Here is a 102,444-nt window from a genome sequence, read left to right on the forward strand (position 1 = left end):
GCAGCACCACCCACCACCTGCCGAAGAACCTGCCGCGCAACCGGTCCAGCGCCCGGTAGAGGGGGTTGCGCCGCTTGAGCGCCTTCAGCAGGAGGTCCCTCGCCTCGCCGAAACCGGGATCGAGGCGGAGCACCTCGCGGAAGGCGCGGGCGGCGTGGCCGGGGTCGCCGAACTCCAGCGCCACCCGCCCGTACGCCAGGTGGGCCAGCGCGTCCTCCGGGTCCAGCCGTACGGCCTGCGCCGCGGCGTCCCGGGCCTGGGCGACCTCGCCGAGCGCGGTGAGGGCGAGTGCCAGCAGGCCGGCCGACTCGGCGTCCTGCGGGTCGAGGGCCAGGCCGCGACGGGAGGCGTCCGCCGCCTCGGTCCACTGTCCCGCCCGCAGGTGCGCCCGGGACAGGAACCTCCAGATCGGCGCGTACCCGGGTTCGATGGCCAGGGCGGCGCGGAGGGTGGCGATCGCGTCGCCGGGCCGTCCCGCCATCAGGTAAACCTGACCGGCCACGTAGTGCGGGAACCACTGGTCCGGCGCGAGCCGTACCGCTTCGCGCGCCTCGCCGACCGCCTCGGACGGCATCCGCTGCTCGGCCAGGGCGATGCCCAGCAGGGCGTGCACCTCGGCGTGTTCCGGGTCCCGGGCGAGCACCCCGCGCAGTTCCCGCTCGGCCTCCGCCGGGCGGCGCAGCTTCAGCAGCGTCCGTGCCCGCTCGATCAGGGTGTCGGCGGTCACCGGATGTCCTCGATCCAGGGCATCAGCTCGTCCCAGGCGCCGGAGTCGTTGGCGTGCAGCACGTAGTTGCGCGCGGTGGCCAGCCATTCCCGTACGGCGGTCGGCCTGGCGTCGCGGGCCGCGGCCAGCAGGTCCTGCGTCGTCAGCGGGACGAGGCGGCCCGCGCTGATCGACTGCTGGAGCTTGGCCTCCACCGCCCGGTCGACCACGCCCTTCAGGTCCGCGCCGGCGAACTGGTCGGTGGCCCGCGCGACCGCGTCGAAGTCCATCTCGGCCAGGGGTTTGTCACGGCAGAGGATGCGCAGGATGGCGGCCCGCGCCGCGACGTCGGGCGGGGGAACGAACACCAGCTGGTCGAACCGGCCGGGGCGGCGGAAGGCCGCGTCGACGTACCAGGGGGCGTTGGTGGCCGCCAGTACCAGCACCCCTTCGTTGGCGCGTTCGTCCACGCCGTCGAGCTCGGCCAGGAACTGGTTGACCAGCTGGCGGTTGTGCGCCTGGCGCATGTCGGCGCGGCGGGCGGCCAGCGCGTCGACCTCGTCGAAGAACAGCACGCACGGCCGGTTGCGGCGGGCCAGGTTGAACGTGGCCCGCAGGTTGCGCTCGCTCGAACCGATGTACATGTCCAGGATGTCGGCCAGGCCGACGTCGACGAACGACGCGCCGAGCTCGCCGGCGGCGGCCCGGGCCAGGTGGGTCTTGCCCGCTCCCGGCGGGCCGTACATCATCACCCCGCCACCGGCCCGCTTGCCGAACGCGGCGAACAGCTCCGGCTGCTGGACGGGGAGCAGGAGCTTGATCCGCAGCGCTTCCTTGACGGCGTCCATCCCCGCCACGTCGGCGAAGGTGACGCGGGAGCGCACCGCCTCCACGCCGGTCTCGCCGGACGGCCCGGGCGCGGGACGCGCGGGGACGGCCGGGACGGGCTGCGGCGGCGCCAGCCGCGCGGCCAGATCGGGATCGGCGACCGCCGGGTCGCGGGAGACCGCGTCACGGTAGCGCTGGGCCGCGCCGGTCGTGTCGCCCTCGCCGAGCAGCGCCCTGGCCGCGATCACTCCGAGCCGAGGGGGATGGCCGGGCACGGTCAGGAACGGTTCGAGCGCCGAGAGCGCGGCGCCGTGGGAGTTCTGCCGCACGAAGGCCTCCGCCAGCCCGGCCGCGACGTCCGGATCCCTGGGAGCCAGCCGGAGCGCGGCGCGGTACTCGGTCTCGGCCTCGGCGAGATATCCCCGGGCCAGGAGCTGTTCGGCGAGATGCCGCCGCAGGGGGAGGTTCTCCGGGGAGAGACGCGCCGCTTCGCGAAGCGCCTGGAGCCCAGCGTCGTCGAGCACGTGCCCGATCCCTTCTCACGAGAAGGATGGTCGATTCCAGCCCGGGTAAGGGTATCCGAATCGTCAGACCAGGTGATCGGCTGTGGGCGCGGGGCATCCACGGCCGGGCCGCGTGACGCCGGCGGGGCCGCGTGGCGTCAACGGGGCGGTGTCCGGGACGCGGCGGGCGGTGGCGGCCAGGGCGGGGAGGGCAGGCGGAGAGGGGAGCGGTCAGGTCTTGTCCTGGTCGGAGTCGGCGGAGAAGACGATGGCCCCCACGTAGCCCTCGCCCTCCCGGGTGACCTTCATGAGCATGCTCGGCTGGTAGATGTTGTCGCCGTCGTTGAAGGTGTCCCGGCCGGTGCGCTGGGCGTACGGCTGGCTCTCGAACACCTTCGTGTTGACGGTCTCGTCGAACATGACCTGCGTGGTCAGCACCCGGGCGCCGCCGACGTGGACCATCGCGTGGATGTGCACGGTCCGGCCCCGGTACCAGCCCGGCCAGATCGTGACGAACTGGACGATCCCATCGGCTCCCGTGACCTGGGCGCCGCGCAGGTAGCGCTTGTCGTCGACCGGGCTGAGATCGCCCATGTCGCCCCCGCCCCGGCCCGGATCGCCCGACGGGCCGCCGGGGGGAGGGGTGTCCCGGCCGGGGCCGCCGGGGGGAGGGGTGCCCTGACCGGGACCGCCCGTGGGCGGCGTGCCCGGCGGGGTGCCGACGCCCGGGCCGCCCTCCTGGCCGCTCCCCGACGACAGCGACTCCGCGCCCGAGTAGATGCCCCCGGCGTCGCAGTGCCAGATCTCGACCACGGTGTCGGGCAGCGGCGTGCAGGTCTCGCTGTCCTGCACCTTGATCGCCACCCGGAGCGGGACGCCCTCCCGGTCCTCGCGGATGTCGCTGCGGATCTTGTCCGCGTCGAAGTAGTACGGCCCCTGCGTGGTGGTCTGGGTCAGCGTGCAGGTGTTCGCCCCGGCGAACAGGTCCTCCAGACCGGAGGTGGCCGCGGTCGTCGGTGAGATGGCGGTGGTCGAGCCCGTGGAGGTGGTGACCGTCGAGGGGGTCCCGGCCTGCTCGCCGCAGGCCGCCAGGAGCGCGCCCAGCCCGATCGTGCCGATCCCGGCGAGCGCCGTACGGCGGCTGACCCGCCGGCCCTCGTGATCGTGCCCCATGTGATCCGTCCCTTCGAAGCCTGCCCGTACGGCCGCATGACCGGTATGGCGGGAAAAGTACGGAGGGAGCGTGAGAATCATCTTAGAACGCCCCGAGAACGGGCTTATGAAGGGCGCGCGGGCCGCGGGATCGCGCTCGGGCGAAGGGGGCGTGCTCCGGCGAACGAGGGTGTGCTCAGGCGGAACGGGAGCGCGCTCAGGCGAAGACGTCCTGCTGGTAGCGGCCCTCGGCCTCCAGCCCGCGCAGCCACGCCTCGCCGTCCCCGCCGGTCCTGCTCTCGTAGATCCCGGCCAGGGCGCGCCGTACGGCCGGCGCCATCCGCAGCCCGTCCCCGCACACGTACACGTGCGCCCCGCGCTCCAGCAGCTCCCACACCCGGTCGGCCTCGGCGGCCACCGCGTCCTGCACGAACCGGAACCGGTGCCCCGGGACCGCGGAGAACGCGGTGTGCACCCGGGCGACCCCGTCGCGCTCCCAGCCCTCCAGCTCCCTCCGGTACAGCCAGTCGTGGCCGGGGTGGCGGCAGCCGGTGAAGACCTCGGCCGGGCCGCTCGCCCCCGACAGCGCCCGGTCCTCCAGGAAGCCGCGGAGCGGGGCGAAGCCGGTGCCGGGGCCGATGAGGATCACCGGGACGGCCGGGTCGCCGGGCAGCCGGAACGGGGGAGCCGGGACGCGGACGTAGCCGTAGAACACCTCGCCGGGCGCCAGGCCCGCCAGGTAGGCCGAGCACGTGCCGCGGTACTCGCCGGCGCCGGACCAGGCGGGGCCCTCCACCAGCCCGACGGTGATCCGCACCGTCCCCGGATCGGCCAGCGGCGAGGAGGAGATCGAGTAGTAGCGCGGCCGGATCGGCCCCGTCATCTCCAGGAAGAGCGGGAGCGGCAGCGTGATCGCGGGGAAGCGCTCCAGCAGGGCGAGCACGGAGACCCGCTTGGTCAGGATCTCCTCGGCGTAGTCGAGTGCGGCGAGCTGCCCGCGGGTCCACGGGCACTCGGTGTGCGCGGCGAGCGTCTCCAGGTCGGAGCGGGTGGCCACGTCCTGCAGCTCGGCGAACTCGGCCAGCAGCAGCCCGGCCGTGACCGGGGTGTCCGTCGGCAGGTGGGTGGCGCCCCGGGCGCGCAGCCGTACCACCCGGTCGCGGGGGACGCGCAGGCAGCGCAGCGCCCACTCCACCAGCTCCGGGTCGTTCTTGGCGAAGACCGCCAGGTGGTCGCCGGCCGTGTAGGAGACGCCCTCGGGCAGCCTCGCCGTGATCGAGCGCACGCCCGCGCGGGGCGCCTCCAGGGAGAAGTCCCAGAGTCCGGCCGGGTCGCCGGTCAGCTCCTCACCGGCGATCACGGTCAGCGGGACGGCCCGGTCCGAGACGACGGCGGGCCGGACGTCGGCCTCGGTGAGGATCTCCATCTCGTAGCGCGGCCCGCCGCCTGCGTCGCCTCCGGAAGCCGCGCCGTACTCGGCGGCCAGCGCCGCCCACAGGGCCGAGGTCCAGGCGGTGACGTCGCCGTCGAGGTCGCCGTCGGCGTCGGCCTCCCCGCGCTCCACCAGCGGTACGGCCCCCGCCCCGGTGAGCTTGGCGAAGGCCCGCCGGGGGAACTCCTGGTAGCTGGGCCACTGGGTGTCGCCGCAGCCCAGCAGCGCCAGCCGTACCCCGTCCAGCGGCGGCAGCTCTTCCAGGGCGTCGAACGCCTGGGCGTTGTCGGGGGCCCTGCCGTTGTAGCTGGAGGCGACGATCACCAGGGGACCGCTCGCGGGCGGGGCGGCGGCCAGCTCGTCCAGGGTCGTCAGGGTGACGGCGAACCCGGCCCGCCCGGCCCGCCCGGCCAGCCGCTCGGCGATGTCGGCGCAGGTGCCGAGGTTGGAACCGTAGGCGACGGTGAGGCCGGTCCCGGTGACGGCCATCTCCACCGGCTGCTCGTCGGCGGTCCGGCCCGCCCCGGTCTCTCCGGAGGCGTTCCTCTCGTACGGCATGCGCTCCCGGACCCGGAGCGTGAACCCCTCCGGCTTGAGGGTGAGGGTCTGCTTGACCTTGATCCGGTAGGCGTCCGGGTCGGAGATCGCGAACCGCTGGAGGACGAGCGCGAGGGCCAGACGCGCCTCGGTCAGCGCGAACTGCCGTCCGATGCAGGCGCGCTCGCCGTTGCCGAACGGCTTGTAGGCCGCCGGGTGGTGCTCCTTCCTGCGCTCGGGGAGCCAGCGGTCGATGTCGAACTCCCCGGGCCGCTGCCACGCCTTCGGGTGCCGGTGCAGCGGGGGCAGGAGCACGACGGTCGTCTGCCCCTTGCGCACCGGGTAGCCGCCGATCTCGGTGTCCGCGAAGGGTTTGACGGCGAAGGCCGGGATGGGGGACCAGATCCGCAGCGTCTCCTCCAGGACGCGGGGGATCACGTCCAGCTTCATGATCGTCTCATAGGAGGGCGCGGCGTCGCCGGGCAGCAGCCGGTCGACCTCGGCGTAGGCGCGGGCGAGCACGTGCGGGTTGCGCAGCAGGTTGTACAGGGCGAAGGAGAGCAGGCCGCTGGTGGTCTCGTGTCCGGCGATCAGGAAGGTCAGGACCTGGTTGCGGATGTTCTCGTCCGGCAGCCGCCGTCCGGTCTTCGGGTCGGCGGCCCCCAGCATCAGGCCGAGCAGGTCCCTGGTCGAGGTGTCGCCCGCGGCGCGCCGCTGCCGGATGACGTCGTCCACCAGGTCCTGCATGGCCCGGATGTCGGCCCGGTAGGCGGCCTCCTGCTTCTTCATCATCCTGGTGACCAGGGGGAGCCGCCGGTTGCGGAGCATCGCCTCGGTCAGGGCGCGCCCCATCGCCTGCAGGAACGGGTGGAGCTCGGGCGAGGCGAAGGAGTCGAACCGGTAGTCGAAGCCGGTCAGCGAGATCGTGTCCAGGGTGAGCCTGGTCATGTCGTCGGAGACGGGCAGGTCCTCGCCCTGCCTGCGCTCCCAGGACGCGACGAGCTGCCGGGCCACCTCCAGCATCTGCGGGAAGTACGCCTTCATGGAGCGCTGGCTGAAGGCGGGCATCAGGATGCGGTGCGCCTGGCCCCAGACCGGCTCGTTGCCGCGGGCGGTGAACAGCCCGTCGCCGCCGAAGTCGCGGACGATGGACAGCGGCGGGTCGATGCCCTTGTAGAAGCGCGTCTCGTCGCAGACCTCGGCGACCAGGTCGGGGTCGTAGACGAACAGCACCCTGCGGCCGAGGATCTCCAGCTGGTAGACGCCCTCCTCGTGCTCCGCGGCGAGCCCGTCGAGGAACTCGTTGGGGGAGTGGGCCGGTATCTGCAGGGTGTTGCCGAGAACGGGCAGGCCCCGCGGGGCGGGCACGGAACGAGTCGCGGACATGGGAACTCCTCGCATCCCGTGGCCGGTGACCTCCGTACGGCACCGGCCATACACCGTATGGCAGTAGCTACCATACGGCGTATGGCCGTGAGTGCGCGCAGGGGGGAGCCCCTGACGCTTGAGGAGATCTGCGCGACCGCCCTGCGGATGATCGACGCGGGCGGGGTGGACAGCCTGTCCATGCGCAAGCTCGCCGCCGAGCTCGACGTCAACCCGATGTCGCTCTACCACCACGTGGACAGCAAGACCGCGCTCCTGCAGCAGGTCTGCTCCATGGTGGCGCTCCGGCTCCGGCTGCCCGCCGACGACGGCACCCCGTGGCGGGACCAGCTGCGCGCCCTGGGATACGCCTACCGCTCCATCGCGCAGCGGCACCCCTCGCTCTGGCTGTACGTGCAGTCCCACCCGGAGGCGCTCAAGCACGACTACCTGCTGTGGGACGTGCTCAACCGGATCCTGGTCGCCGCCGGGGTCCCGCCGGAGCGGCTGGCCCACACCCGCAAGGCGCTGTTCACCTTCGTCTCCGGCTTCGTCTTCGCCGAGTGCGCCGGGATCCTCGCCGAGCAGGACGGCCCCGGAGGCGCCGCCGACGTCGACGACACCTTCGAGGTCGCCGTGGACCTCATCATCGCGGGCCTGTCGGCGGCCCGCCCCTGACGGGCCGCTCCATCCGCTCGTGAAGGTCCGCTCGCGGTCCGCTCGGGGGAGTCCGCTGAGAGTCCGGTCCAGAGAGGCCGGTCAGCCCTCGTCGCCGAACCAGTTGCCGTGGAAGCCGGCGGGCACCCGGCGCGGCAGCCGCACCGCCGCCACCTGCTCCAGGGAGGCGGCGTCCAGCACCTTCAGCTCCGAGTCGTCCCCGGCGCTGACGACGGACATCAGCCAGCCGTCGTCCTCGGCCCGCGCGCCCTCCGCGGGCACGTACACGGCCTCCCCGGTCGTGCCGCCGGTCTCCTTGACCCGGCCGGAGCCCGTGACCGTGTCGTACTTGACGATCGCGTCGCCGGTCACCGCGTAGAGGTAGCGGTTGGCCAGGCCGGTGCGGTCCCCGTTGAGGCTGGGGAACTCCACGTCCCGGTCGTCGAGCTGCTCCTCCTTGGCGGTCGCGCCGAGGGTCCAGCGGTACAGGGGCGCGCCGCCGAGCTCGGCGGCCGAGGCGGCCGGATCGAGATCCCCGCTGATCTCGCCCCAGATCCGCCGGAACGAGCCGGCGGAGTAGCGCACCGCGTCCAGCACGACCTGGCCCTCGTCGTCCTCGTGGGCGTTGCCGACGTGGAAGACGTAGCACGGGTCGATCTCGTGCCAGCGCACCTTCCCGCCGTCGCCGCCGTCGCGGCGCATGACGCCGAGCCGCGCGCCGTAGCCTTCGTCCCACCGGTACGGCATGGCGCCGCTCATGGCCGTCTCCAGGTCGAAGACCACCGGCAGGTCCAGCCAGACGACGTGGTTCTCGGTGATCGCGAAGTCGTGGATCATCGTCGGCCCGGGGACCTCGATCTCCCGGCTCTCGACCAGCTCGCCGTCCGCCGACAGCCGGTGGTAGGTGAGGTACGGCGGGGCGAAGCCGTACCCGAAGAAGAGCAGCTCCCCGGTCGCGGGGTCCTCCTTCGGGTGCGCGGTCATGGCGGTGGTGAGCCTGCCGCCGAAGTCGTGCGGGCCGAGGGTCTCCAGCTCCGGGCTGATCTCGTACGGCAGGCCGTTCTCGACCAGGGCGAGGATCCGGCCGGAGTGCCGGATCACGTGGGTGTTGGCGCTGACGGCGGCCAGGTCGAAGCCCTTGTCGGAGATGAACGGGGCGTCGTCGGTGAAGGCGGTGGTCTTCGTCCACCGGTTCCGGTACCACTCGGCGCGGCCCTCGCGCAGCCGGACGCCGTGGAGCATGCCGTGCCCCAGGAACCAGTGGCCGGGGTCCTGGCCGGGCAGCGGGTTGGGGCCGTTGCGGAAGTAGCGGCCGGTCAGTTCGGCGGGCAGTTCGCCGGTCACCGACAGGTCGGCGACGCTGATCTCGTCGGGGACGGGTGCGAAGTGCCCTTGCAGATAAGCGGGGGTCATGAGCCCTCCCAACATTCCAGTTGTGACATGTCAAAAGTAGAACGTTCATTGATGACATGTCAATCGAGGAATCTAAGATGACCTCATGAGCCTCCGTCACGCGGTGCTCGGGCTCCTCACCGAGGGCCCGGCCAGCGGCTACGACCTGCTGAAAGTCTTCGAGGTCTCGCTCGCCAACGTCTGGCCCGCCACCCAGAGCCAGCTCTACGGCGAACTCGGCCGGCTGGCCGACGCCGGGCTGATCGAGGTCGTGGCCGAAGGCCCGCGCGGCCGCAAGGAGTACGGGCTGACCGACGCGGGCCTGACGGAGCTGCGCCGCTGGCTGATCGAGGTCGAGCCCGAGTCGTTCCGCCGCACCGACATGCTGCTGCGGGTGTTCTTCCTCGGCGTCGTCCGGCCCGAGGAGGCCCGGGCATACCTGCAGGAGCAGGGCACGGTGGCGGCCCGCGCCCGTGAGGACCTGGAGGAGATCCGCTCGGCCGCCGAGAAGGGCGACCTGGGGAACACGCCCCTGGCGGTCTACGGCCGCATCGCCCTCGAATGGGGACTGCGCTTCACCGTCATGCAGCGGGAGTGGGCCGAGTGGGCCGCCCGCCAGATCGACCAGATCGAGGAGCAGAACAGCGTCGGCGCCTCCCGCCAGGATCTGCCCTGACCTTTCCCGCTCCGGGCGGGGAAGGGCGGGCGGCGGGCTCAGGCGAGGACGCGGCCGACCACGCGGGCGTACATCCGGCCCGGGCTGGGCACCGAGGGCGGGGTGAGGAAGCCGGGGAGCATGGGGAGGTCCACGGCGAAGGGCTGCAGGCGCTCGTAGAGCGCCTCGACCCCGGCGGGGCGCCGGTCGGGATTCTTCTCCAGCAGGTCGGCGAGGAGACGGTTCAGCTCGGCGGGGACGCCGGGCACCGGCGGCGGGCGCTCCTTCACCTGCCGCTCGAACACGGCGTACTCGGTGGGGCCGGTGAACAGCTGCCTGCCGGTGAGCATCTCGTGGATCATGCAGCCCAGGGCGTACAGGTCGCTGCGCGGCCCGGCCAGGCCCCGCTGGATCTGCTCGGGCGCCATGTAGGACGGGGTGCCCAGGAGCTGGCCGATCCGGGTGAACCGGGTGGAGTCGGCCTCCCGGAGCATCGCCAGGCCGAAGTCCAGGACCTTGACGCTGCCGTCGGGGCAGAGCATCAGGTTGGTCGGCTTGAGGTCGCGGTGGTAGATGGACAGCGCGTGGGCGGCCGAGAGCACCGCGCAGGCCTGGGCCGCGATCGCGGCGGCCCACGGCACCGGGAGCGGGCCGTGCTCGCTGACCAGGTCGGCCACGGTGACGCCCTCGATGAACTGCATCACCTGGAACAGGCGCTGGTCGAAGGTGCCGAAGTCGTACAGGACCGGGGCGCCGGGGTGCTCCAGCCGGGCCAGGATGCGGGCCTCGCGCATGAAGCGCCGCTCCAGCTCCTCGTCGGGGCCGGTGAGCAGGCGCATGATCTTGACGGCCACCCGGCGGTCGAGGTGTTTGTCATGACCGGCGTAGACCGCGCCCATCCCGCCCTGCCCCAGAGGGAGGTCGTCGAGAACGTAGCGGTCGCCGATGACCATCGACCCTCCCTGGACCCGTGGGCACTAACCCCCCTGGCCGCACGGTCTCAGATGGCCGTCGGCCAGTCCATCAAAGCCTAGCCGGATCAAGGTCTCGCCCAGTGCCGCCGTCTCGCGCAACCGGTCCTCCATCGCGGCCAGTTCCCGGAACGCCTCGCCGTAGCGCCGCTGCTCGGCCACCGGCAGCACCGGCACCCGGGCCCGGCGCACGTCGAGCCGGCTGGAGCTGGAATGCACGCGCGAGGAGTCCGCGGAGCGGAGGAACCCGGCGAGGAAGTGCGGGTCGAGCCGCTCCGGGTCCACCCGGTAGAGGGTGAGCTGCGGCCCGAGCGCGGCGCCGGCTTCGGCCACGGAGTCGGCGACCACCCGGACCGCGCCCAGGACGGTGGTCACGATGTCACCCGGGCCGACCATGACCAGGGCCGGGTCGGGAACGGTCCCGCCGGAGGGCGGCGTTCCCGCGGCGGCGTCCTCGGCCGTCAGGACCGGGACGGGCCCGGAGTCGGCGGTCAGCTTCGACGGGGCCGCCAGGATGGTGACCAGCCCCGCCTTGACCAGCTCGCCGACCGTCGTGGTGGGCAGCTCCTGCCGTTCGGTCAGCGTCTCCAGCTCCGGAGGGGACTTCGGCAGCGCGGCCGACGCCTCCCGGAAGCGGTCGAGGGCGGCGGTGAAGTCGCGGGCGAAGTCCATCCCGCCCTGCTGCGGGCGGTGCCGCCCCGTGGCGAGGTCCACCTCGTCGTCGAGCAGGTCGATGATCCGCACGGTACGGCTGTCGCCGGTCAGCTCGGCCTCGGGATCCGCGGTGAAGGCGCGCCAGGCCGGTTCCACGACCGACAGGTCCTCACCGGCGTCCACCATCAGGACCTGCGACGGGGGCCGCTCGCCGGCCGGGCGGCGCAGCAGCCACAGGTCGGGGCCGCCCGGTCCCAGGGAGATCACCGCGCGGAGCGCCCCGGCCCGCAGCAGGTTTCCCCGGATCCGCTTGCCGGGGCGGCGGCTGGCCGCCGCGGCGGGCATCAGGATCGCCACCAGGCCGCCCGGCCGCACGTGGGCCAGGCAGTGCTGCACCCAGGCGAGCTCCGGCTCGCTGCGCGGCGGCAGGCCGTACTCCCAGCGGGAGTCGCCGGTCAGCTCGTCGTAGCCCCAGGCCCGCTCGTTGAACGGCGGGTCGCAGAGCACCGCGTCGGCGAGGGCGCCGGCCAGGCCGTCCTCACGGAGCGAGTCTCCGGCCACGATCCGGGCCGGCGCCCCGCGCAGCAGCAGCCGCACCGCGGTGAGCAGGGCGTTCGTCTCACTGAGTTCCTGGCCGAGCGGGGTGTTCGCGCCCAGCAGGAGGGTGCCGACCCCGCAGGCGGGGTCCAGCACGGCGCCGCCGCCGGCCAGGCGCGTCATGAGCGCGGCCACGTCGTCCCTGGTGACCGAGAGCTGGCGGGAGTGCACCTCGACGTAGCGGGCGCAGAGGAACTCGAACGCGTCCAGCGGCCCGTTCTCCCGGGCCAGCCGGGAGACCAGCCGGAGCAGCGCGGGGTCGTGCGGCCGGAGGTCGGGCGCGCGCGGCAGGTCGGCCGTGGTGGCCGCCACCAGTGTGGCGAGGGAGGGCGCGTCGCGGTCGCCAGAGGAGCGGGAGCCGTCCCCGACGGGGGAGGGCCAGATGCGGCGGTCGCCGGAGAGCACCCGCGGGCCGTGCTCGCGCCAGCTCTCGGGGTCGCGGTGGAGGGAGAGCAGGAAGACGCCGACCTGTCCGACCAACTCGCCCAGGCGCAGGTCGTCGACCGCGGTCCGCATCCGCTGCCAGACTAGGTCGCCGAGGGAGACTTCGAAGGACTTGCCGTTGCCGCGCAGCCACGCGGTGACCTCGGACAGGGAGAAGAGGGGGCTGGAGGCGGTTCCGCCGATCGGCTGGGGGAAGTCATCGTGACGGCGGCGCCAGTTGCTCACCGCCGCCCGGCCGACATCGGCGAACCGGGCGATGTCGCCCGCGTTCACGGTGATCTCCTGGCTCTCCTCCATACTCGGTCACAGTAGTTGACTGTGCTGAAATGGTCTACAGCCCGTTTGCTTGTGAAGTGCTTCAACCAGTGCTTTACTGCCTTCATGGCACAAAACGAAGGACTGGCACTGCGCTACGCCGCCCGCTCCGACGTCGGGGTCCGCCGTGAGGCGAACGAGGACTCGGGCTACGCGAGCGCCCGCCTGCTCGCCGTCGCCGACGGCATGGGCGGCCACGCCGGGGGCGAGATCGCCAGCTCGCTCGCCGTCGCCGCCGTGGCAGCGCTGGACGACAGTCTTCCGAATACCGGTGTCGACCTCAAGGCCGCGCTGAAAGGCCTGGCCAAGGACATCAACCAGGCGTTGCGCGACACGGCCGAGCGGGAGCCCGCGCTGCGCGGGATGGGCACCACCCTCACCGCGATGCTCTGGGACGGCGACATGTTCGCCCTGGCCCACGTCGGCGACTCCCGTGCCTACATGCTGCGCGACGGCGCCCTCTACCAGATCACTCACGACCACACCCTCGTCCAGTCGCTGGTGGACGACGGGCGGATCACCCCCGAGCAGGCGGCCGAGCACCCGCGCCGGTCGATGGTCCTCCGCGTGCTGGAGGGCACCGGCGACGGCGAGCTCGACCTGACCCTCCGCGAGGCCCAGCCGGGCGACCGCTACCTCATCTGCTCCGACGGCCTGACCGCCGTCGTCGGCCCGGAGACCCTCTTCAACACCCTCACCGAGATCGACGAGCCCGACGAGGTCGCCCGCTGGCTGATCGACCTGGCCAACCGGGGCGGCGGCCCCGACAACATCACCTGCATCGTGGCCGACTTCGGCGCGCACGACGCGGGCGCGGAGCGGTTCGTCGTCGGCGCCGCGACGGAGCGCAAGCTCACCCCCTGACGGCCGCCTTCAGGAGTCCCGGGCGGACGGCCGGCGGCGGCCGTCCTCAGGCCTCCCGGGCGGGCAGCCGGTGGTGACGGCCGTTCTCCGGGATGCCGGACAGGCGGTCGGCGGCCTGCTCGATGGCGGTGCCGACCCGGTCGGCCAGCAGGCCGACCGCGCCGACGGCCCGGGTCACCGGGTCGTCTTCGGCGCCGCCGAGCGCCCTGGCCCGCACATAGGCGGCCTTCACCTCCGCCCACCGCTCGGCCTGCCCGGCGGTGAGCCTGCCGCGCAGCTCGGCCAGCTTCAGCAGGTTGGCCTCGGTCCCGGACGTGAGGGTCTGGGCCTCGCCGAGATAGTGATCGTCGATGACGGCCTCCAGCTCGTCGTCGTTCATCACCGGCACGACCCGCGCGGCCAGCTTGGTCATGTTCCGGTAGGACCCCTGGAGCTGGAACGGCGGCTCGGTCCTGGCGGCGTCGGACTGGGCGGCCGAGGCGATGTAGGCCCGGTTGACGGTCAGCACCACCCGCTGGACGCGGAGCAGCTTGCGCAGCACTGCGAGGACCTGCTCCAGCTCCACCTGCGAGTACGGGTGGGAGAGCCGGTCGGCGCGGACGGCGGGATCGCCCTGCGCGAGCCGTACCAGCAGGCGTACGTCGTCGCGCTCCCGGGTGGACAGCGGGGCGAGGACCGGGTTGGAGGTCAGCGCCGTGTCGATGTAGCTCAGCGCGAACAGCTCCTCCCGGCCCGAGAGCACGTCGCCGAGGTTCCAGACGTCGGCGCGGTTGGCGAGCATGTCGGGGACGCGGAACCGGCTGCCCGACTCGGTGTACGGATTGCCCGCCATGCAGACCGCGAAGCGCTTGCCGCGCAGGTCGTAGGTGCGGGCCCGGCCCTCCCAGACGCCCTCCACGCGGCGCTGGGCGTCGCACAGCGAGATGAACTTCTGCAGCAGCTCGGGGGAGGTGTGCTGGATGTCGTCGAGGTACAGCAGCACGTTGGAGCCCATCTCCAGGGCGAAGTTGATCTTCTCGACCTCCTGGCGCGCGGTCGCGTCGGGGGCGTCGGCCGGGTCGAGCGAGGTGACCCTGTGGCCCAGCGCCGGGCCGTCCACCTTCACGAACATCAGGCCGAGGCGGTCGGCGACGTACTCCATCAGCGTCGTCTTGCCGTAGCCGGGCGGTGAGATGAGCAGCAGCAGGCCCATCTGGTCGGTCCGCTCGGCCGCGCCGGTCGCGCCCAGCTGCTTGGCCAGGTTGTCGCCGATGAGGGGGAGGTAGACCTCGTCGAGGAGCTGGTTGCGGACGAAGGCGCTCATCACCTTCGGCCGGTACTCCTCCAGGCGCAGCCGCTCGCGCTCGGCGGCGACCAGGGCGTCGCGCCGCTTCAGGTAGGACCGGTAGGCCGGCGCCCGGCGGGTCCCGAACTCCCGGGTCCTGGCGAGGAACTCGTCCAGGCGGATCGCGAGCCGGCCGCCGGCGATGCGCGGGTGCGTGCCGAGCAGGCCCTCGACGGTCGCGGTCAGCGCGGCCGACGAGTCGTGCCGGGGCAGCTCGCACAGCCGTACGGCCACCGCCTCGGGCAGCTCGCGGAGCTCGCGGAGCTCGGGCGAGCGCCCGAACGCGCCCAGCCACGCCTCGGCCAGCCGGTGCCGCCCCGGCAGGTCGCCCTCCAGGGCCCGCAGGTCGTTCTCGAACTCCTGACCCGGAGCCCCCGGGCCCCGCGAGCTCCGCGAGCTCCGCAGCGCCCGCTCGAAGCGGTCGAGCAGCGTCCTGGCCCCGACGCTCGTCACGAATCCGGGCGGGTCGCCGGCCAGTTCCTCGAACAGGTACTCCCCGGCGAGCTCGATATCGCCCTCGCCGTACGGCGCCGGCGCGCCGTCCGATCCGGGCGCGCCGCGCAACGCGGACACGAAGGACCCGACGGCGCGGGACAGGGCCCGGCAGGTCTCCCCGACCGCCTCCACCCGCCCGAACAGGGACCGCGCCCGCGCCAGCGAGGCCGCCTTCGTGGTCCACGACGCGCGGGCCGCCTCGTCGGTCCCGTGCGCCCAGAACAGCTGGGCGGCGGCCCGCGCGGACGGGGGATAGCGCAGCAGGCCCGCCCCCGCGTGCAGGCGGAGCAGGGCGCGGAGGATCAGCGCGGCGTCGTGGTCGTGGACGCCGCGCTCGTAGCCCTCGTCGTAGCGGGTCTCCGCCACCCCGCGGACGATCTCCGGCAGTTCCCCCCCGGCCGGCGCCGCCTCGTGGAGCGCGGTGAGCGAGATCGCCCTGTCGCCCAGGAGCAGCGTCCCGGCCTCGGCGGCGGCCAGGATCGAGGCGGCGAGGTGCTCGCCGCGGTAGACCTCCGGCGACTCCGAGACCAGCAGCTGGGTCCAGAAGGGCCTGGTCGCCGCGAAATCGGGGTCCCGGACGGGGGAGCGGTAGCCGGTCCCGGTGACGGCGAAGGCCATCCCGTCCCCGTGCGGGACCAGCGTCAGATCGGCGGGCCGGGTGGTGACCGCGAACCGGTGCCGGCCCAGCCGGATGGTCTCGCCGCCGTCGGCGTACAGGTCGAGCCGGTCGCGCAGGGCACGGCCCGCCTCCTGCCGGGCCGCGGCGATCCGGCCGTCCAGCTCCTCGGCGCGCACCTGGTCGCCCAGCGCGCGCAGCTCCCCGGCCACGGAGCGCAGCTTGGCCACCATCGGGTCGGCGGCGAAGTAGGTGTTGACCTCGTCGAGCGAGCCCAGCGAGGCCAGGCGGCGGCGCACGCTCGCCAGGATCCGGGCCGCGGAGGAGGCCAGCCGGTCGGCGCGGCGGGCCCGATCGTCCAGCAGGGCCTGGCGGCGGGAGGAGAACGCCTCGTAGACGTCCTCCCGCTTGGAGGCGAGCCGGGCGAGGAAGTCGTCGAACTCGGCGAAGCGCGACTCCAGTGTCTCCAGCCGGAGCATCAGCCGGCCGAGCTGCTCCTCGCACCGCTCGGGGGTGTCGGCCACGGCCAGCGCCCCGGTGATCGCCTGCCCCAGCAGGGCGAACTCGGCGGCGAAGGCCGCGCGGCCCTCGGAGCCCAGCAGTTCCCGCCGCCGCGCCTCCAGCGTGGCCCGGGCCCGGTTGATCCCGCCGAGCACCGCGCCGACCCGCTCCAGGATCGCGGTGCGCACGGTCGCGTCGGCGATGTCGAGCGTGCCGACCACCTCGATCACGACTTCCAGGCCCTGGGACTGCCCGGCCAGCCGCTCGCCGAGCGGGCCGGCCCCGGCCGTGGCGGTGATGGCCCCGGCCTCGGCGACCAGCCGCTCGATCTCGGCGTGGTAGCCGGCGAAGGCGTCCTCGCCCTGGAGGAAGGCCACGGCCCGCCGCGCCGTGCCCGTCAGCTCGGACTCCAGCTCGGCGTCGATCCGGTCGATCCGACCGAGGTCCGCGTAGCGCAGCTCGCGCAGGGTCACCAGGCGTCCCCGCGCCCTGCGGAGCTCGGCGAGGCGGTCCACCCACCCCTGGGCGGAGCGGGGCGCCGCGGCCCGCGCCCGCCGTACGAGGGAGGCGGTCTCCTGCGCCGCCTCCTCCAGGGCGGCCGCCGCCTGGGCGGTGAGCGACTGGACCTTCTCGAACTCCTCCAGCACCTGCTCGGCCGTGGCCCGCACGTCGGCCAGCGGCCCGCTCAGCTCGTGCTCGCCCAGCCAGTGATAGTGGTCGGACACGCGGACGCAGGCCGCGATCAACGCCTCGAAGACGGGGACCGAGGGCGCCATCTCCTCGACGGCCGCGGTCACCGACAGGCAGTCGGAGATCCCGCGCACCAGCTCGGCGTTGCCGATCCGCTCCAGCGGGCCGGTCCCCACCGGCTGGGCCGCGGCGTAGACGTCGGAGGTGTACGGCGTCTGCCACACCTGCATCGGGTGGACCCGGGCGGGCTCCTCCGAGACGGCCCGGAACACCACCAGCGTCCCGTCGTCGAACAACGAGTAGCCGTGGCAGGGGATCGGCGTGGCGACCTGCTTGCGGATCACGTTGTACGGCAGCAGCAGCGACCGGCCGTCGGAGCGGGCGTGGAACACGTACAGCACGTCCTCGCCGTTGGCCGAGCGGATGACCCGCTCGAACTCCAGGCCGGCGACGTCGGTGTCGAAGGTCTTGCTCACCCCGGTGGACAGGTGGTAGCCGCCGGGGAAGATGATCCCCTGGTCCTCGGGGAGCCGCCGGCAGGCCTGGCCGATGCCGTCCAGCCGCACGACGTCCTTGGTCCGGGTGTTGAAGACCAGGTGCCGCCAGCCGGTCTCGTTGTAGGGCCGGACGCGCAGCAGGATCAGCGGGCCGACCCGGGCGTGCAGCACCTCGGCGTCGGCGAGGCTCTGCAGCGGCTCGGCCACCGGCTCGCGGTAGACGCCCTCTCCGGTCTCGGTGTTGTTCTCGATCTTGATGGTGAGGTCGCCGCCGACGGTCTCGACGAACACCTCGCCCTGGATCGAGATGTGCGGGTGCCGCCCGAGGACGTGGTCGTCGCGGGTGGTCGCGGTCCACTCGAAGTCGTGGGACGGCGGGAACACGTGGTCGCGCTCGCCCCGGTCGTCGATGTAGGCCAGCGAGCCGTCCGCGCCGACCTGCCAGCGCAGCACCCTGATGTCCTGCGGGCCGGTCCGGAAGACGGCCAGCATCTTGCCCTCGACGCGGCGCAGCTGCAGCAGCCGGGTGTCGCGGTAGTAGCGGTAGAGCTCGGCGAAGTCCTCCTCGAACCGCGGGTCCCGGACCATCGGCGCGGGCTCGAACCGGAAGGCGTCGCCGTCCCGGCTGAAGCGGTGCGCGGAGAAGACGTCCTCGACGGTCGTCTCCGGCTTCAGCCCGATGAACACGTTGTAGCCGAACAGCATGAGGTCGCCGATCGACACGATGTCGCGGGGCACGCAGTTGTTCTCGGTGCGGATCCGCTCGGCGCCGATCAGGCGGAGCTCGGTCCCGCCGAACGCCTCCAGGCGGCGGGCGTTGAGCGTCTCGGCCCGCCGGGCCAGCTCCGCCGCCTGCTCGGCGAGCCGGGCGCGGAGCACCTCGTAGGTGCCCGCGTCCAGCCCCTGCCCCGCCCCGTCCAGCCGCTGCTCCGTCCCGTCCGGCGCAGTCGTCCCGGTCGTCGCAGTCGTTCCGGTCGTCCCGGTCTCTGCGGTGGTCACGTCCGTGCTGGTCACGTCTGGGGTCACTCCTGGACCGTGTCGACGACGGAGCCGCCGGCGGTGATCGGGGCACCGCCGTCGCCCAGGATGTCCACGGCCGCCACGGGGGTCATGGCGGGCGCCGTGGTCGTCACGGTGGACGCGGGGCTCAGCAGTTCGCGCAGCTTCTGCGACTCCGCGCCGCCGCCGTTCATCAGCTTGACCAGCAGGGCCGAGAGCGACAGGTCCCGCACGTCGCCGCTGCCCAGCGAGCCGAGCGCCCGGGTCAGGTCGGCGGGCAGGCTCTGCGTCCCGTCCAGGTACGGCCCGGCGAGCGTGCGGGCCACGTCGGAGCTGTCCACGAAGCCGTCCAGGCTCTTGCCCAGGGTGACCGAGCCGACCAGCTTGTCGAAGAACACGCTGTCGCCGCCGACGATGTCGATGTTGGCCTTCTCCAGTCCGGCGGCCAGCACCACGGCCTGCGCCTCGGCGAGCTTGACCTGGGAGGTGACGCCGGCGAGCCGGATCTCCTTCTCGGCCTCCAGCCGCAGGCGGTACTCCTCGTGGCCGCGGCTCGCGTCGTCGAGCGCCGCCAGCGCCGCCGCCTTCTCGGTCAGGCCCTCGGCCTCCGCCTTCAGCTTCTCGCCGATCGTCGCGGCCGCGGCCAGCGCCTTCTCCCGCTCGCCCTCGGCCTCGGCCTTGAGCTTCTCGCGGATCGCGGTGGCGACGGCGTGCGCCCTGGCCTGCTCGCCCTCCGCGGCGGCCAGCGCCTTCTCCCGCTCGACCGCGGCCTCGGCGCGGCCGACCTTCTCGATCGCGGCGGCGTTGCGCTCGGCGACCTGGACCTCGGCCAGGCCGACCGCGGCGGCCTCGGCCTGGACGCCCTCGGCCAGGCGGATCTTGGCGCGGGCGTCGAGCTCGGCGGCCTGCTGGCGCGACTCGGCCATCACCAGCGCCTCGCGCGCCTTGTACTTGGAGGCGGCCTCGGCGGCCTCGGCGGCCTTGATGTCCTTGACCAGGTTCTCCTGGGACTCCGCCTCGGCCTGGATGATCACGGCCTGGCGGGTCCGCTCGGCCTCCTCGACCACCCGCAGGCGCTTGATGCTCTCCTCCTGCTCGGCGACGGTCTTCTCGACCGCGATGCGCTCCCGGACCACCTCGGCGATCGAGCGCTTCTCGCCCTCGAGCTCCTTGTCCTTGGCGATGCGCGACAGCTCGGTCTCGCGCTCGCGGGAGATGACCTCCAGCATGCGGTCCTTCTCGATGCGCTCGCTCTCGATGGCGATGACCCGCTCGCGGTTCTTGGCCGCCACGGCGATCTCGCGGGCCTGGTTCTCCTGCTGGATGCCGAGCTGCTCCTGGGTGCGCAGGTCGGCGGCGTGCGCCTTGAGCCGCTCCTCGGCCTGGACCCGGGCGATCTCCGCCTCCTCGCGGGCCCGCATGGTCTCGATCTCGCGCTTCTGCTTGATCTCCGCGTCGGTCTGGCGCCGCTGCAGTTCGAGGATCGCCTCGCGGGCGTCCACGTTCTGGCGGGTGATCTCCTTCTCCTCGCGCCGCTGGAAGTCGTTGGTCCGCACGTGCTCGATCGCGGTCAGCTCGGTGATCTTCCGGATGCCCTGGGCGTCGAGGATGTTGTTCTTGTCGAGGGAGAGCAGCGAGGTCTGCTCCAGGTAGTCGATCGCCGCGTCCTCGAGGCTGTAGCCGTTCAGGTCGGTGCCGATCACCTGGATGATCTGGTCGCGGAAGTGGTCGCGCTGGGTGTAGAGGTCGACGAAGTCGAGCTGCTTTCCGACGGTCTTGAGCGCCTCGGAGAACTTGGCGCTGAACAGCTCCTGCAGCGTCTCCTGGTCGCTGGCCCGGGCGGTGCCGATCGCCTGCGCGACCTTCACCACGTCCTCGGCGGTCTTGTTGACCCGGACGAAGAACGTGATCTTGATGTCCGCCCGGATGTTGTCCCGGCAGATCAGGCCCTCGCGGCCGGACCGTTCGATCTCGATGGTCTTCACCGAGATGTCCATGACCTCCGCCCGGTGGAGCACGGGCAGGACGACCGCCCCGGTGAAGGTGACGTCGACCTTGTTGACCTTGGAGACGATCAGGGCCTTGCCCTGTTCGACCTTGCGGAACAGGCGGGTGACCGTGATCACCATGGCGATGGCGACGAGGAGGACGACGGCGAGGAGCACGCCGAAGCCGGTGGAGATGACGTCCATGGATTCCCTCGGCTAGATGGGACGGTGGGGGTCGAGTTCCGCGTCGTACGGCATCACCCAGAAGAATTCGCCGCCGGAGTCGTAGGCGAAGATCAGGGCGGTGCTTCCGGCGAGGAAGACGTCGTCGCCGGTCTGTCGGACTTGTACGAGAGCGGAGGACCCGTCGGGAGCGGTGACCTCGGCCTGGCCGAAGTCCCCTCCCACCCGGCCCGTGCGGATGACGCAGGTGCGGCCCACGAAGTCGGCGCGGGACGGCGCGCGCTCCTTGCGCGCGACGCGCCGCAGGGGCAGCGTCAGCAGGCGGGTGCCGAGCCAGGCGCAGCCGATCGCCGCGACGGGCACGGCGGCCAGGGCGGCCGTGCCGGTGATGAGGGCGGACCCGGCGAGGCTGGCGAACCAGGCGATGGCGACCAGCAGCGAGACGGTCACCGAGACCGGCACCCCGCCGAGCCCGAGGCCCGCCAGGAAACCCGCCGCGCCCGAGAGCTCCGCGTCGCCGATCGCGTCGTCACCCGCGACGCCGTCGCCCGCCGCGTCGTCGAGCACGGCGCCGCCGAGAAGGGCGAGCAGCCAGTAACCGACCACCACGATCAGCGGGAAGGTGAACAGAACGGTCGGGAACGACAGCGCGGTCTCGGTGAAGCTGCCCAACTGGCCCATCGATGCGGAAGATCTCCCTGTCCGGTGTGCTCGCCTGCTCCCCCGAGCGTGTGGCTTCACCCGGATAAAGAATGAGTAAAAGAAATAGTTCCCGAAGCCTGAAAAATCTGGATATGCGAGGGACGGGAGGGGTGGAAGGGGGGCGCGGGAGAGCACAGGAGGGCGCGGACGCGCGGGGGGAACCGCGAGAGGGGCGGACGCGCGTGGGGAGGCGTAAGGGCGCGGACGCGCGTGGGGAACGGCGTGGGAGGGCGCACGGCATCGCCGCCCGGGCGGGGACGGGGCGGGCGGGGCGTCGGGGCGCGGACGGGCGCGCGGGTGCTACGGGGCGGCCGAGCCGACGATCAGGGGAGTGTTCTGGACGGAGTCCGGCTCGTCGACCACGTCGGCCACGACACAGGTGATGTTGTCCGGGCCGCCGCCCTCGCAGGCGAGATCGATGAGCGTGCGGATCACGGTGTCGAGATCGTCGATCGTGGCCAGCACGTGGCGGAGCTGCTCGGCCTCCACCACGCCGGACAGGCCGTCGGAGCAGAGCAGGTAACGGTCTCCCACCTCGGCGTCCCGCAGCGACAGGTCGGCCTCGACGCCGTCGCTGCCGTCCAGGACCTGGAGCAGGATCGACCGGTGGGGATGCCGGGCGGCCTCCTCGGCGGTGATCCGGCCGTCGTCCATCAGGGTCTGGACGAGCGTGTGGTCGTAGGTGATCTGGTAGAGGTCGCCGTTGCGCAGCAGGTAGGCGCGGGAGTCGCCGATGTGGGCGAGCGCGACGCGCGGGCCGTCCCAGAGCATCAGCGTCAGGGTGGTGCCCATCCCGGTGAGACTGGGATCCTGCTCGGTCAGCTCCCGCAGCCGCTGGTTGGCCCGGCGGACCCCGCTCTCGGCGGCGGCGACCAGATCGGAGGGGGGCTCGTGGTCCAGGGGTGAGATGGCCGCGACAGCGGCCGAGCTGGCGACCTCCCCGCCGACGTGCCCGCCCATGCCGTCGGCGACGGCGAGCAGCCGGACACCGGCGTAGGCGGCGTCCTCGTTGCCCTGGCGGACCTTGCCGACATCGGAACCCGCCGCGTAGCGGAGCGTGATCATCTGCACTCCACCGGGACCCTGCGCTCTGAGGGAACCCTGCGAACTGGAACATCGAGTTGCACGAGCAGTCGCTTTCGGACAGTCAATACGGACACGGCGAACCGAGATCTCCAACGATCCACTGTGCGCCGTGGTGGCGCAAGCGGCCTGAGAAAGTGTTGCCACATCAATTGAAGGGCGTGGTGACGCGTAAGCTGTTGCGGCACCCCGCCCACCATCTCGGACGAGTTCCACCGTACGGCAAGGAGACGAAGGATGACCGCGATCGCCCAGCAGGCGTCCCGGCGCCGCACGTTCGCGGTGATCAGCCATCCCGACGCCGGAAAGTCCACCATGACCGAGGCGCTGGCGCTGCACGCCTCCGCCATCACCGAGGCCGGCGCCGTGCACGGCAAGGCCGGCCGGCGTGGCGTGACCTCCGACTGGATGGACATGGAGAAGGCCCGCGGCATCTCCATCACCTCGGCCGCCCTCCGGTTCGAGTACCGCGACCACGTCTTCAACCTCGTCGACACGCCGGGCCACGCCGACTTCTCCGAGGACACCTACCGGGTGCTGGCCGCCGTCGACTGCGCGGTCATGCTGCTGGACGCCGCCAAGGGCATGGAGCCGCAGACCCTGAAGCTGTTCGAGGTCTGCCGCCACCGCCGCATCCCGGTCATCACGTTCATCAACAAGTGGGACCGCCCCGGCCGCGAGGCGCTGGAGCTGCTGGACGAGATCGAGGAGCGGACCGGCCTGCGCCCGACCCCGATCACCTGGCCCATCGGCACCGGCGGCTTCTTCCACGGGGTGATCGACCGGATCGGCGGCCAGGCCGTCCGCTACACCCGGACCCCGGGCGGCGCCACCAAGGCCATCGAGACCGAGCTCACCCCCGAGCGGGCCCTCGCCGAGATCGGGGAAGACTGGGAGCGGGCCAGGGAGGAGGCCGACCTCCTCACGGAGATCGGCTCCGACCACGACCAGAAGGCCTTCGAGGCCCACGAGTCGACCCCGGTGCTGTTCGGCGCGGCCCTGTCCAACTTCGGCGTCGGCCGCCTGCTGGACGCGATGGTGGACATCGCCCCCGCGCCCGCGCCCCGTCCCGACGTGAACGACGACCCGCGCCCGCTGGAGGAGCCCTTCGCCGGCCTGGTCTTCAAGGTCCAGGCCAACATGGACCCCTCGCACCGCGACCGGATCGCTTTCGTCCGGGTCTGCTCCGGCCGCTTCGAGCGCGGCATGGTGCTGACCCACGCGGCGACCGGGCGCCCGTTCGCCACCAAGTACGCCCAGTCGGTCTTCGGCCAGGAGCGCGCCACGATCGACGAGGCGTTCCCCGGAGACGTGATCGGCCTGGTCAACGCCACGGCGCTGCGTCCCGGCGACACCCTCTACGAGGGCCCCGCGGTCGAGTTCCCGAAGATCCCGAGCTTCGCGCCCGAGCACTTCTGGACCGCCCGGGTCCGCGACTCCAGCCGCTCCAAGCAGTTCCGCAAGGGCATCGAGCAGATGGAGGGGGAGGGCGTCGTCCAGGTGCTCCGCTCCGAGATCCGGGGCGACCAGTCGCCGGTGCTCGCGGCGGTCGGCCCCATGCAGTTCGACGTGGTCAAGCACCGGCTGGCCGGGGAGTTCAACACCGAGATCGCCCTGGACCGGCTCGACTTCAGCCTCGCCCGGCTCACCGACGCCGAGTCCGCGCCGATCCTGGCCCGCCAGCGCGGCGTGGAGGTCTTCACCCGGACCCTCGACGGGGCGCTGCTGGCGCTGTTCACCGACGAGTGGCGGATGCGCGGGGTGCTGCGTGACCACCCGGACCTGGTGCTGGAACCGCTGCTCGCCGACACCCGCGGCTGATCCGCGGGCCGCGTGCGCGGTCTCCGGCTGCCCGCCGCACCGCCTGCGCCCGGCCTTCGGGCGTTCGCCGTACCGCCTGCGCCCGGCCTTCGGGCGCCCGCCGTACCGCTCGCGTGGCCTCCCGCTCGGCGAGCGGTACGGCGAGCGGTACGGCGAGCAGCCGTGGGAGCGTTCCCACGAAGCGGTGTGACGTGGTGTGATAGGGCGCTATGAGCACGATTAAGTGGGGAATCCTCGCCACCGGCGGCATCGCCGCGACCTTCACCGAGGACCTGAAGCTGCTGCCCGGCGCCGAGGTGGCGGCGGTCGGGTCCCGCTCGGCCGAGAGCGCCGCGGCGTTCGCCGACCGGTACGGCATTCCCCGCGCCCACGGCAGCTGGGCCGAGCTGGCCGCCGACCCGGACGTGGACGTCATCTACGTCGCCACCCCCCACAACGCCCACTACGAGGCGGTCAGGCTCTGCCTGGAGGCGGGCAAGGCCGTCCTGTGCGAGAAGGCGTTCACGCTCAACCGCGCCCAGGCCGCCGAACTGGTGGACCTGGCGCGCGAGCGCGGCCTCTTCCTGATGGAGGCCATGTGGATGCGGTGCAACCCGGCCATCAGGAAGATCGTCGAGCTGGTCGGCGAGGGCGCGATCGGCCCGGTGAGCACCGTGCACGCCGACTTCGGGCTCTCCGTCGCCGTCGAGCCCGGCCACCGGCTGCGCAACCCGGAGCTGGGCGGCGGGGCCCTGCTCGACCTGGGCGTCTACCCGATCTCCTTCGCCCACATGCTGCTCGGCGCTCCCGCGAAGGTGCAGTCCTGGTCCCACCTGACCCCCGAGGGCGTGGACGAGAACACCGGCATGCTGTTCGGCTACTCCGGCGGCGCCGTCGCGCTGCTGTCCTGCGGCATCGGCACGCACAGCCCGGTCACCGCGTCGGTCTCCGGCCCGCTCGGCCGCATCGAGCTGCCGCACCTGTTCTTCCGCCCCGACGTCTTCACCCTCTACCGCACCGGCGGCGAGCCGGAGACCTTCCACGTCCCCTATGACGGCAACGGCATGAACCACGAGGCCGCCGAGGCCATGCGCTGCCTGCGGGAAGGGCTCCTGGAGAGCCCGCTCGTGCCCTGGCAGGCGACGCTCGAGGTGATGGGCCTCATGGACGAGATCCGCGCCCAGGCGGGGGTGCGCTTCCCCGGGGAGTGACCCGCCCCGCCGGTCAGACGGGTTTCCAGTCGTGGCGCTCCAGGAAGGCGCGGTTGTCCACGGCGTACTCGGCGAAGGCCGTGCGGACCGTCTTCAGCTCCGGGACGTGGGTGCGGAACATCAGGTTCCGGACGCTGTCCTTGTACTCCAGCTCGTAGCCGGTGATCTCCGGGGACGCCTGGACGAAGTGCTGGCCGAAGACGACCAGCGCGACGAACGGGTTCTGCGGGCCCATGGTGTCCAGGGTGTCGTGGACCAGCTGGAGGTCGGGGTCGATCACGATCATGCCGTCGCCCGTGTGCATCTGCATGCCCGGGTAGGAGCCCAGCGGCTGCAGGTTGTGCACCAGCCGCCGCTGCGGGTCGTAGCAGACCAGCCCGCACTCGCGGGCCAGCTCGAAGGCCGCGCCCGCCACCTCGTCGGCCCGTTCCGGCGCGACGCTGACGAGAGCGTAGCCGGGCGCGGCCTGCTCGGCCTCGGCCAGCCGCCCGGCGAACGCCGCCACCCCGGGGTGCGGCGCGACGGCTTCGGGCTCGCCCCTGCGGAGCGCCCGGAAGGTGTGCTCCGCGTGCTCCCTGGTGATCGGCTCGGGCGTGTGCCAGACGGCCAGTTCGAAGTTCACGGGTCCATCGTCCTACAGCGTGCTCTCCTGTGGCAGTCCGGGCACCGCCATCGCCGTCGCCGGACGGCTGCCACCGGTGTTTATGGGGTGGTTTTAACCCTTTTGACCTGGGATTTCATCGAGCCGCAAGCACCGGGCAAGTCCGTCGGAGCAGACTCCCGATCAGAAACCGCCCCGGACGAGGAGGGGCACGTGCTGACGGGGTGGAACAGGTGAACGGAGTTTCGATGCGGCGGCTGGCCGCGGTGGCGGCGCTGGCCGTGGCGGGGGCACTGGGATCCGCCGGCGCGGCGACCGCCGGGACCGAGCCGGTCCCCGCGGCGACGCTGATCGCGGCGAAGGCGAACCCCGCCGTGCAGCTGATCAAGACGACCTACTCGGGCCGGGTCACGGTGCCCACCGCGGCCTCGAAGAAGTCGTTCGACGAACTGCTGGACGAGGCGCAGAAGCAGGCGCGCAAGGGACGGATCCCCTCCGACAACCTGAGCATCGCCAAGTGGGCGTTCGGCAAGCTCGCCGCCGACCCCGGCAAGTACCTCAAGACCGGCAAGCCGGAGCGCACCGAGGACGTCACGTTCTCCGGGACGTGCACGGGCTGGTGGATCACCCCCGACGGCCACATGGTCACCGCCGGGCACTGCGTCCAGAACACCCCCGCCCAGATCGAGGCCGGTTTCGCGGAGTACGGCCTGGCCGACCTCACCAAGAAGGACGTCGAGGCCGCGCTGAAGGACCTCATGGGCTCGGTCGAGCCCGACAAGGAGCTCACCGACCTGGTGACCAAGGTCTTCGTCACCTTCAACACCGACAACCTCCGGGTGTCGGACGCGAAGGTGAAGTACGAGCTGGTCCTGCCGCTCCCGGGCGGAGGCATGAACGCGACCTCCACCCACCTGCCGATCGAGCTCGTCGCCGTGAACGGCACGGGCGGCCCCGGCAAGGACGTCGCCCTGCTCAAGCTCGACGGCGCCCGCAACCTGCCCACCGTGCCGCTCGGCACCGACGGCGACGTGCGGGTCGGCAACGCGCTCTACGCTGTCGGCTTCCCGGGGACGGTCAACCGCGACGAGAGCCTGACCGAGAAGTCCCGGCTGTATCCCGCGATCACCGAGGGCGCCTACAGCGCCCTGCGGGAGACCACCCTGGGCGTGCCGTACATCCAGGCGCAGACGCCCATCTACGGCGGCAACTCCGGTGGACCGGTCTTCAACTCCGAGGGCAAGGTCGTCGCGCTCGTCTCCGCCACGTACCTCAACGAGACCATGACCGAACGCCAGGAGAACCAGAGCGTGTTCTTCCCCGTCGGTCAGATCCGCGAGTTCCTCGAGGCCCAGGGGGTCACCCCCCAGGAGTCGCCCGCCACCCGGACCTACGACGCCGCGCTGGCCGACTTCTTCGCCGACCGGTACAGCCCCGCCCTCGCGGGCTTCAAGCAGACGCTCGACCTCTACCCGCTGCACCCGTACGCCGCCGGCTACATCAAGGAGTCGGAGGAGGCCATCGCCGCCGGCCGGGACACCTCGTCCGGCGCGCCGCCGGCCTCCCCGCAGCCCGACGCGGCCGCCCCGGACGCGTCCGCGACCTCGACACCCGGCACCGCCGCGGTGAACGCCGACGCGTCACCGGCCCCCGTTCCCTCCATCGAGGCCGAGCCGGTCGCGGCCGAGGAAGGGCTGATGAGCAAGCCGATGGCGCTCGTCGGCATCTTCGGCAGCGCGCTGCTGGTGCTCTTCATGCTCGGCGGCCTGCTCATGGCTCTCCACCGCCGCAAGCTCGCCCCGGCCGGGGTCCCGGCGCTCCAGGTCCCTGTGGCCGCCCCCGCCCCGGCCGCCCCGCCGGCCCCCTTCCCGTTCGGCCCGGGTACCCCCGCCCCTCAGGCGGCTCCGTCGGCCGCACCGTACGCCCCGGCCCCGAGCACGCCCGACCCCACCGCGACCCGCGTCTACCCCCGGAACCCGGGCACCCCGTACGGCAACGCCCCGGTCCCGCCGTCCCAGAACGGCCACCCCGGTCAACTCTGACCCACGACCGGGACCGCACGATCCCCGAAGACTCCGCCGCCACCGGAGGCCATCTCGGCCGGTGGCGGCGGAGGCCGTTGTCGGCCCTCAGGGGCGACGGCGAGAGAACAGGCGTGCCCTGCGCCGGGCACGCCTGAACCAGGCGATATCGAACCGCCCACGCCGTACGGCCCGCACGAAGGCTGCCCACTCGTCAGCAGTGAACGTCAGGACCGATCCGGTACCGTCGTCCTTGCTGTCGCGCACCCCCACTCGGCTGCCGTCGAAAGCCAACTCCACACAGCTTCCGCCGTTGCACGGCCGGTGCCAGGCGCTGGGGTTGAACGGAGTTTTCCCCGTCATGCGCTCTCCCGAAAAGATCGACTACACGGAGATGGGGCGCAATGTCGGAAGTATCATAATATACGTTTTTATAAATTTAATGTCTCTTTTAGGTGTTAAAGGTACCGGGGTCGAGGGAGTCGGCCCCGGTACGGCGCCGGACCCGCTAAGAGGGGTCGTGTTCCCCCTGCTTGACGGCCCAGATGAACGTCGCCCACTCACTGTGGGAGTACGTCAGCGTGCCATTGTCCGGGGCCTTGGAATCCCGGACGGCGATCAAGTCTCCGGTGAAGGCGACTTGGACACAGTTTCCTCCGTTGCAGTGGGAGGAAGTGTGCCACTCCAGTGAAGGAGTGCCGGGACTTTGCGGTGAGCCCATTGAAACTCCTGGGGTCGGATGGAACAATGATGCTTCTTAGTTCAGGAGTTTTCAGAGCCGATCAACATTCGGTGATCAGCGATGTCGCAGACTTGACCTCTGCGTACGTAAAAGGTGTCGTCACCGAGATCGCGGTTCCCTGTGCCCGGTCGGTGGGTCGCTGCCGCCGAGGTCGGGTGCTTATTTTACAAGGTTGCCTGCTGAATTCCGGGTGGATGTGTTCTGTAAATTATTGGACTGTGCGGCCTGGGTTCCGTAGAATCAGCCCGCGTGACGAGCCGAGGCCCGTACGGAAGGCCTCGGCTCTACTATCGCCCCGCGTCAGAGGCGCCCGTATCTATTAGTCTTGACGTCCATGATGAACGCGCGCCACTCGTCGTGTGAATAGCGCAATACGGGGCTGCCTGAGATTTTGGAGTCACGAACGAGCACGAGGTCATCGCCTATGGCGACCTCGACGCAGCCTCCCCCGTTGCAGTGACTTGACTTGTGCCAAGCTTCTGTCAAAAAGTGGACATTCTCTGGAGCTGTCATCGATTCTCCTGTCGACTCTGGAATACTGGCCACCTCTCCAGGCAGCTCTTCGAGCGACATGTGTCCACTTGCGTGTCTGCTTATAAGGTGTATGACTGATTTGCCTCCATGATCTTCTCAAGAGACGACTGGGGGTTCAGTGCCGCTGCGCGAATGTGGTCGATCGCCTCTCGATACTGCTTGAGGTCGCGCTCCTTCTCCAGGTACTCCGCCACGGTCAGCAATTCCAGGTGGACGATGGTCGAGACCTGCTGGTCGTCCACCTCAAGGAGTACGAACGGATTTCCTGCCCCCATGTACGGACCAACGTTAAAAGGTATGACCTGTACGGTTACGTGAGGTAGGTTGGCTGTTTCCAAGACGGTCTGCAGCTGGGCCCTCATAATCTTGGGTCCTCCCACCGCCCTGAAGAGGGCGGCCTCGTCGATGAAGGTCCAGTATCGAGGCGGGTTCTCCTTTGTCAGGATGTGCTTTCTTCCCATGCGGGCCGTTACTCGTCTGTTCAGCACATCCTCGGGTATCAGTGGAAGCAGTCCGCGGATGAGGGCCCGCGCGTAGTCTTCGGTCTGCAGGAGGCCGGGGATGTAGGCCGTCTGGAATTCGGTGATCGACTGAGAGACCTCTTCAAGCTCCATATAGGTGTAGAGAGCGTCGTCGCCGAGGTCTCCGTACTCCTGCTTGAGGCCTGGCTGGCGTATTTCGCGCGCCAGTGTCATCAGATGATCAATCAATTTCTGATCGGTTATCCCGTAGATCCTGCAGAGATCCCGTACGTCTCGCTGACTGGCCGGGCGCTGCGCCGTCTCGATGCGGCTGATCTTAGGCGGGCTGCAGAGCAGTTCCTGTGCTACTTGCTCAACCGTAAGGCCAGTGTTTTTACGTAACTCGCGCAACTTCCCAGCCAATTGACGCCGACGAAGGGTCACATTGGTTTCAGCCATCGCTTCACCGCCCTCCTGATGCCGCCAGCGCACTGTACTCCCAGGTGGAAGTCGATATTACCGCGTTAGCATGATCCTTCGGCAAGAACCTACGGAAAATTCTGCTGGCAAGTTTTCCTGGTAATTTCCATCTGTAGGTTGCCACAGGTACAAACCAGGGTAAAAATACATAAAGGCCCTGGTGGGCGGACCTTCAAGGGGGTGCTGACCTTGAAGCACCACATCGAGATCCGGGGCGGCCACTGGATCGGCGTACGAGGCTTGCTGATCGTCTGGCTGCGGGCGCTGGAGGACCGGATCTTCGGAGAGATCGACGCGTTCGCGTGGGTGCAGGGATGGGAGATCGACCGGCGGAGGGTGCTGCGCCGGGTCTACCGGGATCCCAGGTTCGACGCCCTGCAGGAATGCGGTCTGTGCCGGGGCGAGGGCACGACCGCCGTGAAGGAGCGGTGCCCGCTCTGCGACGGGACCGGGCGGATCGACCGGGGCGGAAGCAGAACGTCGGGACAGGGGGAGCCGGAGCTGGACACGGACACCGACGGGTGGCCGGTGCCGGAGCCCAGCGGACCACGGGCCCAGAAGTACGGCGAACGGCAGGCTCGGGAGTACGGCGAGTGGTGGGTCTAGGTGCGTGATGAGCGGTGAGGACGGCACACGCAGGCAGGTGTACGCCGGGCGGCGGGCGGCGGTCATCCCGGCCGTGCGCCCGGGGCCGCTGACCCTGGTCTGGTGGTGGCGGTACGAGATCATGCTCGCCGCCGGGTTGCCGGTGGCGTTCCTGTGGGCGGCGGGGGCGTTCGGCTGGCTCCCGGTCGTCCTGATGGCCCTCGGGCTCGTGGCGTCGGTTTTGGTGTGGCCGACGGCGCGGCGCGAGGTGTGGGGGCGGATCCGGTGCGTGTACACCGCGCACCGGATCCGATCCGGGTGCGTCGAGGCGATCATCATGAACCGGCGTGGCCGGATCCCGGCCGTCCTGTGGACGGTGCCGACCCGGTTCGGCGAGCGGGTCTGGCTGTGGTGCCGGGCGGGCACCACGGCGGCCGACCTGGAAGGGGCGGCGGGGCTCCTGGCGTCCTGCTGCCTGGCGCCGGTGGTGCAGGTGAGCGCCCATCCCCGCTATCCCGCGCTCGTGGTCGTCGACGTGGTCCGCGACGAGAAGGCCTGGGCCGACAGCTCGATCACCTGATGGGGCCGTCCCGGTTGCCCGCCGTACGGTGGCGCCGAAGATCGCCGTGCCGCCTCTCGCCGTACCGGCGCCGTGGGATAAGGCTGTCGCTGGGGGAGGGAATCGGGGTGGCCGAGGCAATCAGAGCGGCGGTTGGGCGGGAGTGACCGGGCGGCTGGGATGGGTGGTTGAGGGGAAGGGGTGGGGCGGGAGGGGCGAGGGGGTGGTTGGGCGGGGTGGCGGGGGGAAATGGGCGGGCGGTTACTATCGGCGCATCTGCGAGCGAGGTGGCCGGGGTGGACTTTCGGGTGCTGGGGCCGGTCGAGGTGATCGGTGACGATGGGACGCCCCTGGACGTCGGGTCCTATCAGCAGCGGGTGGTGCTGGCCCTGTGCGCGCTCGCCGCGCCCCGCCCGGTCCCGCTGAGCCGCGTGGTCGACGTCCTCTGGGGGGACGAGCCGCCCCCCGGGGCGGTCAACACCGTCCAGGCCTACGTCTCCAAGCTCCGCCGGGTCTTCGAGCCGGACAGGCCGCGGAACACGCCCCCCGCGATCCTGGTCAGCAGGCCCGGCGGCTACGCCCTGGAGATCCCCGAGACGGGACTCGACCTGAGCCGGGCACGCGCGCACGCGGCCGAGGGCAGGCGCAGGGCCGCGGCCGGCGACCACCGGGGCGCGGGGGAGGAGCTCCGGCGGGCGCTGGGCGAGTGGCGCGGGGAACCGCTGACCGACTTCGCGGAGGCCTCCTGGGCGGAGGAGGAGATCGCGCACCTGGTGGAGTTCCGGCTGACCCTGGAGGAGGACGCCGCGGAGGCGGACCTCGCGCTCGGCCTGGGCGAGGCGCTCACCGGGCGGCTGGCCCGGCTGGTGGCGGCCCACCCGTTCCGGGAGCGGCTCCGCGTGCTCGGCGCGCACGCGCTTTACCAGGCCGGACGGCAGGCCGACGCGCTGGCCGTCCTCGCCGAGGGGCGCAGGCTGCTGGTGGAGGACCTCGGGCTCGACCCCGGGCCCCGGGCGCGGGAGATGGAGCGGCGCATCCTCGCCCAGGACGCCGCGCTCATGCCCCGGGTCCGCGTCACGGCCGAGGCCCCCCGGCTGGTCGGGCGGGAGGCGGAGACCGGGGAACTGCGCCGCGCGGTGGCGGAGGACGGCCACCGGGTGGTGCTGCTGGCGGGGGAGCCCGGCATCGGTAAGACCAGCCTGGCCGAGCAGGCGGCGGAGGCCGCCGCGGCTCTCGGTCACCGGGTGGTCTGGGGCCGGTGCTGGGACGGGACCGGCGCGCCGCCGTTCTGGCCGTGGACGCAGGCCGTACAGGAACTCGCGGGGGTGGACGGCGGGCTGGGGCGGCTCGCCGGGAGCGGACGGTTCGAGCTCTACGAGGCGTTCGCCGGGCTGCTGAACGAGCACGGCCGGGTCCTGGTCGTCCTCGACGACCTCCAGTGGGCCGACGCCTCCTCGCTGCGGCTGCTGGAGTTCCTCGCCACGACCCGGCTCTGCCCCGGGCTGACCGTGGTCGCCACCTACCGCGACACCGACGTGCGGCCCGGCGGCGCGCTGGAGCAGGCCCTCGGCACGCTGGTACGGCTCCCGCACGCACGGCGGCTCCTGCTGCGCGGGCTGGGCGAGGCCGAGATCCGCCAGTATCTCGACAGGGCCGGGGCCGACCCGGAACGGGCCGCCGAGATGGCCGGGCTGACCGCGGGCAATCCGTTCTTCCTCGGGGAGATCCTGCACCTGGGGGAGACTCCGGGGGCTCTGTCCGACGTCGTGCGGGGGCGGATGGCCGGCCTGCCGCCGGAGACCGAGGAGGTGCTCACCGCCGCCGCCCTGCTCGGCAGGGACGCGGCCACCGACATCCTGCTCCGGGTGGCCGAGCCGCCCGAGGAGCGGGTGCTCGACATCCTCGACGCGGCGGTACGGGCCCGGCTGCTGACCGAGGGAGACGGGCCGGTCTTCCGGTTCGTCCACGACATCGTCCGCGACGTGCTGCGCGAGGCGCTGCCCCCGTCGCGCCGCAGGCGCCTGCACGCCAGGATCGCCGAGGTGCTGGAGGAGCGGAGCGGCACCCGGCTCACCGAGATCGCCCACCACTACCGCGAGGGCGTCCTGAGCGGGCGCATGGCGGGCAAGGCCATCGGGTACACCCGCCGTGCCGCGGCCCAGGCGACGGCGCAGTTCGCCCACGAGGACGCGGTGGAGCACCTGGAGCGGGCGATCGCGCTGATCGGCCAGTTGCCCAGATCCGATGACGCGCTCCGCTGCGACCTCCTGCTGGATCTGGCCGAGGCGCAGGCGGCGGCGGGGATGAGCACCGCCGCGCACGTCTCGCTGGAGAGCGCCGCGGGGATCGCCGAGGAGCTCGGCGACGACAGCCGGCTGGCCCGGGCGGCGCTGGGCCTGTCCGACCAGATCTACCTCGCGATGTACGAGGAGGTGACCGAGGTCGAGCGGCTCGCCGAGCGCATCGACCGGGCGCTCGCCTCGGACCTGGCCGAGGAGTCGCCCTGGCGGGCCCGGCTCCTGGCCGCCTCGGCGTTCATCGGGTCCACCGGGCGGCCCGTCGAGCGGAGCCGGGAGCTGGCGGCGCGGGCCGTACGGCTGGCCCGCCGCACCGGGGACGACCGGGCCCTGTCCAGGGCGCTGATCGTCCAGGAACTGCTGCTCCGGACCGGCCACGACCACGATCTCCGGCGGGAGGTCGTCGGGGAGATCATCGAGATCGGGGCCCGCACCGGTGACCTGATGACCGAGTGGATCGGGCGGGAGGTCGAGTACGTCCTGCTGACCTCCCAGGGCACGACCGGCGGGGCGGAGCGGGCACTGGCCTGGCTGCGGGAGACCGCGGGCCGGCTCCGGCTCCCCTCGATGGTCAGCCTGGCGGCCTGGCAGACGGCGGTCCACGCCCACCTGACCGGACGGCCCGCCGAGGCGCTGGCGGCGGCCGAGGAGTCCGGCGCGGTCTACCCGGAGGGGGCGCTCGGCCGCGGTGACGCGCGGCTGCGCAGCGAGACCTTCCGCTTCCTGGGGCTGCGGCGGGAGGGGCGCCCGGCGGAGGCGCTGGCCCTGGCCGAGGAGCTCCTCACCCTCCGTCCCGGCCAGCGGCCCTGGCGGATCCTGCGCTGCCTGGCCCTGATCGACCTCGGCCGTTCCGAGGAGGGACGGATCGAGCAGGCGCGGGCCGAGTTCGCGGGGTTCGCCCGCGACGGCTTCGCGGAGATCCTTCCCGACCTGCCCTACCGGTTCGTCGCCGACGCCCTCAGCGAGATCTGCTCCGGTCTGGGAGACGCCGGGGCGGGCCGGGTCCTCTACGGCCACCTGGCCCCGGACTCCGGGCGGCTGCTGGGCTGGTCGGTGGCCGACCTGTGCCTGGCGCGGCTGGCCCTGCTGGACGGCGACCGGGAGCGGGCCGGGAAACACCTGCGGGCGGCCGAGACGTTCGTCCGCCGCGCGGGGCTGCACGTCTACGAGCCCGTCCTGGAGACGCTGGCGAAGGAGCTCCCGGCCAGGTGACCCGGCCGGAAAGCCTTCCGGGGGTGACGGGCTGAGACGGTCCTGGAGAAGTCGGTCCCGAAGAGGTGAATCCTTTCGCGGCGCGGGGGCCTCTTATGGGGGTGACGATCACGCGGGGAAGGAGATCCGGATGGGTGACGCCGTGCTGCCGGCCGTTCGGCAGGCACTGTTCACGACTTCGTTCCGCCGGCGGAGGTGCGGACGTGGCTGATCGCGGCTGGGCGAGCACGCGGCTCATCGAGGCCGCGCAGGCCGGTGATCGAGAGTCGATCACCGCGGTGGTCCACGGCGCCCATTCCCATGTGCGGCGCTTCGCCGAGCATCTTTGCGCCTCTCCGCAAGATGCCGAGGACGCCGCGCAGGAAGCACTGATCATCCTCTATCGGAAGATCGGTTCGCTGCGCGCCACCGGGGCGCTGGCATCGTGGATGTTCCGAATCGTCCGGAACGAGTGCCTGCGCCGGGCTCGGTTGCTGTTCGACCACTATGACGGAGCCGGCGCCGGCCTGGCGACGTCGGCCGAGGACGAGGTCATCCGGCGTCTGGAAGCCGACCTCGTCGCACAGGCGATCAAGGAGCTGCCGGAGGTCCAGCGCAGAGTGTTGATCATGCGGGATGTGCTGGGCCATCCGGGACGGGTGGTCGCGGAGAGGCTCGGGCTGAGCGACGCCGCGATGAAGTCCCAGCTGCACCGGGCACGCGGCAGGCTACGGCACAGCCTGGACGGAAAGGGCCACGCCGCCGGCGGCCCGGACGGGGCCGGAACCGCCGGCGCCTGACCTGAGCGGACCGTATTTCCACAACCCGAGTCGAAGGGGAGCTTCACCATGCTCGAAACCGGATCGCCCGCACCCGACATCGTGCTGGAGGACACCGACGGCCAAGTCGTCCGTCTGTCCGACTACCGGGGCGACCAGGCCGTACTCGTCTACTTCATGCGGTCCACGTCGTGCCCGGTCTGCAACCGGCATGTCCACGACCTCATCCGGCGCCGCGACGAGTTCGCCGCCGGCGGCCTCCGGGTGTTCGTCGCGGTTCCCGAGGACCGCCGGACGGCGGCCGAGTGGAAGACCAGGCGCCGGATCCCGTTCCCCGTCCTCACCGGCCGCGGCGGCGCCCCGCACGAGATGATCGGCCTGAGCAGGAAGGTCTTCGGCTCGCTGCAGCAGTCGGGCAGCGTCCTCATCGATTCCCGGGGAATCGTCCGCCACGCCCACGGCGCCACCATGCCCACCGGCGGTTACGACAGGAAGGGGATCACCGCCGCCGTCCGGGCCCTCCGCGCATAGGCGGGCGGGGACGCCCGGGGCGGGAGGAGCGGGCGGGGGCGGGTTTCGGGAGGGGGAGGCCGGTCAGGGGAGGTCCATGGTCGTGAACCGAATCCTCACCAACATCCTGTCCGACCGGCTCCCCGAGACCAGGGACTTCTTCACCGGCCTGCTGGACCTCCAGGTCAACTTCGAGGAGGACTGGTACGTCCATCTGTCGGCGCCGGGGAACCTCGGCCTGGAGGTCGCCGTCTGGCGCCGTGACCACGAGCTGATCCCGCAGGCCCACCGCGCCGCGCCGTGCGGCACGATCCTGACCGTCGTCGTGGACGACGTGGACGCCGTCCACGAGCGCGCCGTGACGATGGGCGTCGAGGTCGTCGCCCCGCCCCGCGACCAGTTCTACGGGCAGCGGAGCTGTCTGGTGCTCGATCCCAACGGCCTGCTCGTGGATGTCTCCACCCCGGTGTCCCGAACCGTCTCCTGAACGCGGCGGCAGCGGCGGGGGCCGTGATGCCGGGACCGGAAAGCAGGCATGGCCTGGAGAGCAATGGGCATATCTCCACACCGCTGAAGGGCGGTGAAATGATCGAAATCTGGCCGGGTGACCCTTATCCCCTGGGGGCTACCTACGACGGTGCGGGGACGAACTTCGCACTCTTTTCCGAAGCGGCGGAACGGGTCGAGCTGTGCCTGTTCGATGAGGAGAACGTGGAGACCCGGGTCCTCCTCACCGAATGCGAGGGTTACGTCTGGCACGGCTATCTGCCGCGCGTCGGCCCCGGGCAGCGGTACGGCTACCGCGTGCACGGCCCCTACGACCCCCCGCGCGGGCGGCGCTGCAACCCCGCCAAACTCCTGATCGACCCCTACGCCAAGGCGATCGAGGGGGGCGTGAGATGGGACGAGGCGGTGTACGGCTACCGCTTCGGGCGGCCGGACAGCCGCAACGACGCCGACTCGGCCCCGTTCGTCCCGCGCTCCATCGTGATCAACCCGTTCTTCGGCTGGGGGCACGACCGGCCGCCCGCCACGCCGTACCACGACACCGTGATCTACGAGGCGCACGTCAAGGGCCTGACGATGAAGCACCCGAAGATCCCGGAACGGATCAGGGGCACGTACGCCGCGATCGGGCACCCGGAGATCGTCGATCACCTGGTCGCGCTCGGGGTGACGGCGATCGAGCTGATGCCGGTGCACCAGTTCGTCGACGACCAGCACCTCGTGGAGCGGGGGCTCAGCAACTACTGGGGCTACAACACCATCGGCTTCTTCGCGCCGCACAACGCCTACTCCTCCAGCGGGCAGCGCGGCGGGCAGGTGCTGGAGTTCAAGGCCATGGTCAAGGCGCTGCACGAGGCGAACATCGAGGTCATCCTCGACGTGGTCTACAACCACACCGCCGAGGGCAACCACCTCGGCCCGACGCTGAGCATGCGCGGCATCGACAACGACGACTACTACCGGCTCGTCGAGAACGACAAGCGCTACTACATGGACACCACCGGCACCGGCAACAGCCTGCTGATGCGCTCGCCCCACGTGCTCCAGATGATCATGGACTCGCTCCGCTACTGGGTCACCGAGATGCACGTGGACGGCTTCCGTTTCGACCTGGCCGCCACCCTCGCCCGGGAACTGCACGAGGTGGACCGGCTGAGCGCGTTCTTCGACCTGGTCCAGCAGGACCCGGTGCTCTCGCGGGTGAAGCTGATCGCCGAGCCGTGGGACGTGGGCCCGGGCGGCTACCAGGTCGGCAACTTCCCGGCCCGGTGGACCGAGTGGAACGGCCGCTACCGCGACACGATCCGCGATCTGTGGCGGGGCGAACCCGCCGCGCTGCCGGAGTTCGCCTCCCGGCTGACCGGCTCCAGCGACCTCTACCAGGACGACAGCCGCCGCCCGGCCGCCTCGATCAACTTCGTCACCTGCCACGACGGGTTCACCCTCACCGACCTCGTCTCCTACAACGGCAAGCACAACGAGGCCAACGGGGAGGGCAACCGGGACGGCAGCGACGACAACCGGTCGTGGAACTGCGGCGCCGAGGGGCCCGCCACGCTCGCCATCGAGTCGCTGCGCGAGCAGCAGAAGCGCAACTTCCTCACCACGCTCTTCCTGTCCCAGGGCGTGCCCATGCTCTCCCACGGCGACGAGCTGGGCCGCACCCAGGGCGGCAACAACAACGTCTACTGCCAGGACAACGAGCTGAGCTGGGTCGACTGGTCCGACATCAGGGAGAACTGGCTGCTGCTGGAGTTCAGCCGCAAGCTCGCCAAGCTCCGCGCCGACCACCCGGTCTTCCGCCGGCGGCGTTTCTTCTACGGCAGGCCGGTGCGCGGTTCGGAGGACGAGCTGAGCGACATCGCCTGGCTCACCCCGCAGGGCAAGAGGATGACCGACTCCGACTGGAACGTCGGCTACGCCAAGTCGCTGGCCGTCTTCCTCAACGGCGAGGCCATCACCGAGCCGGACCGCCGGGGGCGGCGGATCACCGACGACTCGTTCCTGCTGATGATCAACGCGCACCACGACGTCATCAAGTTCACGATTCCGAAGGACTACGGCGAGATGTGGCTGACGGAGATCGACACGGCGATGCCGATCACGGTGGACACCCGGCTCTGCCGGGCGGGCGAGCGGGTGCCGGTGGTGGGCCGGTCGATGCGGGTGATGCGCCGTGTCTGATCCGAGGCCGCCAGACCCGGCGGCGGGCCGGCCCGCCTCCACCTACCGGTTCCAGCTGACCCCCGGCTTCGGGTTCGCCGAGGTGGCCGGACTCGCCCCCTACCTGCGGGAGCTGGGCGTCGGCCACGTCTACCTCTCGCCGATCCTGCAGTCCGTGCCGGACTCGACGCACGGCTACGACGTCACCGACCACTCCCGGATCCGGGAGGAGTTCGGCGGGGCCGAGGGGCTGCGGGCGATGGCGGCCGCGCTCGCCGAGCACGGCCTGGGGATCGTGGTGGACATCGTCCCCAACCACATGACGGTCCCGGTGCCGGAGTCGGGCAACGCGCAGCTGTGGTCGGTGCTCGCCGAGGGGCCCGCCTCGCCGTACGCCTCGTGGTTCGACATCCAGTGGTCGGACGGGAAAGTCAACATGCCGGTGATCGGCGACGACACCGAGCCCGTCGTGGACGGCGACGTGCTGCGCTACCACGACCACGTCTTCCCCCGCGCGGACACGCACTACCGGCTGGTCGACTGGCGGCGGGGGCCGGGGTACCGGCGTTTCTTCGACGTGTCGTCGCTGATCGGGCTCCGGGTGGAGGACCCGGAGGTCTTCACCGCCACCCACGAGGTGATCCTCTCCCTGGTCCGGGAGGGGCTCGTCCAGGGGCTGCGGGTGGACCACCCCGACGGGCTGGCCGACCCGCGCGGCTACCTGGCCCGGTTGCGCGCCGCGTCGGGCGGGGTGTGGACCGTCGCGGAGAAGATCCTGGTCGGGGAGGAACGGCTCCCGGAGGACTGGGACTGCGACGGCACCACCGGCTACGACGTGCTCAACCGGATCACCGGGCTGTTCGTGGACCCGGGCGGGGCCGGTCCGCTGCTCGACCTGTTCGTCCGGCAGACGGGCGCGCCGCCCGACTACGCCGAGGTGGTCTACACGTCCAAGAAGCAGGTCCTCGACCTGTTCTTCGGCGCGGAGCTCGACCGGCTGGCCGAGGTCGCCGGGGCCGGCCGCGACGTGCTCGCGGAGCTGCTGGCCGCGATGCCCGTCTACCGGGCGTACGCGGTGCCGGGAGAGCCCGTGCCCGCGGCCTCGGCCGCCATCGTGGAGGAGGCGGGCCGGGTCGCCGCGGGGCGGCTGCCGGAGGGCGCCCCCGCGGGAGAGGCCGAGGAGGCGGTGGAGAAGGTGCTGTACGGCCCGGCCGAGGCCGTGGTCCGCTTCCAGCAGACCTGCGGCCCGGTCATGGCCAAGGGCGTGGAGGACACCGCGCTCTACCGGTGGTACCCGCTGTCGTGCCTGAACGAGGTGGGCGGGGAGCCCGACCGGTTCGGCGGGACGCCGGAGGAGTTCCACGCCTTCTGCCGGGAGATGTCCCCGGGCACGATGACCACGCTCTCCACCCACGACACCAAGCGCTCGGAGGACGTGCGGGCCCGGCTGGCCGTGCTGTCGGAGCTGCCCGGCCGGTGGGCGGAGGCGGTCGGGGAGTGGTCGGCCAAGGTCTCCTTCGACCCGTTCCTGGACTACCTGGCCTGGCAGAACCTGATGGCCGCCTGGCCGATCGGGCCGGACCGGTTCTTCGACTACCTGTTCAAGGCGGCCCGCGAGGCCAAGACCTCGATCTCCTGGGTCGCCCCCGACCCGGCCTACGAGGAGGGGCTGCGGGCCTTCGCGAACCGGGCGATCGGCGAGTGCGGCCCCTCGATCGCGGAGTTCACCGCCTCGATCGAGCCCTACGCGCGGTCCAACTCGCTGAGCCAGAAGCTGGTCCAGCTCATGCTGCCCGGCGTCCCCGACCTCTACTGGGGCAACGAGATCACCGACTTCTCCCTGGTGGACCCGGACAACCGCCGCCCGGTCGACTTCGAGCTGCGCCGCCGGATGCTCGCCGCGCCGGGCGTGGACGGGGGAGAGGCCGCGGAGAACGGGCGGGGCTCCTCCTGGGACGCGGCCAAGCTGCTCGTCACGAGGCGGGCGCTGAACCTGCGGCGGCGGCTCGACCCGGCGGCGCCGTACGTCCCGCTGGAGGCCGACGAGCACGCGATCGCCTTCGCCCGCGGGGAGCAGGCGGTGGCGGTGGCGACCCGGCTCCCGGTGGGGCTGGAGCGGCGCGGCGGCTGGGGGGACCGCACGCTGACGCTGCCGCACGGGCGCTGGCGGGATCTGCTGTCCGGCGCCGAGCACACCGGGCGTGTCCCCCTGGCCCACCTGCTGTCACACCATCCGGTCGCGCTTCTGGAGAGGGAGAGGGGATAGCCGATGTTCGAGGTCTGGGCGCCGCAGGCGCAGTCGGTCGAGGTGGAGATCGGCGGGACCCGGCATCCCATGCGGCCCGGGCGGGGCGGCTGGTGGACGGCCGAGGTGCCCGGGGCCGGCCACGGCACGGACTACCGGTTCCGGCTGGACGGCGGCGACCCGCTGCCCGACCCGCGGACCCGCTGGCAGCCCGAGGGGATCTTCGGGCCGAGCCGGGTCTACGAGCACGACCGGTTCGTGTGGAGCGACGGCCTGTGGACCGGCCGTACCCTGCCCGGCTCGATCATCTACGAGCTGCACATCGGCACCTTCACCCCGGCCGGGACCTTCGAGGCGGCGATCGAGAAACTGGACCACCTGGCCGAGCTGGGCGTCGGCTTCGTGGAGGTCATGCCGGTGCCGCCGGTCCCCGGCGAGCGCAACTGGGGTTACGACGGGGTGGACCTGTGGGCGGTCACCGACAACTACGGCGGTCCCGACGGGCTCAAGCGTTTCGTGGACGCCTGTCACCGCCGGGGGCTCGGAGTGATCCTCGACGTCGTCTACAACCACCTCGGGCCGTCGGGCAACTTCCTGGCCCCCTTCGGCCCCTACTTCCACTCCTCCGCCTCCTCGTTCTGGGGGCAGGCGGTCAACCTGGACGGTCCCGGCTCCGACGAGGTGCGCCGCTACTTCATCGGCAACGCGCTGCAGTGGCTGCGCGACTACCACATCGACGGGCTGCGCCTGGACGCCGTGCACGCGCTGCACGACGAACGCGCCACGCACTTCCTGGAGGAGCTGGCCGTCGAGGTGGACGCGCTCTCGGCCGCCCTCGGCCGCCCGCTGACGCTCATCGCCGAGTCCGATCTCAACGACCCCGGGCTGATGACCCCGCGCGAGGCCGGCGGGTACGGCCTGGCCGCGGCCTGGAACGACGACGTCCACCACGCCCTGCACGCGGCGGTGACCGGCGAGCGGCACGGCTACTACGAGGATTTCGCCACCGCGTCGCCGCTGTCCCTGGCCAAGGTGCTGACCTCGGCCTACTACCACGACGGGACCTACTCGGCCTTCCGCGGGCGCGGTCACGGCCGCCCGGCCCGGCACGTCCCGGGCCACCGGTTCGTCGTCTGCGCGCAGAACCACGACCAGATCGGCAACCGCGCCGAGGGCGACCGGATGGACCCCGAGGCGCTCCGGCTGGCCGCCGGGCTCCTGCTGACCTCGCCGTTCACGCCCATGTTGTTCATGGGCGAGGAGTGGGGGGCGCGCACGCCGTTCCTGTTCTTCACCGACCACGTCGAGCCTGCGCTGCGGGAGGGCGAGGCCGACCGGCGGCGCCGGGAGTTCGTGGGCTTCGGCTACGACGACTGGGCGGAGAAGGCGCCCGACCCGGGCGAGGAGATGACGTTCCTGCGCTCCAAGCTCGACTGGAGCGAGCTCGACGACCCGGCCCACCGCGCCCATCTCGACTGGTACCGCGCCCTGGTCGCGCTGCGCCGTACGCACCCGGACCTGTCGGACTCCCGGCTGGACCGGGTCCGGGTGGAGCACGGCGACGGCTGGCTGGTCGTCCACCGGGGGGCCTTCCGGGTGACGGCCAACCTCGGCCGCGCCCCGGTCACGCTCCAGACCGAGCCCGCCGAGATCGTGCTCGCCTCCGACCCCGGCGTCCACCTGGGGCCCGATCTCGTCCTCCCGCCCCGCTCCCTGGCGATCCTGCGGGTCTGACCGCCCGGCGTTCCGCACGGCCCGCCCGCGGGGAGTGCAACCGCCGGCGACCCCGGCGGCGAAGGGATCCGTGTGGGCAGTCACCGACATTTCAAGGGACGGGCACGGTGCGGAGCGTGAGCGCGGCGGTGTGCGGGCGCAGGGGCAAATGGGTGGTCCTCGTGATCTGGCTGCTGCTGGCGGCCGGGGCGGGGATGCTCGGCGGCAGGCTGGAGGAGGTCCAGAGCAACGACCCGGCGTCGTTCCTGCCGGACGGGGCCGAGTCCACGGTGGTGCAGGAGGCGCAGCGCCGGTCCGCGGCCGGGAACCAGGTCCCGGCGATCGTGGTCTACCAGGGGCGGCCGGTGGCCGAGGCCGCCGCGGACGCCGAGCGGTTCGCGGAGGTGGAGGGGGTCGCCGGGCGGGTGTCGCCCCCGGTCCCCGCTCCCGGCGCGGAGGCCGTGCAGGTCGTCGTGCCGCTGGACGGGAGCGACTACGGCGCGCTGACCGCGGCGGTCGACCGGATCCGCGAGATCACCGGTGACCGCGCGTACGTGACCGGCCCGGCGGGGCAGAGCGCCGACACCATCGAGGTCTTCGGGTCGATCGACGCGACGCTCCTGGCGGCGACCTCCGCCGTGGTCGTCCTGGTGCTGCTGCTGACCTACCGCAGCCCGCTGCTGTGGCTGATCCCGTTCCTGTCGGCGGGCGTGGCGCTGGCCTGCTCGCGGGCGGGCAACTACCTGCTGGCCGAGTACGCCGGCCTGACCGTGAACGGGCAGAGCGGGGGCATCCTGCTGGTGCTGGTCTTCGGCATCGCCACCGACTACGCGCTGCTGCTGGTCGCCCGCTACCGCGAGGAACTCGCCCTGCACGAGGACCGGCACGAGGCGATGGCCTCCGCGCTGCGCCGGGCCACCCCGGCGATCGCGGCCAGCGCGGCGACCGTGGCGGCCGGGCTCTGCTGCCTGCTGGTGGCCGAGCAGAACGCCACGCGCGGGCTCGGGCCGGTCTGCGCGGTGGGGGTGGCCTGCGCGCTGGCCGCCATGCTCACCCTGCTGCCCGCGCTGCTGGTGATCGTCCCGCGCGGGGTGTTCTGGCCGAGGGTCCCGGTGTACGGCGGCGCGGCCGAGACCGGGTCGCGGCTCTGGGACCGGATCGGCCGCGTGATCGCCCGCCGTCCCCGGATCACCTGGCTCGGGACGGCGGCGGCCCTGGGCGGCCTGGCCCTGACGCTGACGGCCGCGACCGTCGGGCCGCTGGCCGATGCCGACGCCTACCGCGCCGAGCCCGAGTCCGTACGCGGCGCGCAGGTCCTGGACCGGTACTTCGGCACCGGTCAGGAGGGGTCGCTGGTGGTGCTGGCCCCGGAGGGCGAGGCCGAGCGGATCGCGGCGGCGGTGGCCGCGGACCCGGGCGTCGAGCGGATCGGGGACCGGGGCGCGGGCGGGCGGCCCGGCGGCGCGGACGGGCGGCCGGACGATGCGGGCGAGAGGCCGGACGGCGGCGCCCAGGCGGTGGACGGCCGGGTCCTGCTCCGCGGCACGTTGAAGGACGCTCCGGACAGCCGGGCCGCCTACGAGACGGTCGAGCGGCTCAGGGAGATCCCCGGCGCCACGGTCGGCGGCACCGCCGCGGTCAACCTGGACGGCACGCTCGCCTCCGAGCGCGACCTGCGGGTCGTCGTCCCCCTGATCCTGGGGGTCATCCTGGTCATCCTGGTGGTCCTGCTCCGGGCGCTGGTCGCGCCGCTGCTGCTGATGGCCACCGTCGTGCTGTCCTTCGCGGCGGCGCTCGGGGTGAGCGGCCTGATCTTCACGGAGCTGTTCGGCTTCGCCGCCGTGGACACCGGAGTGCCGCTGCTGGCCTTCGTCTTCCTGGTGGCGGTCGGCGTCGACTACAACATCTTCCTGATCACCCGGGTCCGGGAGGAGGCCGCGGTCCGCGGCACGCGCGAGGCCGCCCTCGTCGGGCTCTCCGCCACGGGAGGGGTGATCACCTCGGCGGGCGTGGTGCTCGCGGCCACCTTCGCGGTGCTGGGCGTGCTGCCCCTGGTGGTCCTGGCCGAGCTGGGCTTCGTCGTCGCGTTCGGCGTCCTGCTCGACACCTTCGTGGTCCGCTCGGTCCTGCTGACCGCGCTGACGCTGGACGTGGGCCGGTGGATGTGGTGGCCGGACCGGCGGCTCACCCGGGAGCGGGCGGACGGCTCCGGCGGCGTCGCCGTCGCGGAGACGGCGAGGAGCGCGGCCGTCCGGCGGGGATGAGGAGCGCGGCCGCCGGGTGATCGCCTCTCCGGCGGCGAAGAGACGGCCGGCCCGTGACGGGCCGGCCGTTTCCGCGGCTCAGGCCGGGACGTGGTCGCGCGGGCGTCCGGGCTCAGGCCGGGACGTGGTTGCGCAGGCGGAGCTCTTCCGGATACGGGGCGAAGTACGTCTGGTCGCGGACGTAGTCCTCGCCCTCGCCCCGCGCGTCGTGGAGCAGCAGGGCCGCCGGCACGCTGAGGGCCACCCGCCCGTCCCGGTAGGAGGTGATGACCTCCGCCAGGTCGGCCCGGCGGGCCGGGTCCAGGGAACCGGCGATCATTCCCGCGCAGTGCTGGAGCACGTTGACGTTGCGGCCGATGCTCGCCTTGTGGGAGAACGCCGTGCGGAAGGCGCGGCCGTACCTGGCCGCCAGCTCCCGGCGGCCGAGCACGCCGGCCAGGGCCACGGCCCGGCCCGCCTCGTTGTAGGAGACGGGGTCGTGGGCGAGGAGCTGCATCTTGTGACGGGAGTGGAACGCGATCAGCTCACGCGGGCCCCAGTCGCTCTCCAGGAACGCGCGCAGCCGGGCGTGGGCGAAGATCCGTTCGACGAAGGTCTCGCGCAGCATCGGGTCGTGCAGCCGCCCCTCGTCCTCCACGGGCAGCAGCGGGTGTTCCTCCATGATCCGGGCCGCGAACAGGCCCCGGTTCCTGCGGTCCGCCGGCATCTCCCCCGCGTAGATCGGGACGCCGTGGATCCCGCAGCTGGGGCTCTTGGCCTTGAAGACGTAGCCGTCCACGTCGAGGGTGCGCGCCCGCTCGGCGGCGAGGGCCGTCATCCGCGCGGTGTGGTCCGTCCGCGACTTCCTGGCGATGAGCCGGGGGCCCTCGGGAGAACGTTCGAGGTGAAGGCTCTCCCGGGGGGCGCCGAGGCCGATCTCCATCTCCGGGCAGACCGGCACCCAGTCGACGTACGGATCGAGCTCGCCGCTGAGGAACCGGTCGCGGCTGTGCCCGCCGTTGAAGCGCACCAGCTCGCCGATCAGGCAGCTCGACACCGCGACGCGGGGCCTGACCTCGTCCGTCCGGGCGGTGGGAAGACCGTTCATGTCGTTCACATCCCCTTCATGCCGCCGTGGAGGTGAGGACGCTCGACAGCCGGCGCAGGCCGCGCGCGGTGCGGGCCTTGACGGTGCCGAGCGGGACGCCGAGGAACTCGGCGATCTCCCGCTGCGTCAGCTCGCCGTAGTAGGCCAGTTCGATGGCCTGGCGCTGGGGCGCGGGCAGTTCGGCCAGCGCCCGGCGGACCTGGTCGCGGTCGGCCATGCCGTCGCCGGCGGCCCGGCCGTCCGCGCCGGGCGGATCGGCGACCGCCTCCAGCGGCACCGTCTGCGGGGCGCGCGCCCGCAGGTGGTCGACCGCGCGTTTGTGCGCGATGCCGAGCAGCCACGCGGGCAGACTCCGGGACGGGTCGAACCGGTGCCGTGAGCGCCAGACCTCGGCGAAGACCACCTGCCGTACGTCTTCCACGTCGTACGGCGGCACGAAACGGCGCAGGTAGGCGCCGATGAGGGCGGAGTACGTGCGCAGGCATTCCGCGAGCGCGGTGTCGTCGCCGGCGGCGAGCCGTGTGTTGAGGGTTTCCGCGGTCATGACGACCTCCTCATAAGAAACCTATTCAAAACTTATTCATACCGGTTGGTCCGCCATGATCGCAAGGTGTCGGCCCAGGTCGGTGCCGGGATGACGGAGGAAGGGACGCCGGAATGGGAGGGGAGGGGCTCCGGCGGAGAGGCCGCGAGGGCTTCGGCGAAGAGGCGGCGAGGGCCCCGGTGAAGGGAAGACAGGGGCTCCGGCGAAGGGAGGACGGGGGCTCCGGCGCGGGGCTCAGCCCAGGGCCGAGGAGATCCGGGCGAGGGCGTCGCGGAAGGAGGTGACGTGCGGGATCGACGCCGGCAGCCCGGCCCGCCATCCCGGGCCGCCCGCCATGACGCGGCTCGCCGGGCGCGACGCCGGCAGCCCGGTGAGCGCTCCGGGATCACCGGTCGACGCCTGCTGGGACCAGACGAACACGACCGCCGGGGCGAGCCGGCGCGTCGCCCCGGCCAGCGCGGAGAAGGGCGTCCGGGCTCCCAGGACGCGCGACTCGATCCGGTGCTCGGTGGCCAGCGCCGCGGCCAGCGCGTAGATCGGGAGGCTGTGCTGTTCGTCCTCGGCGCAGGCCAGCAGCACCGGCCGGTCGTTGACCGGCGCCCGGGGCGCCTTGACCAGCGGGAGCAGGGCGGCGAGCACCCGGTCGGAGAAGACGTGCTCGACCTCGATGGCGGCCCCGGTCGCGGCCTGCCGCGCGCAGATCGCCTCGAAGACCGGGATGACCAGGCGCTCCCAGGTCCACACGACCCCGTGCCGGGTCAGCGCGGCCCCGAGCCAGCCGGACAGGGACGAGCTGTCCAGCGCCACCGCGGACCGGGCCATCATCGCGGGCGTCGGGATCTCGTGCCGGGGCGGCGGGACCGGAAGCCCGCCGGGCGTGTCGTCACCGGGGGACGCCCCCCGGGACCGTCCGGCGGAGACCGTCTCCCCGGCGGCCGGGACACCGGGCCTCCCGGTGGCCGCGACGGCCGCCTCCGCCGGGGCGTCCGCAGCTCCGGCGGGACGGGCCCGCAACACCTGCCGCGCGGCGTCGGCGGCGGGGACACCGGTCTTGATCAACCGGTTCATCTCCTCCAGCCGCCACAGGTCGCCGGAGTCGTAGCGGCGGTGCCCGCCGGGGCTGCGGCGGCTCGGGCCGACGCCGTAGCGCAGGTTCCAGGTGCGGAGCGTCGGGGCGGGCACGCCGAGCCGCCGGGCGACGGCGCCGATGCCGTAGCCCGGTTCGTCTTCGCTGGTCGGTCGCTCGTCCATGACTCTCGTCTTCCGTGCGCCGGACTGCCGGGGGTCGCCCGCGCGCTCAGGACATTCTTTCGCAACAGGTTCGCCCGCGGATGCAACCGCGGCCGAACCCGTGCGCGGAGAGGGTGGCGATGGACACCGTCGTCGTTCTCTTCACCAATGACCTCCGGGTGCACGATCACCCGGCGCTGACCGCCGCGTGCGCGGAGGCCCGGCACGGGGTTCCGCGCGTTCCCCGGCGTGACGATCGTGCCGCCGGAGGCCCTGCGCCCTTCCGGAGGCGGCGACCACTACCGGATCTTCACGCCGTACCTGCGGGCCTGGACGCGCGCCGGGCGCAGGCAGGTGCTGGACGCCCCGGAGAAGGTGCCGTTCCCCGGCGGGCCGGCCCTCGGCCGGCCGGAGATCTCGCGGGAGCCGTACGGCTCCACGCGGCGGGCGAGGCGGCCGTACGAGTTCCCGCGGGGCGGGGAGAGCGCGGCGCGCCGGCGGATGGCGCGGTGGCTGGAGTGGTGCGCGGAGGACTACGCGGACGGCAAGGACGACCTCGCCGGGGACCGGACTTCCCGGCTCGGCCCCTACCTGCGGCTGGGCTGCGTGTCCCCGCTGGAGCTGGAGTCGCTGGCGGAGAACGGCGAATTCGTCCGGCAGCTGTGCTGGCGCGACTTCTACCACCAGGTGACGTCCGCGTTCCCGCGCATCGACCGGGACGACTACCGGCCCCGCGGGACACGGTGGCGTGACGACGACGGCGCGATCCGGGCGTGGAAGGAGGGCCTGACCGGGGTGCCGATCGTCGACGCCGGCATGCGCCACCTGCTCGCCGAGGGCTGGATGCCCAACCGGGTCCGCATGATCACGGCGTCGTTCCTGGTCAAGAGGGTGTTCGTGGACTGGCGTGTGGGCGCCGGCCACTTCGCCGAGCTGCTGCTCGACGGCGTCGTGGCGAGCAACTACGGCAACTGGCAGTGGGTCGCGGGGACGGGGAACGACACCCGTCCCAACCGGACCCTCAGCCCCGTCCGGCAGGCCAGGCGGTTCGATCCGCAGGGAGAGTACGTCCGGCGCTACCTTCCCGAACTGGCCGCCGTCCCGGCGAAGGCGGTCCACGAGCCGTGGCGGTCCGCCCCGGTCAAGGGATATCCGCCGCCGCTGGTCCCGTTCGGCTGACCGCCCCGCCCGGGCGGTCCGGGGGAGCCGCCCCGGCGGAAGGCCGCGGAACTGTTCTAGAACCTCGTTCAGGAAAGTGTTCCGTGAGTTACGATCTGCGCCAGAGTGATCAATGGGCCCGGCGGTTCGAGGCAGGTGCGTGTGAACGACAGGAACCCCTACGGCATCGACGTGAACACGGCCAATGTCGCGCGGATCTACGACTACATGCTCGGCGGGAAGGACAACTTCGCCGCCGACCGCGCCGCCGCCGAGGAGATCCTCAAGGCGTTCCCCGAGTCGCGCGAGGGCGTGCGGCTCAACCGGGAGTTCCTCGGCAACGTGGTCCGCCACCTCGCGGCGGAGGCGGGCGTCCGGCAGTTCCTCGACATCGGCGCCGGGCTTCCCACGCAGAAGAACGTGCACGAGGTCGCGCACGAGGTGAACCCCGAGGCCCGCACGGTCTACGTCGACAACGACCCGGTCGTGTGCGTGCACGGCAGGGCGCTGCTCGCCAGCACTCCGACGGTCGCCATGGTCGAGGGCGATCTGCGCGCCCCCGAGGAGATCTGGGACGGAGCGGCGAGGACCGGCCTGCTCGTCCCGGGAGAGCCGGTCGCCGTGCTCATGGTGGCGCTCCTGCACTTCCTCGACGACCCCTACGCCGAGGTCGCCAAGGTCAGGGAGCTGATGGCCCCCGGCAGCTTCCTGGTGATCACTCACCTGTCGATGGCCGAGCGCCGGGCCAAGGACACCGACGCGGTGAAGGACGTCTACTCCCGGGCCAACTCGGGCGTGGTGCCCCGGACGCCGGAGGAGATCCGGCGCTTCTTCGGCGACTTCGAGCTCCTGGACAACAAGCGGTTCATCGCGCCCAACGCGCTGGAGCGCATGTCGGTCCTCGGCGCGGCCGGAGTGGGCCGCAAGCCCTAGGATCCGGGACGGCCGGAAAGACGGGCCCCGGGGCCGGGGCGGGCGGAACGATTTGATCGTCTCACGCGTCGCACAGGTGTGACCCCCTTCGACATCAACGATGACGATCTGCGCGCCGCCCGCGAGAGAGTGCGGCGGCTGGAACGGCTGACCGGGCAGCGCCGGGCCGCGGCCGCGCAGATCGAGGAGACCGTACGGCTCATCGCCGAGCTGGAGACGCGGCTGGCGGAGGAGGAGCACGACGTCTCCCGCCTGGAGGAGGGGGGTTTCGCGGCGTTCCTGGCGGGCCTGACGGGCTCCAGGGAGGAACGGCTGGCCAGGGAGCGGGCCGAGGCGCAGGCCGTACGGGAACGGCTGCGCGGGCAGCGGACCCGGCTGGAGTGGCTGAGAGCCGACCTGGCGGCCGTGGAGAGCGGCCTGACCGAGGTGGGAGGGGCCCGCGAGGAGTTCGACGCCCTGCTCGACCGCAAGGAGCGCCTGCTGGTGCGGTCGGGTGACGCGCGCGGCCGCGAGCTCGTCGAGCTCGGCCGGAACCTCGCCGACACCGTCGCGGACCTGCGGGAGCACGAGGAGGCCCACCGCGCCGGAGCCGTCGCGGCCGAGGCGATCGGCCGGGTCCTGCACTGCCTCGGCGGCGCGCGCGGCGCGTCCACCTGGGACGTGGTCGGCGGCGGTCTCATCGCGGACATGATGGAGCACGGCCACCTGCGCGACGCGGACGAGGCGGCCCTGCACGCCCAGCGGGCGCTGGACGCCTTCGCCCGGGAGCTGGCCGACGTCGGCGTGCACGTCGCCCCCGCCCTCCCCGAGGTGGACACCCGCGTGTTCGCCGACATGTTCTTCGACAACATCATCACCGACGCGCTCAAGCACCAGCGGATCTCCCGCACCGGCGAGGCCGTGGCCGAGATGGCCCGGTGGGTGAACGGCACGATGGGCGACCTGGCCGCGCGCGGCGCCGAGCTGGCCGGCCGGCGCGACTCCCTCGTCGCCCGCAGGCAGGACGTCCTGACGGGCTGAACCGCCCCCTGACCCCCTGTGACGGACGGGGACCGGCGCCCTAGGGAAATCCCCGGGGCGCCCCCTGAGGCTGGCCGACGCCGGAATGCCTATGGTCAAGGGGCTACGCAGTGATGCGGGAGAGATGGTCATGGACGTCCAGCAGGTACGGCGCCGCCACGAGGACGCGCTTCTCGCCAAGCCCAACGTCGTCGGTGTGGCCACCGACAGCAGCGGCCCCGACGGAGGCGTGATCATCGTCTACGTCACGCGCAAGGTGCCGCCGAGCCGGCTCGCCGAGCAGGACGCCGTTCCCGGGCGGCTGGACGGGTTCCCCGTGAGAGTCGTCGAGATCGGTTCCCCGGCTGCGCAGCAGCCGTGAGCAGCGCTCACGGTCCTTTCGGCCTCAAGAGAGGTGGCTGGTATGAACCGGCAGGAACTGATGCGTGGTCCACAGAGTTTCCGCCTGTCGGGCGAGGTCCGGGCGCAGGCGATCGAGGAACTCGTCAATCCCGAGCGGGGACCGTCCAACGTCGTGGGCTTCGGCCAGGGCGTGAAGTGGAGCGGGGGCGAGCCCACCGGTGAGCCGGCCCTGCTGGTCTTCGTGACCCAGAAGCTGCCGGCGGCCCTGCTCTCCAGCGAAGAACTCATCCCGCCCCGCATGAGTGACGGGACCACCACCGACGTCGTCCGGGTGGGCCACGTGGTGGCGCAGCAGCTCCAGCCGGTGATGCAGACGCAGCCGGCGCAGCTGGCGGAGTCGCTGCGGAGCCTCGACAACGAGACGCAGGCCGAGGTGGCCGTCCAGCAGCTGACCCGCCGGATGCGGCCCTGCCCCGCCGGGTTCTCCATCGGCAACGTCCAGATCACCGCCGGCACGCTGGCCGCGGTCGTCTACGACCTGCTGCCCGGCGCGACCATCGACCCGCCGGCCCCCGGCATCGGCACGCCGCCCAGGTTCTACGTGCTGAGCAACAACCACGTGCTGGCCGACTCGAACCGGGCGCCGATCGGCAGCGCGATCGTGCAGCCGGGCAGGTTCGACGGGGGCGTCGATCCCCAGGACCGCATCGCGACCCTCACCCGGTTCGTGCCGATCGACCTGACCCCGGCCGTCCCCATCCAGCGGCACAACAACCTCGTGGACTGCGCGATCGGCGAGTGCCGCTTCGAGGACGCGACCAGGGAGGTCTACTTCAACGGCGCTCCCCGGGGCTGGCGTCGCAAGGCCAACGTCTCGGTCGGCGACTACGTCAGGAAGACGGGGCGGACGACGAACCTGACCCAGGGCAGGATCATCGCCGTCGACGCGACCATCGACGTGAACTTCGGCTTCGGCGTCGGGCGCTTCCGCGACCAGATCGTCACCACCGGCATGTCGGCCGGCGGCGACTCGGGCTCGCTGGTCACCACCCTGGACAACGTGGCCGTCGGCCTGCTCTTCGCGGGCTCGACCCAGGTCACGATCATGAACCACATCGAGCACGTGCGCAGCCTGCTGCGCGTCGAGGTCGCCGACACGCTGCTGTGACCGGACGGCGAGAGAGGACCGGATGACATGGCCAAGAAGACAGAGAGCAGCGAGTACGTCCTGTACGACGCGAGCGGGAGCCAGGTCGAGTCGTTCGCCGACTCCGTGGCGGCGCCCAAGGCGGCCACCATGAACGCCTACGTGGAGCTGCGCAACGGGATGGTGTCGTTCATCATCGACCTGGAAGTCGACCCCAACACCTATCCGTTCCAGATCGTCGGCGGCACCATCAAGTCCGGGATCTGCGGCGCGCCGTGGAACGTCACAGGCGGCCGGTTCGGCAACGACCTGTACCTGGAGGCGGTCCGCAAGGGGCAGGGGAGCTGCGCCGGCTCGATCATCATCGTCGGGGAGCGGCAGGACCCGGACAGCTGGCGCGGCACCTACGGGTTCGACGGCACGAGCGCGTCGTTCCGGCACACGACGATCTTCCACCGGTGGTCGCTGAGCCCGTGAGCCGGATCTCCGGCCCGCGTGCCTGATCCCCGCGAGGTGTCCGTGGAGGGGGCCTCGCGGGCGGACGCCGCGAAGGTGACAGGAGGGGTCGTCCCCGCGGCGCGAGGGGCCGGATCCCACGGGGCTCCCGGAACTCCGGGATCTCCGCGGGACCCGGCCCCTCGTCACACGCTCGGATCAGTGCCCGTGACCGTGCCCGTGACCGTGCCCGTGACCGTCGTGGTCATGGTCGTGCTCGTCGTCCTCGTCCGACGGGCCGTCGGAGGGCTCGACGCTCAGCACGGCCTCGCGGGGCTCGACGTGCTCGACGTGCTCGATCAGCGCCAGGACGTGGTCCGGCTCGATCAGCCACTGCAGCGCGGTCGCGCCGCTCTCGTCGGAGGAGACCATCTCGGCCTGCTCCTTGCGCTCGTCGTCGTCCAGATCGGCGTCGGGGTGCTCGATCTCTCTGAGGGCGGCGGCCTGCAGGGCGCCGAGGTCCTGCACCTCCACCGTCAGTTCGACCGTCAGCCGGAGGTAGCGCTCAGTGCCCGATTCATCACTCATGATGAGCTATCCTAGTGCCCTCCCGCGAAGGGGCGGGACAATCCTAGGGCAGCTTCCAGTCGACGGGCGCCACGCCCAGCTGCTCCAGCAGCTGGTTGGCCCGGCTGAACGGCCGTGAGCCGAAGAAGCCGCTGCGGGCCGAGAGCGGGCTCGGGTGCGCCGACTCGATGGCGGGGGTGTCGCCGAGCATCGGCACGAGCGAGCGGGCGTCGCGGCCCCACAGGATCGCCACCATCGGCTTGTCCCGGGCGACCAGCGCCTTGATCGCCTGCTCGGTGACCTCCTCCCAGCCCTTGCCCCGGTGCGAGGCCGGCTTGCCGGGCATGACGGTGAGCACCCGGTTGAGCAGGAGCACGCCGTGCTCGGCCCACGGGGTCAGGTCGCCGTTGCTCGGCATCGGCAGGCCGAGGTCCTCGGTGAGCTCCTTGTAGATGTTGCGGAGGCTGCCCGGGATGGGGCGCACGTCCGCGGCCACGGAGAAGCTCAGGCCGATCGGGTGCCCCGGCGTGGGATAGGGGTCCTGGCCGACGATCAGCACCTTGACCTGGTCGAAGGGCTGTTTGAAGGCGCGCAGGACATTCTCTCCCGCGGGGAGGTAACCCCTGCCGTCGGCGACCTCCTTCCGGAGGAAGTCGCCCATCTCGGCGATCTTTTCTGCGACGGGTTCGAGGGCCTCGGCCCACCCGGATTCCACGAGTTCGTTCAGCGGTCGTGCGGCCATGTCCGGCACCCTATCGGGATCTACCGACATTACGGGGAGGTACGCGTCACTCCGCCGGAGCCCGTGTTTTCCGGGCTCGCGCGACCGGACGGAGGAGTCCCACGAGCTCCGGTACGGCCGCGCTGGAGGCCTGCCCTCGGGCGGGCCGCACCGGAGCTGCCCCCGCGGGTGCCCGGCGGCGGATCACGCGCTCTCCGCCGCCGGGCACGTCCTATTTCACCGAGCCCGACAACATTCCCTGCACGAAGTAGCGCTGGAAGGCGAAGAACAGGATCAGCGGAATGATCAGCGACAGGAACGCGCCCGGCGCGAGGATGTCGACGTTGGTCCCGAACTGCCGCATCTGGGACTGCAGGGCCTTGGTCATCGGCTGGTTCTCGGTGTTGGCGAAGACCAGGGCGACGAGCAGATCGTTCCAGACCCAGAGGAACTGGAAGATCCCCAGCGAGGCGACCGCCGGCTTGGCCAGCGGGAACACCACGGTCGAGAAGATCTTCCACTCTCCCGCGCCGTCCATCCGGGCCGCCTCCAGCAGCGAGGCGGGGATGCCCGCGAAGAAGTTGCGGAGCAGGAAGATGGCGAAGGGGAGTCCGAAGGCGACGTGGAAGAGCACCACGCCGGGAATGGATCCGAAGATGCCGAGGGCGCCGTACATCTTCGCGATCGGGATGAGCGCGATCTGGATCGGCACCACCAGCAGGGCCACCACCACCAGGAACAGCCCGTCCCTGCCGGGGAACTCCATCCAGGCGAACGCGTAGGCCGCCATGGCCGCGATGCCGATCACCAGGATCGTCGAGGGCAGCGCGATGAGCACGGTGTTCCAGAACGACGAGGTGAAGCCGCTGGACAGCAGGCTGCTGTAGCTGGACAGGGTCAGCTCGGCCGGCTTGGTGAACACGGTCCACCAGCCGCTGGAGTTGTTGGCGGCCTCCTCGCGGATGGAGACCACGAACAGGCCGAGGGTGGGAACCAGCCAGAAGATGCCGATCAGCACGAGCAGCGCCTGGACCACGCCGCCGCCCACCCGGTCGACGATCCGGCCGAGGGCGCCGCGCGGGGGCGCGCCGAGAGTGGGGGCCGTCACTGGTTGTCCCTCCTGAACCGCCGGATGTTGAGGATCATGAAGGGCAGCACGAGGATCAGCAGGAAGATGGCCAGCGCGCTGCCCAGCCCCTGGTTCCCGCCGCCGCCGAAGGAGACCCGCCACATCTCCAGCGCGATCACGTTGGCGTTCGGCTGCACCGATCCCGGCGCGATGACGAAGACCAGGTCGAAGACCTTCAACGTGTTGATGATCATCGTGACGAGCACGACGAGCAGCACCGGCGACAGCAGCGGGACGGTGATCCGGCGGAACACCTGCCACTCGGTGGCGCCGTCGATGCGGGCGGCCTCCAGCGCGTCGCGCGGGATGGCCGAGAGCCCCGCCGCGATCAGCACCATGGCGAACCCGGCCCACACCCAGATGAACGCGCCGATGATCGCCGGGGTGATCAGCGTCGGGCCGAGCCAGCTCAGGCCGTTGAAGGACGCCTCGAAGTTCGACTGCGGGAGCCGTACGACGTAGTCGCCCGGGGCCAGCCCGGTCAGCCGGAAGGTCCCGTCGGCCTCGGTGGTGGCCTCGGCTTTGACCGCGCCGTTCTGGACCGCCTCGACGGTCATCCCCGCCAGGCCCTTCTCGGTGCCGTCCACCTGGTTGGCCTGGCCGCCGCCGCCCTGGGTGAAGTCCACCCACACGGTCCCGGTCAGCTCGCCCGGGGCCGGCTGGGCGGCCTTCGCCGGGGCGGCCGAGGCGAGGTCGGCGGGCTTGACGCCGACCAGGGGGAGGAGCACGGGCTGTCCCGGCCGGGCGGGCTGCTTGCTCACCACCGCGCGGCCCTCCGCGGCGACCGGGGACTGGTCACCGCCCCTGGGGCGGGCGTCCGGATACCCCTGACCGCCGCCGAACACGCCCGAGACGGAGGAGATCACGGCGTTGGCCACGCCGCGGTCCGGATCCTGCTCGTAGACCAGGCGGAAGATGACGCCGGAGGCCAGCAGCGAGACCGCCATGGGCATGAACACGATCAGCTTGAACGCGGTCGCCCAGCGGATCCGCTCGGTCAGCACCGCGAAGATCAGGCCTATCACGGTGACCAGCAGGGGGGCGACCACGACCCAGATCAGGTTGTTCCTGATGGTGGTCAGGGTCGAGGAGTCGGTGAAGATCGCCGCGTAGTTGTCCAGGCCGACGAAGGTCTTCTCGTTCGCGCCGTAGAGGCTCCGGTAGGCGGAGTAGACGATCGGATAGATCACCATCGCGCCGAGCAGGATCAGGCTCGGGAGCAGGAACGCGGCCGCCAGCGTCGGCCGCGGTCCCGTCCCGGAGCGCCTGGCCGGCGCCGGGACGGCCTCCGGGGCGGCGGGCCCCGCGGTCGCGACCTCCGGCTCGGCGGCGGGGACCAGCGGATCCTCGGAGCGGACGTCGGACAGTGCGGGGTGCGCCTTCCCGTCGTCGCCCGCCGGCCGGGCGGTCCCGGAGGCGTCGCCGGGAGCGGGGGAAGAGTCGTCGGGAGTGCTCTCGGAGGCGGGGGAAGAGTCGTCGGGAGTGCTCTCGGAGGCGGGGGGAACGTCGTCGGGAGTGCTCTCGGAGGCGTCGCCGGGAGCGGCGCCGCCGGATGCGTCGTGCGGTCCGGGGGAGGACCCGCGGGCGAGGTCGCCGCGCGGGTCCTGCGGGCCGTCCAACCTGTCGGTCACGGCCGTTCCCTTCTACTTCCAGGCCTTCTTGGCCTCGGCCTCGAGCTGGCTCTGGATGCCCTTGATGTCGGACGGGTCGCGCAGGAAGTCCTGCAGGAGCTTCCATTCGCCCTTGCCGTCGGTGCCGCCGAAGGCGCTGGGCGCGAGGTCGGACATGTCGTAGCGGACCGTCTCACCCGCGGAGATGATCGTCTGGGCGAGCTGCTTGGTCAGGTCGCTCGGGTAGTTGTCCGGGGAGACGTTGCGGTTGGGCGACAGGTAGCCGGGGAGCTTGGCCCAGATCTCGCCGCCCTCCTTGGAGGCGAGGAACTCCAGCAGCGCCATCGCGCCGGGGCTGTCCTTCATCGCGACCGCGACGTCGCCGCCCAGCACGACCGGCGCGGTGTCGCCGGCCTTGGGGAACGGGAAGTACTTGGCCTCCTCGCCCAGCTTGGCGTCCGACTCCTCGGCCGTGGTGCCCACGAAGTCGGCCTCGATGATCATGGCCGCCTTGTCCTGGCCGTAGACCTGGGTCACGCAGGTCGGGAAGTCGGTCTGCAGGGCGCCGGAGCTGCCGCCGAGCATGAGCTCCTGCTTGCCGAAGATCTGCGCCATCTTCTCCAGCGCGGTGGTCACGCTGGGGTCGGTCCACGGGATCTCGTGCTTGGAGAGCTTGGTGTAGTTCTCCGGCCCGGCGGTGGACAGGTAGACGTTCTCGAACAGGTCGGTCAGGGTCCAGCCGGAGGCCCCGCACAGGGCGAACGGCGCGGTCCCGGAGTCGGCGACGGTCTGGGCGCCGGCGATGAGCTCGTCCCAGGTGGTGGGCGGCTGCACCCCGGCGTCGGCGAAGGCCTGGTCGCGGTACCAGACGAGCGACTTGTGGGCGGCCTTCACCAGCACGCCGTAGACCTTGCCGTCGGCCGAGCCCAGATCCTTCCAGTAGGGGGTGTAGTTGTCGTCGAGCTGCTTGATCACCTCGGGGGTGAGCGCCTTGAGCGCGTCATCGTCGGCGTACTGCTGGACCAGGCCGGGCTGGGGCAGGATCGCGACGTCCGGCGGGCTGCCGCCCTGGATGCGCGGTCCGAGGTAGGCCCCGGTGTCCTCGCCGGTGGAGGAGTAGGTGACCTTGGCGCCGGTCTTGGCGGTGAAGGCGTCCAGCACCTTCTGGAAGTTCTCCTGCTCGGCCCCGGTCCACTTCGCGGCGACCTCCACGGTCTGCCCCTCCAGGGTCTTGGCCGCCGCGGGGGCGGAGGTGGTGCCACCCGTCGCCGGAGACGTGGGCTCGGCGGTCTCGCCGCCGCCGCCGCACGCGGCGAGCGCCACGGCGAGACCCGCTGCGGTCGCCAGGGTGATGGTTTTGCGCATGTCGAACAGACCTCCTGTGCTTTTGGTAACTCCCGCGGTTCGGACCGGCGGATTCGGCGGCTCGCCGGGCGGGTCCGGTCAGCGAGCCCGGATGATCTCGTTGAGCTGGTCTCTGATGGATGCGACGACGTCGCCGCTGGACTCCTCGAAGGGCGGGATGAGCGCGTTGGAGACCGCGCTGGCGATCGCCAGGCTCACCTGGTCGTAGTTGGCGGTCGCCGGCCTCGGCGTGGCGGACAGGATGCTCTGCTTGAGGACCGGCAGGTAGGGGAAGCGTTCGATCAGGGCGGGGTCGTCGTACAGCTCGGTCCACACGGGTGGGAACGAGCCCTCGGTGAGCACCCGCCGCTGGTTCTCCAGGCCGGTGAAGTAGCGGATGAACTCCACCGCCGACTTCTGCCGCTTGGAGTAGGCGCTGAGCGCGAGGTTCGCCCCGCCCAGCGAGCTGGAGCCCGGCCCGTCGAGGCCGGGAAGCCTGGTGACGGCGAACTTCTCGCCGATGTCCGACTGGGTGGCCGGGCCGTAGGCGTGCGGCCAGTTCCGGGCGAAGGCCAGGCGGCCCTCCTGGAAGGCCAGCCGCGACTCCTCCTCCTTGAAGGAGAGCGACTCGGCCGGGATCCACCCCTCCCGGAACCCGTCCATGAGGAAGTCCAGACCGGCCTCCGCCCTGGCCGGGTCCATGGTCACCTGCGTGCCGTCCCGGCTGAGGATCGGCCCGGCGCCCGCCGACTGCACCGCCTCGGCGACGTTGACGGTCAGTCCCTCGTAGGCCAGGAACTGCCCGGCGTAGCCGCCGATGCCGTACCCCTCGTGCAGGGTGCGGGCCTGCTCGCGCAGTTGCGCCCAGGTCGTGGGCGGCGCGAAGCCCTCCTTGGCGAGCAGGTCCTTGCGGTAGTAGAGCAGCCCGGCGTTGCTGGTGTACGGCACCGCCCAGAGCTTGCCCCGGTAGACGGCCGTGCTCACGGCCGGCTGCAGGAACCGGTCGAGCGGGAACAGGCTCCGGTCCAGCGGCACGATCCAGCCGGCGTCGGCGAACTCCGCCGTCCAGACCACGTCCAGGCCCAGCACGTCGTAACGGTCGCTCTTCGCCTGGAGGTTGGCGACCATCTGCGCGCGCTGCTCGTCGGCGGCCTCGGGAAGCTCGAGCAGGGTGACCTGCTCGGCGGGATGATCCCGGTTCCACCGGTCGAGGAGCGGCTGCAGATAGGCGGTCGTGTCCCGTCCGATCACCAGGGTGAACGGGCCGCTCCCGCCGGACCGCGCCGTGAGCTCCGCGAGCTCCGTGCGTTCCGCCTCGCCGGCCGCCCCCGCCGCGCACCCCGCCAGCGTGATCGCGGCGAGTGCGGCGAGGAGCAGACGATGCACCGATGACCTCCGGGTTTCGAGGCGGTTACATACGTGTTAGGTATCTGCATTCATGTTATGCACAGCGCTAATGTGGACGTCAACGGATGTATCCGTAACGCTCACATAACGTGAGCACGATGAGGAGGTGGGCGTGCGGCTGTTCCTGCTGGCGCTCCTCGCGAAGGAACCTGCCCACGGATACGAGCTCAAACAGGCGCTTGAACAGATCTTTGGCAGCGCCTACCCGTCGCCGAACATCGGCCAGATCTACGTGACGCTGGGTCGCCTGGAGAAGGACGGCCTGGTACGCGCGGTGGACGTCGAGCAGACCAACCGGCCGAACAAGAAGGTCTACTACCTGACGGCCGCCGGCCGGGAGTCCCTCGACTCCTGGGCCGACGAGCCGACCGAGGGGCCGCGGGTCCGCGACGAGTTCTTCATGAAGCTCGTGCTGGCCCCGATGACCGGCATCGCCGACCGGATGACGTTGATCAACCGCCAGCGCCGCCACTACCTCGCGCTCATGCGCGACCTCAACGAACTCGCCGAGCGGACCGCCCCGGAGGACCGGATCGCGCTCCTGCTGATCGAGGGGGCCATGCTGCATCTGCAGGCGGACCTCGACTGGCTCGAACGATGCCAGGAAGATCTCAGTTGAGCCGGGAGGCCGGCGGCGGACGGAGGCGGGCGGCGGATGAGAGCGGAACGGACCCGGTGGAGCGAGGGGAGCGGCCCGCGCGGGACGAGCGGCCCGCGGAGCGGGTGAGGAGCGGTGAGCGGCCGATGAGAGCGGATCCGGTGGTCGCCACCGTCAACCTCGTCAAGATCTACCAGAACGGCGGCGTGCCGGTGCCCGCCGTACGCGGCGTGGATCTGCGGGTGGAACGCGGAGAGTTCGTCGCGATCATGGGCCCCTCGGGCTCGGGGAAGTCGACCCTGGTCCACATGCTCGGCGGCCTGGACCCCCGGACCAGCGGCGAGATCTGGCTGGACGGCAAGCGGGCCGACACGCTCGGCGAGAGCGCCTGGGCCCTGCTCCGCAGGAAGAAGATCGGCTTCGTCTTCCAGTTCTTCAACCTGGTCGCCAACATGACCGTCGCGGACAACGTCGAGCTGCCCGCGCTGCTGGCCGGGGCCTCCCCGCGCGAGGCGCGCGAGCGCCGGGAGCGGCTCCTCGACGCGCTCGGCCTCACCGGCCGCGCCGACGCCGCCCCCGCCCAGCTCGCCGGCGGCGAGCAGCAGCGGGTCGCCCTGGCCCGCGCCCTGGCCAACCGGCCCAGCCTCCTGCTGGCCGACGAACCCACCGGCAACCTCGACAGCCGCAACACCCGCGACGTGCTGAAGCTGCTCGGCGAGGTCCACCGCGACGGCCAGACGATCATCATGGTCACCCACGACGCCAGGGTGGCCAGCCTCGCCGATCGCGTCGTCTCCCTCCTCGACGGCCAGATCGTCGACGACGGCGCCGTCGCCGCCCCCCGCCGTCGCCCCAAGGGCACCGCCGGCGACGTGGTCGAGCTGAGGGGCTGAGACGGTGAGCACGGTCCGGGCCTCGGCGCGGTGGATCAGGGCGGACCTGCGGGCGCGGCGGGGGCAGGCGATCCTCACCGTCCTCGCCGTGGCCGGGATCGTCACCGCCCTGATCACCTCGGCGACCCTCCTGGAGGACGGGACCAACCCGTGGCGGAGGCTGTTCGCCCAGACCAAGGGCGCCCACGTGTGGATCCACACCGAGGACGCGCCCGCCGTCGCGGCGCTGTCGCGGCTGCCGGGCGTGGAGCAGGTCGCCGGGCCGTACCGCACGGCCCCCGTGACCCTCGTGCTGGACGGCAAGAAATCGCCGGTGGCCCTGCGCGAGGCCGCCGTCCAGCCGCCCCGGGTGGCCGCGCCGCTCGTCCGCGAGGGCCGCTGGCTCCGCCCCGGCGACGCCGGCGGCGTGGTCGTCGAGCGCTCCTTCGCCCAGGCGGTGGGCCTGCGGGTCGGCGGGCCCTTCCCCGTCACCGCGCTCAGCGGCGCCTCCCACCCGCTGGTCGTGGTCGGTCTCGCCGACAGCGCCGACCAGGGCTTCTACCCCGAGTGGACCCCCGGCCTCGCCTGGACCCTGCCCGCGACCCTCGCGGCGATCGAGCCCGCCCAGGGCCGCAGCGAGTCGGTCACCGGGCTGCGGCTGTCCGACGGCGAGGACACGCTCCCGGCCGTCCACGGCGCCGTCACCCTGCTCGACGAGCAGGTCCAGCGCATGTCCACCTGGCGGGAGGTGCGCGCCTCCATGGAGCTGGACAACCGGCTGCTGGGCCTGCTGCTCGCGCTCTTCGGCGCCGCCGGGCTCGTCGCCGCCGCCCTGGCCCTCGCCAACGCGACGGGCGGCCGGGTGCTCACCCAGACCCGCGACATCGCGACCCTCAAGTCGCTCGGCTACACCCGCGGGCAGGTCTTCGCGGTCCTCGTCACCGAGCACGGCGCGCTCGGCCTGCTCGGCATCGCCCTCGGCCTGGCCTGCGGCCGTCTCGTCACGACCTTCACACTCGACGGCCTGCCGATCCTGCCGCTCTCCCCGGTCCCACTGCTCGCGATCACCGGCGGCACCGCCGCGGTGGTCCTGGTGGCGGTGGCCCTGCCCGCCTGGCGCGGCGGGCGCACCCCGCCCATCCCCGCCGCCCCCGCCGCCCCGCCCCGGGGCCGCCTGTCACGGCTGGCCAGGCTCGCCCTCCTGGTACGGCTCCCGCCCGCCCTCGTGCTGGGCACCCGCGACGCCTTCACCCGCCGGACCCCCGCCGTGCTGAGCGTCGTCGGCCTGGCCGTCCCCATGATGATGATCACCATTGGCCTCGGCTGCTGGGCGACCCTCGACGACTTCCTGCGCCACCCCGAGCGGGTCGGCCAGGCCGCCGCGCTCACCGTCCACCCGGGCCGGCTCCCCGCCGACGAGGCCGCCCGCCTGGCCAGGGCCGACCGGGACGTCGCGGCCGTCTACCCGGGGGCCGAGGTCTCCGCCCTGGAGCCCGAGCAGACCCGCAGCGTGCTGGCCCGCGCGCTCGGCACCTCCGCCGAGCCGTACCCCTTCTCGGTGGCGGAGGGCCGCATGTTCGCCGCGCGCGGCGAGGCCGTCGCCGGTCAGGGACTGCTCGACCTGCTCGGCGCCGAGATCGGCGACCGGGTGCGGATGACGGTCGGCGGCACGCCGCTGATCGTGCACATCGTGGGCCGCGTGGTCGAGCCCGAGCACGACGGGGAGGTCCTCTCCCTCGGCATCGACAGCCTCGCGGCCAAGGACGCCGTGCCGCCCCAGTTCTACGGCCTGGTGCTCCGGCAGGGCGCCGACCCCGAGGCGGTACGGGCCCGGCTGCTGGCCGCCTCCGGAGAGGCGCTGGAGGTACGGCAGGCGGTCAACCCCGCCGAACGGCTCGCGGTCATCCGGGTCGTGATCGTGGCGCTGACCGTCGTCCTCGCGCTGCTGGCCCTGGCCAACCTGCTCACCGCCAGCGCCCTCGGCCTGCGCGACCACGCGCTCGACCTGGCGGTGCTCAAGGCCATGGGCCTCACCCCCCGGCAGGTGGCCGCCACCCTGGTCACCGGGACGGGCCTGCTGGTCGTGCTGGGGGTGACGGCCGGCACGGCGGTCGGGGCCTCGGTGGTCGCCGGCCTGATCGACCTGCAGGGCCACACGAGCGGGGTGGGCGCGGGCATCGGCCGCACCCCGTCCGCGCTGACCCTCGCGACCGCCGCGGGCACGGCGATCGGGGCGGCCCTGCTGGTGGCGGTGATCCCCGCCCGCAGAGCAGCCCGCGCCCAGGTCCCCGTCACCGCCCGGTGACGCCGGTTACCGCTCCAGGCGGGTGAGCTGGAACCAGAAGAAGCCGTGGCCCGGCAGGGTCAGCGTGTACGGCGGGTCGCCGATGACCGGGAACGGCACCCCTCCGCGGGCCTCGACCGGGGTCAGGCCCCGGTAGCGGCGCAGGTCCAGCTGGACCGGCTGCGGGTGCTCCGACAGGTTGTTGACGCACAACATCGTGTCGCCGGAGTCCTCGCGGACGAAGGTCAGCACCGCGGGGTTGTCCGACCACAGCTCGATGTAGGCGCCGGTGCCGAAGACCGGGTGCCGCCGCCGGATGCCCAGCATCTTCCGGGTGAAGTGCAGCAGCGACGACTCGTTCTTCTGCTGCGCCTCCACGTTGACCGCCTGGAAGCCGTAGACCGGGTCCATCACGGCCGGCAGGTAGAGCCGGCCCGGGTCGGCGGTGGAGAACCCGGCGTTGCGGTCCGGGCTCCACTGCATCGGGGTGCGGACCGCGTCGCGGTCCTCCAGCCAGATGTTGTCGCCCATGCCGATCTCGTCGCCGTAGTACATGACCGGGGAGCCCGGCAGCGACAGCAGCAGCGCGGTGAACAGCTCGATCCGGTCCCGGTCGTTGTCCAGCAGCGGGGCCAGGCGGCGCCGGATGCCCAGATAGGCCCGCATGCGCGGGTCCTTGGCGTATTCGGCGTGCATGTAGTCGCGCTCGTCGTCGGTGACCGTCTCCAGCGTGAGCTCGTCGTGGTTGCGCAGGAAGATGCCCCACTGGGCGCTGTCGGGCAGCTTCGGGGTGCGCGACATGATCTCCGAGATGGGCTCGCGGCTGCCGCGCCGTACCGCCATGAAGATCCGCGGCATGAGCGGGAAGTGGAACGCCATGTGGCACTCGTCGCCGCCGACGGCGGGGTCGCCGAAGTACTCGACCACGTCCTCGGGCCAGCCGTTGGCCTCGGCCAGCAGCACCCGGTCCGGGTAGAGGCGGTCCACCTCGGCGCGGACCCGCCGCAGGTAGGCGTGGGTCTCCGGCAGGCCGGAGCAGGCGGTGCCCTCGCGCTCGAACAGGTACGGCACCGCGTCCAGGCGGAAACCGTCGATGCCCAGGTCCAGCCAGAACCGCAGCACCTCCAGCATGGCCTCCTGGACCGCCGGGTTGTCGTAGTTCAGGTCCGGCTGGTGGTGGAAGAAGCGGTGCCAGTAGTACTGCTTGCGGACCGGGTCGTAGGTCCAGTTCGACTCCTCGGCCCCGATGAAGATGATCGGCGCGTCGGGGTAGCGGGACGGATCGTCGCCCCAGACGTAGAAGTCGCCGTAGGGACCCTCGGGGTCGTGCCGGGACGCCTGGAACCACGGGTGCCGGTCGCTGGTGTGGTTCATCACCAGGTCGGTGATGACGCGCATGCCGCGCTTGTGGGCCTGCTCCACCAGCTCCACGAAGTCCGCGAGGTCGCCGAAGTCCGGCAGGATCTTCATGTAGTCCGAGATGTCGTAGCCGCCGTCGCGCAGCGGCGACTCGTAGAGGGGGAGCAGCCACAGGCAGTCCACGCCGAGCCACTGGAGATAGTCCAGCTTCTCGATCAGGCCGCGCAGGTCTCCCGTGCCGTCCCCGTTGGAGTCCTTGAAACCCCGGACCAGCACTTCGTAGAAGACCGCGCGCTTGTACCACTGGGGGTCCGCCGAGACGAAGTCCTCGGCGACCGCTTCAGGGCGGGGGGATGCGTTCATCGTTCTCGCTCACAGTGAAAAGGGCAGGACGAAGTCACCGGGTGCCCCGGCTGATGATGTGTTGGTGACCGCGCCGGAGGGAGCCGTCATCCCTACAGCTCCCTGCCCTCGGCCGGACCGAATTCGTGGTTCGGGCCGGCCGTTCTGGCGCTTTCTGGGGCGAACACTACCAGCCGCATTCGATCAGTGAGGCCCGATCAACAGCACTTCTCGCCGGGAACGATCGGGTGGGCAACCGGCGAGAAGTCGGTGACGCTCCGGGGCGGCCGCGAGCGGCCGGTGAGCGACCGGACGGGAGGCGGGGAGGGACCGGTGAGCGAGCGGGGAAGAGCCGGTCGGCGGCCGGTGGGCGGCCTCAGCGCCTGCGGTGGCGGTAGAAGGTCCACGCGCCCAGGACGTAGAGGCCGAGGCCGAGAAGGATCATCATGACGATCACCGGCCACTGGAACGCCTCGGCCAGGTGGAGCGCGAGGAACCAGCTCTTGCTCTCGACGTCGTTGATTTTGAACAGGGCCGGCACGACGCCCTGCGGGAACAGCGGGATCGCCGCGATCGTCATGCAGACGGCCACGATGATCCGCTCGCGCTTCGGCAGCTCGTCGAAGCTGCCCCAGTCACCTGATGCGGAAGCGGGGCGTTTGCCCGTGCGCATCGTCTGCAGCAGCTCCGGCCCCCGGGCGTGCAGCCGCCGCTGGGCCAGCAGGCCGAAGCCCCACCAGCACAGGACGCCGGTCACCACGCCGACGGCCACGCCCGCCCAGCCGTACAGCACGACGGCCACCGCCGCCGGGGCCCCGGTGAGCGCGACCAGCGCCAGTACGGCGTAGGCCATGCCGGTCAGCGCGCCGTCGTCCTCGCTGACGCGCAGCGGGTTGCCGCCGCGCCGGTGCGGGTCGGTTCCGGGGACGAGAGCGTAGACCGACATCAGCGGGACGATCCCGGCGCCGCCGCCGAGCAGCGCGGCGGTGAGCGCGAGCACCATGGGCCAGGGACCGCCGGTCACGGCGGCGGTGCAGGCCAGGGCCAGCGCCACGGCCACCGGGCCCACGACCAGCAGCCAGGCCCGCTGCCTGCCCCGCACGTCGGCCGCGCCCGGGACCAGCAGGGTGAGCCACAGCGCGGTGCCGTCGACGGCGTAGAGCCCGGCCGTCATGGCGGCGGCCATGACGATGAAGATCGGCCCGGCCCAGGGCAGCATGACGTCCACGCCCAGCACCAGAGGGGCGGCGGCGAAGAACACGCCGTAGGCGACGGCGAAGGTCAGCTGGTGGGTCCGGACCAGGTCGCGCGACCAGGCGCGCAACTCCTTGGCCGTGACGGCGCCGGACGCGGTCGAGGCCGTCATGGGGCGCCGGCCGCGGGCGGACGCCCGGGCCGCGCTCGCGCGCCGGGTGAGCAGGGCGGCCCAGACGGCCAGCAGCAGCGCCACGAGCACCGCCATCGCGCCCAGCGCCAGGCCCGCGTGCGCCCAGTTTCCGGCGCCCACCGCCTCGACCGCGGCCAGTCCCCACCCGGACGGCAGGTAGCGCAGGACCGCCGACGCCTCGGGGGTGATCCCGCCCGCCTGGCCCAGGGCGACGACGAAGACCCAGCCCTGGCCGAGCGCGGCCAGGATCGCGCCGTTGACGAGACCGGTGCCGATCGCGCCCGCGCGCGAACGCAGGGCGATGCCCAGGGCGGCCACCGCGACCCGCGAGAGCAGGACGAAGATCGCCAGCTGCAGGAGCATCGCGGGGAGCGCCGCCAGGACGGCGGCAGGGCTCTGCCGTACGCCGGAGACCGCGAGCCCGGCCAGGGCGAGCAGGCTGATCGCGGGCGCCACCCCGACGAAGGCCCCGACCAGCAGGCCGCCGGCCAGGCGTCGCGGGGGGAGGCCGAGGAGGGTGAAGTACTCGGGGCGCAGCGTCTCGTCGCCTCCCCCGGAGAAGACCGGGCCGAGGATCCAGCCGAGCATCCAGACCGCGTAGGCCGCGGCGAGCAGGTCGCCGCTCTGGAACGCGGCGAACAGGGTGCCGCCGGCGAGGACGAGCCCGAGCGTGCCGCCGACGGCGATGAGGCCGGCCTTCTGGCCGTTCATCGAGTGGCGCAGCACGGCCAGCTTCATGGCGGCCATGGTCCTGGCCGTGCCCGCGGCGGTGGCCGGGGCCGCGGCCGCGGTCAGCGCGACAGCCACGACAGCTCCTTCGTCCCGGTGTCGGCCGATCCGACGAGCCCGACGAAGGTGTCCTCCAGGGAGAGGTCGCCCCGGACCTGCTCCAGCGTCCCGGCGGCGGCCACCCGGCCGCCGTCGATCACGCCGACGTGGTCGCAGAGCTGCTCGACCAGGGCCATGACGTGGCTGGAGAGCACGATGGACCCGCCCCCCGCCACGAAACCCCGCAGGATGGTCTTGATCGTGGCCGCGGAGACGGGGTCGACGGCCTCGAAGGGCTCGTCCAGCACGAGCAGCCGGGGGGCGTGCAGCAGCGCGGTGGCCAGCCCGATCTTCTTGCGCATGCCCGTGGAGTACTCGATGACGAGGGTCTTCTCCGCCACGTCGAGCTCCAGCACCGACAGCAGCTCCTCGGCGCGCTCGGCGACGACCTGCCTGGACAGGCCGCGCAGCAGCCCGAGGTAGGTGAGCACCTCGCGCCCGGTCAGCCGCTCCGGCATCGCCAGGCCGTCGGGCAGCACGCCGACCATCGACAACGCGCGCGAAGGATCGGTCCAGACGTCCGCCCCGAAGATCCGGGCGCTGCCGCCGTCGGGCCGGAGCAGGCCCACGGCCATGGACAGGGTGGTGGTCTTGCCGGCGCCGTTCTGGCCGACCAGCCCGTAGAAGGAGCCCTGGGGGACGGTCAGGTCGACATGGTCGACCGCGACTTTCTCCCCGAAGGTCTTGGACAGGCCGACGATCTCAAGGGCTGGAGTCATGGGGGGCTTTCGAGGTGCGGGGTTCTGGACACGAAAGGGGCCCGGAGGAACAGGCCAGAATATTTGATCATGTATGACCGGAATGCGTCCATATCTCCGACAATCCGTCCCATCTCCCGAGACAGCGGGCCACCGCCCCGGCGCCCTTCGCGGCGGAGGCGGCCGGGGAAAGGAGGGGCCGGATGAAATGCCCGGGTGTTACCATCCCCGCATGGTAGGAATGCGGCGATTTATCCGCCCCCGGCTGGCCACGCCAGCCGCCGGGGCGAATCGGCGCGCTCTGACCTGACTGGAAGGCGGCGTCCGCATCGGTGCCCGGCGGCGGGCCGGCCGGGGGAGACCTCCCGTCCGCTGCGAACCGATCGGAATCATCATGTCCTCTCTCAGCCCGTCTTCCGTCTCCTCTCTCCCCGGCGGCCCCGTCCCTTCCTCTCCCGTCTCTTCCTCTCCTGGCGGCGCGAGGTCGCGTCCGCACATGCTCGGCGCCGACGAGCTCGCCCGCGCGCTGGCCGTCCGGGACCTGAGCGACCCCGCCCGAGGGGCGCACGCCGTTCAGCTGGTCGTCGACACCCTCGTCCGAGCCCTCCGTGCCTCCTGGAACAACCGGGTCCAATTGATCCGGGATCATCCGCTGGTGTCCGTGGAGGACAACTACGAGCGGCTGGGCTATCCGCAGGACGCCGTCTCCAGAGACGCCCGCTACACCCGCTACGTCAGCCGGACATGCATGCTGCGCAGCCATACCAGCGCCATGATCCCCCCTGCTCTGCGGGAACTGGCGGGCCAGACCGGCGACGGCGGGGATCACCGCCGGTGTGACGTGCTGCTGGCCTGTCCGGGGATGGTCTACCGGCGCGACGTCGTCGACCGGATCCACACCGGCACCCCGCACCAGCTCGACCTCTGGCGCGTCGTCACCGGCCGGCGGATGGACTCCGGCGACCTCGAGGAGATGATCGCCGCCGTCGTGGGTGCGATCCTTCCCGGGATGCCGTACCGGACGGTCCCGGCATCGCACCCCTACACCGAGCACGGACGCCAGATCGACGTCCGGGCCGGGCAGGAGTGGATCGAGGTCGGCGAGTGCGGGCTGGCCGCCCCCGGAGTTCTGGCGACGGCGGGGCTGGGCCCCGGCGTCAGCGGTCTGGCCATGGGGCTCGGGCTGGACCGGCTGCTGATGTTGCGCAAGCGGATCCCCGACATCCGCCTGCTGCGGGCGTCCGACCCCCGGATCGCCGGTCAGATGCTGGACCTCACGCCCTACCGGCCGGTGTCCAGGCATCCGGCGATCTCTCGTGACATGTCGGTGGCCGTCCACGCCGAGGCCGACGCCGAGACGCTGGGCGGCGCGGTGCGTGACGCCCTCGGCCCCTACGCCGACGCAGTCGAGGAGATCCGTCTCATCTCCGAGACGCCGGTCGGCGACCTGCCGCCCTCCGCGGTCGACCGCCTCGGCGCCCTGCCCGGGCAGAAGAACGTGTTGCTGCGCGTCGTCCTGCGCGACCCGTCCCGCACTCTGGCCGACGGCGAGGCGAACGCCATCCGCGATCGCATCTACGCGGCCGTGCACCGGGGAACCGCCCACCAGTGGGCCGGTTCCCGCCCACCGGAGACGACCCCTGACGGAACCTGACACCCACGCGGCGCGCCGGCCCCGGCCGGCGCGCCGTCCGAGGGGAGACGATCATGTTGATCAGAGCGGCGCGGGCGGACGAGGCCGAGCTCCTGAGCGAGCTGGCGATCCGGTCCAAGGCCCACTGGGGCTATGACGAGGCGTTCATGGCGGCCTGCCGGGACGAGCTGGTGATCCGGGCGTCGGAGATCGGCGGGCGGCGCGCCACGGTGGCCGAACACGACGGCCGCGTCCTGGGGTTCGCCACGCTGGAAGGAGATCCTCCGGAAGGGGACCTGGGCATGCTCTTCGTCGAGCCCGGCGCCATCGGCCGGGGCGTCGGCCGGCGCCTGTTCGAGCACGTCACCACCACCGCGGCGGCCCTCGGTTTCGCGCGCCTCACGATCGACGCGGATCCGAACGCCGAGCCGTTCTATCTGGCCATGGGAGCCGCCCGGATCGGCGTGACCCCGTCGGAGTCCGTCCCCGGGCGGATGCTGCCCCTGCTCGCGATCACCATCGCCGGAGGCGGCGCGGGAACCGGAAGCCCCGTCGCCGACCCGGTCCGGACGTGACCGCCGCACCGGCCGTCGGGGAACGTGACCGCTGCACCGGCCGTCGGGGAACGGGACCGGCTCGGGAAAGGGATCGCGCCCCCGGCGGGACGCCGTCCCGTTCACTGCCAGACGAGGACGTCGACCAGGAAACCCTCGTCCACCGTCCGGACGATTCTTATGTGAGCCAGGCGCTCCACGTTCGTGCGCATGCAGAAGGCCGTTCCCGGCGGCGGGGAGGCGAAGCCGTGCCCGGACTTCCAGGGGCTTTTCCGCAGGGCCTCCTCGCACTGGGCGGACGACGGCGGGTTCTGTCCCGTCCACGGGGCGGAGGCCAGGGCCGGGGCGACGGACACCCCGGCGTCCTCGTCGTATCGCAGGTCCTCCCAGCTGGGGTCCGGGGGGACGTGGTCGAGGTCGAGCCCGCTCCTGGTCAGGGTCCGCTCTCCCCGGTAGCGCACGCCCTCGCCGGTCTCCGGCGACGCCGACGCCGGAGCGGTGGCCGGGGAGCGCGTGGCCTCTTCATCCGGGGCCGTGGACGCCGGGGCCGTGGAGGCGGGAGCCGTGGACGCCGACGGGGTGGTCCCGGCCGAGGCGGCGGTCCCGCTGCCTCTCGTCGCGTACAGCCCGATCAGGGCCGCGACGACCGTGGCGGCGGCGCCGATCAGGGCCGCGACGACGACCGGCCAGTTCTTCCCCTCCTTCGTGCCGCCGCTCCGCGCGGGCCCGCCCTGACTTCCCTCGTCACCTGTCACGCTCGGACGTCCCTCCGGTGTCTTTCCGGGCCGCGCCGATGTTCCGGGCAGGATGCCGGCGGCGATTCACTCGCGAGAGGGAAACCCCGGCAGGGGGAACGGACGCGTAAAGGTCCCGTGGATTCAGCGTCCATCGTAAAACCGGTCGCCCGCGATTGCGAGGTCCCGTGTCTCGAACGTTGCTTTCGCCATGGGTTTCTCGCGGTGAATCGTTGATGGCGAAGTTTTTGTGGGTTAGATGCTTTTGTCCAGATGTGAGTGGGCAACCGGCGGCGTCCAGCGGGAACGCGGTCAATTCACGCGGACCGGAATCCAATGGCGGACGGTGGCCGGACGAACGCGTCACCGAGGTGTTGACCGCCGTCGAAGGCGACGGTTACATGAGGTTGTCGAGATCGATTGACGATGCGGTTCTGCGGTGCGAAGCGGAGCTTCCAGGGAAGCGCCGGTCTGCGGCGCCCCGAGCGGTTCGGAAGCGGTTCGGAAGCGGGATATCCGGGTTCACTCGAGAAAGGGCTGGACATGGGTAACAGCAACTCCAACGGATGTACGCTCGCGAAGCCGGGCGGAGGCTGTCTCGAAGACGATTTCTCGCTCTCCGCCACTGAAAGGCAGCTGATGGACGCCGTCTTCGTGATCAAGTACGCGCCCGGCGTGCTGTAGCGGTGGGGGCGCGCGCCCGGGCGGAGCGGAGCGCCGGCGTCGGCGAGGCCCTGGAGTCGATCGAGTCGTTCCTGACCGGTCTCGGGTTCTCCGCCGAGCTCGTCTCCGCGGGGTCTCCCGAGTTCCCGGTTCACCGTTGCGTGCTGCGAGATCCGCAGGGCCGGCCGGTCGCCGAGTCGCTCGGCAAGGGCGCCGGCGAGCAGAGCCGGGCGAGCGCTCTGTTCGAGGCGTGGCAGCACCTCCAGCACCAGCGGGGACAGGCCGCACTCGCTGCGGACCCGCGGCGGGTGCGGGTCCTGGCGGCTTCAACCGTGGTGGCCCAGCCGCAACTGCGCGGGGAGGGGATGCTGCACCGCCTCGCGGCGGACTATCCGGACGCCCGGCTGGCCTGCCTGCGCCTCGAACCGATGGCGCAGGGCGCCTCGGAGCTCTGGTATCCGGCCTTCGCCCGGTCACCGGTCTGCCGGGACCATCCGATCCCCGGTGACGACCTGGAGTACGAACCCTATCTGCGATACGCCTACGACAGCGGTACGGCGACCGGGATGAGCGAACCGGAGGCGCTCCTGCACGGGCTGCTGGAGGCGGTGGAGCGGGACGCGCTCTCGCACGCCCTGCTGAACTGGTACGTCAATGACACGTACCGGCCGTCGGGAGTCGATCCCGCGGACCTTCCGGCGGACATATCCCGGCTCTACGAATACGCGACGGACCGCTTCGGCGGCCCGCCGCTGCTCATCGACATGACATCGGATCTGGAAATCCCCGCCTACTGCGCGCTGCCGCCCCGCGCGCGCCATCCCGGCGTGCTGGGCTCCGGCGCCTCCCTGGACGCCGAATACGCGCTGGAACGCGCGCTCACCGAAGTGGTCCAGTCGGAATTCAACATGTCACTCGGGGTGGATCGCACTCTCGGCAACCGTCTCGCCTACCTGCGGCGGTGGCCGTTGCTGGAACGGTGCGCCAGGGCCGACCCGGCCGGGCTGGCGGACCGCCTCTCCCGTGGGGGGCGACTGCCCGGACGGGCGGAGCGGACGGGGGAACCGGGCGTGCGGCGGCGGCTCGCCGCGGTCCTGGAGAGGCTGGAGCGGGCCGGTTTCACGGCGTACTCCTTCCGGTGGAATCCCAGCGGCCCCGGTTTCCCGGTGGTGACGGTGGTGGTCCCGGGCCTGGACACGTTCGCGATGGTGCACAACGCCGTACCGGTGCTGCCGACCGGGAGGGCCGCCCGGCTGCTCGCCGGAGCCCGGTGAAGAGGTGATGCGGTGATGCGGTGATGCTGACGGTCCTGCGCCGGCGGGACTTCCGCCTGGTGTACGCCGCGATGGCGACGAGCCTGCTGGGCGACGCGTCCCTGCTGCTGATCCCCGCCATCCTGGCCAAGAAGCTCACCGGGTCCGACGGGGCGGCGGGGCTGACCCTTCTCTTCTTCACTCTGCCGCTGTGCGTCTCCCCGCTGTTCGGCTGGGTGATCGACCGCTTCGACCGCCGGAGGTTCCTCGTCGGGGCGTGCCTGGCGTCGGCGGCGGGGATCATGCCGCTGGCCGCGGTGTCCGGTCCCGACACGGTCTGGCTGGCCTATCTGGCCTCGGCGGCGATGGGATGCTCCTACACCGCCGTCTTCGGAGCGCTCAACGGCCTGCTGAAGAGCATGTTGCCGGAGCGGTTGCTCGTCGACGCCAACAGCGTCCTGCAGGTCACCCGTCAGGGGCTCCGCCTGGTCGGCCCCCTGCTCGGGGTCGCCGTCTACACCGGGTTCGGCCTGTGGGCGGCGGTTCTGCTGGACGCGGCCACCTTCGTGGCCGCGGCCCTGGCCTTCGCCGCGCTTCCTCCCGGGCCGCCCGCCGCGCTTCCTCCCGGGCCGCCCGCCGCGCCTCCCCGGCACGGGCCCGCTGCGCCTCCCCGGGACGGGCCTGCCGGGCCCCCGCGGCCGGAGCCCGCCGGGCGGCCGGAGCGGTCCCGCCTGCGGGCCGAGCTCCTGGCCGGAGCCCGGCACATCGCCGGTGAGCCGGGAATCAGGCGGGCGGTCGGCTCCTTCTGCCTGATGTCCGCGGCGGCGGGGGCGACCGAGTCGCTCATCTTCGCCGTCATCCAGGCCGCCGGCCGTCCTCCCGAGTTCACCGCCTTCACCTCGACCGCGATGGGGATCGGCGCGGTCGCCGGCGGGACGCTCGCGGCCCCGGCCGTCCGGCGCTGGGGCGAGCTGCCGGTGATCGGCGCGGGGATCGGGCTGCACGGCCTGGCGGTCGCCCTGTGGCTGCTCTCCGCCGACGTGACGCTGGCGGCGGCGATGCTCGTCTCGGGCGGCGGCCTGACGGCGGCGGGGATCGCGGTGCGGACCCTGAAGCAGCGCCGCAGCCCCGGCCACGTCCTCGGCCGGGTGTCCACCGCCTTCGACGCGCTGACCGGCGCCCTCCAGCTCGCCTCGATCGCGGCCGGCGCGGTTCTGGTGACGGTCGTCGACCACCGGATCCTGCTCGTGGCCGTGGCCGCGGTCATCTGCTGGGCCGGGGCGCGCTGCTTCGGCGTCGCCCAGGCGGTCAGTCCCAGGGCGGGGTGAGGTCCGGCAGGCGGTCGGCGTAGTCGCCCAGCCAGGCGCCGAACAGAACCAGGCTCCGCACCCAGAACCGGTCGTTCCAGCCGTTGAAGCGGGCCAGCGCGTCCGGTCCCTCGGCGACCACCGCGTGCAGCTGCTCCGACAGCAGCGACGGCACCGTCTCCGCGACCCGGGTCAGCATCGCGTGCCCGTAGGCGCGGGCGGGCGCGGCGGCCGAGCGGAGCGGGACCCGCTGGAGCGGCTGCTTGACCACGTTGGTCGAGGGGAGCGCCGCCACGCGCGGGTTGGCCGTGTGCAGGACCTCGCGGTAGAACTTCCCGCCGTCCTTGCGGGCCACCCCCACCGAGAGCGCGGCGTCGAAGAAGTCGGGGTGCATGAACGGGGCCGCGAACGACACCTCGGGACCGACCAGGTTGACCGCGGATCGGGCGATGCCCCGGGCGGTGCGGGTGTGCAGGACCGACAGCGGCAGCTCGGCCCGGTGACCGTTGAGCATGGAGGTCGCCTGGGCGAAGGCCGCACGCACCGACGAAGTGATCCACTCTTCCGCCCGCTCCGACAGGAACGGGGCCGACGGGGCGCCCAGGGCGAGCGAGCCGAGCAGCGCGGCCTTCCGCTCGGCCTGCGTGGAGGCGGTCAGGGCGGCCCCGCTGACCATGAAGTTCTTCAGCAGCGGCCCGCCGGCCAGGCCGTCCACCAGGGTCCGCCCGGCCTGGTGCACCTCGCGGGCGAACGGGGCGTACCAGGCGTGGTGCGGGGTCAGGAACTCCAGGCGGCGGGCGACGGCCAGGGCGTCGGCGGGATAGGCGGCCGGGTCCTGGCCGATCACACGGTGCCGCACCCCGAGCTCGCGGGTGATCGCCTCGGCGAAGGCGATGTCGGTGTCGGTGCCGTCGTCCGGGCTGGTCGTCCACGACTCGACGTCCGCGCCCCGGGCCACGGCCACCGAGCACAGCAGCCGCGAGTCGTAGCCGCCGCTGACCGGCACCAGCAGCGGGCGCCCGTCGAGCTCCTTGTAGGCCTCGTGCAGGATCTCCAGGATCTCCCCGGCGCTCCGCCCGGCCTCGATCGGCTCCTCACGCAGCCAGCGCGGGAGCCGCCGGTCGGTCGAGAGCCGCTCCGCCCGCTTGTCCCAGACCAGCGCGCTCGCCCCGGCCAGCCGTCTGACCTGCGTGTACGGCGTGTCGTCACGGAGCGGGAAAGTGAGCTGGACGATCGAGGCCCAGGCGTCCCAGTTGATCTCGTACGGCTCGCGCGCGAGGGAGAGCAGCGGCTCCAGCAGCGAGGAGAAATAGACCGCGTCGTCCCGGACCAGGTAGTAGACGTCCACCAGGCCGAGCCCCCCGGTGTGGAGCGTGATCCGGTCGCCGTCGTCGATCAGGCCCGGCGTCTCGTAGGTCTCCGCCACCGTGATCCACGGCGTCCGGGCGTCCATCCCGGCCGGCCGGCGCTCCCCCCAGGAGAACGCCCACATCCCGGTGTCCCGGGCGGCGTTCCCGACGAGGTCCGCGCCGGGACCCCGGCCCGGGCCCTTGGCGTACGGCGGCAGCGGCGACGAGCTGAACAGCGCCGCGCCCGGAGCCCGCAGCGCGGGCCGCACCCGGGGACCGGCCTCGCACAGCACCGCCAGGACGGCCTCGTCGAGCCGGCCGATGCCGCCGCAGACGTACGGCCTCACATTGAACGTCGGCCACTGCACCGTGCTGACTCCTCCGTGTCGCGATTGCCCAAAGGGTATCCTTTGCGCGGCTCAGGACAATCGGAGGACGACGTGGCGGGCGAGCAACTCGAGAGCACGCGGCAGGCGCTGCGGGAGGCCATGGCCCAGGCGGAGCGGGCCGCCGAACTGGCCAGGCTGCTCGACGCGGCACAGGCGAGGGCCGCCGAGGCCGAGCGCGGCGCCGAGGAGGCGCGCGTCCTCCAGGAGCGGCTCAAGGAGGCCGAGAGCCGGCTGGAGGCGGCCGAGGCGGTCGAGGGCAAGCTCCGCCAGGACCTGGCCGAGCAGCGTTACCAGGCCGAGGTCGCCCGGTGGAAGCTCTCGTCGGTGCAGATGGCGCGCTGGTCCCGGATCGGTGACGCGATCAAGACGGGCAAGAGCAACCCGGTCCGGCTGGCGCGCGGCCTGCGCGGCGCCGCCAAGCCCGCCAAGCGTCCGGCCGCGCCCAGGCGCCAGCCCGTCCCGGAGCCGAAGAGCGAGGCCAGGCAGGCGCCCGGGGCGGCCTTCCAGGCCACCGCGACCACCCGGACGATCGGCGGGAAGTCCGTCAAGCTCAAGCCCTTCCGCGTGCCCACCGGCCCGAACACCCGCCCGCACCTGACCGCGGCGGTCGTCGCCGAGCCGCACGCCGAGGCGCTGCTGCGCTACGAGTGGCGGCAGACCACGGGGTTCACTCCGAGGGACTTCGACCGCGTGCTCGCGGCCGAGGTGCCGCACCTGCTGCTGGTCGAGTCGGTCACCGGCGGGCCGTGGGCCGAGGAGCTGCGAGGACGCGGCGAGGGCCTGCGCCCCCTGCTGGCCTGGTGCGCCGAGCGGGGCATCCGCACCGTCTTCTGGCACACCCGCGGCGAGGTCGCGGACTTCGCCCCGGCCGCCGCGCTGTTCGAGCACATCGTCACCGCGCTGCCCGCGACGGTCGGCGCGTGGGGCGCCGCGCTGGCGTCCGCGGGGACCGACCCGGGGGCGGGCCGCCGCGAGCCGTCCCTGGGGCTGCTGCCCCTCGCGATCCAGCCGCGCGTGCACAACCCCCTGCCGCTGTCCGGGGACCGGTTCGACCGGGTGCTCACCCTGGAGGAGCTGCTCCCGGGGCACCTGTCGTATCCGGACGTCCTCACCTCCTACCGCTGGCCCAGGGCCGTGGACTGCCCGCCCGGGACCGAGCCCTGGCGGATGGCGGAGCTGGCCGCCTGCGGCACCCCGATCGGGGCCGAGCCCGACGAGCGCCGGGCCCATGCGGCCCTCCGGCAGGCGTACGCCTCCGGCACGATGACGCAGAAGGTCGACGAGCTGCTGGACGCGGTCGGCCTGCCCAGCGCCCGCGCGACGCTGGACATCTCGGTGATCATGATCGACCGGGGCGATCTCGACCACACGCTGGCCCAGGTCGCGCCGCAGAAGGGCGTCGTGCAGCTGGTGCTGCTGTCGGACGCTCCCGACGCCGGGGACAGGGCGCGCGCCGCGATGCCCGACCGGGTGGACGTCGTGGTCCGCCGCACCGACCCGGAGCTCTCCCTGGGCAGCGCGCTCAACCGGGCGCTGGACCTGTGCGAGGGCGACCTGGTGGCGGTCATGGACGCCAGGGACGCCTACGGCGAGCACTACCTGACCGACCTGGCCCGGCCGTTCCTGTTCAGCATCGCCGACATCGTGGGCAAGGCCGCCTACTACGCGCATCTGCGGGACGTCTCCGCGACCGTGCTGCGCCACCCCTCCGCCGAGTACTCCTACGTCCCCGACGTGGCCGGAGCCACCCTCCTGGCCCGCAGGACCGTGCTGCGCTCGATCGGCTTCGCCGACGTCTCCGAGGGCTGGGACGAGGTGCTGATGCGGCAGTGCCGGGCCGACGGGATCAAGGTCTTCTCGGCCGACCGGTACGGATACGTCAGCCGCCGCGACCACGACGGCGCGCTGCTCGGCTCGTCCCAGCTCGTCGAGTACGGCCCGGCCGAGCCGCACGCCTTCGTCTAGGGCCGTGCCCTGTGACCCCCGGCCGCCTCGGCGAGATCCTCGGGACGCCGCCCACCCCGCGGGGGACGTGGGAGGACGAGGCGCTCTACGTGTCCCCGGCCGCGCTGCGCCGGGGTGAGCCGCCGCAGGAGCTGGCGGCGCGGGTGCGCGCGCTGCCCGGCGTGGCGGCCGTGCGGGTGCGGGCCGACGGCTTCCTGGAGATCGTGGCGGCCGTTCCCGGGGAACTGCTGGAGGAGATCGGCCCTCCCGGCCACGGGGAGGCGGCGGGTCACGGCGGTGCGGCGGGCGCGGGAGGCCGTACGGCCCGGACCGGGCGGCAGGGGAGACCCGCAGAGGCGCCGTGGGCGTTCTCCCCGGGGACCTGGGACAACCCGGGCTTCGTCGTCGGCTACGCGCACGTCCGGGCGGCGGCCGTCCAGCGCTGGGCGGCCGAGCTGGGCGTGCCGGGGGAGTTCCGCCCGCGGGCGCTGTCCGGCGCCCGGGACCGGGCGGTGCTCAGGCTCCTGGCGGAGCTGCCGGGCCGGCGGGCGAGCCGCGACCCGGGCTGGGCGGCCTACGCCGAGCAGCTGGCGCTGGCCTACCACGACGCCTTCGAGCGGGCCCCGGCGCTGCCGGCGGGCGACGAGGCGCCGTCGGCGCTGCACGGGGCGCGGGTGCGGCTGGCGCGGGCCGTGCGAGACGTGCTGGCCGAGGTGCTGGGAGCGCTCGGCCTGCAGGCGCCCGCCCGGATGTGACGGGACCGCCCCCGGCGCCGTGTTCCGGCGCCGGGGGCGGGCGGGCTCACGTCACCCGGATCGGCCTAGCAGAAGGGGGACCAGATGCAGTAGAGACCCTTCTTGTACTTCTTGAGCAGCTTGTAGATCACCCAGGGGAGGCTCTCGAAGGTCCTGGAGAAATCGTTCCAGCCCTTGCGGGCGGCGTCCTCCAGCTTCTGGAGAGCCCACATGCCGCCGGCGCGCTTCACGGCCTCGCAGGCCATCCGCATCTTCCAGTTCTTCACCTTCTTGCACGGGTTCCGGCCGGCGGTCTCCGCCAGTGTCGCCGGGCCCGTCATGTTCACGGCGGCGACGGCGGCGGTGAACGCCGCCTCCGCCGTCGCGACGCGTACGGACGGTCCCGCCGTGGCCGCGTGCGCCGCGACCGGCGCCCCGGCGCTCATGACGGCGGCGGTCAGCACGGCCGCGGCCAGCTTCTTGGTGGGTCCCATGTGCGGTTCTCCTTCTTGTCGTCCGTCGAGGCCGGCGCCGTGGCCCGGTCGCCGCGGGAGGTCTCCGTCTGAAGTCCCGCGCCGCCGGTGCCGCCGTTCGCGAGGGCGTCCGGTGGTCTCCGCCGGTCTTGCTGACAGGAAGGTAGGGCGGGGCGCGTTGAGGAAATGTTGAGGATCCGTCAGGCCCGCGCCAGCAGGTCGAGCGCCTCGTCCCTGCCGCGGTCGTCGCCGATCTCGTCGAAGGTCCTCATCGCCTCCCCCGCCAGGGCGCGCGCCCGGTCCGGGGCGCCCTCGGCGAGGTTGACGCGCGCGAGCGCCAGGAGAGCGCGGGCGTCGAGCAGCCGGTCGCCCAGGCGTACGGCGATGCCCCGCGCCTGCTCCGCCGCCTGCCGGGCGTCGGCGGCCAGGCGCTGCGCCAGCCGTACGCCGGCCAGCTCCAGCAGCGCGTCGGCCTGGCGGTGCCGGTCGGCCAGGCCGGCGAAGAGTCCGGCGGACTCGGTCAGCCGGCCGACGGCCTCGTCCGGGCGTCCGGTGCGTCCCAGCACGGCGCCCAGGGCGTGGAGCGTCTCCGCGGCGTCGCGGGGGTTGCCGGCGGAGCCGAGGCAGGCGGTGAGGGTGCGCTCGGCTCTGGCGGCGTCGCCGAGCTCGAACTGGACCTGGCCGAGCCTGCGCCTGGTCCGCGTCACGTTGTCGCCGTCGCCTTCCCGCAGGAACACGCCCAGCGCGAGCCTGAGCCGGTCGTGCGCGAGGTCCCAGCGCCGCTCCGCGCGGTGCAGGTCCCCCTGGTCGCGCAGGATGAGGGCCTCGCCCCGGAGGTCTCCCGCGCGGCGGGCCGCCAGCAGCGCGAGCTCGGTCACCTGCCGCCAGTCGTCGAGGAAGCGGTGGCGGTCGAGGAACGGCACGAGCAGGTGCGCGAGCCGCCGGCACTCGTCGTCGAGCCCGGCCCGGTGGAGCTCGGCGGTCAGGCCGACCAGGAACGCCCGCTCGGCCCGCAGCCACTCGACCGACTCGCGGATGTCCCTGGTGGCGGACGCCTCCCGCAGATCACCGGAGATCAGGGGGAAACGGGAGGACCGGACCCGGACCACGGCCGCGGCGGCCAGGTCGGCGAGGACGTCGCGGATCTCCCCCTCGCCCAGGAGGCCGCGGGCGAACAGCCGGGTCAGGGGGTGCATCCGGTAGCGGGCCTGACCCGCGACGTCGATGACGTGCCTCTCCAGCAGGCCGGCCTCCACCAGCGTCTCGGCCTCGCCGCCGCAGCGCGCGGCCGCCCATTCGGCGAAGTCGTTCCCGGGCAGGGCGCCGAGCGCCCGCAGGCTGCGGCGGGCCTTCTCCGGCAGCCCGTCGTAGCCGATGGAGAACACGCTCCGCAGCGCCTGGTCGCCGACGTTCAGCCGGTCGAGGCGGCTGCGCTCGTCCTCCAGCAGCCGGACCAGGTAGCCGACGGTCCAGTCGGGCCGGGCGGCCAGCCAGGAGCCGACGATGCGCAGCGCGATGGGGAGGCCATCGCAGATCCTGACAAGTTCCGATACGTCGCCGCGGTCGGGGCCGATCAGCTTGACCAGCAGCTCCGCCGCGGCGTCGTCGTCGAGCACGCCCACCGGCACGCGGGCCGCACCGGTCAGCCCGCCGAGCGCGGACCGGCTCGTCACCACCGTGGGGCAGGCCGTCAGCAGCGGCCGTACCTGGCCCTCGTCGGAGGCGTTGTCGAGCAGAACGAGCAGCCGCCGGTTGGCCGCGTACGTGCGCAGCAGCCGCTCCCGCTGCTCGGCGGTGGCGGGCACGGCCTGGGCCGGGCAGCCCAGCCAGCGCAGGAAGTCCTCCAGCACGGCCGCGGGGGAGGACGCCTCGCGCAGGTCCGCGTACAGGATTCCGTCCGGGAAGGACTCCCGGCGGCGCCACGTGGCGTGGACGGCGAGCGCCGACTTGCCCACGCCCGCGGGGCCGTGGACGACGACGTGGCCGCCGATCACCCGGTCGACCAGGTCCTGCCGGTCGGTGAAGTGCGCCACGTCGTGGGGGAGGAGCACCGGCGGGCCCGCCGAGACGTGCAGGGAGACGTCGTCGTGGAGCATCCGGTGGTAGAGGAGCTGGATCTCGGGATCGGGCTCGATGGCGTGCCCGTCGTCGAGCTCGTCGCGGAGCGCCGAGTAGGCGGTCAGGGCGTCCACGCGGCGGCCGCTGCGGTAGAGCGCGAGCATGTACTGGCCGCGGAAGCGCTGCCAGGAAGGATGGCGCGTCACCAGCTGCCGCAGCTCGGCCAGGACCTCACGGTGCCGGCCCGCGTCCAGGTCGAGGCCGATGCGGCGGTCGAGGGCCAGCAGGCGCAGCTCCTCCAGCTCCTCGCGCAGCCGTCCGGTCTCCACCCAGCGCAGGCCCTCGGGGTCCACGTCCGCCAGCACGGGGCCCCGCCACAGGGCGAGGGCTTCGAGCAGGTCGTCGCGCTCTCCGCGGGCCACCAGCCGCCTGAAGCGGTCGAGGTCGAGCTGGTCCTCCCCGACGGCCAGCGTGTAGGTTCCCGCGACCGTGGTGATCACGTCTTTGCCGATCAGCCGCCTGAGCTGGCCGATGTAACCCCGCACGAGGGAGTCGGAGCGCTCGCCCTCCTCGTGCGGCCACAGCAGCGCGCGTAATCGCTCCACGGTCAGCGGCCGCCGGGCGTTCAGCACGAATATCGCCAGCAAGTCCCTGTGCTTGGGCGCGGTGGGGGTGCGATCCCGTGTGCCGTCCCGCACCTCAAGAGGCCCCATGATGCGAAATTCCACTTCGGATCCTTTATTCATCAGCAAATGACGATTTAATGCGCCAGAATTCCATATTTGATGGATGCTCTCACTCCTTCTGACCCGTACCGGTTGGGACGGTACTGGCTGGCCGGGCGGCTCGGCTCCGGCGGCCAGGGCGTGGTCTACGAGGCGTACGGCGAGGCGGGCGAGCGCGTCGCGGTCAAGGTGCCCAGGGTCGACGATCCCGCGTCCAGGGCCCGGCTGGCCAGGGAGGCGGCGGCCGCCCAGCGGGTGGCCTCGTTCTGCACGGCCAGGATCATCGAGGTCAGGACCGACGTCGCCCGGCCGTACATCGTCAGCGAGTACGTCCCCGGCCCCAACCTGCGGCAGGTGATCGCCGAGGCGGGGCCGTACCGGGATGACGCGCTGCTGCGGCTGGCGATCGGGGCCGCCACCGCGCTGACCGCCATCCACCAGGCCGAGGTGGTGCACCGCGACCTGAAACCCGACAACATCATCCTCAGCTCCGACGGGCCGCGGGTCATCGACTTCGGCGTCGCGCGGGAGACCGGCCCCACCACGACGGGACCGATCATGGGGACGCCCGCCTACATGGCGCCCGAGGTCCTGGCGGGCCGCGGCGCCACGGCCGCCGCCGACGTCTGGGCGTGGGGACTGGTGGTGCTGTTCGCCGCCTCGGGGCGAGACGCCGTGCAGGGCGAGGATCCCGCCGCCCTCATGACCGCCGTGCTCGACCTCCGTCCCGACGTGGGCGGCCTGACGGAACCCCTGGCCGCCCTCGTGACGGCGGCGCTCGCACGCGACCCCGCCGACCGGCCCGCGGCCAGGGACCTCCTGCTCGCCCTGCTCGGCGACGTGGAGGGCGACCGGCTGCTGGACGAGGGCGGGAACGCCGCCGCCCCGCTCGCCGGGACCGCGGACCCCGACCTGGGCGCCATCGCCGAGGAGCTCTTCGAGGAGCTCTCCGAGGACGAACGGGCGGTCGCGCCCGACGTCTTCCTGCGGATGGTCGGCGACGACGACACGATCAGGCAGGTGCCCCGGGAGGAACTCGCCGGCGCCGAGGCCGTGGACTCCCTGCTCGCCCTGTACGGCGCGGCGGGGCTGGTCACCGCGGAGGAGTCGGCGTACACGCTGGCCAGACCCGCCCTGATCAACGCCTGGCCGCGGCTGCGGCAGTGGGTGGCGGACAACCGCCAGGGCCTCCCCGTCCACCGGCGGCTGACCGAGGCCGCCCGGTTCTGGGACGACCACGGCCGCAAGCCCGGTGACCTGCTGCACGGCTCCAACCTCGACAGGACGCTGCGGTGGGCCGCCACGGAGCGCAGGGACATCACGCTGCTCGACCTGGAGCGCGCGTTCCTCGACGCGGCGGCCGGGCAGGCGCGGAGCCGGTCCCGGCGCCGCGCCCTGCTGGCCGCCGCGCTCGCCGTCCTGCTGGTCGCGGCGCTGGGGGCGCTCGGGCTGGCCGAGTACCGGCGCGGGATCTCCGACCGCCAGCGCGACGAGGCGACCGCCCGATCGCTCGCGCTGCGCGCGGCGGGCCTGCGCGAGACCGACCCCCGGCGGTCGATGCTGCTGAGCGTGGCGGCCTACCGCCTGGCCCCCTCGCTGCCCGAGACCCGCGGGGCGTTGTACGAATCCCTGTCCCAGCCCGTGGTCGACTCGTTCGCGGACCCGCATGCCAGTCCGGACACGGTCTACGCCCTCAGCCAGGACGGTGGCACGCTCGCGGCGGTCCTGAACGGTCGGGTGCGGCTCTGGGACGTACGGACACACAACCAGATTCGTGCCTTCGCCGGCGTGAGCACGACAGTCAGAAAGGCGGCGCTCAGTCCCGATCTCAGAACACTGGCGCTCCAGGACGACCGCGACGTGCGGCTGTGGGACGTCTCCACAGGCAGGCCCACCGGCGGAGGATTCGCGGTGGGAGCCGAGGAGGCTCAACCGGACGACATGGTCTTCGATCGCTCTGGACGGCTCTTGGCCGTGCCCGAGAGCATCTACGCGACCCGATGGTGGGACCTGGCAAGCCGTACGCGCCTCCAGGCAGGGTCGGGTGCCGGTTTGGACGTGGTGAACACGGACCACAGCATGGGAATCGTGTTCACCACGGGAGAAGGCAGAGCCGAACTGTGGGATCTGCGCGGGCGGAAGCGCCTCCACGCCCCCTGGCTCCCTCTGAAAGAGGATTTCGAAAGAGCGGAGTTCAGCAGCGATGGCCGGATCCTCGTGCTGATCACGACCGTGTCGGACGAGACACGGCTGCTTGTCAGGAGAGTGCCCTCCGGTGAATTGGTCGCGCAGTACTCGGGTGAGGCCACCGCATGGCTCGCCTTCAGCACCCGGTTCCTGGCGCACTGGAGCAATCTCGGGGAACTGGTCGTGCGCCGGCGCTCCGACGCGCACGTCGTCATGGAACGGAAATTGCGCGAATTGCCCGACGGCCTCCGCATCGACGAAGCCGATCGGGCGCTACGAGTGATCACAGACGGTGGAAGAATCTACACGCTCGACATCTCGTACCTGTTCGACGAGTCCGTGACCGCAGGCGCGCCGGGCAATATAGGGCTGCTGGGGCCGGACGGACGGATCCTCGCGATCGGCACGGATTCCGGCACGCGGCTCTGGGACGTCCGCGACGATCGGCAGATCGCGGCACCCGTCAGAGGGAGGGCCAACGTACTCGCCTTCAGCGCGGACGGCAGGCGTGTCGCCGCCGCGAACACGGCGGGCAGACATGTGAGGGTCGTCGACGCCGTCTCCGGCAGGATGCTCGTTCTCTTCGAGGTCTCCGACAGGCGGGCGACGGGTGTCGACGGCGTGGCCTTCAGCCCGGACGGCGGCACGCTGGCGGTGTCGCCCACCGGGCTGGACGGCACGCTGCCCGTGGAGTTGAGAAGCCTCAAAACCGGCTCCGTCACCGCCGCCGATGTGAGGAGCGGAGGCGCCATGACCTTCCGTCCCGACGGGAAGCTTCTCGTGACCGGTCCCGTCCCCGAACTTCTCGATCTGGCGAACGGCGCCCGGCGTCCGCAGCCCGAAGGATTGGGCAGCCTCTCGAGCCCGTACGCCTTCCGCCCCGACGGAGGGCTCGCGGCCTTCAGCGGATCCGGCCGGATCTCGCTGTGGGATGCCGGCCTCACCTCTGCTGTCGGAGATCTTCCCACCGCGGGCGAGAGCGAGTTTCTGGTCTGGTCGCCCGACGGGCGCACACTTGCCTCATACGAGTTCGGTGACCGGATCCGGCTGTGGGACGTGCCGAGCAGACAGCCTCTGGGGGTCGTGTTCGACGGCTTGATGGAGTACGGCTTCGGCGCGACCGCCTCGATGGCGTTCAGCGCGGACGGCAGAACGCTGTACAGCGCGACACCGGAGGGCGTCGTACGGGGGCATCCCTTGGACGGCGAACAGGCCGCGGCAGCGGTCTGCGCGCGGGCCGGTCGGGCCATGACCCCGCAGGAACAGCAGCGTCATCTCCCGGAAATCCAGCGTGCCGAGGTGTGCGGGTAAACCCGGAAGAGCATGTTGAAGCGAGCTGTAAGCGCGGCTGGATTATCCAGGTGGTTTCGTCGTCCAGTCCATGAATTGCAATTGAATTTTTCGGCCTTCCTTGCGGTGGTCATATGCCGGCTGTAATCTTCCGAAAAGATATTGGACGACCGGCGTCCACCCGTCCCGTCAAGGAGGAAGAATGCGCTTCCAGCGATTCGCCGTAATTGCGTTTGTCGTCGGGCTCTCGGCGGCGTCAACCATTCCCGCGCATGCGGCGACCGCGGCCGTGATTTCGAGCGCAGGTCCTCAGGCAGCGCTTGACTACGCTTACGATCAGATCGGTAAGGAATACTGTTACGGCGGCACAGGTCCCTCCTGTTTTGATGCGTCGGGGTTGACCAAGAAGGCATGGGCTGCAGGAGGGGTGACACTGCCGAGAACTATCGGCGCACAGTACTCGGTCACTCGCAGGGTGAGATACGGCGGACTTCGGCCAGGGGATCTGGTCTTCTTTTCTGATCTTGGGCACGTCGGCATATATGTGGGCTCGGGGAAGATGATTCACGCCCCGCGCACGGGAAGGGATATCGAAATGGTCAGTATAACCTCGGGGTATTATCGCTCGGAATACTACGGGGCTGGACGCCCGTAGCCGCGGAGACGGTCTGCGCGCGGGCCGGCCGGACGCTCACCGTCGCGGAGTGGCGCGACGACGTGCCGGACCGCGAGCCGGTGGAGGTGTGCGGGAGGCCGGGAAGGGCTGAAGGGGTTCACGCGACGGTAGATTGGGATGAATTACCTGGAATGTGGCGGTGGGAGGGTCAGTGAGCGGTCCGCGGGACTGGTCCCCCGGAGGGGGCCGGCGCAGGGGCGCGGTCCGGCGGATCCTCCCGGTCATGCTCGTCTTCGCCGTCGTCGTCGGCGGGACGGTCTACCTCCGCGGCGACCTGCAGAACCTGCTCGGCACGGCCCCCGGGTCCGCCCGGTCGGCCGTGGCGACCCACAGCTTCCACAGCGAGAGCGGGCCGGTCGGCGGCCGGTGCGAGGGTCTGCCGGAGGAACTCGACGCCGACGCCGACGCGACGCTGACCGCGCTGGCGCGCTGCCTGGACCGCATGTGGGAGGCCGTGCTGGAGCCGGCCGGGGTCGACTACGAGGAACCCGCGGAGGTGCGGCTGGTCGGCTCCCCCGAGGAGGCGGCCTGCGGGACCGAGGACTTCGACTGGGCCGGGATCTACTGCGGCGGGGAGGCGGTCGTCAACGTCCTCGTCGAGGGCGGCCCCGATGACGGCTCCGGCGACGGCTCCGATGACGGCTCCGATGACGGCTCCGGGGACGGCGAGGTCTTCCCGGTGATGTTCACCCTCGCCCACGAGTACGCCCACCACGTCCAGGCGATCGTCGGCATCTCCGCCCAGGACGGGTCGGAGGTCTTCGACGAGGCGTGGTCCCGGAGGCTGGAGCTGCAGGCCGACTGCCTGGCCGCCGCGGCGCTCCGCGACGTCCAGCCGTACCTCCTCAACGACCTGCGCCGGTCGCTGGCCCATGGGACGGAGACGGACGCGACGGAGGAGGACGCCGCCGAGCAGCGTGCCTCCCACGGCTCGTCGCGGAGCGGCGCCCTGTGGATGTTGCGCGGGCAGAGGGAGGGCACGGTCGGGGCCTGCAACACCTGGAAGGCCCCGGAGGGGGAGGTCTCCTAGCGCGGAGGGGGAAGTCTCCCCGCCGCCCATGGCTTCCGGGGGTTCTCGCCCATCCTCCGCCGTCAGATGCTCATATGGCGCCAAAATATACGGCGCACCCTGTGCAAATCGTGAAAAGTTCGCGTGTTCTCGGATGATCCTGTCTCGCCAGGTGGTCACCGGTCCCACGGGGATCAGCGGTTCCGATAGCCTCCTTTGGGTGAGTCGATTCGTCCACCCCGCCGGTGACCGGCACGCCGAAGTGCTGCCCGAGGACCGGCCTCCGCACGCACCCGCCGACCTGAACGTCCTCGACCCGGCGATCTGGCCGCGAACGTCGGCCCGCTCCGGCGGCGCCGTCACGATCGGCGGCGTCGACGTCAGAGACCTGGTCGCCGAGTACGGCACGCCGCTCTACGTGGTGGACGAGGAGGACTTCCGCTCCCGCTGCCGCGACTACCGGGCCGCCTTCACCGACGGCGAGGTCCACTACGCGGGCAAGGCGTTCCTCTGCCGCGAGGTCGCCCGCTGGATCATGCAGGAGGGCCTCGGCCTCGACGTGTGCAGCGCCGGCGAGCTCGCCGTCGCGCTGAGCGTCGGGTTCCCGCCCGAGCGCATCACCATGCACGGCAACAACAAGTCGCTCGCGGAGCTGGAGCGGGCCGTCGAGGCGGGCGTCGGGCACATCGTGGTCGACTCCTTCGAGGAGATCGCCCGGCTCGGCTTCCTGGCCGACAAGCACGGCAGGCGGCCGAAGGTCATGATCCGGGTGACCGTGGGCGTGGAGGCCCACACCCACGAGTTCATCGCCACCGCCCACGACGACCAGAAGTTCGGCCTCTCCCTGAACAGCGGCGCCGCGGCCGAGGCCGCCCGCCGCATCCTCGCCCTGCCCCAGCTGGAACTGGTGGGCCTGCACTCCCACATCGGTTCGCAGATCACCGACACCGCCGGGTTCGAGGTGGCCGCGAGCCGCCTGGCCAAGCTCCTGGTGCAGATCAAGGAGGAGCACGGCGTCGTCCTGCCCGAGCTGGACCTCGGCGGCGGGTACGGCATCGCCTACGTCGAGGGCGACGAGACGCTCGACGTCAAGGAGATCGCCGACAGCCTGCGCGAGATCGTCGCCAAGGTGGCCCGGTCCGCGGGCCTGCCGGTCCCCACGCTCACCGTCGAGCCGGGCCGGTCCATCGCCGGGACGGCGGGCGTGACGCTCTACGAGGTCGGCACGATCAAGGACGTCGAGGGCCTGCGCACCTACGTCAGCGTCGACGGCGGCATGAGCGACAACATCCGGACCGCCCTGTACGGCGCCGACTACACCGCGCGCCTGGCCTCCCGCGAGAGCGAGGGCGGGCCGATGCTCTCGCGCCTGGTCGGCAAGCACTGCGAGAGCGGCGACATGGTCATCCGCGACCTGTGGCTCCCCGAGGACCTGGCCCCCGGAGACCTGATCGCCGTCGCGGGCACCGGCGCCTACTGCCGCTCGCTCGCCAACAACTACAACTACCTTCCCAAGCCCGCAGTGGTCGCGGTCAAGGAGGGGGTGTCCCGTGTGATCGTCCGGCGGGAGACCGAGGACGACCTGTTGAGAGGGCAGCTGTGAAACAGACCGCAGGCAAACCGCTGAAAGTCGCGCTCCTCGGCTGCGGCGTCGTCGGCTCCCAGGTGATCCGGCTGATGCGGGAGCAGGCCGGCGACCTCGCCGCCCGGATCGGCGCCCCGCTGGAGCTGGCGGGCGTGGCCGTGCGCCGTCCCGGCCGGGTGCGGGGCGTCGAGGTGGACCCCTTGCTGATCACCACCGACGCCGAGGCCCTGGTGACCCGGGACGACGTCGACATCGTCGTCGAGGTGATCGGCGGCATCGAGCCCGCCCGCTCGCTCATCCTCGCCGCGATGAACAGCGGCAAGTCGGTCGTCACCGCCAACAAGGCGCTGCTGGCCGAGGACGGCGCGACGATCCACGCCGCGGCCCGGGACAACACCGTCGACCTGTACTTCGAGGCGGCCGTGGCGGGCGCGATCCCGCTGATCCGGCCGATGCGCGAGTCCCTGGCCGGAGACCACGTGCACCGTGTCCTCGGCATCGTCAACGGCACCACGAACTACATCCTCGACAAGATGGACTCCTCCGGCGCCTCGTTCTCCGAAGCGCTGGAGGAGGCCCAGGCGCTGGGGTACGCCGAGGCCGACCCCACGGCCGACGTCGAGGGCTTCGACGCCGCGGCCAAGGCCGCGATCCTGGCCGGGATCGCCTTCCACAGCCGGGTGACGGCCGCCGACGTGCACCGCGAGGGCATCACCGAGATCAGCGCGGCGAACGTGGCCAGTGCCAGGGAGATGGGCTACGTCATCAAGCTGCTGGCGATCTGCGCGCGCTCGGACGACGGCCGTTCCTTCGGCGTCCGGGTGCACCCGGCGATGATCCCCAGGACGCACCCGCTCGCCGGGGTCCGCGAGGCCTACAACGCGGTCTTCGTCGAGGCCGAGTCCGCCGGTCGGCTCATGTTCTACGGCGCGGGCGCCGGCGGCGCGCCGACCGCCAGCGCGGTGCTGGGCGACATCGTGGCCGTGGCCCGCAACCGCCTGGCCGGCACGTGCGGCCCGGAGGAGTCCACCTACGCCGACCTGACCGTCCACCCGATGGGCGAGACCGTCACCCGCTACCACGTCTCCCTCGACGTGGCCGACAAGCCGGGCGTGCTCGCCCGGGTCGCCGAGATGTTCGCCAAGCAGGACGTCTCCATCCAGACGGTCCGCCAGGAGGGGCTCGGCGACGACGCCCAGCTCGTCCTGGTCACCCACCGGGCCAGCGACGCCGCGCTCTCGGCGACGATCGAGGGCCTGCGCGAGCTGGACATCGTGCGCGACGTGGTGAGCGTCATGCGCGTCGAGGGCGAGGACGCCTCGTAGCACCCCCTGCGGCGTAGGACTTCGCACAGGAGGACTTCTCGCGTAGAGGACGACCCCGTACGGCGGCGGCCCTGACAGGTCTTCCCGCGTGGCCCCGGTGCCCGCGGCCTGTCGGGGTCCCGGCCGTGCCCGCCTGATGCGGGATTACTGCGATCATGGCGGCATGGCAGATATTCCGGTTGTTCCGGACAACGGTGGGCGGCTGAGCCGCCAGGAGATCTCCGACGCCGTCGGAGATCTGGGCTGGCGGTACGTTCTGGGGGCGCTTCAGACGTCGGTACGGGTGCCGTCGCTGCGCCGGGCGGTCGAGGTCGCCGCCTGTGTGACGGAGGCGGCGGGTGGCGACGCCGACGGCAGCCTCTGGATGGACGTGCGCGCGGACCGGCTGGTGATGACCCTGCAGTCGCTCGACGCGGCGATGGTGACCCCCGGGGAGGTGGAGCTCGCCCGCGCGGTCTCCGGGGCCGTGCGGGAGCTCGGCCTGCGGCTCGACCCCGAGGTCGCGGGCGCGGGGCCCCGGTCGGTCCAGCTGGTCGAGATCGCGATCGACGCGATCGACATCCCTCGCGTCCGCCCCTTCTGGAAGGCGGTGATGGGATACGCCGACGAGGCCGGCGCGTCGGGCCCGGAGGACCCGCTCGTCGATCCCCTCCGGCACGGCCCGGCGATCTGGTTCCAGCAGATGGACGCGCCGCGCCCGCAGCGCAACCGCATCCACTTCGACATCTCCGTCCCGCACGACGAGGCGCCCCACCGCATCCGGGCCGCCCTGGAGGCCGGCGGCGTCCTGCTGTCCGACGAGCACGCCCCGTCCTTCTGGGTGCTCGCGGACGCGGAGGGAAACGAGGCGTGCGTGACGACCTGGCAGGGGAGGGACTGACCGGACCGCCGGGGACTGACCGGACCGCCGTGGGCCTCCGCGCAGGGGAAGCGGGAGTCTGTACTCCGGCGGAAGAGGAGTTCAGACCGGCATGGGTGGGTAATGCGGCGTTTGTGAAACTTGTAGCTAAGTTTTAGAGAAGTCGCATATCCCTAGGTATGGTGCCTTCCTGTGTCGCCCCCTCGATCCCGCCCGGCTGACCGCCCGGTCGTCCTCCTCGCCTGCGCCGCCGCCGTCTACGTGGTGGCGCAGCTGGTCGTCCTGCCGTACGGCATGCCGCTGGAGTGGGACGAGGCGGTCTACACCAGCCAGGTCGCGCCCGGCGTCCCCGACGCCGTCTTCAGCGCGCCCCGGGCCCGCGGGATCGTCTGGCTGGTGGCGCCGGTCGCCTACGTCACGAGGGATCCGGCCGCCATCCGCCTCTGGATGACCCTCCTGTCCGGCCTGGGGTTCTTCCTGGCGTTCCTCCCTTGGGCCTTCCTGCTCCGCAGGGGCGTCCTGCTGCTGTCCGCCGGACTGTTCGGCGGGCTGTGGGTCACCCTCCTGTACGGCACGCAGGTCATGCCGAACCTCTACGTGGCCTTCGGCTGCGCCGCGGCGACCGGCTGCCTGCTGCTGGCGCTCAGGGACGGTTCCGCGAAGGCGTACCTGGGGCTCGGGGCCTCGGTCGCCGCGGTGGCGGTGCTGCGGCCGGGCGACGCCCTCTGGCTCGCCCTGCCGCTGGCGGCCGTCAGCCTGCTCGGCCGCCGGGTCAAACCCGCCGCGGTGACGTCGGCCGGGGTGGCCGCGGGGTTCCTCCCCTGGGTGATCGAGGCGTACGTCTCCTACGGGGACCCGCTGTCGCGATGGCGTCAGGCGGGTGAGGTGCAGGGCGGGCTATCGCTCGCTCCGGGATTCCTGCACCAGTTCAAGACGGCGAACGGCCCGCTCTTCTGCCGCCCGTGCCTGATCCCCCCGGAGGATCCATGGCCGGCGGCGTGGTGGGTGATCCTGCCGATCCTCGCCGTCGCCGGCGCGGTCCTCGCCCGGCGGGCCGCTCCCGGGACCCCGGCCACCGCCGTGGCGGCCGTCACCGGGTTCAGCGTGGCGGTGCCGTACCTGCTGCTGGTCGACTACGGCGCGCCGCGGTTCCTGCTGCCGGCCTACGCGCTGCTGGTCATCCCCGCCGCCGAGTGCCTGCTCGGGCCGCCCGGCCGGCGCCTCCGGCGGCCGGTGGCGGGACTGCTCGCCGCGGCGCTGCTGGCGCACACCGCCTTCCAGGTGAGCCTCCTGGTCGACCTCGCCTACCAGCAGCACCGGGGACGGAGCTATCTCGCCGGGGTGGTCAAGGACATGACCGAGCTGGGTGTGCGGCCGCCCTGCACGCTGGTGGACGAGCTCGTCGACCCCGCCGTGGCCTTCGTCGCCCGGTGCGACACCCTCAACCTCGCCGACCCGGGGAACTCGCTCGACGGCCGGATGGCGGCGGCGGAACCGGAACGGGTCTTCGCCCTCCTCACCAAGCAGCCGCCGCCGGAGGCCGTGGCGGGCTGGGAGAGGCACGTTCTGCGCGAGAACGACGGCGAGCCGGTCTGGGTCGCCTACCTCACCCGAAAGGACGCCCCACAGTGAAGACCGCGAAGCTCCCCCGCGCGGCTCTGGGCCCGCTGACATCGGCCCTGCTCGTCTCCCTCCTCCTGTCCGGCGGACCGGCCCTCGCGTCGGACACCGCAGCGGGCGCCGCGTCGGGCACCGCGGCGGAAGCGAAGCCGGGAAAGCCGAAGAAACCGCAGAAATCGAAGCCGCCGAAGACGATCGTCTCCCTCACGTTCGACGACGGGGACGCCACGCACGTCCTGGCGGCGCGGATGCTCGGCAAGCGGGGCATGCGCGGAACGTTCTACGTCAACAGCGGGAACCTCGGTGAGGACGACAGGCTCACCCGGCGCCAGCTGGCCGCGATCGCCAAGTCCGGGCACGAGATCGGCGGGCACACGCTGGACCACGCCCGGCTCACCGAGCTGCCGCCGGACGAGCTGCGCGCGCAGATCTGCGACGACCGCAAGGCGCTGATGCGGATGGGGCACAGGGCCACCACCTTCGCCTACCCGTACGGGGCGGTGAACGCCGAGGCCACGAGGACGGCCCGGCTGTGCGGGTACGCCGCCGCCCGGACCACCTGGGGCCTGAGGCAGTGGACGTGCCGGAACTGCCCGGCCACGGAGACCGTCCCCCCGCTGGACCGCTGGGCGATCCGCGCGCCGTCCTCGTTCGTGGAGGACACCGAGGTCCGGCAGATGAAGCAACTGGTGCTGAACGCGGAGAAGGCCGGGGGAGGGCTGCTCCCGCTGATCTTCCACCGCGTCTGCGACGGCTGCGGCCTCTACTCGACCCCGCCGGACCGGCTGGGCGAGTTCCTCGACTGGCTGGCGGCCAGGAAGAACCGCGGCACCGTGGTCAGGACCATGGCCGAGGCGGTGGGCGGCGGACGGTGAGCTGAGGCGTCAACCGTTCCAGAGGCGGCAGACAGGCTGAGGCGTCACCCCTTCCAGAGGCGGCCGAGCCGGTTGCGGGTCCGCCGCAGGAGGGAGCGCTGGGCCGCCCGCCGGAGGGCGACCGCTTCCTGCCGGCGCTCCTCGGCCTTGCCCCGCCAGCGGGCCACGTCGCGCTGCCCCTTGGCCACCGCCGCGCGGAGCTCCGCCAGTTCGGCGGCGAGCTTGTCGGCCTTCCGCCGGGCGCGTTCGGCCTCCTTGCCCCGCGCCTCGGCCTCGGCACGCCAGCGGGCGGCCTCGCGGTTGCGGTCCGAGGCCCACGCCGGGTACGCCCGGGCGGCCGGGCGGAACCTCCAGGACTCGCCGTCCAGCCACTCCGCGCCGTACAGGTCGGCGATCACGTCGTCCGGCGACTCGCCCTCGCGGGCCACGAGCGCCGCCCGGGCCACGGCGGCGGTCCGTTCCAGGCGGGCGGCCACCACACCGGAGTCGTTCTCGTCCAGGGCGACGAGCAGCAGCCCGGCGTCGTCTTCTTCGGCACGCTCCACCAGGGACCGGAGCGTGTCGGCCCCGGGGACCCAGCCCGCCGGGCAGGTGAGGCGGAACGGCGCCGGCGCGGAGGTCGCGGGAACCGCCTCGGCGAAGGAGACGCGGCTGTCGTGGGCGTACTGGCCGCGGACCAGCCGCAGGTCGAGGAGCGGATCGTCCAGCGGCGCCCGGCGGTCGCCGGTGAGCGACGACCACGGACCGGTCACCGTGACGCGGATGTCGGACAGGGTGCTCGCCAGCGTCCCGTCCACGCTCGCGCGCACGTCCTCGAACGAGGCGTTCCGGGCGTCCACCACAACGTCGACGTACGGCACCAGCCACTGGCGGCCCGGGTCCGTGCGCAGGTTCCGCCGGTAGGGGATCCGGTCGGCGATGAACGGGGCGTTGTGGCGCGCGACCTCGGCGGAGCGTGTCATGGCGGTGCTGCTGCCCAGATGCCAGGCCAGCGCCCTGGTGTCGGGGACGAACACCGCGCCCGCCTGGGTGAGCCGGTAGCCGAGATCGGTGTCCTCGCCCAGCGCGAGCGAGAGGTCGTAGCCGCCCACGGACCTGAGCAGGTCGGCGGGGAGCGAGCCCGTCGCGCCGACGTGGATCCGGTGCAGGAGCGCGCTGGGCGCGTCACGCATGCCCCGGTGCTCGGTGAGGAGCCGGTCGACCCAGTCGTGCCCGGGGCCGGGGTCGGGCTCGAAGAGGGAGTCGATCTCACCCCTGGCGATGCGGGCCCGGACCTCGGCGGGGGCCGGCACGGTCCCGGTCATCGGGGTGAACCGCAGCGTCCCCAGGACCACCAGGTACCCGGCCAGGTGATGCCAGCGCATGTGCGCCTCGACGTGCTCCCGGCAGGGGACGATGTCGGCGTCCATGCGGTGGATCACCGCGCCGTCGGCGACCGCCGCACCGCACTCCAGGGCCCAGGCGATCCCCCAGCCGCCGGGGGCGGCGCCGATGAGACGGGTGCGCTCCGGCGCCGTCTCGGGGAGCCGGAGCGGCGGCGCGCTGCCGTCGTCCACGACGACCACCTCCAGCAGGTGGTCCGGGTAGGACTGGGCGGCCAGGGCGGCCAGGGCCAGGTCGAGTTTCTCCTGGCCCCCGCGTGCCGGGATCACCACGCTCACCGGCAGCCGCGGCTGCCAGGCGCCGAGCGCGGGCACGTCGAGCACCCCGTAGTCGTTGCCGGGGATGCGGGGCTGGGGCGTCCCGCCCGCCGGCCGGGGAAGCGGCTCGGGGCCGGTCTGGGCGTCTCCCGGGGGAGCCACGATGGTCATGCCGTCCCTCCGGGGAGCTCCATGAGCGCGTTCGGCCGGAAACCGCGCCACTGGCGCTTGTTGCGTCGCAGAAAGGTGCCGATCGGCTCGCGCCAGGTGTGGCCGGTCACGCTGCCGCGGCGCAGGATGTAACCCAGGCCGTGGGTGCGGTAGATCTGCCCCCCGGCCGTCTGCACGGCGTGCTGGAACTGGGCGTCGATCGTCCCCGGCAGCGGCCGGAAACCGCCCACCGCCTCGAACGCCGAGCGTTCGGCGAAGATCGTTCCTCCCGCGATGAAGTTGGTGATCTGCTCGGTGACCTGCTCGCGGTGGACGGTCACGTCGATCGAGGCCAGGTAGACGAACTCCGGGACCGTGCCGACGACCTGCGCCCCCGAGTAGGAGTGCGCCAGGAGCAGGTCGGACAGGAAATCCGGGCCGTACCAGTCGTCGTCGTCCATCTTCAGCAGGTACGACCCCGAGGCCCTGGCCGCCGCCTCGTTGAGCACCTGGCCGAACACGGTCCGCCGGTCGGCCTCGAACACGGTGACCGGCCGCTCGAAGGACGACAGCGCCGCCGTCACCTCCGGGTGACCGGCGGGCACCCCGTGCAGGGCGAGGACCACCTCCAGCTCCGCGCCGCGCTGCCGGCCCACCTGCTCCAGCGCGAAGCCCACCATCTCCGGGCGGCGGGTGGCCAGCAGCACCGAGGTCAGCGGGGCGGACGCGGCGGGCGCGCCGAGCTGCTCCCAGCGGGTGCGCACGCCGTGGGCGCGCAGGGCCGCGCGCCGCAGCCGGATGCTGTACTCCTCCCGCTCCAGGTCGTCGGCGAGGCCGGCCTCGTCCACCGAGGTGAGCAACCGGATCAGCTCCGGGCCGAGCGCGCCCGCCCAGGCGGGCACGGCCGCGGCGACGAGGGGGACGCCCGCCGCGGCCAGGCCGATGACGACGCGCAGCGCGGCGACGGGACCGGTGTGGCTGCGGCCCCAGTCCACGCGCACCCCCCGGATCTGCCTGATCCGGCTGACGTCGACGTCGGTGACGCATCCGGAGGCGGCGAACCGGGTGAACGTGCGGCCCTCACCGGAGACCGTCCACCGGTCCGCGTCCAGGGAGAGGTCGGCCATGCCGCGGGCGGGCACGGTGACGAAGCCCATGGGGTTGACCGAACGGTCGTCCACCGGCGGCACGCTGCGGGGGTCGGACAGGCCGCCCAGGCCGCTCCGGAAGATCTCGTCTCCGCCGGGGAGGCCGAGCCGCTCCCAGCTGACGAGCTCCGCCAGCGGGCGCTCCACCGGGGTCTCCTCGCCCTCCCAGGGCTCCGGGTCCCGGCCGGTGGTGCGCAGGACCAGGTCGGCGCCGCGCGCGCCGAACCTGCTGGGAACGGGTCCGCCCGGGTCCGCCGGGGCCGCGTTCGGATCACCGGGGCGCCAGTGCGCGGCGCCGGGACCCGCCAGCGCGGCCACCGGGGCCGCGACGGCGTCCAGCCGGTGCCCGGCGAAGGCCCTGGCCGTCGCGGCCAGCGTCCGGCCCGCGGGAACGGGCTTGTCGAAGCACGCGTCCACCACCCACGTGGAGCCGGCCGGCCGGTACACGCGCAGATCGGTCAGGGCGCGCCAGCGGTGGGCGGGGGTCGGCGACAGCACGGGCGCGGTGTACCAGTAGGGCGTCTCCACCACCACGACGATGACCCGTGAGGCCTGGGGGAGCAGCGACTGCACGGTCGCGGCCCTGCGGACGTCGGTCGGCGTCCGGGCGATCAGCAGCACCTCGGCGACGCTCTCGTCGGCCGGGGGGGCGCCGGCGAGATCCCCGTCCAGGTCCACCGCCTCGTACGGATCCAGCCCGGTGAGCGCTTCGAACCCGGTGCGGTAGACCCGCGCGCGCTTCCCGCTGCGCTTCTCCACGGCCCGGAGGATGTTGATGACCTGCGACGTCGGCCGGTCCTGCGGATGAGGCATCAGCCGGTCTTCCCCTGTCGCCTGGCCGTCGCGATGAGCCCCCGCAGGTGCCCTCGCGGCCGTTCCCCCTCCAGCCGGTCGATCTCCGCGCGCAGCCGCTCGGCCTCGGCGCGCAGGGACTCCACCTCCCGCTGGCGGCTCTCCGCCTCCCGCCGCCATTTCGCCGCGCTGGCCCGCCACTTCGCGGGGTCGCCCGCGAGGGGCTCGGCCTCCGCGGCGGTGGTCACGCCGAACTCCTCCGCGCTCACCCAGAAGGAGCCGAACAGCTCGTGCACCGCGGCGTCCACCGGGCCGCCGTGGCCCGCTCCCGGGGCCGGCTCGCCCGTCACCAGCGACGCCCTGGCGAAGGCCGCCGCGCGCTCCAGCCGCATCGTCTCGACCCCGTCGGCGTTCTCGCCGAGCGCCACGTACAGCAGGCCGTGCCCGTCTCGCTCCGCCAGCCGTACCAGCTCCGCGAGACTGCCGGCCCCGAGGACCCACCCGGCCGGGCAGGTCAGGCGGAAGGGCGCGGGGGCCGAGGTCGGGGAGACCTCCGCGGCGAAGGAGACCCGGGGTTCGTGGGCGTAGAGGTTGTGAACCAGCCGCAGGTCGATCATCGGGTCGTCGAGGGAGGGGTGCCGCTCTTCGGTGAGGTCGTGCCACGGTCCGAGCAGGGTGACGGCGACGTCGGCGAGGGTGCCGCCGAGCGCGGCGTCCACGCTCGCGCGCACGTCCTCGTAGGAGGCGTCGCACGCGTCCACGACCACCTCGGCGTACGGCACCAGCCAGGTTCTGCGGGGGTGGGCGCGAAGCCAGCGCAGGTTGGGGATGAGGTCGGACAGCAGCGACCAGTTGTGCCGGTGCACCTCCTTCTCCCGCCGCATGACCGTGGAGGAGCCGAGATGCCAGGACCGGGCCTCGGCGTCGGGCACGAAGACCGCGCCCGCCTGCGCGAGACGGTAGCCGAGGTCGGTGTCCTCGCCCATGGTGAGCGCCGTGTTGAGCCCGCCCGCCGCGCGCAGCAGGGCGGCGGAGACGGAGGTGGTGGCGCCGGAGTGGAGACGGTAGGCGTTCGCGCCGGCGTCCCGCAGCTGCCGGGTCTCGGCCAGCACGTCCACCCGGTAGGCGTGCGGGGCCGTCTCTGCGAACAGCTCGGCCGCGGCGCCCGCCCCGGTGGCGGCGAAGACCTCCTGCGGGGTGGGGGCGGTCCCGTCCGGGGTGAACAGGATGTCGCCGAGCACGACCGCGTAGGAGGCGAGGTGGTGCCAGCGCATGTGCGCCTCGATGTGCTCCCGGTCGAGGATCATGTCGGAGTCGACCCAGTGCACGATGTCGCCGCGCGCGGCCGACGCGCCGGTCTGCCGGGCCCAGCCCCGCCCCCACCGGCCGTCCGGCACCCGCACGATCCGGGTGTTCGCGGGGGCGAGTCCGGGCACGTGAAGCGCGGGTGAGCTGCCGTCGTCGGCGACGACCACCTCCGTCAGGTGCGCGGGGTAGCTCTGGGCGGCCAGCCCGGCCAGCGTGCGCTCCAGCGCGTCCTGGCAGTTGTGCGCGGGGATGACGACGCTGACCGTCAGCCGGGGCCGCCAGTCGCCGAGGGCGGCGGGCCGGAGCGTCCCGTAGTCGTTGTGCCGGATCCGCGCCTCGGGCGACGGCCGGGCGCCGGGTCCGGCGGACGGGAGCGGTGATCCGGCCCCCGGCGGCGAGGGGTGCGCGGGCTGGGGGAGGGCCATCACTTTCCGCTCTCGGTGGCGGCTCTCGTCTCGGTGGCGCCCTTCGCTTCGAGGGTGGTCAGCCGGGGCAGGAGGTCGTCGATGACGCCCCTCATCTCCTGCCGCATGGACATCGCGTGGAGCCGCTCCTCGCCGAGGGACGCCAGGATCGCCCGCAGGTTCTCGTCGTGCTGGAGGCGGTCCTGCCCGAGCAGCTCGGAGATCTCGTCGAGCCGGGAGCCGAGCCGCTCGACCGCCGCGGCGGTCCGGGCGATCGCGGCCTCGCAGCGCTTGGTCCTGGCGTCGATGCGCAGCGCCTTCCCGTCGGTCCTGCGGATTCCCGTGATGAGGAGCACCTGGGCGCCGAGCAGGACGGCGGACATGCCGAACAGGACGGCGGCCGTCGCGGAGACGGCGCCGGTGCTCGCCAGCAACACCAGAGTGATCAGGACCAGGGACCCGGCGGCCGCGGTCAGGAGCACCAGTTGTCGGGTCGTGGGCATCCGTGTGGGTACCTTCCGTGCTGTTCGTCCTCACCCGCTGAGAGGGATATCTCGGTGCTTATCCACCACTCAGTGGAGACGCATCGCTAAATGTATCGTTTGCAGCGATATGGGTCTTGTGTGATTGACGTGAAGTTCCATTTCAAGATCACAACGATCTCCGTGGGATTCCGGCTCCCCCTGTGGTCAGAGGGACGGCCGCGACACCGGAGGGCGCGGACCTCCGGGCTCCGGGAAGACCGGATCCGGCATTCGCGGTGAAGATTTTCTGATCTTGGCTAGAGTGGTCGTTTATGCGGTGAGATGTCCCAGGTGGAGGAATCAGGAAACCACGCGCATGGCAGCTGTCGCCGAGCTCGGCTCCCCGGAGGCGGGGCTGAACCCTGCGGGATTCCTGCGGATCTCCTCAGGCGAGGCCGGAGACCTCCGCTGGGAGGACGGCCGGTGGGTCGTCGAGGACGACTCCCTCGCCGCGCTGCGGGCCCGGCACGGGCTGCGCGTCCACTGGCCCGGCAGCCCCGTGGATCTCGCCGGACCGCTCGATCTCGCCGCGGCGGGCGTGCCCCTCCACGCCGAGGAGGTCCCCGCCTGGGCCGTACGGGCCGACCCGGTTCTCGCGCGGCTGCTCGCGGCCGGCGGCTGGTTCGGCCGGGAGCCCCGGGGCACGCCGCGCTGCACGGCGAGCCTGCGCCGCGAGGAGCACAGCGTGCGCCTGCGCAGGCACGGGCTGGCGCGCAGGGCGCGGGCGGGCCCGGGGCGGCCGGGCGTCCCGAGGGTCAGCGTCGTGATGGCGAGCATGCGCCCGCACCTCCTGGAGGCGGCGCTCGCCCAGATCGCCCGCCAGCGCGGGGTGGAGGCCGAGGTCCTGCTGGGCCTGCACGGCGTCCCCGCCGGCCACGGGGCGGTACGGCGGGCGGTCGCGGCCTGCCCGCTCCCGGTCACGGTGCTCGAGGCGGACGCCGGGACCCCGTTCGGGCAGGTGCTCAACCTGGCCGCCTCCCGGGCGGACGGCGACTACGTCGCCAAATGGGACGACGACGACTGGTACGGCCCCGGCCACCTGTCCGACCTGCTGCTGGCCCGCTCCTACTCGGGGGCCGACATCGTGGGGACCGCCGCCGAGTTCTTCTACCTGGAACCGCTGGACGTCACCGTCCGGCGCACCGACTACGCCGGCGAGGTCTGGTCGGACCACGTGGCCGGGGGCACGATCCTGCTGGACCGGGTGGGGTTCCGGGAGACGGGTGGCTTCCCGGCCCTGGCCGCGGGCGTGGACGCCGCCTTCCTGAAGGCCGCGCACGCCGCCGGGGCGCGGATCTACCGCACCCACGGGCTGGGCTACGTGCTGCGCCGCTCGGTGGGCGCCGAGCACACCTGGCGGCTCCCGCTCGCGCACTTCATACGCGTCGCGTCGAATCAGTGGCGGGGCTTCCGTCCCAGCCTGATTCTGGAAATGTCATGACAGTACGGATCGCGGGCAACGACTACCGCACCCTCACCCCGCCCGAGCTGGGCGCATGGACGCCGTCACTGCGCGTCAGCGTGGTCATCCCCGCCTACGGCGGCCAGGACAAGCTCGACCTGGCGCTCGCCGGCCTGGCCGGGCAGACCTACCCCGCCGGCCTCACCGAGGTCGTCGTGGTGGACAACGGCAGCGAGCCGCCGCTGCGCCTGCCCGCGATCCGCCCCCCGGACACCCGGCTGATCGTCTGCCCGGTCCCGGGCCGGGCCCACGCCCGCAACGCCGGGCTCCGGGCGGCGGGCGGCGACGTCGTCCACTGGCTGGACTCCGACGTGGTCCCGGACCGCCGCGCGGTCGAGGCGCACATGCGCTGGCACCACGCGGCGCCGTACCTCGTGGTGACCGGACGCCTGCGCTTCACCTCGGCCGACCTGCCCGCCCCCGAGGCGGTCGCCGCGGCCGGCGACCTGGCCGAGCTCTTCGAGCCGGCCGAGCCGCACGCCTGGCTGGTGGATCTGGTCGAGCGGACCGGCGGCCTCACCGACCACCGGGCCCGCGCCTTCAGCCTCCACGTGGGCGGCGCCACCTCGGTCAACGCCGCGCTGCTCGCGCGGGCCGGGCCGATGGACACCGATCTCGTCCTCGGCCAGGACACCGAGATGGGCTACCGGCTGGCCCAGGCGGGCGCGGTGTTCGTCCCCGAACCGCTGGCCCGGGCCTTCCACCTGGGACCGACCATGAGGATGCGGGACAAGGCCCCGATCGACCGGGTGAGCCACGCCTTCGTCGCCGACCGGATCCCGGCCTACCGCTGGCTGCGCTCCCACCCGAACCGGCACTGGAAAGTGCCCTGCCTGGAAGTGATCGTCGAGGCCGGGCGCGGCCGCCGGCCCGGCTACGACGAGGTCCGGGCCACCGTGGACGCCGTGCTCGCCGGCACGGTCCCCGACCTCGCGGTGACGGTCATCGGCCCCTGGGACGAGATCCGGGGCGAGAGCCGCGCACCGCTGGCCGATCCCGACCTGGACCTGGCGCTGATCCGAGGACACTACGCCCATGAACCCCGGGTGCGGACGGCGCGCGCTCCGGCCGGGGACGCGCCGTACCGGCTCCGGCTGCCCGCCGGGTGGACGCCGGGCGAGGACGGCCTGGCCGGCCTGCTCGACCTGGCCGCGGACGGGGGATACGGCCTGGTGTCGGTGCTGCTGGCGGAGGGGCCGGGCCGGGAGGTCGTCACGGCGCGGCTGGAGCGCACCGCCGCGTTCGCCCGCGCGGCGATCGTGCTCCGGGACGGCGAGGACCTCGACGACGCCGTGGAGGACACCTTCGGGACGCTCTGGGCGGACGGCCACGCCTACGGCTTCACGCCCGGCCCCGGGACGATCACGGGCCGCCGCGGCGCCTACCGGGCCCGGATCGAGGCCGAGGCCGAGGCCGCCCGCCTGGCCAAGGAGGTCGAACGGCTCCGCGGGCAGGCGGGCCGGTGGCGCGAGGAGGCCGGCCGCTGGCGCAGGAGCACGGTGGAGCTCAGGCGGGAGGTCGGCACGCTCCGCAGGGAACTGGCGACGCTCAGGAGAGCGCACCGGCGCGGCCTGCTCTCCTCGATGAGACGGGCGATCGCCCGCCGCCTGTGACCGGCATGTCTGTGATCGGCGCGCCTATGACCGGCGCGCCTATGACCGGCGCGACTAGTCCGCGCGGATCGCGGCGCGGAGCCGGGCGAGCAGCGAACGGGAGTCGTCGCGCGCCGGGTCCGCGGCCGGCCGGCTCTCCGGCGCGCGTCCGCCTGGGCCGGGTTTCCCGGGCCCGGTGCCTCCCGGCTCGTGTCCCTTGCCGGTCTTCGCAGCCGAGGCCCTGCCCGCCTCCGTCCCCGAGGCCCTGCCCGCCTCCGTCCCCGAGGCCCTGCCCGCCTCCGTCCCCGAGGCCCTGCCCGCCTCCGT

Annotated in this window: 79 protein-coding genes and 1 pseudogene (1 of these 80 only partly in view); 44 read left to right on the forward strand and 36 right to left on the reverse strand. The window is 72.4% G+C overall.

Features of this window, described 5'->3' with window-relative positions; translation table 11 throughout:
- The 4 genes from Plo01_RS05530 to Plo01_RS05545 form a co-directional block, all read right to left on the reverse strand.
- Positions 1–727 carry the 5' portion of a tetratricopeptide repeat protein gene (locus Plo01_RS05530; protein WP_203889397.1) on the reverse strand. The gene continues 467 nt to the left of window position 1, outside the view, so the window shows 727 of its 1,194 coding nt (coding positions 1–727); its start codon is at positions 725–727; its stop codon lies off the left edge, out of view.
- Positions 724–2,058 carry an ATP-binding protein gene (locus tag Plo01_RS05535; protein WP_203889398.1) on the reverse strand — a complete coding sequence of 445 codons (1,335 nt, stop codon included), beginning with the start codon at positions 2,056–2,058 and terminating at the stop codon, positions 724–726. Before Plo01_RS05535 ends, Plo01_RS05530 begins: the two co-directional genes overlap by 4 nt.
- Positions 2,059–2,268: 210 nt before the next feature.
- Complete coding sequence (locus tag Plo01_RS05540; RefSeq protein ID WP_203889399.1) at positions 2,269–3,210, reverse strand: peptidase associated/transthyretin-like domain-containing protein; 942 nt, start codon at positions 3,208–3,210, stop codon at positions 2,269–2,271.
- A gap of 196 nt (positions 3,211–3,406) precedes the next feature.
- Positions 3,407–6,544, reverse strand: coding sequence for a bifunctional cytochrome P450/NADPH--P450 reductase (locus tag Plo01_RS05545; RefSeq protein WP_203889400.1), 3,138 nt, complete (start codon positions 6,542–6,544; stop codon positions 3,407–3,409).
- 81 nt (positions 6,545–6,625) lie between these two features.
- Between Plo01_RS05545 and Plo01_RS05550 the strand changes: the two genes are divergently transcribed.
- Positions 6,626–7,201 carry a TetR/AcrR family transcriptional regulator gene (locus tag Plo01_RS05550; protein ID WP_203889401.1) on the forward strand — a complete coding sequence of 192 codons (576 nt, stop codon included), beginning with the start codon at positions 6,626–6,628 and terminating at the stop codon, positions 7,199–7,201.
- An 81-nt stretch (positions 7,202–7,282) separates the two neighbouring features.
- Here the strand turns inward: Plo01_RS05550 and Plo01_RS05555 are convergent, their stop codons facing one another.
- Positions 7,283–8,593: a carotenoid oxygenase family protein gene (locus Plo01_RS05555; RefSeq protein ID WP_203889402.1), complete on the reverse strand. Its 1,311-nt coding sequence runs from the start codon at positions 8,591–8,593 to the stop codon at positions 7,283–7,285.
- Positions 8,594–8,678: 85 nt separating this feature from the next.
- Here Plo01_RS05555 and Plo01_RS05560 point away from each other — a divergent pair, with 85 nt between their 5' ends.
- Positions 8,679–9,248, forward strand: coding sequence for a PadR family transcriptional regulator (locus tag Plo01_RS05560; protein ID WP_203889403.1), 570 nt, complete (start codon positions 8,679–8,681; stop codon positions 9,246–9,248).
- A 38-nt stretch (positions 9,249–9,286) separates the two neighbouring features.
- On the opposite strand, the gene Plo01_RS05565 is transcribed toward Plo01_RS05560, so the two are convergent.
- Both Plo01_RS05565 and Plo01_RS05570 read right to left on the reverse strand, forming a co-directional pair.
- Positions 9,287–10,180, reverse strand: coding sequence for a serine/threonine-protein kinase (locus Plo01_RS05565; RefSeq protein WP_203889404.1), 894 nt, complete (start codon positions 10,178–10,180; stop codon positions 9,287–9,289).
- A gap of 24 nt (positions 10,181–10,204) precedes the next feature.
- On the reverse strand, positions 10,205–12,190 hold the full coding sequence (locus tag Plo01_RS05570) for an N-6 DNA methylase (protein ID WP_203889405.1): 1,986 nt from the start codon (positions 12,188–12,190) through the stop codon (positions 10,205–10,207).
- Between the two features lie 84 nt (positions 12,191–12,274).
- Between Plo01_RS05570 and Plo01_RS05575 the strand changes: the two genes are divergently transcribed.
- The gene (locus Plo01_RS05575) at positions 12,275–13,072 is read left to right on the forward strand and encodes a PP2C family protein-serine/threonine phosphatase (RefSeq protein ID WP_203889406.1); all 798 of its coding nucleotides are present in this window, start codon (positions 12,275–12,277) and stop codon (positions 13,070–13,072) included.
- A 46-nt stretch (positions 13,073–13,118) separates the two neighbouring features.
- Here Plo01_RS05575 and Plo01_RS05580 read toward each other — a convergent pair whose 3' ends face one another.
- The 4 genes from Plo01_RS05580 to Plo01_RS05595 form a co-directional block, all read right to left on the reverse strand.
- Complete coding sequence (locus Plo01_RS05580) at positions 13,119–18,116, reverse strand: DNA repair ATPase (RefSeq protein WP_203889475.1); 4,998 nt, start codon at positions 18,114–18,116, stop codon at positions 13,119–13,121.
- A gap of 101 nt (positions 18,117–18,217) precedes the next feature.
- Entirely contained in the window at positions 18,218–20,386 is a 2,169-nt protein-coding gene (locus Plo01_RS05585; RefSeq protein ID WP_203889407.1) for a flotillin family protein, read from the reverse strand.
- A 12-nt stretch (positions 20,387–20,398) separates the two neighbouring features.
- Positions 20,399–21,046: a hypothetical protein gene (locus Plo01_RS05590; protein ID WP_203889408.1), complete on the reverse strand. Its 648-nt coding sequence runs from the start codon at positions 21,044–21,046 to the stop codon at positions 20,399–20,401.
- A 321-nt stretch (positions 21,047–21,367) separates the two neighbouring features.
- Positions 21,368–22,132 (reverse strand): PP2C family protein-serine/threonine phosphatase, encoded by a 765-nt coding sequence (locus tag Plo01_RS05595; RefSeq protein WP_203889409.1) that lies wholly within the window; start codon positions 22,130–22,132, stop codon positions 21,368–21,370.
- A gap of 255 nt (positions 22,133–22,387) precedes the next feature.
- Here Plo01_RS05595 and Plo01_RS05600 point away from each other — a divergent pair, with 255 nt between their 5' ends.
- The 3 genes from Plo01_RS05600 to Plo01_RS05610 are packed head-to-tail and all read left to right on the forward strand — an operon-like array spanning position 22,388 to position 25,161.
- Positions 22,388–23,971 carry a peptide chain release factor 3 gene (locus tag Plo01_RS05600; protein ID WP_203889410.1) on the forward strand — a complete coding sequence of 528 codons (1,584 nt, stop codon included), beginning with the start codon at positions 22,388–22,390 and terminating at the stop codon, positions 23,969–23,971.
- Positions 23,919–24,161, forward strand: a complete 243-nt coding sequence (locus Plo01_RS05605) for a hypothetical protein (protein WP_203889411.1) — start codon at positions 23,919–23,921, stop codon at positions 24,159–24,161. Before Plo01_RS05600 ends, Plo01_RS05605 begins: the two co-directional genes overlap by 53 nt.
- A 19-nt stretch (positions 24,162–24,180) precedes the next feature.
- A complete protein-coding gene (locus tag Plo01_RS05610) occupies positions 24,181–25,161 on the forward strand; it encodes a Gfo/Idh/MocA family protein (protein ID WP_203889412.1) in 981 nt (326 codons plus the stop codon).
- 13 nt (positions 25,162–25,174) lie between these two features.
- Here the strand turns inward: Plo01_RS05610 and Plo01_RS05615 are convergent, their stop codons facing one another.
- Positions 25,175–25,783, reverse strand: coding sequence for a hypothetical protein (locus Plo01_RS05615; protein WP_203889413.1), 609 nt, complete (start codon positions 25,781–25,783; stop codon positions 25,175–25,177).
- 212 nt (positions 25,784–25,995) lie between these two features.
- On the opposite strand from Plo01_RS05615, the gene Plo01_RS40860 reads away from it, so the two are divergent.
- Positions 25,996–27,804 (forward strand): S1 family peptidase, encoded by a 1,809-nt coding sequence (locus Plo01_RS40860; protein WP_203889414.1) that lies wholly within the window; start codon positions 25,996–25,998, stop codon positions 27,802–27,804.
- A gap of 87 nt (positions 27,805–27,891) precedes the next feature.
- Here Plo01_RS40860 and Plo01_RS05625 read toward each other — a convergent pair whose 3' ends face one another.
- The 4 genes from Plo01_RS05625 to Plo01_RS05640 all read right to left on the reverse strand — a co-directional run bounded on the left by Plo01_RS05625 (position 27,892) and on the right by Plo01_RS05640 (position 29,979).
- Positions 27,892–28,146, reverse strand: coding sequence for a DUF397 domain-containing protein (locus Plo01_RS05625; protein WP_203889415.1), 255 nt, complete (start codon positions 28,144–28,146; stop codon positions 27,892–27,894).
- A gap of 145 nt (positions 28,147–28,291) precedes the next feature.
- A complete protein-coding gene (locus Plo01_RS05630; protein ID WP_203889416.1) occupies positions 28,292–28,504 on the reverse strand; it encodes a DUF397 domain-containing protein in 213 nt (70 codons plus the stop codon).
- Positions 28,505–28,825: 321 nt separating this feature from the next.
- The gene (locus Plo01_RS05635) at positions 28,826–29,098 is read right to left on the reverse strand and encodes a DUF397 domain-containing protein (protein WP_307837361.1); all 273 of its coding nucleotides are present in this window, start codon (positions 29,096–29,098) and stop codon (positions 28,826–28,828) included.
- 20 nt (positions 29,099–29,118) lie between these two features.
- A complete protein-coding gene (locus Plo01_RS05640; protein WP_203889417.1) occupies positions 29,119–29,979 on the reverse strand; it encodes a helix-turn-helix domain-containing protein in 861 nt (286 codons plus the stop codon).
- Positions 29,980–30,180: 201 nt separating this feature from the next.
- Between Plo01_RS05640 and Plo01_RS05645 the strand changes: the two genes are divergently transcribed.
- From Plo01_RS05645 to Plo01_RS05690, 10 genes are all read left to right on the forward strand, one after another.
- A complete protein-coding gene (locus Plo01_RS05645; RefSeq protein ID WP_203889418.1) occupies positions 30,181–30,606 on the forward strand; it encodes a hypothetical protein in 426 nt (141 codons plus the stop codon).
- A 7-nt stretch (positions 30,607–30,613) separates the two neighbouring features.
- Positions 30,614–31,165, forward strand: coding sequence for a hypothetical protein (locus Plo01_RS05650; RefSeq protein WP_203889419.1), 552 nt, complete (start codon positions 30,614–30,616; stop codon positions 31,163–31,165).
- Positions 31,166–31,440: 275 nt separating this feature from the next.
- Positions 31,441–34,653: an ATP-binding protein gene (locus Plo01_RS05655; protein ID WP_203889420.1), complete on the forward strand. Its 3,213-nt coding sequence runs from the start codon at positions 31,441–31,443 to the stop codon at positions 34,651–34,653.
- 203 nt (positions 34,654–34,856) lie between these two features.
- Entirely contained in the window at positions 34,857–35,432 is a 576-nt protein-coding gene (locus tag Plo01_RS05660) for an RNA polymerase sigma factor (RefSeq protein WP_203889421.1), read from the forward strand.
- A gap of 48 nt (positions 35,433–35,480) precedes the next feature.
- Positions 35,481–35,942 carry a peroxiredoxin family protein gene (locus Plo01_RS05665; RefSeq protein WP_203889422.1) on the forward strand — a complete coding sequence of 154 codons (462 nt, stop codon included), beginning with the start codon at positions 35,481–35,483 and terminating at the stop codon, positions 35,940–35,942.
- 76 nt (positions 35,943–36,018) lie between these two features.
- On the forward strand, positions 36,019–36,408 hold the full coding sequence (locus Plo01_RS05670) for a VOC family protein (RefSeq protein ID WP_203889423.1): 390 nt from the start codon (positions 36,019–36,021) through the stop codon (positions 36,406–36,408).
- Between the two features lie 98 nt (positions 36,409–36,506).
- The gene (gene glgX, locus Plo01_RS05675; RefSeq protein WP_203889424.1) at positions 36,507–38,612 is read left to right on the forward strand and encodes a glycogen debranching protein GlgX; all 2,106 of its coding nucleotides are present in this window, start codon (positions 36,507–36,509) and stop codon (positions 38,610–38,612) included.
- On the forward strand, positions 38,605–40,857 hold the full coding sequence (treY, locus tag Plo01_RS05680; protein WP_203889425.1) for a malto-oligosyltrehalose synthase: 2,253 nt from the start codon (positions 38,605–38,607) through the stop codon (positions 40,855–40,857). The genes glgX and treY overlap by 8 nt, the downstream gene beginning before the upstream one ends.
- Positions 40,858–40,860: 3 nt before the next feature.
- Positions 40,861–42,570, forward strand: coding sequence for a malto-oligosyltrehalose trehalohydrolase (treZ, locus tag Plo01_RS05685; protein ID WP_203889426.1), 1,710 nt, complete (start codon positions 40,861–40,863; stop codon positions 42,568–42,570).
- Between the two features lie 116 nt (positions 42,571–42,686).
- Positions 42,687–44,813 (forward strand): MMPL family transporter, encoded by a 2,127-nt coding sequence (locus tag Plo01_RS05690; RefSeq protein WP_239315913.1) that lies wholly within the window; start codon positions 42,687–42,689, stop codon positions 44,811–44,813.
- Positions 44,814–44,925: 112 nt separating this feature from the next.
- Here the strand turns inward: Plo01_RS05690 and Plo01_RS05695 are convergent, their stop codons facing one another.
- From Plo01_RS05695 to Plo01_RS05705, 3 genes are all read right to left on the reverse strand, one after another.
- The gene (locus tag Plo01_RS05695; protein ID WP_203889427.1) at positions 44,926–45,900 is read right to left on the reverse strand and encodes a YbgA family protein; all 975 of its coding nucleotides are present in this window, start codon (positions 45,898–45,900) and stop codon (positions 44,926–44,928) included.
- Between the two features lie 16 nt (positions 45,901–45,916).
- Positions 45,917–46,444 (reverse strand): RNA polymerase sigma factor, encoded by a 528-nt coding sequence (locus Plo01_RS05700; protein ID WP_203889428.1) that lies wholly within the window; start codon positions 46,442–46,444, stop codon positions 45,917–45,919.
- A gap of 234 nt (positions 46,445–46,678) precedes the next feature.
- On the reverse strand, positions 46,679–47,695 hold the full coding sequence (locus Plo01_RS05705) for a MerR family transcriptional regulator (RefSeq protein WP_203889429.1): 1,017 nt from the start codon (positions 47,693–47,695) through the stop codon (positions 46,679–46,681).
- A gap of 119 nt (positions 47,696–47,814) precedes the next feature.
- On the opposite strand from Plo01_RS05705, the pseudogene Plo01_RS40025 reads away from it, so the two are divergent.
- The 7 genes and pseudogenes from Plo01_RS40025 to Plo01_RS05735 form a co-directional block, all read left to right on the forward strand.
- Positions 47,815–47,871: pseudogene (locus Plo01_RS40025) on the forward strand (hypothetical protein); the annotation flags it as partial.
- A gap of 52 nt (positions 47,872–47,923) precedes the next feature.
- A complete protein-coding gene (locus Plo01_RS05710) occupies positions 47,924–48,853 on the forward strand; it encodes an FAD-binding domain-containing protein (RefSeq protein WP_239315914.1) in 930 nt (309 codons plus the stop codon).
- Positions 48,854–48,994: 141 nt separating this feature from the next.
- On the forward strand, positions 48,995–49,765 hold the full coding sequence (locus Plo01_RS05715; protein WP_203889430.1) for an SAM-dependent methyltransferase: 771 nt from the start codon (positions 48,995–48,997) through the stop codon (positions 49,763–49,765).
- A 78-nt stretch (positions 49,766–49,843) separates the two neighbouring features.
- Positions 49,844–50,785: an AAA family ATPase gene (locus tag Plo01_RS05720; protein ID WP_203889431.1), complete on the forward strand. Its 942-nt coding sequence runs from the start codon at positions 49,844–49,846 to the stop codon at positions 50,783–50,785.
- A gap of 130 nt (positions 50,786–50,915) precedes the next feature.
- Positions 50,916–51,146 (forward strand): hypothetical protein, encoded by a 231-nt coding sequence (locus Plo01_RS05725; RefSeq protein WP_203889432.1) that lies wholly within the window; start codon positions 50,916–50,918, stop codon positions 51,144–51,146.
- Between the two features lie 42 nt (positions 51,147–51,188).
- Positions 51,189–52,295 carry a chymotrypsin family serine protease gene (locus tag Plo01_RS05730; RefSeq protein WP_203889433.1) on the forward strand — a complete coding sequence of 369 codons (1,107 nt, stop codon included), beginning with the start codon at positions 51,189–51,191 and terminating at the stop codon, positions 52,293–52,295.
- Between the two features lie 27 nt (positions 52,296–52,322).
- Positions 52,323–52,751, forward strand: a complete 429-nt coding sequence (locus tag Plo01_RS05735; protein ID WP_203889434.1) for a hypothetical protein — start codon at positions 52,323–52,325, stop codon at positions 52,749–52,751.
- Between the two features lie 177 nt (positions 52,752–52,928).
- Here Plo01_RS05735 and Plo01_RS05740 read toward each other — a convergent pair whose 3' ends face one another.
- From Plo01_RS05740 to Plo01_RS05765, 6 genes are all read right to left on the reverse strand, one after another.
- Positions 52,929–53,297: a hypothetical protein gene (locus Plo01_RS05740; protein WP_203889435.1), complete on the reverse strand. Its 369-nt coding sequence runs from the start codon at positions 53,295–53,297 to the stop codon at positions 52,929–52,931.
- Between the two features lie 43 nt (positions 53,298–53,340).
- Positions 53,341–54,018: a uracil-DNA glycosylase gene (locus Plo01_RS05745; RefSeq protein ID WP_203889436.1), complete on the reverse strand. Its 678-nt coding sequence runs from the start codon at positions 54,016–54,018 to the stop codon at positions 53,341–53,343.
- Positions 54,019–54,229: 211 nt separating this feature from the next.
- Positions 54,230–55,105: a carbohydrate ABC transporter permease gene (locus Plo01_RS05750; protein WP_203889437.1), complete on the reverse strand. Its 876-nt coding sequence runs from the start codon at positions 55,103–55,105 to the stop codon at positions 54,230–54,232.
- Positions 55,102–56,757 (reverse strand): ABC transporter permease subunit, encoded by a 1,656-nt coding sequence (locus tag Plo01_RS05755; protein WP_307837362.1) that lies wholly within the window; start codon positions 56,755–56,757, stop codon positions 55,102–55,104. Before Plo01_RS05755 ends, Plo01_RS05750 begins: the two co-directional genes overlap by 4 nt.
- 12 nt (positions 56,758–56,769) lie before the next feature.
- Entirely contained in the window at positions 56,770–58,101 is a 1,332-nt protein-coding gene (locus Plo01_RS05760; protein ID WP_203889438.1) for an ABC transporter substrate-binding protein, read from the reverse strand.
- A 78-nt stretch (positions 58,102–58,179) separates the two neighbouring features.
- Entirely contained in the window at positions 58,180–59,466 is a 1,287-nt protein-coding gene (locus tag Plo01_RS05765) for an ABC transporter substrate-binding protein (protein WP_203889439.1), read from the reverse strand.
- A gap of 133 nt (positions 59,467–59,599) precedes the next feature.
- On the opposite strand from Plo01_RS05765, the gene Plo01_RS05770 reads away from it, so the two are divergent.
- The 3 genes from Plo01_RS05770 to Plo01_RS05780 all read left to right on the forward strand — a co-directional run bounded on the left by Plo01_RS05770 (position 59,600) and on the right by Plo01_RS05780 (position 63,262).
- Positions 59,600–60,106: a PadR family transcriptional regulator gene (locus Plo01_RS05770; RefSeq protein WP_203889440.1), complete on the forward strand. Its 507-nt coding sequence runs from the start codon at positions 59,600–59,602 to the stop codon at positions 60,104–60,106.
- 125 nt (positions 60,107–60,231) lie between these two features.
- On the forward strand, positions 60,232–60,978 hold the full coding sequence (locus tag Plo01_RS05775) for an ABC transporter ATP-binding protein (RefSeq protein WP_203889441.1): 747 nt from the start codon (positions 60,232–60,234) through the stop codon (positions 60,976–60,978).
- Positions 60,979–60,982: 4 nt separating this feature from the next.
- Entirely contained in the window at positions 60,983–63,262 is a 2,280-nt protein-coding gene (locus Plo01_RS05780; RefSeq protein ID WP_203889442.1) for an ABC transporter permease, read from the forward strand.
- A gap of 6 nt (positions 63,263–63,268) precedes the next feature.
- Here the strand turns inward: Plo01_RS05780 and treS are convergent, their stop codons facing one another.
- From treS to Plo01_RS05795, 3 genes are all read right to left on the reverse strand, one after another.
- Positions 63,269–64,963, reverse strand: a complete 1,695-nt coding sequence (treS, locus tag Plo01_RS05785) for a maltose alpha-D-glucosyltransferase (protein WP_203889443.1) — start codon at positions 64,961–64,963, stop codon at positions 63,269–63,271.
- Positions 64,964–65,318: 355 nt separating this feature from the next.
- Entirely contained in the window at positions 65,319–67,136 is a 1,818-nt protein-coding gene (locus Plo01_RS05790) for a hypothetical protein (protein WP_203889444.1), read from the reverse strand.
- Positions 67,121–67,876, reverse strand: a complete 756-nt coding sequence (locus Plo01_RS05795; protein WP_203889445.1) for an ABC transporter ATP-binding protein — start codon at positions 67,874–67,876, stop codon at positions 67,121–67,123. The genes Plo01_RS05790 and Plo01_RS05795 overlap by 16 nt, the downstream gene beginning before the upstream one ends.
- Positions 67,877–68,351: 475 nt before the next feature.
- On the opposite strand from Plo01_RS05795, the gene srmL reads away from it, so the two are divergent.
- The gene (srmL, locus tag Plo01_RS05800) at positions 68,352–69,509 is read left to right on the forward strand and encodes a PheS-related mystery ligase SrmL (RefSeq protein ID WP_203889446.1); all 1,158 of its coding nucleotides are present in this window, start codon (positions 68,352–68,354) and stop codon (positions 69,507–69,509) included.
- Between the two features lie 53 nt (positions 69,510–69,562).
- The gene (locus tag Plo01_RS05805) at positions 69,563–70,063 is read left to right on the forward strand and encodes a GNAT family N-acetyltransferase (RefSeq protein ID WP_203889447.1); all 501 of its coding nucleotides are present in this window, start codon (positions 69,563–69,565) and stop codon (positions 70,061–70,063) included.
- 101 nt (positions 70,064–70,164) lie between these two features.
- Here Plo01_RS05805 and Plo01_RS05810 read toward each other — a convergent pair whose 3' ends face one another.
- The gene (locus Plo01_RS05810; RefSeq protein WP_203889448.1) at positions 70,165–70,797 is read right to left on the reverse strand and encodes a hypothetical protein; all 633 of its coding nucleotides are present in this window, start codon (positions 70,795–70,797) and stop codon (positions 70,165–70,167) included.
- Positions 70,798–71,196: 399 nt separating this feature from the next.
- On the opposite strand from Plo01_RS05810, the gene Plo01_RS05815 reads away from it, so the two are divergent.
- Genes Plo01_RS05815 through Plo01_RS05825 form a run of 3 tightly spaced genes read left to right on the forward strand, consistent with a single transcriptional unit; the run spans position 71,197 to position 74,020 of the window.
- A complete protein-coding gene (locus tag Plo01_RS05815) occupies positions 71,197–71,460 on the forward strand; it encodes a hypothetical protein (RefSeq protein ID WP_203889449.1) in 264 nt (87 codons plus the stop codon).
- Positions 71,461–71,462: 2 nt separating this feature from the next.
- Positions 71,463–72,713 carry a YcaO-like family protein gene (locus Plo01_RS05820; RefSeq protein ID WP_203889450.1) on the forward strand — a complete coding sequence of 417 codons (1,251 nt, stop codon included), beginning with the start codon at positions 71,463–71,465 and terminating at the stop codon, positions 72,711–72,713.
- Positions 72,714–72,736: 23 nt separating this feature from the next.
- The gene (locus Plo01_RS05825; RefSeq protein WP_239315917.1) at positions 72,737–74,020 is read left to right on the forward strand and encodes an MFS transporter; all 1,284 of its coding nucleotides are present in this window, start codon (positions 72,737–72,739) and stop codon (positions 74,018–74,020) included.
- On the opposite strand, the gene Plo01_RS05830 is transcribed toward Plo01_RS05825, so the two are convergent.
- Positions 74,001–75,716, reverse strand: a complete 1,716-nt coding sequence (locus Plo01_RS05830; RefSeq protein WP_203889452.1) for an asparagine synthetase B family protein — start codon at positions 75,714–75,716, stop codon at positions 74,001–74,003. The two genes, Plo01_RS05825 and Plo01_RS05830, sit on opposite strands and share 20 nt — an antisense overlap.
- A gap of 72 nt (positions 75,717–75,788) precedes the next feature.
- Here Plo01_RS05830 and Plo01_RS05835 point away from each other — a divergent pair, with 72 nt between their 5' ends.
- Both Plo01_RS05835 and Plo01_RS05840 read left to right on the forward strand, forming a co-directional pair.
- Positions 75,789–77,702, forward strand: a complete 1,914-nt coding sequence (locus Plo01_RS05835; RefSeq protein ID WP_239315915.1) for a glycosyltransferase family protein — start codon at positions 75,789–75,791, stop codon at positions 77,700–77,702.
- Positions 77,703–77,713: 11 nt separating this feature from the next.
- Positions 77,714–78,436: a DALR anticodon-binding domain-containing protein gene (locus tag Plo01_RS05840; RefSeq protein WP_203889453.1), complete on the forward strand. Its 723-nt coding sequence runs from the start codon at positions 77,714–77,716 to the stop codon at positions 78,434–78,436.
- 65 nt (positions 78,437–78,501) lie between these two features.
- On the opposite strand, the gene Plo01_RS05845 is transcribed toward Plo01_RS05840, so the two are convergent.
- Both Plo01_RS05845 and Plo01_RS05850 read right to left on the reverse strand, forming a co-directional pair.
- The gene (locus Plo01_RS05845) at positions 78,502–78,909 is read right to left on the reverse strand and encodes a hypothetical protein (RefSeq protein ID WP_203889454.1); all 408 of its coding nucleotides are present in this window, start codon (positions 78,907–78,909) and stop codon (positions 78,502–78,504) included.
- 179 nt (positions 78,910–79,088) lie between these two features.
- Positions 79,089–81,674, reverse strand: coding sequence for an AfsR/SARP family transcriptional regulator (locus tag Plo01_RS05850; RefSeq protein ID WP_203889455.1), 2,586 nt, complete (start codon positions 81,672–81,674; stop codon positions 79,089–79,091).
- A gap of 90 nt (positions 81,675–81,764) precedes the next feature.
- Between Plo01_RS05850 and Plo01_RS05855 the strand changes: the two genes are divergently transcribed.
- From Plo01_RS05855 to Plo01_RS05890, 8 genes are all read left to right on the forward strand, one after another.
- Positions 81,765–85,169 carry a WD40 repeat domain-containing serine/threonine-protein kinase gene (locus Plo01_RS05855; RefSeq protein ID WP_203889456.1) on the forward strand — a complete coding sequence of 1,135 codons (3,405 nt, stop codon included), beginning with the start codon at positions 81,765–81,767 and terminating at the stop codon, positions 85,167–85,169.
- 181 nt (positions 85,170–85,350) lie between these two features.
- Positions 85,351–85,803 carry a C40 family peptidase gene (locus tag Plo01_RS05860; protein WP_203889457.1) on the forward strand — a complete coding sequence of 151 codons (453 nt, stop codon included), beginning with the start codon at positions 85,351–85,353 and terminating at the stop codon, positions 85,801–85,803.
- Between the two features lie 172 nt (positions 85,804–85,975).
- A complete protein-coding gene (locus Plo01_RS05865) occupies positions 85,976–86,854 on the forward strand; it encodes a neutral zinc metallopeptidase (protein ID WP_203889458.1) in 879 nt (292 codons plus the stop codon).
- 199 nt (positions 86,855–87,053) lie between these two features.
- Positions 87,054–88,436 carry a diaminopimelate decarboxylase gene (gene lysA, locus Plo01_RS05870; RefSeq protein ID WP_203889459.1) on the forward strand — a complete coding sequence of 461 codons (1,383 nt, stop codon included), beginning with the start codon at positions 87,054–87,056 and terminating at the stop codon, positions 88,434–88,436.
- The gene (locus Plo01_RS05875) at positions 88,433–89,743 is read left to right on the forward strand and encodes a homoserine dehydrogenase (protein ID WP_275415364.1); all 1,311 of its coding nucleotides are present in this window, start codon (positions 88,433–88,435) and stop codon (positions 89,741–89,743) included. The genes lysA and Plo01_RS05875 overlap by 4 nt, the downstream gene beginning before the upstream one ends.
- Before the next feature lie 163 nt (positions 89,744–89,906).
- Positions 89,907–90,623: a VOC family protein gene (locus tag Plo01_RS05880; protein WP_203889460.1), complete on the forward strand. Its 717-nt coding sequence runs from the start codon at positions 89,907–89,909 to the stop codon at positions 90,621–90,623.
- A 171-nt stretch (positions 90,624–90,794) separates the two neighbouring features.
- Entirely contained in the window at positions 90,795–92,234 is a 1,440-nt protein-coding gene (locus Plo01_RS05885; protein WP_203889461.1) for a hypothetical protein, read from the forward strand.
- Positions 92,231–93,097: a polysaccharide deacetylase family protein gene (locus Plo01_RS05890; RefSeq protein ID WP_203889462.1), complete on the forward strand. Its 867-nt coding sequence runs from the start codon at positions 92,231–92,233 to the stop codon at positions 93,095–93,097. Before Plo01_RS05885 ends, Plo01_RS05890 begins: the two co-directional genes overlap by 4 nt.
- 44 nt (positions 93,098–93,141) lie before the next feature.
- Here the strand turns inward: Plo01_RS05890 and Plo01_RS05895 are convergent, their stop codons facing one another.
- From Plo01_RS05895 to Plo01_RS05910, 4 genes are read right to left on the reverse strand one after another with little or no spacing between them, the layout of a single operon-like run.
- Positions 93,142–94,908 (reverse strand): glycosyltransferase, encoded by a 1,767-nt coding sequence (locus tag Plo01_RS05895; protein ID WP_203889463.1) that lies wholly within the window; start codon positions 94,906–94,908, stop codon positions 93,142–93,144.
- A complete protein-coding gene (locus Plo01_RS05900) occupies positions 94,905–96,848 on the reverse strand; it encodes a glycosyltransferase family 2 protein (RefSeq protein WP_203889464.1) in 1,944 nt (647 codons plus the stop codon). Before Plo01_RS05900 ends, Plo01_RS05895 begins: the two co-directional genes overlap by 4 nt.
- Entirely contained in the window at positions 96,848–98,560 is a 1,713-nt protein-coding gene (locus tag Plo01_RS05905) for a glycosyltransferase (protein WP_203889465.1), read from the reverse strand. The genes Plo01_RS05900 and Plo01_RS05905 overlap by 1 nt, the downstream gene beginning before the upstream one ends.
- The gene (locus tag Plo01_RS05910; protein WP_203889466.1) at positions 98,560–99,042 is read right to left on the reverse strand and encodes a hypothetical protein; all 483 of its coding nucleotides are present in this window, start codon (positions 99,040–99,042) and stop codon (positions 98,560–98,562) included. Before Plo01_RS05910 ends, Plo01_RS05905 begins: the two co-directional genes overlap by 1 nt.
- 337 nt (positions 99,043–99,379) lie before the next feature.
- Between Plo01_RS05910 and Plo01_RS05915 the strand changes: the two genes are divergently transcribed.
- Both Plo01_RS05915 and Plo01_RS05920 read left to right on the forward strand, forming a co-directional pair.
- Entirely contained in the window at positions 99,380–100,504 is a 1,125-nt protein-coding gene (locus Plo01_RS05915; protein WP_203889467.1) for a glycosyltransferase family 2 protein, read from the forward strand.
- Positions 100,501–102,138, forward strand: coding sequence for a glycosyltransferase (locus tag Plo01_RS05920; RefSeq protein ID WP_203889468.1), 1,638 nt, complete (start codon positions 100,501–100,503; stop codon positions 102,136–102,138). The genes Plo01_RS05915 and Plo01_RS05920 overlap by 4 nt, the downstream gene beginning before the upstream one ends.
- The last annotated feature ends 306 nt before the right edge of the window (positions 102,139–102,444 follow it).

It is taken from the genome of Planobispora longispora (assembly GCF_016863135.1).
GTDB lineage: Bacteria > Actinomycetota > Actinomycetes > Streptosporangiales > Streptosporangiaceae > Planobispora > Planobispora longispora.

What these genes read in the sequence shown, in the direction of transcription:
- Plo01_RS05775 (WP_203889441.1), top strand. Translation starts at nt 60,232, where the DNA reads ATGAGAGCGGATCCGGTGGTCGCCACCGTCAACCTCGTCAAGATCTAC.
- Plo01_RS05805 (WP_203889447.1), top strand. Translation starts at nt 69,563, where the DNA reads ATGTTGATCAGAGCGGCGCGGGCGGACGAGGCCGAGCTCCTGAGCGAG.
- Plo01_RS05590 (WP_203889408.1), bottom strand. Translation starts at nt 21,046, where the DNA reads ATGGGCCAGTTGGGCAGCTTCACCGAGACCGCGCTGTCGTTCCCGACC.
- Plo01_RS05825 (WP_239315917.1), top strand. Translation starts at nt 72,737, where the DNA reads ATGCTGACGGTCCTGCGCCGGCGGGACTTCCGCCTGGTGTACGCCGCG.
- Plo01_RS05730 (WP_203889433.1), top strand. Translation starts at nt 51,189, where the DNA reads ATGAACCGGCAGGAACTGATGCGTGGTCCACAGAGTTTCCGCCTGTCG.
- Plo01_RS05665 (WP_203889422.1), top strand. Translation starts at nt 35,481, where the DNA reads ATGCTCGAAACCGGATCGCCCGCACCCGACATCGTGCTGGAGGACACC.
- Plo01_RS05595 (WP_203889409.1), bottom strand. Translation starts at nt 22,132, where the DNA reads ATGATCACGCTCCGCTACGCGGCGGGTTCCGATGTCGGCAAGGTCCGC.
- Plo01_RS05845 (WP_203889454.1), bottom strand. Translation starts at nt 78,909, where the DNA reads ATGGGACCCACCAAGAAGCTGGCCGCGGCCGTGCTGACCGCCGCCGTC.
- Plo01_RS05630 (WP_203889416.1), bottom strand. Translation starts at nt 28,504, where the DNA reads ATGGGCTCACCGCAAAGTCCCGGCACTCCTTCACTGGAGTGGCACACT.
- glgX (WP_203889424.1), top strand. Translation starts at nt 36,507, where the DNA reads ATGATCGAAATCTGGCCGGGTGACCCTTATCCCCTGGGGGCTACCTAC.
- Plo01_RS05740 (WP_203889435.1), bottom strand. Translation starts at nt 53,297, where the DNA reads ATGAGTGATGAATCGGGCACTGAGCGCTACCTCCGGCTGACGGTCGAA.
- Plo01_RS05555 (WP_203889402.1), bottom strand. Translation starts at nt 8,593, where the DNA reads ATGACCCCCGCTTATCTGCAAGGGCACTTCGCACCCGTCCCCGACGAG.
- Plo01_RS05625 (WP_203889415.1), bottom strand. Translation starts at nt 28,146, where the DNA reads ATGACGGGGAAAACTCCGTTCAACCCCAGCGCCTGGCACCGGCCGTGC.
- Plo01_RS05920 (WP_203889468.1), top strand. Translation starts at nt 100,501, where the DNA reads ATGACAGTACGGATCGCGGGCAACGACTACCGCACCCTCACCCCGCCC.
- Plo01_RS05895 (WP_203889463.1), bottom strand. Translation starts at nt 94,908, where the DNA reads ATGACCATCGTGGCTCCCCCGGGAGACGCCCAGACCGGCCCCGAGCCG.
- Plo01_RS05610 (WP_203889412.1), top strand. Translation starts at nt 24,181, where the DNA reads ATGAGCACGATTAAGTGGGGAATCCTCGCCACCGGCGGCATCGCCGCG.
- Plo01_RS05640 (WP_203889417.1), bottom strand. Translation starts at nt 29,979, where the DNA reads ATGGCTGAAACCAATGTGACCCTTCGTCGGCGTCAATTGGCTGGGAAG.
- Plo01_RS05735 (WP_203889434.1), top strand. Translation starts at nt 52,323, where the DNA reads ATGGCCAAGAAGACAGAGAGCAGCGAGTACGTCCTGTACGACGCGAGC.
- Plo01_RS05760 (WP_203889438.1), bottom strand. Translation starts at nt 58,101, where the DNA reads ATGCGCAAAACCATCACCCTGGCGACCGCAGCGGGTCTCGCCGTGGCG.
- Plo01_RS05695 (WP_203889427.1), bottom strand. Translation starts at nt 45,900, where the DNA reads ATGAACGGTCTTCCCACCGCCCGGACGGACGAGGTCAGGCCCCGCGTC.
- Plo01_RS05560 (WP_203889403.1), top strand. Translation starts at nt 8,679, where the DNA reads ATGAGCCTCCGTCACGCGGTGCTCGGGCTCCTCACCGAGGGCCCGGCC.
- Plo01_RS05550 (WP_203889401.1), top strand. Translation starts at nt 6,626, where the DNA reads ATGGCCGTGAGTGCGCGCAGGGGGGAGCCCCTGACGCTTGAGGAGATC.
- Plo01_RS05635 (WP_307837361.1), bottom strand. Translation starts at nt 29,098, where the DNA reads ATGTCGCTCGAAGAGCTGCCTGGAGAGGTGGCCAGTATTCCAGAGTCG.
- Plo01_RS05725 (WP_203889432.1), top strand. Translation starts at nt 50,916, where the DNA reads ATGGACGTCCAGCAGGTACGGCGCCGCCACGAGGACGCGCTTCTCGCC.
- Plo01_RS05795 (WP_203889445.1), bottom strand. Translation starts at nt 67,876, where the DNA reads ATGACTCCAGCCCTTGAGATCGTCGGCCTGTCCAAGACCTTCGGGGAG.
- Plo01_RS05900 (WP_203889464.1), bottom strand. Translation starts at nt 96,848, where the DNA reads ATGCCTCATCCGCAGGACCGGCCGACGTCGCAGGTCATCAACATCCTC.
- Plo01_RS05705 (WP_203889429.1), bottom strand. Translation starts at nt 47,695, where the DNA reads ATGGACGAGCGACCGACCAGCGAAGACGAACCGGGCTACGGCATCGGC.
- Plo01_RS05585 (WP_203889407.1), bottom strand. Translation starts at nt 20,386, where the DNA reads ATGGACGTCATCTCCACCGGCTTCGGCGTGCTCCTCGCCGTCGTCCTC.
- Plo01_RS05910 (WP_203889466.1), bottom strand. Translation starts at nt 99,042, where the DNA reads ATGCCCACGACCCGACAACTGGTGCTCCTGACCGCGGCCGCCGGGTCC.
- Plo01_RS05905 (WP_203889465.1), bottom strand. Translation starts at nt 98,560, where the DNA reads ATGGCCCTCCCCCAGCCCGCGCACCCCTCGCCGCCGGGGGCCGGATCA.
- treZ (WP_203889426.1), top strand. Translation starts at nt 40,861, where the DNA reads ATGTTCGAGGTCTGGGCGCCGCAGGCGCAGTCGGTCGAGGTGGAGATC.
- srmL (WP_203889446.1), top strand. Translation starts at nt 68,352, where the DNA reads ATGCTCGGCGCCGACGAGCTCGCCCGCGCGCTGGCCGTCCGGGACCTG.
- Plo01_RS05650 (WP_203889419.1), top strand. Translation starts at nt 30,614, where the DNA reads ATGAGCGGTGAGGACGGCACACGCAGGCAGGTGTACGCCGGGCGGCGG.
- Plo01_RS05745 (WP_203889436.1), bottom strand. Translation starts at nt 54,018, where the DNA reads ATGGCCGCACGACCGCTGAACGAACTCGTGGAATCCGGGTGGGCCGAG.
- Plo01_RS05860 (WP_203889457.1), top strand. Translation starts at nt 85,351, where the DNA reads ATGCGCTTCCAGCGATTCGCCGTAATTGCGTTTGTCGTCGGGCTCTCG.
- treS (WP_203889443.1), bottom strand. Translation starts at nt 64,963, where the DNA reads ATGAACGCATCCCCCCGCCCTGAAGCGGTCGCCGAGGACTTCGTCTCG.
- Plo01_RS05880 (WP_203889460.1), top strand. Translation starts at nt 89,907, where the DNA reads ATGGCAGATATTCCGGTTGTTCCGGACAACGGTGGGCGGCTGAGCCGC.
- Plo01_RS05570 (WP_203889405.1), bottom strand. Translation starts at nt 12,190, where the DNA reads ATGGAGGAGAGCCAGGAGATCACCGTGAACGCGGGCGACATCGCCCGG.
- Plo01_RS05670 (WP_203889423.1), top strand. Translation starts at nt 36,019, where the DNA reads ATGGTCGTGAACCGAATCCTCACCAACATCCTGTCCGACCGGCTCCCC.
- Plo01_RS05540 (WP_203889399.1), bottom strand. Translation starts at nt 3,210, where the DNA reads ATGGGGCACGATCACGAGGGCCGGCGGGTCAGCCGCCGTACGGCGCTC.
- Plo01_RS05545 (WP_203889400.1), bottom strand. Translation starts at nt 6,544, where the DNA reads ATGTCCGCGACTCGTTCCGTGCCCGCCCCGCGGGGCCTGCCCGTTCTC.
- Plo01_RS05575 (WP_203889406.1), top strand. Translation starts at nt 12,275, where the DNA reads ATGGCACAAAACGAAGGACTGGCACTGCGCTACGCCGCCCGCTCCGAC.
- Plo01_RS05700 (WP_203889428.1), bottom strand. Translation starts at nt 46,444, where the DNA reads ATGACCGCGGAAACCCTCAACACACGGCTCGCCGCCGGCGACGACACC.
- Plo01_RS05600 (WP_203889410.1), top strand. Translation starts at nt 22,388, where the DNA reads ATGACCGCGATCGCCCAGCAGGCGTCCCGGCGCCGCACGTTCGCGGTG.
- Plo01_RS05915 (WP_203889467.1), top strand. Translation starts at nt 99,380, where the DNA reads ATGGCAGCTGTCGCCGAGCTCGGCTCCCCGGAGGCGGGGCTGAACCCT.
- Plo01_RS05565 (WP_203889404.1), bottom strand. Translation starts at nt 10,180, where the DNA reads ATGGTCATCGGCGACCGCTACGTTCTCGACGACCTCCCTCTGGGGCAG.